Below are 115,343 nucleotides of genomic sequence, written 5' to 3' on the forward strand. Positions count from 1 at the left end.
CGGGCGCAGCCTGGAAGGAACCAGACGCGTACTGCAGGGCATCACTGCGGGCATTGAGAATCTCTCTGATTTCGTTTCACTTGCCTTGAATGACAAGTGGAGCGAAAAAAGGGGACAGGCCTCATGCACTATTTTTGCGCGGCAGCAAGGTCACCCAATACCGGGTGCGCCTATGCACCTCCAGCGGCAAGCTGGCCGCCAGCAACGACAGGATGCGATCGGTGTCTTCCAGGCGGAAACTGCCGGTAACGCGCAGGGATTCGAGCTCCGGCTCCCAGCGCAACAAGCCCGGTCGATAGCTGCTGAGTTCGCGCAGAAAATCCCCCAGGGGCTGGTTCTGCGCCATCAACACACCGTCACGCCAGCCTGGGGCGAGCACGTCGAATGGCTCCACCGCACCGGCACCCGCCGCCAGAAGGCTGACTTGCTGGCCGGCGCGCAACGCAAAGACCGGGCCGCGCAACGGCTGCAACTGCACCGCGCCTTTAAGCACGGACACCCTGCAACCCGTCTGCCCCTGACGAACGCACACCTGGCCCTGACTGACGACCACTTGCCCGAAGTGCGTCTGGATCGTCAGCGGCGAGGTCCCGGGCACGTTCAGCGCTATCTCGCCTTCCACCAGGGTCAGTCGCCGGTGCTTCAAGTCGATATCGACGGCACTCGCAGTGTTCAGTTGCAGTGAACTGCCATCGGCCAACTGGACCTTTTTGCCCTCCCCGGTCGCGGTTCGCAGGTCGGCGCGCCAGACATCCACAGGTAGCTGCCGGCTGATCAGCCAGGCAGTCGGCACCAATGCCACCGCCCCGATGGCGCGCTTGAGCACGGTGCGCCGACTTGCCTGCGGCCGATCCAGACTGGCCATGGCCAGTGTCGACGGCAGGTCGGCAAAACGCTGGCGCAGGAGTTGTGCTTTCTGCCAGGCCTGTTCGTGACTGGGGTGGCTGTCACGCCAGTGCTGCAGATTGGCACGATCGCGTTCATTGGCGGCGCCTGATTCCATGAGTGCCAGCCATTGAGCGGCGGCTCGCACGACTTGGCGGGCTTCGGCCGAAGGTGGCGAACCGCTCACCATTCCACCAGCAGGCAATGCTCGTAGGCCTGCGCCATGTAGCGTTTGATCGTGCGCTCCGAGACTTGCAGGCGCTCGGCGATCTCGTGATACCCCAGGCCTTCCAGCTGGCTCCAGAGAAAGGCCCGTCGCACGGCGGCCGGCAATCCATCGAGCAGTTCGTCCAGGGCTTGCAGAGTCTCCAACAGCAACCAGCGATGCTCGGGCGACGGCACACACTCCTCCGGCAGCAGTGCCAGGGCATCGAGGTAGGCTTGCTCGAGACTGCGACGCTGATAAAAGTTCGCCAGCAACCGCTTGCCGACGGTCGCCAGATAGGCGCGAGGCTCCTGCAGGTCGGCAATGCGCTGCGAGCTGGCAAGCACCCGCACGAAGGTATCCTGGCTCAGGTCCGCCGCATCACTGCCGTTGCTCATGCGTCGTCTCAGCCAGCTTTCCAGCCAGCCACGATGGTCGCGGTACAAGTCGTGGAAATTTTGCGCCGCCGGCATCGCTGCATCACTCATGTCAAGAAACCCTGCGCCAGGAAATATTTTAAATGCGACTCATTCTAATTAGTGTTGATACGCCAAACCAAGCCCTTTGTTCGGTTTACATCCCGAAAGAACGGCGATAAGTGAATGAACGATCGGCATTTCGGCCACGCAGGCCGCGTTTAATCAGGACTGAGCGCTGTTTAACGCATAGGTTAAAAAGGCAGGATTCATTGCGACCGCATTGGGTCGGCGGGTGCGAAGACGTGTGGCGGCGGGGAAAAGGAGGAAAAGCCAAAACGCAGATACAAAAAACCCCGGTCTTTCGACCAGGGTCTTTGCTATCGACTCGAATCAGACACTGGCTTGCCAGCAATCTTCTTCGTAGCATCAAGGCGTTCAGTGGGCCTTGATGCAGATATGGCGCAGCGGACGGGACTCGAACCCGCGACCCCCGGCGTGACAGGCCGGTATTCTAACCGACTGAACTACCGCTGCGTATCGCTGTGGACTTGCGTCCAGGTAAATCGTCTGACTGGAAAGCTTCGAGGCTTTTCAATCTCGGGCCAGGTAAAACCTGACTCGCAAATATGGCGCAGCGGACGGGACTCGAACCCGCGACCCCCGGCGTGACAGGCCGGTATTCTAACCGACTGAACTACCGCTGCGCGTCGGTGGAGGCTTTTCAGCTTCCATCTTGCTTGCGCAAGACTCTCAGGAAGTGGTGGGTGATGACGGGATCGAACCGCCGACATTCTGCTTGTAAGGCAGACGCTCTCCCAGCTGAGCTAATCACCCGTTTGCTTCTCCGAGGCCGCGAAATTTACGCACCTAACGAAGCTAAGTCAATAGCCTGCTTGAAGTTTTTCTTAAAAAGACAAAATCGTGTCATTCCACAAGGTGATGGCATCACCCACAATCATCCTTTTGCAGCAATACCGCCTTCGCGAGCAAGCCCGCTCCCACAGTGGACCGCATTTCTTCAGGTAGCACGCGGTCCCCTGTGGGAGCGGGCTTGCTCGCGAAAGCGGCGGCACAGCCAACACAAATGCTGGCCAGGTCTATGGGGATTTATTCGCTGTAGATCATTTTCTTGGTCATGCCGCCATCGACCACGAACTCCTGCCCCGTGACAAACCCGGCGTTCTTCGACACCAGCCACGCCACCATCGCCGCCACGTCCTCGACCGTCCCCACCCTGCCCGCCGGATGCTGGGCATGGTCGGCATCGGTCAGCGGCTCGGCACGTCGCACCGACGGATCCCGCGCATCGATCCAGCCCGGGCTGACCGCATTGACGCGGATTTCCGGCCCGAGGCTGATCGCCAGGGCGTGCGTCAGGGCCAACAGGCCGCCCTTGCTCGCCGCATAGGCCTCGGTGTCGGGTTCTGACTGCCCGGCGCGGGTCGAGGCCAGGTTGACGATCGCACCGCTGTGAGCACGCAGGTACGGCGCACAGTGCTTGGCCAACAGCATCGGCCCGCTGAGGTTCACCGCCAGCACCCGATTCCAGTACGCCAGGTCGAGGCTTTCGAGGGTGATGTTATGCGGATCGGCCACCGCCGCGTTGCACACCAGTGCGTCCAGGCGCCCGAATTGCCCCAGCACCTCGGCGACGCCCAGCGCCACCTGCCCTTCGCTGGAGACGTCCATGGCGATGAACCAGGCGTTGTCGCCCAGCACCTTCGCCACTTTCGAACCGCGCGCCCGGTCCAGGTCGGTCAGCACCACCTGCCAGCCTTCGCTGATCAGCCACGCCGCGATGCCCAGGCCGATGCCGCGCGCAGCCCCGGTGACCAGGGCGACGCGGCCGTTAGTACCAGTGCCCGGCCTCGACAATTGGATCACAGCGCAGCCAGGCCGCGCGCCAGATCGGCTTGCAGGTCTGCCACGTCTTCCAGGCCGACCGCGATGCGGATCAGGCTGTCGCGAATCCCCGCGGCTTCACGCTCCTGCGGCGCCAGACGGCCGTGGGAGGTGGTGCTCGGGTGAGTGATGGTGGTCTTGGTGTCGCCGAGGTTGGCGGTGATGGAAATCAGGCGCGTCGCATCGATAAAGCGCCAGGCGCCCTCTTTGCCGCCCTTGACCTCAAAGCTCACTACCGCGCCGAAGCCCTTCTGCTGACGCAAGGCCAGTTCGTGCTGCGGATGACTCTGGAGGCCGGCGTAATGGACTTTCTCGATGCCGTCCTGCTGCTCCAGCCATTCGGCCAGCTGCTGGGCGTTGGCGCAATGGGCTTTCATCCGCAGGCCGAGGGTTTCCAGGCCCTTGAGGAAGATCCAGGCGTTGAACGGGCTCAGGGTCGGCCCGGCGGTACGCAGGAAACCGACCACTTCTTTCATCTGCTCGCTGCGACCGGCCACTACGCCGCCCATGCAACGGCCCTGGCCGTCGATGAACTTGGTCGCCGAGTGCACGACGATGTCTGCGCCCAGCTTCAGCGGCTGCTGCAACGCCGGGGTGCAGAAGCAGTTGTCGACCACCAGCATCGCGCCTTTGGCGTGAGCGATTGTCGACAACTCGGCGATGTCCACCAGCTCGGCCAGCGGATTGGACGGCGACTCGACGAACAGCAATTTGGTATTGGCCTTGATCGCCGCGTCCCAGCCGGACAAGTCCGCCAGGGGCACGTAGTCGACTTCGATGCCGAAGCGCTTGAAGTACTTCTCGAACAGGCTGATGGTCGAGCCGAATACGCTGCGCGACACCAGCACGTGATCGCCGGCGCTGCACAGACTCATCACCACAGCCATGATCGCGGCCATGCCGGTCGCCGTGGCCACCGCTTGCTCGGCGCTTTCCAGCGCCGCGATGCGCTCTTCGAACGCGCGTACGGTCGGGTTGGTGTAGCGCGAGTAAACGTTACCCGGCACTTCCCCGGCAAAACGTGCCGCTGCGTCGGCAGCGGTACGGAATACGTAGCTGGAAGTGAAGAACATCGGATCACCGTGTTCGCCTTCCGGCGTGCGGTGCTGACCGGCGCGGACGGCCAGGGTATCGAACGCTACGCCTTCGAGGTCGCTATCCAGCCGACCGGCATCCCAATCCTGACTCATGCTGTCACTCCTTGCCTTGCTCGGTAGTAGATACAAAACCGGCCTGGAGGGGCACACCCGTTACTGTAGGAGCGAGGCTTGCCCGCGAAGGCGGCATCACATTCAACATCATTGTTGCCTGTGATACCGCCTTCGCGGGCAAGCCTCGCTCCTACAGGTGCAGGCCGGTAGAAGCTTAGTTGTTGTACAGATCGATGATCGCGCTGACCGCCTGGGTCTTGACCTTGGAGGCATCGTTACGCGCCTGCTCGATCTTGTTCAGGTATGCCTCGTCGACATCGCCGGTCACGTACTGGCCGTCGAACACCGCGCAATCGAATTTCTCGATCTTGATCTTGCCGCCACCGACCGCTTCGATCAAGTCAGGCAGGTCCTGATAGATCAACCAGTCAGCGCCGATCAGGTCGGCAACGTCCTGGGTCGAACGGTTGTGGGCGATCAGTTCGTGGGCGCTCGGCATGTCGATGCCGTAGACGTTCGGGTAACGCACGGCCGGTGCCGCGGAGCAGAAATAGACGTTCTTGGCGCCGGCTTCACGAGCCATCTGGATGATCTGCTTGCAGGTGGTGCCGCGAACGATCGAGTCGTCCACCAGCATCACGTTCTTGCCGCGGAATTCCAGCTCGATGGCGTTGAGCTTCTGGCGCACGGATTTTTTCCGTGCCGCCTGGCCCGGCATGATGAAGGTCCGGCCGATGTAGCGGTTCTTCACGAAGCCTTCGCGGAACTTGACGCCCAGGTGGTTCGCCAGCTCCAGGGCCGCGGTGCGGCTGGTGTCCGGAATCGGGATGACCACGTCGATGTCGTGATCCGGACGCTCGCGCAGGATCTTGTCAGCGAGTTTCTCGCCCATGCGCAGGCGGGCCTTGTACACGGAGACGCCGTCGATGATCGAGTCCGGACGCGCCAGGTAGACGTGTTCGAAGATGCACGGGGTCAGGGACGGGTTGGTCGCGCACTGGCGGGTGTGCAGCTTGCCGTCTTCAGTGATGTAGACCGCTTCGCCCGGCGCCAGGTCGCGAATCAGGGTGAAACCGAGCACGTCCAGGGACACGCTTTCGGAGGCGATCATGTACTCGACGCCTTCGTCGGTATGACGCTGGCCGAAGACGATCGGGCGGATGCCATGCGGGTCGCGGAAACCGACGATGCCGTAACCGGTCACCATCGCCACCACGGCATAACCCCCGACGCAACGGTTGTGCACGTCAGTGACGGCAGCAAACACGTCTTCTTCGGTCGGCTGCAGCTTGCCGCGCTGGGCAAGCTCGTGCGCGAACACGTTGAGCAGCACTTCCGAATCGGAGTTGGTGTTGACGTGGCGCAGGTCAGATTCGTAAATCTCCTTGGCCAGCTGTTCAACGTTGGTCAGGTTACCGTTGTGCGCCAGGGTGATGCCGTAAGGCGAGTTGACGTAAAACGGTTGGGCTTCGGCCGAAGTCGAGCTGCCCGCGGTCGGGTAACGCACATGGCCAATGCCCATGTGGCCGACCAGGCGCTGCATGTGACGCTGATGGAACACGTCACGCACCAGGCCATTGTCCTTGCGCAGGAATAACCGGCCATCATGGCTGGTCACGATACCGGCAGCGTCCTGGCCGCGGTGCTGGAGGACGGTTAGCGCGTCATACAGCGCCTGATTGACGTTCGACTTACCGACGATACCGACGATGCCACACATGCGACGCAACCCCTACTTAATGGATCTGAACTGAACTGAACACAACTCACTGCGGCGTTTTGGCCGTCGGCAAGAGGTGCTCCTTGAACGGTATATCAGCGGGTACGCTGATTCCGCTGGCAAGCCACTGACTGCTCCACCCGAGAATCAGGTTTTTGGACCAGTCTGCAACCAATAAAAACTTTGGCACGAGTTGCGATTGTTTCCACCACTCGTCCTGCTGTACCGGCCCCAGGCTCAACAGCCCGACCGCCACGACCACCAGCAACACGCCACGCGCGGCGCCGAAGGCCATGCCGAGGAATCGATCGGTCCCGGAGAGCCCGGTGACGCGAACCAACTCGCCGATAAGATAATTGATCATTGCGCCTACGATCAGCGTGGCGACAAACATGATGGCACAGCCCGTGATCACACGAGCCGATGGCGTTTCGATGTACCCGACGAGGTATTCGGACAATGCACCACCGAACAGCCAGGCGACGACTCCTGCGATGATCCAGGTCACCAGCGACAGTGCTTCTTTGACGAAGCCGCGGCTCAGACTGATCAATGCGGAGATGGCGACGATTGCAACGATCGCCCAATCAACCCAGGTAAATGGCACAGTGCAGCCTACAGACGGATAAGGCGGCGCATTTTAGCAGAGCCCATGCTTATCGGTAAGCTGCGATTGTCCGTGCATTTCAAAATCGGCGCGATAGTTTTAACCACGTTCCGGCTGGAAACGCACCACAAAGCCCTTGAGGTTCTGCTGGCGACTCAACAAGTCACGCAGGCGATCGGCTTCCGCGCGCTCGATCAGCGGCCCGACGAACACCCGATTTTTGCCGTCGGCCGTACGGATATAAGCATTGTAGCCCTGGCTGCGCAGGGATTTCTGCAGGCTTTCCGCGCTCGCCCGGTTCGCCAGACTGGCCACTTGCACCGACCAGCTGACCGACAGGCCGTTGGCATCGACCCGGCTCTGGGTGGTATCCGGCTTGCCCGGCGCGGCCGTGATCGGCCGGGAAGGCGCAGTGGTCGGCTTGTTAAGCGGAGCAGGCGCCGGAGCCGCAGGCGCTGTCACCGGTTTGGCGGCCGGTGCCGGCGCCACTGGCGCAGTCGGTGCAATCGGCGTCGACGGCTGTTCCTGCTGAGCGATTTCATCGTCGCTCGGCACCGGCTCCTGCGGCACGGCTTGCGGCTCGGGCACCACCACTGGCTCGACCTGCACTTGCGGCACTGCAGGCGCTTGCGGGGCGGCCGGCGCCTCGACCGTCACCTGACGCTGTTCGTCCTGGCGGGAAAACAGCATCGGCAGGAAAATCACCGCCAGCGCCACCAGGACCAGTGCGCCAATCATGCGCTGTTTGTATGCCTTATCCAGCAATGCCATTTGCCGCTTCCTCCGTGGAGCGCCGGGCCAGCCATTCCAGGGCCTCGGCGACACAATAAAATGATCCGAACAACAGAATCTCGTCGTCGCTCGTCGCTCGTGCACACTGCCCTTCCAGGGCGGCGGCCACACTGTCATAGGACGCTACCGACGCGCCGAGGTTCTGTAACGCCAGGTGTAAATCGCCGACCGGTCGTGCCCGCGGCGAATCCAGCGGCGCGACAGCCCAATGCTCGACACTGGCACTCAATTCGCCGACAACACCCTCCAGATCCTTGTCCGCCAGCAAGCCGAACACGGCCAGACGCTTGCCGGCCGGTGGCTGGCTGGCCAGGCGGCGGGCCAGATACTCGGCCGCATGGGGGTTATGCCCCACGTCCAGCAACAGGTTCAGACGCTTGCCCTGCCAGTCGAACTGGCGGCGATCGAGACGACCCACCACCCGCGTTGCGTTCAGGGCAGCGATAATCTGCGCTTCCACCCAAGGCAGGCCGAGCAGCAGATAGGCTTGTAACGCCAGTGCGGCGTTTTCCATCGGCAGATCGAGCAACGGCAGATCACGCAGTTCGACCACCCGCCCTTGAGCGTCAAGACCGCGCCATTGCCAGTGGTGATCGGTTACACCCAGGTCAAAATCGCGGCCACGCAGGAAAAATGGGCAATTGAGCTCGCGCGCCTTGTCCAGCAACGGCTGGGGAGGATTCAGATCGCCACAGAGCGCAGGTGCGCCCTGGCGGAAGATACCGGCCTTTTCAAAGGCCACGGACTCACGGGTGTCCCCCAGATAGTCCGCATGATCGACGCCGATGCTGGTGACCAGCGCCATGTCGGCATCCACCACGTTGACCGTGTCCAGGCGCCCGCCCAGCCCGACTTCCAGCACCACCGCATCGAGACCGGCCTGTTGAAACAGCCAGAACGCCGCCAGGGTGCCCATTTCGAAGTAGGTCAGGGACGTGTCGCCACGACCGGCCTCGACCGCAATAAAGGCCTGGCACAGCTCGGCGTCAGTGGCTTCGACGCCATTGACCTGCACCCGCTCGTTGTAACGCAGCAGGTGCGGAGAATTGTAGACCCCCACCTTCAGGCCTTGCGCCCGCAGCAACGACGCCACGAACGCACAGGTGGAACCCTTGCCATTGGTGCCGGTGACCGTGATCACCCGAGGCGCCGGCTTGCCCAGTCCCATGCGGGACGCTACCTGCTGCGAGCGCGCAAGGCCCATGTCGATGGCCGAAGGGTGCAGCTGCTCAAGGTAGGCGAGCCACTCGCCAAGGGTACGTTGGGTCATATGTTGGCAGGCACCGGTGGAACAACGATCGGTTCGATAGGAGCGGCGACGAATTTGGGCGTCGGCAGGCCCATCATTTGTGCCAGCAGGTTGCCCAGGCGCGGACGCAGCTCCTGACGGTGGATGATCATGTCGATCGCGCCGTGTTCCAGCAGGAACTCGCTGCGCTGGAAGCCTTCCGGCAGTTTTTCACGCACGGTCTGCTCGATCACGCGCGGGCCGGCAAAGCCGATCAGGGCTTTGGGCTCGCCGACGATCACGTCGCCAAGCATCGCCAGGCTGGCGGAAACGCCGCCGTAGACCGGGTCGGTCAGTACGGAGATGAACGGAATGCCTTCTTCGCGCAGACGCGCCAGTGCCGCGGAGGTCTTGGCCATTTGCATCAGCGAGATCAGGGCTTCCTGCATCCGCGCACCACCGGAGGCGGCGAAGCAGATCATCGGGCAACGGTTTTCCAGGGCGTAGTTGGCAGCGCGAACGAAGCGCTCGCCGACGATCGCGCCCATCGAACCGCCCATGAAGGAGAATTCGAAGGCCGCCACCACCACCGGCATGCCCAGCAGGGAGCCGCTCATGGAGATCAGCGCGTCTTTTTCGCCGGTCTGCTTCTGGGCCGCGGTCAGGCGATCCTTGTACTTCTTGCCGTCGCGGAATTTCAGGCGGTCGACCGGTTCCAGGTCCGCACCCAGTTCGGCACGACCTTCAACGTCGAGGAAGATGTCGATGCGCGCGCGGGCGCTGATACGCATGTGGTGGTTGCACTTGGGGCAAACGTCCAGGGTCTTTTCCAGCTCCGGACGGTACAACACAGCCTCGCAAGACGGGCATTTGTGCCACAGACCTTCAGGCACCGAGCTTTTCTTGACCTCGGAACGCATGATCGAAGGGATCAGTTTGTCTACTAACCAGTTGCTCATGCTTTCTTTCTCCAGTACCGGCGGCCCGAACGCTCTGGTTCGCAGCCCCGCGTATGCCCTTGAGCTAAATTCATATGTGCGGCGATGATCGATGGATCGCCACGGTCAGCGCGAGACATGACCTGCGTGCAACCCAAAACATCCTCAGCCATGCCTGCTTTGTGCAGGTGCAGTTATGGACGGCGGCAGCCTGCCAGCCGTCACATCAACGTAGGCGCTGGCAGAAGCCCGGTTCCTGCGGGCTCCCGCGGGTGCCTACGGGTTCGTACGTACCGCGTTGATGAACGCGTGAATCTTTGCGTGATCCTTGATCCCCTTGCTCGCCTCTACCCCGCCACTGACATCCACGGCATAAGGCCGAACCCGGGCAATGGCCTCGGCGACGTTATCCGGCGTCAAGCCGCCCGCCAGGATAATTGGTTTACTCAAGCCTTGCGGTATCAGAGACCAGTCGAACGCTTCCCCGGTTCCGCCGGGTACGCCTTCGACGTAGGCATCCAGCAGGATCCCGCTGGCACTTGGAAAAGCATCGCAGGCAGCGGCGATGTCATCTCCAGCCTTGACCCGCAGCGCCTTGATATACGGGCGGTGCCAGCCTTCGCAGTCGGCCGCGGTTTCGTCGCCATGGAACTGCAACAGGTCCAGCGGCACGGCGTCGAGGATTTCCCCCAACTCGCAGCGGCTGGCGTTGACGAACAGGCCCACGGTGGTCACGAACGGCGGCAGTGCCTTGATGATCGCGCGCGCCTGCTCGAACGTCACCGCCCGCGGGCTGTTGGCGTAGAACACAAAGCCGAGGGCATCGGCCCCGGCCTCGACCGCGGCCAATGCATCTTCCACGCGGGTAATGCCGCAAATCTTGCTGCGAACGGACGACATGTCGAGACAACCCCACGGCAAATCCGAGAAAGTCCCGGATGGTAACAAAAGCGTTCGAAGGCGTCAGCCGTCAAGTTCCGAGAAGCCGGTCAAGAAGTGCGGCCCGATGTAACGCTCGGGCAACTGGAACTCGTCGCGGTACTCGACCTGCACCAGGTACAAGCCGAACGGGTGCGCCGTCACCCCGCCGGAGCGACGGATGCGGCTTTCCAGGACTTCTTTCATCCACTCTACCGGGCGCTCGCCGGCACCGATGGTCATCAGTACCCCGGCGATGTTGCGCACCATATGGTGCAGGAAGGCACTGGCGCGGATGTCCAGCACGATCATCTTGCCGTGACGGGTGACGCGCAGGTGATGCAGTTCCTTGATCGGTGACTTGGCCTGGCACTGACCGGCGCGGAAAGCGCTGAAGTCGTGGGTGCCGACCAGGTATTGCGCCGCCTCGGCCATGCGCTCGACGTCCAGCGGACGGTGATTCCAGGTGATTTCATCGTTCAGGTGCGCCGGACGGATCTGATCGTTATAGATCACGTAACGATAGCGTCGGGCGATGGCCTTGAAGCGCGCATGAAAATGCGCCGGCATGACCTTGGCCCAGCTGACGCTGACGTCGTGGGGCAAGTTGATGTTGGCGCCCATGACCCAGGCTTTCATCGAGCGCTCGACTGGCGTGTCGAAGTGCACCACCTGCCCGCAGGCATGCACACCGGCATCGGTGCGTCCGGCGCAGAGTAGCGACACGGGGGAATCGGCGACTTTGGACAGGGCCTTTTCGAGGGTTTCCTGCACGGTGAGCACGCCAGAGGCCTGGCGCTGCCAGCCGCGATAACGCGAGCCCTTGTATTCAACGCCCAACGCGATCCGGAAAACGTCGTCGGCCGCCATTTCGGCGGCCGGGTTATCTATATTTCCCAAAGGAGTGACAGCCTGCTGATGTACGCAAAGGCGGGCATTATAAGGCCGCTGGACCGGGATGCCAGTGTAACCGTTGATAGTGTGTTGAATGGGATGGCCCCTTCGCGGGCAAGCCCGCTCCCACATTGGATCGGGGTTGCCGCATTAGTTGTGTCCGGCACTATCCCTGTGGGAGCGGGCTTGCTCGCGAAGGCGGCCCGACAGACGCCATCGCCTCCCCTCCCATAAACAAAAACGGCAGCCCCAATGGACTGCCGTTCTGTTCAAGCCTTGCCAATCGATCAAGCCAGGCGCGAAAGCATTTCCCTGGCTTCATCCTTCTGGCCCACATCACCCTCGGCCACCACCTCGTTAAGAATATCCCGTGCACCATCGGCATCGCCCATGTCGAGGTAGGCCTGGGCCAGATCGAGCTTGGTGGCGACTTCATCGGTGCCGGACAGGAAGTCGAATTCCGGCTCGTCAGCGGCCGAGGCCAAGGCATCCTCCGCGGTGAAGGTCGGCTCGGCGATGCTCTGCGACAGACGATCCAGCTCGGCATCGACATCATCGAGTTCCGCGGCAAAAGCTTGCGCAGCGGCAGGGGTGTTCATGTCATCGGCCAGCGACAGATCGAAGTCGGCCGGCAACTCCAGGTCGTCCAGGGTCATTGACGCAGCAGCCGGCGCGGGGGCAGCCGGCGCGTCCTTGACGCCCTCATCCAGGCTCAACAGGAAATCGTCTTCCGCCAGGGTCGCAGGCGTTGCATCGCCACCGAGGTCCATGTCCAGATCGAAGTCCGACAGGTCGTCGAGGTTTTCCCTGACTTCAGTCTGCCGTTGCAACACCGACTCGAAGCTCAAGTCGTCATCCCCTGGAAAAGCATCAGGTTCGTCCACAGCCTCCGGTGCCGGCGTCGGTGCAACCGGAGTCATCGCAGGACTTTGTGGCTCATCCAGACTCAAATCGAAGGCACTGTCGAAGTCATCGGGCACCGCTGCTGCCGCCGCGGGACTTTGCGGCACATCCAGACTCAAATCGAAGGCATTGTCGAAGTCATCGGGCACCGCTGGCGCCTGCGGTTCGTCCAGCAGCAGCTCCCGAACGTATTGCGCGTCCAGCTCGGCCGCCATGGCGGCAGCGACGATACCACCGGCGGCCGCGACGGCCATGGCCGGGAAGCGGCTTTTCAGCTGTTCTACCCGCGCAAAGTTCTCGCCATTGGCCACCAGTTGGCGCTCCTGGGCGACAAACGCGTCACGGATGCCCTGCTGGCCGTAGACTTCCATCAGCTTCAGGCGCAGGTCACTGCGTTGCGGTTCATACTTGATGCTGTCTTCGAGCAATGCGGCAGCCTGATTCAGGCGACCGGCGGCAAAATGCGTATGCGCTTTGCGCAGTACGTCGTCATCGTGGCGATCGACAGCCGGCGATACCAATGGCGCGGCTATGGGCGGCATGACCACCACCGGAGCAATCACCGGAGCGGGGGCAGGGGCAGGAGCGGGGGCAGGGGCAGGCGCTGGAGCAGGAGCAGGCGCTGGCGCGGTATCGAGCTTCACGCTCGGCGGCGACACTTCCAGGCCTTCGAAGTTGTTTTCCGCCAGATCCTGTGCGGTAGGGAATTGCTGCTCTTCGGCCAGTTCCCGGGCCATGCGCAGGTGTTTCTCGGCTTCTTGCCCGGCTTTGCGGCGACGAGCCAGCAACAGCAGCAACAGCAGCAGGACCACGGCCCCGCCACCCACCAACCCCATCAGTACCGGATTGGTCAGCAGCTCGTTGAATTTCTGCTCGTCGGACGCTGGCGTCGGCTCGACTGGCGTCTCGGCCGGTGCCGAGGTTGGCTCGGTTGCAGCCGGCGTTGCCTCGGATGCAGGTGCAGGTGTGGCCGCCAGTTCGGCGGAGATCGCCGCAGTGGCTGCCGTATCAGTCGGAGCGCCCGCGGCACCTTCGGCCTGCAACCTGGCCAGTTGATTGTTCTTCAGTTCGATCAGGCGCTGCAGCTTGTCCAGCTGACTTTGCAGATCGGTCATGCGGCTTTTCAGTTCCTCGTTGTCACGACGGGTCGTGTCGAGGCTCTCCTGAGTCACGGCCAGCTTGTTGTTCAAGGCCTTGGCGTCGCCTGCGGCACCTTTGCCTCCCGCCTTTTCGGACTCGGCAGACACCAGGCTCAAATTGTCCCTGGCGGTTTGCGCAGCCGTGCCATCGCCACGCGGACGGTTGGTGGCATCGAGTTGCTGCTGCCCTGCCCCGGTCTTCGGCACATAGCGCCGGCCCTGACGCCATGCAGTGTTCTGCGCGGCCACTACGGCAATGGCTTGTTGCTGCGGCAGCTGGGTGCTCTGTGCCTGATCCGGCAGCCGCAGCACCTGACCGGTTTTCAGTCGGTTGATGTTGCCGTCGATAAAGGCATCCGGGTTCAGCGCCTGGATGGCCAGCATGGTTTGCTGGACCGAACCGCCATTGCGCGCCTTCGCCGCGATTTCCCACAGGGTATCCCGTGGCGTAGTGGTGTATTCGGTCGGCTGGGTGGCACCGGTCACGGGGGCGGTGACGGTTGGCGTCGGTGCCGGTTGCGCAGCCACATCAGCGGTCTGTGGCGAGAACCTGGAAGGATCGAGCAGCAAGCTGTAATCGCGCAACAGGCGGCCGTTGGGCCACATGACCTGAACCAGGAATTTCACCATCGGTTCGGACAAAGGCTTGCTGGACGTCACACGCAGGACGCTTTTACCGCCGGGGTTGAGCACGGGGGTAAAGCTCAGGTCGTTGAGAAACGCCTGGCGGTCGACACCGGCCTTGGCGAAATCTTCCGGCGAAGCCAGGCTCGGCACCACGTCGGCAGCGGTGAGTTCCTTGACGTCGAGCAATTCGATTTCCGCCACCAGCGGCTGGTCCAGCGTCGATTTCAGGGTCAGTTCCCCAAGCCCGAGCGCATGCGCCATACCGGAGGACAGCGCCGACGCGGCCGCTATTGCTAACACCAGTTTGCGAACTTGAACCATAGCCTCTTCCTTTGTTTGAACATTCCTCGGCCAGCGAGAAGGTGTTGATAGTCGCTGCCGCAAGGCATTGCGCGCGGCAACGAGGAGTCGTCGCGCGCGATCGTTTCATTCATGCCGTGGAAAGCCCCCCCAGGGTGGCTCGCCTTCAGCAGTCCGGACCAAGCATAGCGTTGGCTGGAACCCTTGGAAAAATTGTTGCCAAGTATCTTTTACACAAGGTTTTTTATCAATAATTCAGCCACCTGCACAGCATTGAGCGCCGCGCCTTTGCGCACGTTATCTGACGTCAGCCACACATTAAGTTCCGACAGGTCGTCGATTCCGCTGCGAACCCGACCAACGTAGACCACGTCCTGCCCGACCGCATCGCCGACCGGCGTCGGATAGTCGCCGGCTTCCACCAACTCGATACCCGGGGCGTCTTCCAGGGCCGCATTGACTTTCGCCAGGTCGATGTCGCTCGCAGACTGCAAGGTCACGCTGAAGCTATCGCCAAAAAACACCGGGGCTTGAATGCAAGTGACGGAAATCTTCAATGCAGGCAGGGCCAAGACCTGGCGCAGTTCGCGCACCAGGCGTTTTTCCAGCAGCGTATGACCTTGCTCATCAGGTTTGCCGACTTGCGCCAGCAGGTTGAAGGCCATCTGCCGATCAAAGAAAGTCGGTTCCAGCGGGCGCACGTTGAGCAGTTCGGCGGTTTGCCGGGCCAGCTCGGTCACGGCTTCGCGACCTTGGGCAGAGACCGCCAGCGCAGCCGTCAGGTGAATGCGTTGCAGGTCGAGCAAACCGAGCAACGGCGCCAGCACCACGGCCAGCGTGGTGGCCGACGGGCTTGGGCTGCTGACCTGGAAGGGCTTTTGCAGACCGGCGAGCACCTGTGCATTGGCTTCCGGCACCACTTGCGGAGCCTGATCGGCCGGCAACGCGCCGGACAGGTCGATCAGCGAGCAACCGGCGGCGGTGGCGCGCGAGGCGAAACTCAGGGTCACCGCCGGGCCGGCGGCGAAGAACACCAGCTGGACTTTGCTGAAGTCGAACTCATCGACTTCCCGCACCCGCACGTTCTTGCCGCGAAACGGCACCGAATGCCCGGCCGATTCGCTGCTGGCCAGCAGGTGCAGGTTGCCGACCGGGAAGTCGCGCTCTTCGAGAATCTGCACGAGTGTTTCGCCGACAGTACCGGTGGCGCCGATCACGGCAATATCAAAGGACTGGCTCATGGTTTTACCTCTGGCGAAACGGGGGGAGCGGCACTTTACCGGGTGGTGGATAAGCAAGCAATTCTGCCAAGGATTCGCGGTGCCTGTACTTGCCCCTTCGCGGGCAAGCCCGCTCCCACAGTGGTCGGTGTCGAGCCCAAAGTTTATGTACACCAATGAAACCTGTGGGAGCGGGCTTGCCCGCGAAGGGGCCGGTACGGGCAACCAAAAAACTTCAGACTGCCAGCTATAAAAAAACCCGCACCTCTTTCAAGGCACGGGTTTTTTCATTGCTTCAATCGATCACCGCTCGAGCAGAATCCGCAGCATGCGACGCAGCGGTTCGGCCGCGCCCCACAGCAGCTGGTCGCCGACGGTGAACGCACCCACGTACTGGGTGCCCATGTTCAGCTTGCGCAGGCGGCCAACCGGAATGTTCAGGGTGCCGGTGACTTTCGTCGGGCTCAGCTCCTGCATGCTGATGTCGCGGCTGTTCGGTACCAGCTTGACCCAAGGGTTGTGCTGGCTGATCAGCCCTTCGATGTCGGCGATCGGCACGTCTTTGTTCAGCTTGATGGTCAGCGCCTGGCTGTGGCAACGCATCGCGCCGATACGCACGCAGATGCCATCCACCGGGATCGGGCTCTTGAAGCGACCGAGGATCTTGTTGGTCTCGGCCTGGGCCTTCCACTCTTCGCGGCTCTGGCCGTTCGGCAGTTCCTTGTCGATCCACGGGATCAGGCTGCCAGCCAGCGGTACGCCGAAGTTTTCGGTCGGGTACGCGTCGCTGCGCATGGCTTCGGCGACACGACGGTCGATGTCGAGAATGGCGCTGGCCGGGTCGGCCAGTTGATCGGCGACAGCGGCGTGGGTCGCGCCCATCTGCTTGATCAGTTCACGCATGTTCTGCGCGCCGGCACCGGAGGCCGCCTGATACGTCATGGCGCTCATCCACTCCACCAGACCGGCTTCGAACAGCCCCCCCAGGCCCATCAGCATCAGGCTGACGGTGCAGTTGCCGCCGATGTAGTTCTTGGTGCCCGCGTCGAGCTGCTGGTCGATGACCTTGCGGTTCACCGGGTCCAGCACGATCACCGCGTCATCCTGCATGCGCAGGCTGGAAGCGGCGTCGATCCAGTAACCCTGCCAGCCGGCTTCGCGCAGCTTCGGGAAGACTTCGCTGGTGTAGTCGCCACCCTGGCACGTCAGAATCACGTCGAGGGTTTTCAGCTCTTCAATGCTGTAAGCGTCCTTGAGCGGAGCAATGTCCTTGCCCACGGACGGGCCTTGACCACCGACATTGGAAGTGGTGAAAAACACCGGCTCGATAAGATCGAAATCCTGCTCTTCCAGCATCCGCTGCATGAGCACGGAACCGACCATACCGCGCCAACCGATCAGACCTACACGTTTCATCGCAACTACACCTTCTTTAAAAAGTGGGCCGCTGCTTTCTAGAGTGAAAGTTGCAGCGGGCCCGAGAGATTACAGATTCCGCAGCGCGGCGACTACTGCATCGCCCATTTCCTGCGTACCGACTTTAGTGCAACCGGTCGACCAGATGTCGCCCGTGCGCAGGCCCTGGTCCAGAACCAGGCTCACAGCCTTCTCGATCGCGTCTGCCGCGCCCGATTGGTTGAAGCTGTATCGCAACATCATCGACACCGACAAAATGGTCGCCAACGGGTTGGCAATGCCCTTGCCCGCGATGTCCGGCGCCGAACCGTGGCAGGGTTCGTACATGCCTTTGTTGTGGGTGTCCAGGGAGGCCGACGGTAGCATGCCGATGGAGCCGGTGAGCATCGACGCCTGGTCGGACAGGATGTCACCGAACATGTTGTCGGTCACGATCACGTCGAATTGCTTCGGTGCACGCACCAGTTGCATGGCGGCGTTGTCGACGTACATGTGGCTCAGTTCGACTTCAGGGTAATCCTTGGCCACTTCCTCAACGATTTCTCGCCACAGCTGGCTGGAAGCCAGGACGTTGGCCTTGTCCACCGAGCACAGCTTCTTGCCGCGCACCATGGCCATGTCGAAACCGACACGGGCGATGCGGCGGATTTCGCTTTCGCTGTACGGCAGGGTGTCGTAGGACTGACGCTCGCCGTTTTCCAGGATGCGGGTGCCACGTGGCGCGCCGAAGTAGATGCCACCGGTCAGCTCGCGGACGATCAGGATGTCCAGCCCGGAGACGATTTCTGCCTTCAGGCTCGAAGCTTCGGCCAGTTGCGGGTAGAGGATCGCCGGACGCAGGTTGCCGAACAGGCCCAGTTGCGCGCGGATCTTCAGCAGGCCGCGCTCAGGGCGGATGTCACGTTCGATGGCGTCCCATTTCGGACCGCCCACGGCGCCCAGCAGCACAGCGTCCGCCGCGCGGGCGCGATCTAGGGTTTCGTCGGCCAAAGGCACGCCGTGCTTGTCGATGGCCGCGCCACCGATCACGTCAAAGCTCAGCTCGAAGCCCAGGCTGTACCTGGCGTTGGCCAGTTCCAGCACCTTGACCGCTTCGGCCATGATTTCCGGGCCAATACCGTCACCTGGGAGAATCAGAATCTGCTTGCTCATGCTTTCCTCATGTCATCAGTCGGTGCGCCCCATGGGCGCACCCGGAAAAAGTCTATCGCTCGGCGGCTATCGTTCAGAGCTTATTGTTTTCAACGCTTATCGTTCAGTGCCTATCGTTCTGCAATCAGCACCAGCACATCTGTACTGAACGAACCATCGGCCTCGATTTCAAAATATTCGCGCACTTCATTGCCCATGGACTGCTGCAACTCGCGGATTGCCGCGCGCATCACCTGTGGCGTGCGCATGCGCTCGACCCAGCTGGTGTACTCCAGGCGCAAGCGTTGGCGCGTGGTGCTGCGGGTATGCAACCCCGCTTCGCTGACCTGGCGCAACCACTCACCGGCAGAATAATCGCGCACATGGCTGGTGTCGCGCAGCACTTCGACGCTTTGCAGGTAAGTGTCGAACAATGGACTGCCCGGTGACAACACGTCGACGAACGCCGCCACCCCGCCCGGCTTCAGCACCCGACGAACTTCCCGCAGTGCCAGCCCGAGGTCGCTCCAATGGTGCGCCGAATAACGGCTGAACACGAAATCGAACTCGCCATCGGCGAACGGCAGGCGCTCGGCGGCGCCGTTGACCGTGGTGACGTTGCCCAGGCCACGGTCGACCGCGGCGGCGGCCACCACGTCGAGCATCTGCTGCGACAGGTCGTAGGCCACCACTTCCTTGACCAGCGACGCCACGTGGAAACTCACGTGACCGGCGCCGCAGCCCAGGTCCAGCACCCGCGCTTCGCCCTGCCCTGCCAGTTCAGCCTGTAGCAGGGCGAATTCGGTGCCTTGGGCGTGAACGGCGCTGCTCAGGTAGGCGGCGGCCTGTTCACCGAATTGCTTTTGTACTACCTGGCTGTGCTGGGCGGTGCTGGTCATGGGGACTTCCTTTTTGGGGTTTAGCCTTGTGGTGTCCGGGCTGCCGTCTTCGCGAGCAAGCCCGCTCCCACATAGGCACTTCGTCGGGCACATATTTTGTGTACACCAAAGATCAACTGTGGGAGCGGGCTTGCTCGCGAAGGGGCCAGCCCTGCCTACATAAATCCCGGATCAATCACGCGTCACGAAACAACCAAGGCTGGCTGGCCCGATGCTTGGCTTCAAACGTCGCAATCGCCTCGTGGTCCATCAACGTCAGACCGATATCGTCCAGACCATTGAGCAGGCAATGCTTACGAAACGCATCAATCTCAAAGCGGAGCACCTTGCCATCCGGACGGGTCACCGTCTGTGCTTCCAGATCAACCTGCAACTGATAACCCGGAGTCGCCTCAACCTGCTGGAACAGCTCATCAACCTCAGCGTCGCTCAAGATGATCGGCAGCAACCCATTCTTGAAGCTGTTATTGAAGAAAATGTCGGCGTAGCTCGGCGCGATGATGCTGCGAAAACCGTACTCTTCCAGCGCCCACGGCGCATGCTCGCGGCTGGAACCGCAACCGAAGTTTTCACGGGCCAGCAACACGCTGGCGCCTTGATAACGTTCGGCGTTGAGCACGAAGTCCTTGTTCAGTGGACGCTTGGAGTTGTCCTGATACGGCTGCCCCACATCCAGGTAACGCCATTCATCGAACAGGTTCGGGCCGAAACCCGTGCGCTTGATCGACTTCAAGAATTGCTTGGGAATGATCTGGTCGGTGTCGACGTTGGCACGATCCAGAGGCGCGACAAGACCGGTGTGCTGGGTAAAAGCTTTCATGCTGCGCTCCTCAGATCAATTCACGGACGTCGACGAAACGACCGTTCACAGCGGCGGCGGCGGCCATGGCCGGGCTCACCAGGTGGGTACGGCCACCAGCGCCCTGACGGCCTTCGAAGTTACGGTTGGAGGTCGAGGCACAGTGCTCGCCACTTTCCAAACGGTCCGGGTTCATCGCCAGGCACATCGAGCAGCCCGGCTCACGCCATTCGAAACCGGCATCGAGGAAAATCTTGTCCAGGCCTTCCGCTTCGGCCTGAGCTTTTACCAGGCCCGAGCCCGGCACCACGATGGCCTGCTTGATGGTCGACGCCACTTTGCGGCCCTTGGCGATCACTGCCGCCGCACGCAGGTCTTCGATCCGCGAGTTGGTGCAGGAACCGATGAAAACCCGGTCCAGCTGGATGTCGGTGATCGCCTGATTGGCGGTCAAACCCATGTACTTCAAGGCGCGCTCGATGGAGCCACGCTTGACCAGGTCCATTTCCTTGGCCGGGTCCGGCACGTTTTGATCAACGGCCAACACCATCTCGGGCGACGTGCCCCAGCTGACTTGCGGTTTGATCTGGGTCGCGTCGAGCTCGACGATGGTGTCGAACGTGGCGTCTTTATCGGTCACCAGGTCTTTCCAGGCTTCGACAGCCAGGTCCCATTCCGCGCCTTTCGGGGCAAATGGACGGCCCTTGACGTATTCCACGGTCTTTTCGTCCGCCGCCACCAGGCCTACGCGCGCACCGGCCTCGATCGACATGTTGCAAATGGTCATGCGGCCTTCAACGGACAGGTCGCGAATCGCGCTACCGGCGAACTCGATGGCATGGCCGTTACCGCCGGCGGTGCCGATCTTGCCGATCACCGCGAGGACGATGTCCTTGGCGGTCACGCCGAATGGCAACTGGCCCTCGACCGACACCAGCATATTCTTCATTTTCTGGGCGACCAGGCACTGGGTGGCGAGCACATGCTCGACCTCGGAAGTGCCGATACCGTGCGCCAGGGCACCGAACGCGCCATGGGTCGAGGTATGGGAGTCGCCGCAGACCACGGTCATGCCCGGCAAGGTAGCGCCCTGCTCCGGGCCAATGACGTGGACGATGCCCTGGCGGACGTCGTTCATCTTGAATTCGACGATGCCGTACTCGTCACAGTTATCGTCGAGGGTCTGCACCTGCAAACGCGAGACCTCGTCGGCAATGGCCTCGATGCCGCCCTTGCGCTCCGGCGTGGTCGGTACGTTGTGGTCCGGGGTCGCGATGTTGGCGTCGATGCGCCAAGGCTTGCGCCCGGCCAGGCGCAGGCCTTCGAAGGCTTGCGGCGAGGTCACTTCATGGATGATGTGACGATCGATGTAGATCAGCGCAGAGCCATCGTCGCGCTGCTTGACCAAATGCGAATCCCAGAGCTTGTCGTAGAGCGTTTTGCCGGCCATCAGACGGTTTCCTCATCAGCGTGTTTCTATGCCCTGGGTCTTGAATGATTTCAATAACCCTTTGGCTTGTGAGGTCGATCCTAGGGGGTTACATTAAATAACTCAAATTCATATTTTTTATGCTTTGGATAACCAACTGGAATACGACGATGGATCTGGCCAACCTCAATGCTTTTATCGCGATAGCCGAGACCGGGAGTTTCTCCGGCGCCGGTGAGCGGCTGCACCTGACCCAACCGGCCATCAGCAAACGCATCGCCGGGCTGGAGCAGCAATTGAAGGTGCGCCTGTTCGATCGCCTGGGTCGTGAAGTCGGCCTGACCGAGGCCGGCCGCGCCTTGTTGCCCCGGGCTTATCAGATCCTCAATGTGCTGGACGACACCCGCCGCGCCCTGACCAACCTGACCGGCGAAGTGAGTGGCCGCCTGACCCTGGCCACCAGTCACCACATCGGCCTGCACCGCCTGCCGCCTTTATTAAGGGAGTTCACCCGACGTTACCCAGAGGTGGCGCTGGATATTCAGTTCCTCGACTCGGAAGTGGCCTACGAAGAAATTCTCCATGGCCGCGCCGAGCTGGCGGTCATCACCCTGGCGCCGGAGCCCCACGCCCTGGTCAAGGCCACGCCCGTATGGGACGACCCGCTGGATTTCGTGGTCGCCCCGGAGCACTCGCTGATCAGCAACGGCCCGGTCAGCCTGGCGGACATCGCCCTGCACCCGGCGGTATTCCCCGGCGGCAATACCTTTACCCACCACATCGTGCGGCGCCTGTTCGAAGCCCGGGGCCTGACGCCGAACATCGCCATGAGCACCAATTATCTGGAAACGATCAAGATGATGGTCTCGATCGGCCTCGCCTGGAGCGTGTTGCCGCGCACCATGCTCGACGAGCAAGTTGCACGAATACCTTTGCCGGGCATACAACTGACTCGCCAGCTAGGCTATATCCTTCACACCGAACGGACGCTCTCGAATGCGGCACGGGCCTTCATGGCTTTGCTGGATGCACAAATCGATAGGCCAGGGATTCAAGGCTAAGCTGTGCTACGTCTGTTGAGTCTTTTGAGAGCCGTGCACGCCTGTGCACAACGCCCAACTCAGCCCAAGGCTTGAAAATGCCGAAATCTGTTGACCAAATTCCGCCGATGCCGCGTATTCAGGCGCTGGACCCGAAACGGTCCGAGCAGAGCTGGGAAAGCGCGCCGCAATTACTGGCCGCCCTCAACGGCGCGCACCTGGGCGCCTGGTACTGGGACATCGAGCGCGGGCAGATCAGCTGGTCCCGGGGCACCCAGGCGTTGTTCGGCTTCGATCCCCGGCAACCGCTGCCGGCCGATCTGGAATACCTTGACTTGTTGCCGCCAGAGGACCGGGCGAAAACCATTCGCGCCTTCCACGCGGTGATCGCCGGCGCCCCGCTGGAACAGGCGATGCACCACCGCATTCAATGGCCCGACGGCAGCCTGCACTGGCTGGAGATCAACGGCAGCCTGCTGCCGGACAAGCACGGCCGGCCACGGATGATTGGCGTCATCCGCGAAATCACCCACCAGCGGCAGCGCGAACAAGCCCTGAGCAGTTCGGAAAAACGCTTCGCCACGCTGTTTCACCTGTGTCCGAACATGGTGCTGCTGACGCGTCAGGAAGACGGCCTGATCAGCGAAGCCAACCAGTATTTCGAAAGCCTGTTCGGCTGGCCGGTGCAAGACGCGATTGGCCGCACCACCCTCGAGCTGGGCCTGTGGGTGCACCCGGAACAACGGGCGCAACTGGTCAAGGCCACCAAGGCCAAGGGCGATTTGACCAGCATGGAGGTGCAGTTCCGCGCCAGCAATGGCCAGGTCCACGACGGCATCCTCAGCGCGCAGAAAGTCGAGCTCGAAGGCCAGCCCTACCTGCTGAGCACCTTTCTTGATACCACTGAACGCAAAGCCGCCGAACAGGCCCTGAAAGACAGCCAGGAACGCCTCGACCTGGCCCTGGATTCAGCGCAACTGGGCACCTGGGACTGGCACATTCCCAGCGGCATGCTCTACGGTTCGGCGCGGGCCGCCCAACTGCACGGGCTGGAGGCCAAACCTTTCCATGAATCCTTCGACGATTTTTTCGAAGGCGTGCCCGGCGAAGAACGCGACAGCATGCGCGACGCCTACCGCAGCCTGCGCGAGGGCCCGGCCGGCAATTATCAACTGACTTACCGCGTGCAACTGCCGGACGGCAGCTCGCGCTACCTGGAAAGCCGCGCCCGACTCTACCGCGATGACAAGGGCGCGCCGTTGCGCATGGCCGGCACGCTGATCGACATCACCGATCAGGTGGAACGTGAACAGCGACTGGTGGCCTCTGAAGAGAAATTCGCCACCCTGTTCCAGGTCAGCCCGGATCCGATCTGCGTGACCCACCAGGACACCGGCCTGTTCATCGAGATCAACTCCAGCTTCACCCAGACCTTCGGCTGGAGCACCGCCGAGGTGCTTGGTCGCAGTGCCGACGAAATCGGCCTGTGGGACGCTTCGGTGAACAGCCTGCGGCGCATCGAACAAGTCGTCCGCGAACAAGGCCTGAGCAATGTAGCGATCCTGGTTCAGCACAAAGACGGGCAAACCCTGACTTGCGTGATTTCCAGCCGCCAGATCAGCGTCGGCGACCAACCGTGCATCGTCACCACCTTGCGCGACATCACCCAGCAGCAACGCTCGGAAGCGGCGCTCAAGGCCAGCGAAGAGAAGTTCGCCAAAGCCTTCCACTCCAGCCCCGACGCCATCACCATCACCGAGCGCGACACCGGACGCTATCTGGAAGTCAACGATGGCTTCTGCCGCCTGACCGGCTATCGCGCCGACGAAGTGATCGGCCGCACGGTGTACCAGGTCGGCATCTGGGCTGAGGAAAAACAACGCTCGATACTGCTGGCCGAGCTACAGCTCAAGGGCCGGGTGCATCACCTGGAGATGCTCGGGCGCAATAAACGCGGCGAGCTGCTGACCGTCGAAGTCTCGGTGGAACCCATCACCCTCAACGAAACCGCTTGCCTGCTGCTGACTGCGCGGGACGTCAGCCTGCTGAAAAATGCCGAAGCACAGATCCGCCACCTGGCCTACCACGACCCATTGACCAACCTGCCCAACCGCGCGCTGCTGATGGATCGCCTGAGCCAGCAGATCGCCCTGCTCAAACGCCACAACCTGCGCGGCGCCCTGATGTTTCTCGATCTTGACCACTTCAAGCACATCAATGATTCGCTCGGCCATCCGGTGGGCGATACGGTGCTGAAAATCATCACCGCGCGTCTTGAAGCCAGCGTGCGCATGGAGGACACCGTTGCGCGGCTGGGGGGCGATGAGTTCGTGGTGCTGCTCAGCGGCCTGGAAGGCTCGCGCAACGAGGTCAGCGACCAGGTCCTGGATCTGGCCGACACCTTGCGTGAACTGCTGTCCGAACCGATGTTCCTCGACGGACAGCGCCTGCAAGTGACCCCGAGCATCGGCATCGCGCTGATCCCCGATCACGGCTCGACCCCGACCGATTTGCTCAAACGCGCCGACATCGCGCTCTATCGAGCCAAGGATTCCGGCCGCAACACCACGCAGATGTACCACAACACCATGCAGAAGGCCGCCAGCGAACGCCTGCGCATGGAAACCGACCTGCGCCAGGCCTTGTCCCGCGGTGAGTTTCGCGTGCATTACCAACCTCAGGTGGACGCGCGGGACGGCCGCATCGTCGGCGCCGAGGCGCTGGTACGCTGGGACCATCCGCAATTTGGCGCGCAGTCGCCCACGGATTTCATCAAGGTGCTGGAGGACAGCGGGCTGATTCTGGAAGTCGGCACCTGGATCATCGACGAAGCCTGCACCGCCTTCAAACAGCTGATCAGCAAAGACCTGATCGACCCGCTCGACTTCAGCCTGTGCGTGAACATCAGCCCGCGACAATTCCGCCAGAACGACTTCGTCGAACGCATCGAACGCAGCCTCGCCACTCACGGCCTGCCCTGCTCGCTGCTGAAACTCGAGATCACCGAAGGCATCGTCATCCAGAACCTGGAAGACACCATCAGCAAAATGCGCCGCCTGAAAAAACTCGGCATCAGCTTTGCCATGGACGACTTCGGCACCGGCTACTCCTCGCTGACCTACCTAAAGCGCCTGCCGGTCGACACCCTGAAAATCGACCAGTCGTTCATCCGCGACGCCACTACCGACCCCAACGATGCCGAGATCATCCGCGCCATTGTCGCCATGGCCCGCAGCCTGGAGTTGAAGGTGATTGCCGAAGGGGTGGAGACGCCGGAGCAGCTGGAGTTCTTGCAGGGGCTGGGCTGTCATTTCTATCAGGGGTATCTGCACAGCCGGCCGTTGCCGGTGGAGGCGTTTCAGTTGCTGCTCAAATAACAGGAAGCGGGATCATCCCCGCCTTCTGATCGTCAGGTGCTTGAGTACAGAACAAACCTACAACAGATAACGAAACGTCTGATTTAACTCCTACATCGCCTCACTTAGCGTGCTTGTCCCTTCGCTAAAACAAGGACATGCACCGCATGATGCGCTATCACATCACCGTCGGGGCCAAGACCACCGTCGACGGCACCGTGCTCACCGGCTGGGAATACAGCACCATCAATGGCCAGGCCATGGCCCGCGAAGGCGATGAGGTCAAGTGCCCGGAATGCGACAGCACCGGGAAAATTGTCTGCGACGGTCCGCGACTGGTGGACCTGCTGGATGGGCGTAATGCTGCCCTGGACGGTGACCTCTGCCACTGCAAGTGCGACCCGCCGCCACGGCTGATTGCCAACCAGACTTTCAGGTTTCAGGTGATCGAGGGCGGAGTCGTAGCGCCCCGCGCTCAAACCGCCGCCCAACCGTTCACGCCTGCCGCCAACAGTCCCTCGCCAGCGGCGCCGCGCCCCTCCGGTAATGCGCCGGCACCGAGCCCAGGCACGCCGAGCTTCAGTGACCTGCCGGGGCTGGTTTGCCAGAACCTCTGGCGTGGGTACCAGCAACGTGCCGAAGCCATCGTGGCGCCGGGCGGCGTGCTGATCGCCGACCCCAAGGCACGGAATCGCGCGATCAATGCCGCTTACGCCCAGTTGTGGCTGGAAGATCGGCGTTTCCAATGGGCGGGACTTGCGGCTTTCGCCTCCAAGCAGGTTGGGTGTGGTCTGCTGCATGCCGCCAATTCGATCGACAAGATGCAGGCGGAATATGAAGCGGCACAACGTTTGAAGAACAGCGCCAGGAAAGGCTTCTTTGGCTTGCTCGGCCCCAGTGAGCGTGAACGGCAGGCGAAATTGCGGGAGTTCGAGCAGGCGCAGCGCGACTACGAGCAAGCCGATCGCAATAATCCGGTGCCGGGTAGTAGCCTCGGAGGCGGCGACGACGCACTGCCGTACGCACAGCGGATGTACAAGTTCGTGTACGAGATGCTGGCCATGGGCAACACCACGCTGTTTCTGGACGTGTTTCCGCTGCATGCCTTTTATAAGGAGCGGGGGTTGTGGTCGCTCGAAACCTGCCTGCCCTCACGTAAGAATATTTATGGAAATGGGCAGCAGTCGGTGCTGTGGCCAGTCGAGCAGGAAAAGCTGGAGTTCGGTACCAACTACAAGGAAATCCTGCAAGCCTTCGAGGCCATTGAGGCAGGCAACATCGCCGATAGCGTTGTGCATCTGGCATGGCACGAACAGCGGAACATCCTGCAACCGGGGATGTATAGCGACCAGGGACTGGTATGGTTGCTGCGCGGCAACCATGTTTCCTACATCACCGGCGTCCCGTCCGGCGCCGCTGAGGCTATCGAACTAACCCTGGCCAGCCAGTGCCGCCCAATCGATGATGGACGCACCATTGGCTTCAGCAATGATCGCCGCGCGAATTTGGCCGATATCCAGCAACGCATGCCCTTCGTGCTCAAGGCCGCGACTCAGTTTGATGACCTGCTACGGAGTCCCGATCGCCAGCTGATCGAACAATCGATTATGGACATTGCCGCAGGTCTGGGCGTGCGATGAGCCTGAGGCAACGCGTGGATTGGCGACGGGGCCTGTGGGCGGTGACAGTTGCCGCGGTTATTACGCTGGCGGCGATTCAAGCTCTATCGGATGACCCGGAAATTGCATTGATGATTGGCGAGCCTTGGGAAGACATGCGCCAGCGCTCCAGTGCGGCCATTGATCCAGCGATTCCTGGGCATTTTTGGGGGAGATTACCGAGGTCGGATGCTCGCCTTCGTTTCCTGGATCCCCAATACGGATTCGTGACCCCGCTGGCGCGTTTCTTTACGGTTAGCTTCAACAAAGATGAGTCAGTCAGCAGTGTGCGTATGTCCCCGCAAATCGAGCCACTATTGCTCGACGATACACTTAATGTCGTGCTGGATCTCCAGGAGCAATGGCGCAAAGGGGGCTGGATACCAATCCGGGTTAATGAGGACCCACCGTTCGCCGACACCCCACAATGGCGTGCCCGATTGAGGGATGTGAACAAAGGCGGAACGTCCTATTGGCTAGCGGGCAACCAATATCAAGTGATGCTGGTGGTTAATCGCTTTAGGGATGACAAGCGCCCCACGGAGGAGCGCTACCTCATCAAGCTGCAACTCGCCACGCCCTGGGTGAAGCGATGACGCTTTACCTCGATGACAGACACGCCACCGGCATATCCTCAGACAACGGACGCGCGCTCGCAAGAATCCATCCACACTCAAAATCGCCTAGACCAAATCTCGCCCCCGCATTTTTATCCTCCGAGATCCTGAAAAAAAGACCCCGACAAGTCGGGGTCTTTTTGCTTCAGCCGGTCGAGTTGTACTCAGACAACCCTGCCCGGGGTCCGGCTCAATGCTGTAGAGCCGCTTTTTGCGTCCCGTTGTTGATCGGGATGCGCTTGGCTTTCGCCTCTTCCGGAACCACCCGCAACAGGTCGATGCTCAACAAACCGTTGCTCAGGTCGGCGGCCTTGATCTGGATGTGGTCCGCCAGGCGGAAGGACAGTTTGAAGGCCCGCTGGGCGATGCCCTGGTACAGATAAGTGACGCCTTCATTCACGTCACGTTTACCGCCGCCACTGATGGTCAGCACACCTTTTTCCACTTGCAGCTCCAGGTCTTCTTCCTGGAAGCCGGCGGCCGCTACGACGATGCGGTATTGGTCGTCGCCGTGTTTTTCCACATTGTAAGGTGGGTAGGTGCTGCCTGGCTCGTTGCGCAGGGCGGTTTCGAACAGGTCATTGAAACGGTCGAAGCCCACCGAGGAACGGAACAGCGGTGCCATGGAAAATGCAGTAGTCATGATTCAAATCTCCTGAAAACAGATCAGCAAGTTTTTGTGTCTCCGCGACCCGAATTCGGCATCGCGTAATTCAAAAATAGGGACCGCTGACTGGTTTTCAAGAGGGTATTTGCAGATTTTTTCAGGCGGCTTCGGCCACCTGCAGACCCAGTAAACGCGAGACCTGATCCAGTTCGGTTTCGCGACGCAGGACGGTGAACAGCTCCACCGCTTCGGGATAATTGCGGGTCAGCATTGCCAGCCACTGCTTCAAGCGACCCGGCGATTGACGCGGGGTCATCTGCGCCTTGGCCTGCAGCCAGAAGTCCTGGATCAGCGGCAGCAGCTCGGCCCAGGTCATCTCGACCACGTCCTCACCGGCGCGCGCGGCAGCGATTTGCCGGGCCAGGTCCGGGCGCGAGACCAGCCCGCGACCGAGCATGATGTCTTCCACACCGCTGATTTCGCGGCAACGGCGCCAGTCCTCGACGCTCCAGATATCACCATTGGCAAACACCGGCACCTTGACCACGTCCTGTACCCGTGGGATCCACTCCCAGTGGGCCGGCGGCTTGTAGCCATCGGTCTTGGTCCGCGCATGCACCACGATATGCGCCGCGCCACCTTCGGCCAGGGCCGTGGCGCAGACCAGCGCACCGTCCGGACTGTCGAAGCCGAGACGCATCTTGGCGGTGACCGGGATGTGTGCCGGTACCGCGCGACGCACGTGCTCGACGATTTCGTTGAGCAGTTCGGGCTCCTTGAGCAACACCGCACCGCCACGGGACTTGTTGACGGTCTTGGCCGGGCAGCCGAAGTTCAGGTCGATGACCTCGGAACCGAGCTCGCAGGCCAGCGCGGCATTTTCCGCCAGGCACACCGGATCGGACCCGAGCAACTGCACCCGCAACGGCACGCCGGACGCCGTGCGGGCGCCGGTCAGCAGTTCCGGACCGAACTTGTGGTAATAGGCAGGGGTGAGCAGCTGATCGTTGATCCGGATGAACTCGGTCACGCACCAGTCGATACCGCCCACACGGGTCAGCACGTCCCGCAGGATGTTGTCGACCAACCCCTCCATGGGCGCCAAAGCAATTTGCATGAAAAACACACTCGACGAAAAACGTGCGGCAGTTTACTGGTTTCGGCGTGCAGAAGGTATTTCGTCAGATAGGACGCCTTCGCGGGCAAGCCTCGCTCCTACGGTCATCACACTCCTGTAGGAGCGAGGCTTGCCCGCGAAAGCTTCAATCAGGTCAACACTTGCAACGCAGGGCCGTAGCCTTCGATGAACTCTGCCGGCATGCGCTTGGGCCTGCCGGTGGACAGCTCGATGCAGACGAAAGTGGTTTGCGCCCGCAGCAGCGTGGTGTTGTCGCGAGGACGCTTGAGCTGGAAGTGCCGGGTCATTTTGAGGCGCTGGTCCCAATCGACGATCCAGGTCGCCAACTGCAACTCATCCTCTTCATAGGCGGCCGCCAGGTAATCGATCTCGTGCCGCACCACCGCCATCGCCCGGTCCAGCCGCCGATACTCGACCAGGTCCAGGCCGAGCCGCTGGGAGTGGCGCCAGGCGCAGCGTTCGAGCCAGGTCACATACACCGCGTTATTGGCGTGACCCAGCCCGTCGATGTCCTCGGCGCCCACTTGCAGATCAATGATAAACGGCGTTGCCCGATCCCAGCCCATGCCTCACTCCCGGTCAGATGATGTCGACCGGGGCAGTGTAACGGATGCTCAGGCCGATTGGCGCGATTGCAGGCTACGACCGGACAGCAATGCCAGCACGCCATCAATCACCCGGGGATCGGCCAGCACCCGCTGATGACCGCCCTCTTCCAGGCGCAGCAGACGGCTGTCGAACCAGGCTTCGTGGATCAGTTGGGATTCCTTGACCAAGACATAGTTGTCGTCTTCGGCATGCACGATCAGGCCGGGCATGTCGAGCTGATAATGCGCGACATCCAGCGTCGCGGCGCGCATGCCCACGTCTTTTTCGACCTGACGAATGAACGCCGAACGGGCTTTGGGCGGCAGCCGCACATAACGCGCGAAGCCCCGCAGCACCCCGAGGATTCGGGCCGGGGCAGCGATGGTCACCAGGGTTTCGGTGCGCAGGCCCAATTGAACGGCGAGCATGGCACTGGCGCCGCCCATGGAGTGGCCGATGACCGCCTGCAGTGGCGGCAACTCGGCAGCCGCCTCGAGCATGGCCCGGGCGAACAGCACGACATTCGCTTCATTGCCGGGCGAGCGACCGTGGGCGGGGCCGTCCAGGGCCACCACGGTATAACCGGCATCGACCAACGCGGTGATCAGGCTGGCAAACTGCGTCGGCCGCCCTTCCCAACCGTGCATCAGCAACACCGCCGGCCCCTGCCCCCAACGCAATGCCGAGAGACCGAAGCGCAAGGTGATCCGCTCGGATCTGGCCAACAGCGGCAACTCCCAGTCACGGGGCGGCAGGTCCCGCGGCGTCATGAACGCCTGTCGCATTTTGCTTGCGACCAGTTGTGGTGCGAACCAGCCCAAGGTGCCATTAACGCCACGAACCCACTTCAACGTGCTCATCGCTCTCACTCCCCAGGCTGACGCCTTCAGGTCACAGCACCGCCGACTTGGCAGCGCGCAGCAATCGATCGGACAACTCTCCCGGCCCCAGCGCCCGCGCCAGGGCCAGGCCACCGACCATCAAGGCCATGTCGGCCAGGGCTTTGTCGGTGTCTTCGGGGCTGGCCGCCAACTGCGCGACCATCATTTCCACATGCTCATTCAAGGCCACGCGAAATTCGTCCGGCAGCCGACCCAGCTCGCCGACAGACGCCGGGATCGGGCACGCTGACTCGGAGGAATCACGGTGTTTGCGTGACAGGTAGAACGCAGCGACCAACGCGCGACGCTCTTCACCGGTCAATTCGGCATCCATGTCGGCAATCAAGCCACGGCGATGACTGAGCAACTGCTTGAACGCTTCCAGCATCATCGCGTCCTTGCTGTCGAAGTGGGCGTAGAAACCGCCGACGGTCAGGCCGGCTGCGCCCATCACTTCGCCCACGCTCGGTTCGGCCGGGCCGCGCTGAATCAGCGCCGCGCTGGCAGCCTTGAGGATGCGTTCGCGGGTTTGAGCTTTTTTATCGTTCATCGTCGCCTCCGAATATTACGACTAGAATATTATTCTCATAATAATTTTCCGCAAGTCGTGGATGTGACCGCTGGTCTGAAGCACAGTCTGAAAGAAGTGGGGGGATTTGGCCAAACGCCAGACAAACAAAAGGGCCATTCAATGATTGAATGACCCCTATAAATCCCGCAGAGCGGGTAATCGTGGCGTCCCCTAGGGGACTCGAACCCCTGTTACCGCCGTGAAAGGGCGGTGTCCTAGGCCACTAGACGAAGGGGACGCAAAACCTTCTATACAACTGATCAGTGCTGAGAGCTGATCGATTCAAGGCCGGTGTGGCCAGACCTTGAACTGTAAAATTGGTGGAGCTTAGCGGGATCGAACCGCTGACCTCCTGCATGCCATGCAGGCGCTCTCCCAGCTGAGCTAAAGCCCCGGATTTTTCGCCTCGCGGCGGAGCGACATCTTGCAACATCGCTTCTGTAAAACTGGCGTCCCCTAGGGGACTCGAACCCCTGTTACCGCCGTGAAAGGGCGGTGTCCTAGGCCACTAGACGAAGGGGACGCAAACCCTTCTATACAACAGATCAACGCTGAGTGTTGATCGCTTCAAGGCCGGTGTGGCCAGACCTTGAAGTGTAAATTGGTGGAGCTAGACGGGATCGAACCGTCGACCTCTTGCATGCCATGCAAGCGCTCTCCCAGCTGAGCTATAGCCCCTCATCGTTGATGTCATCGCTGAGGACGGGGCGAATCTTAAGGGCGTATCGAAAGCCTGTCAAACTTATTTTTGAAAAATTTCAAAATTTTTTGTCGGCATAACAACCACTTACCGCCCTCCCCCGCAAACTGGGGGTTGGGAATGATCAATGTAGGAGTCCGGCTTGCCGGCGAAGGCGTCTTCACGGACGCTGCCAGACTCGAGGCCGCCTTCGCGGGCAAGCCTCGCTCCTACAGCGATTACCCGTTGAAGGGTGGAGAACGCCAAACCCCGTAGGAGCCAGGCTTGCCGGCGAAGGCGTCTTCACGGACGCTGCCAGACTCGAGGCCGCCTTCGCGGGCAAGCCTCGCTCCTACAGCGATTACCCGTTGAAGGGTGGAGAACGCCAAACCCCGTAGGAGCCAGGCTTGCCGGCGAAGGCGTCTTCACGGACGCTGCCAGACTCGAGGCCGCCTTCGCGGGCAAGCCTCGCTCCTACAGCGATTACCCGTTGAAGGGTGGAGAACGCCAAACCCCGTAGGAGCCAGGCTTGCCGGCGAAGGCGTCTTCACGGACGCTGCCAGACTCGAGGCCGCCTTCGCGGGCAAGCCTCGCTCCTACAGCGATTACCCGTTGAAGGGTGGAGAACGCCAAACCCCGTAGGAGCCAGGCTTGCCGGCGAAGGCGTCTTCACGGACGCTGCCAGACTCGAGGCCGCCTTCGCGGGCAAGCCTCGCTCCTACAGCGATTACCCGTTGAAGGGTGGAGAACGCCAAACCCCGTAGGAGCCAGGCTTGCCGGCGAAGGCGTCTTCACGGACGCTGCCAGACTCGAGGCCGCCTTCGCGGGCAAGCCTCGCTCCTACAGCGATTACCCGTTGAAGGGTGGAGAACGCCAAACCCCGTAGGAGCCAGGCTTGCCGGCGAAGGCGTCTTCACGGACGCTGCCAGACTCGAGGCCGCCTTCGCGGGCAAGCCTCGCTCCTACAGCGATTACCCGTTGAAGGGTGGAGAACGCCAAACCCCGTAGGAGCCAGGCTTGCCGGCGAAGGCGTCTTCAGGGGCGCTGCAAGGCTCCAGGCCGCCTTCGCGGGCAAGCCTCGCTCCTACAGGATTACCCGTTGAAGGGTGGAGAACGCCAAACCCCGTAGGAGCCAGGCTTGCCGGCGAAGGCGTCTTCAGGGGCGCTGCAAGGCTCCAGGCCGCCTTCGCGGGCAAGCCTCGCTCCTACAGCGATTACCCGTTGAAGGGTGGAGAACGCCAAACCCCGTAGGAGCCAGGCTTGCCGGCGAAGGCGTCTTCAGGGGCGCTGCAAGGCTCCAGGCCGCCTTCGCGGGCAAGCCTCGCTCCTACAGGATTACCCGTTGAAGGGTGGAGAACGCCAAACCCCGTAGGAGCCAGGCTTGCCGGCGAAGGCGTCTTCAGGGGCGCTGCAAGGCTCCAGGCCGCCTTCGCGGGCAAGCCTCGCTCCTACAGCGATTACCCGTTGAAGGGTGGAGAACGCCAAACCCCGTAGGAGCCAGGCTTGCCGGCGAAGGCGTCTTCAGGGGCGCTGCAAGGCTCCAGGCCGCCTTCGCGGGCAAGCCTCGCTCCTACAGCGATTACCCGTTGAAGGGAGGAGAACGCCAAACCCCGTAGGAGCCAGGCTTGCCGGCGAAGGCGTCTTCAGGGGCGCTGCAAGGCTCCAGGCCGCCTTCGCGGGCAAGCCTCGCTCCTACAGGATTACCCGTTGAAGGATGGAGAACGCCAAACCCCGTAGGAGCCAGGCTTGCCGGCGAAGGCGTCTTCAGGGGCGCTGCAAGGCTCCAGGCCGCCTTCGGTGCGGCGATCCGACAAGCCAGCGCCGACACAAGCCAGCTCCTACGCGATATTGCCCAGCAGCTTTTCCCACTCCTTGTTTTCTTTCTTCGACACGCCGCCCAGCAGGTCGATGGCCTGGCGCAGACGGAAACGGGTCAGGTCCGGACCGAGGATTTCCATCGCATCGAGCACCGACACCGAACTGGCCTGGCCGGTGATCGCGGCGAACATCAGTGGCATGGCGTCACGCAACTTCAGCTCCAGGGATTCGACCACCGCCTGAATCGTCGCGGTGATGCTGTCCTTCTCCCACTGGCGCAGGCTTTCGAGCTTCCACAGGATCAACTGCATCAACTGGCGAACCTGATCCCCCGAGAGCTTTTTCGACTCGAACAACCTGGCATCCGGATTGACCCCACCGGCGAAGAAGAAGCCGGCCAGCGGTGCCACCTGGCTGAAGGTTTCGACCCGGCCTTGCACGTGCGGCGCGATCTTCATCATGTATTCAGGGTTCAGCGCCCATGTTTGCAGACGCGCAGCGAACTCTTCCACCGGCAGGTCACGCAGCCACTGGCCGTTGAGCCACGACAGTTTCTCGATGTCGAAAATCGGCCCGCCGAGGGACACGCGCTTCAGGTCGAAGTGGTCGACCATTTCCTGCAACGAGAACTTCTCGCGCTCGTCCGGCATCGACCAGCCCATGCGGCCCAGGTAGTTGAGCATGGCTTCCGGCATGAAACCCATGCGCTCGTAGAACGTGACCGAGGTCGGGTTCTTGCGCTTGGACAGCTTGCTCTTGTCCGGGTTACGCAGCAGCGGCATGTAGCACAGCTCCGGCTGTTCCCAGCCGAAGTATTCGTACAGCAGAATCAGTTTCGGTGCCGATGGCAGCCATTCTTCGCCGCGCAGGACGTGGGTGATGCCCATCAGGTGGTCGTCGACCACGTTGGCCAGGAAGTACGTCGGCAGGCCGTCGGTCTTCATCAGCACTTGCATGTCCATGCGATCCCACGGGATCTCGACGTCGCCACGCAGCATGTCCGGCACCACGCAGACGCCTTCGCTCGGCACTTTCATGCGGATCACATGGGGCTCGCCGGCGGCCAGGCGGGCAGCCACTTCTTCCTTGGACAGCAACAACGCACGGCCGTCGTAACGCGGGGTTTCGCCACGGGCCATTTGCTCGGCGCGCATCTGGTCCAGCTCTTCGGCGGTGCAGAAGCACGGGAAGGCGTGGCCCATCTCGACGAGCTGCTGGCAGTACTTCTGATAGATATCGCCGCGCTCGCTCTGGCGGTATGGACCGTGCGGGCCGCCAACGTCCGGGCCTTCGCTCCAGTCGATCCCCAGCCAGCGCAGGGCGTCGAAAATCTGCTGTTCGGACTCGCGGGTCGAACGCAATTGATCGGTGTCCTCGATCCGCAGGATGAACTCACCGCCGTGCTGCCTGGCAAAGCAGTAGTTGAACAAAGCGATGTAAGCGGTACCTACGTGGGGGTCCCCGGTAGGCGATGGCGCGATGCGAGTGCGGACGGTGGTCATGGCATGTCTCGAAAAGAATGAAAAGCGAAGATAAAACAGGGGGCGAATGGTAACAGGCGTAGCCTGCCCGGCTCCAGTCAGTGGGGCATTTAAGCCAATATTGCATTGGGGGATCAGCTTTGGGGTGGTGTTGTCTATTACCGGCATGGGTGAAGGCTAGTGAAGCGCACTGATTGATACGTGTGGCGCACCGACTGGCCTCTTCGCGAGCAAGCTCGCTCCCACAGGGGTTGTGGGTGGACACATAGGGTGCGATACCTTCAATTCCTGTGGGTGAAGGCTAGTGAAGCGCACTGATTGATATGTGTGGCGCGCCGACTGGCCTCTTCGCGAGCAAGCTCGCTCCCACAGGGGTTGTGGGTGGGCACAGAGGGTGCGAACACCTTCAATCCCTGTGGGTGAAGGCTAGTGAAGCGCACTGATTGATATGTGTGGCGCACCGACTGGCCTCATCGCGAGCAAGCTCGCTCCCACAGGGGTTGTGGGTGGGCACAGAGGGTGTGAACACTTTCAATCCCTGTGGGTGAAGGCTAGTGAAGCGCACTGATTGATATGTGTGGCGCACCGACTGGCCTCATCGCGAGCAAGGTCGCTCCCACAGGGGTTGTGGGTGGGCACATAGGGTGCGAACACCTTCAATTCCTGTGGGAGCGGGCTTGCTCGCGAAGAGGCCCGCCCATTCACCACCCATCTCAAACCGTGATCAACCGCTCCCGCAACTTGCTGATCTCGTCGCGCATCTGCGCCGCCGCCTCGAATTCCAGGTCGCGCGCCAACGCGTACATCTTCTCTTCCAACGCTTTAATGCGCTTGGCGATTTCGCCCGGCGAACGCAGTTCGGCTTCGTACCTGGCACTTTCCTCGGCGGCCTTGGCCATGCCTTTGCGCTTCTTGCTGCGCGAACCCGGCACGGTGGCGCCTTCCATGATATCGGCCACGTCCTTGAACACCCCTTTGGGCGTGATGCCGTTGGCCAGGTTGAAGGCGATCTGCTTGTCGCGACGCCGTTCGGTCTCGCCGATCGCCCGCTCCATGGAGCCGGTGATCCGATCCGCATACAGAATCGCCCGGCCATTGAGGTTACGCGCCGCGCGGCCGATGGTCTGGATCAGCGAGCGCTCGGAACGCAGGAAGCCTTCCTTGTCCGCATCCAGAATCGCCACCAGCGAGACTTCCGGCATGTCCAGGCCTTCACGCAGCAGGTTGATCCCCACCAGCACATCGAAGGTCCCAAGGCGCAGGTCGCGGATGATCTCGACCCGCTCCACGGTATCGATGTCCGAGTGCAGGTAACGCACGCGCACGCCGTGGTCGGCCAGGTAATCGGTCAAGTCTTCGGACATGCGCTTGGTCAGCGTGGTCACCAGCACCCGCTCCTCCAGCGCCACGCGCTTGGAGATTTCCGAGAGCAGATCGTCGACCTGGGTCAGTGCCGGGCGGATTTCGATTTGCGGGTCCACCAGGCCCGTCGGACGCACCAGCTGCTCGACCACGCGACCGGCGTGTTCCGCCTCATAATTGCCCGGCGTCGCCGAGACAAAAATCGTCTGCGGACTGATGTGTTCGAATTCGTCGAAACGCATCGGCCGGTTATCCAGCGCCGACGGCAGGCGAAAACCGTATTCCACCAGCGTTTCCTTGCGCGAGCGGTCGCCTTTATACATCGCGCCGACCTGCGGCACGCTGACGTGGGATTCGTCGATCACCAGCAAGGCATCGGCTGGCAAATAGTCGAACAAGGTGGGCGGCGCCTGGCCGGATTCACGGCCGGACAGGTAGCGCGAGTAGTTTTCGATCCCGTTGCAATAACCCAGCTCAAGGATCATCTCCAGGTCGAAACGGGTGCGCTGCTCCAGACGCTGGGCTTCCACCAGTTTGTTATTGGACCGCAGGTAGTCCAGGCGCTCCTGCAGCTCGACCTTGATCCCCTCAACGGCGCCGAGCAGGGTTTCCCGCGGCGTCACGTAATGGCTTTTCGGGTAAAAGGTGAAACGCGGCAGCTTGCGGATCACTTCGCCGGTCAGCGGATCGAAGGCTGACAGGCTCTCGACTTCGTCATCGAACAGCTCGATGCGGATCGCTTCGAAATCGGATTCTGCCGGGTGGATATCAATTACATCGCCGCGCACCCGGAAGGTCGCACGGGCGAACTCCATATCGTTGCGGGTGTATTGCAGGTCGGCGAGCCGGCGCAGCAGCGCACGCTGATCGAGTTTGTCGCCACGATCCACATGCAGCACCATCTTCAAATAGGTTTCGGGGCTACCCAGACCGTAAATGCACGACACCGTGGTGACGATGATCGCATCCTTGCGCTCGAGCAGCGCCTTGGTCGCGGACAGGCGCATCTGCTCGATGTGGTCGTTGATCGACGCATCCTTCTCGATGAAGGTGTCCGAAGAGGGTACATAGGCTTCGGGCTGGTAGTAGTCGTAGTAGGAAACGAAGTATTCCACCGCGTTGTTCGGGAAGAATGCCTTGAATTCACCGTACAACTGCGCGGCCAGGGTCTTGTTCGGCGCCAGCACCAGGGTCGGGCGCTGCACCTGGGCGATCACGTTGGCGATGCTGAAGGTCTTGCCCGAGCCGGTCACTCCCAGCAACGTCTGGTGCGCCAGCCCGGCTTCGATGCCCTCCACCATCAGGCGGATGGCTTCCGGCTGATCGCCGGCGGGTTCGAAGCGGGTGACTAGCTGGAATTCAGACATACATAACCTCTGGGTTCGCGCCTGGCCGGTCAAACCGGACAGCAACGAGAAAGACCGCAAACGACTGACGTCGCCCGAGGAAAAAACTGGGATTGCGCTCAATGTGGAGCCGATTGCCCGCGCTTTCAAGGCAAACGTCCTACAACCCTCGAAGTCTTTGACCCAATCAATCGACTATCGATCGAAAAATAATCGGTAAAACCTACGTCAAAAGGCGAAATGCCTGTCGCGTTACATCAGTGATGGCCTCTATACTAGCTCCCCGTTTGTGCACCGCTCTAGTGCATTCGGCTGGAGCGCGACACGTCCCTCCACACTCTATTCAGAGCCGCCGCAAAAATGAGCCTGTTCTCCGCTGTCGAAATGGCACCACGCGATCCAATCCTGGGCCTCAACGAAGCATTCAACGCCGATACCCGTACCAACAAGGTCAACCTGGGGGTCGGAGTTTATTGCAACGAGGAGGGGCGAATTCCACTCCTGCGCGCCGTTGTCGAAGCCGAGACGATTCGCGTCGCCCAACATGCTTCCCGTGGCTATTTGCCAATCGACGGCATCGCGGCCTATGACCAGGCCGTACAGAAATTGCTGTTCGGCAATGACTCACCGCTGATCGCTGCCGGCCGCGTCATCACCACCCAGGCCGTCGGCGGTACTGGCGCCCTGAAAATCGGTGCCGACTTCCTCAAGCAACTGCTGCCGAACGCCGTCGTGGCGATCAGCGACCCGAGCTGGGAAAACCACCGCGCGCTGTTCGAAACCGCCGGTTTCCCGGTGCAGAACTACCGCTACTACGACGCCGCGACCCACGATGTAAACCGTGCCGGCCTGCTGGAAGACCTGAACGCCCTGCCGTCCGGTTCGATTGTGGTGCTGCACGCCTGCTGCCACAACCCGACTGGCGTCGACCTGAGCCCGGCGGACTGGAACAACGTGCTGGAGGTGGTGAAAGCCAAAGGTCACGTGCCGTTCCTCGACATGGCCTACCAGGGCTTTGGCGATGGCATCGACGAAGACGCCGCTGCCGTGCGCCTGTTCGCCGAATCGGGCCTGACCTTCTTCGTCTCCAGCTCGTTCTCCAAATCCTTCTCGTTGTACGGCGAGCGCGTGGGCGCCCTGTCGATCGTCAGCGAATCGAAAGAAGAAAGCGCCCGCGTGCTGTCGCAAGTCAAACGCGTGATCCGCACCAACTACTCCAACCCGCCGACCCACGGTGCAAGCATCGTCGCCGCTGTGCTGAACAGCCCGGTACTGCGCGCTCAGTGGGAAGAGGAACTGGCAGAAATGCGCCTGCGGATTCGCGGCATGCGCATCCAGATGGTCGACCTGCTGGCGAAAAACGCTCCACAGCGCGATTTCAGCTTCGTCGGTCGTCAGCGCGGCATGTTCTCCTACTCCGGCCTGACAGTTGAGCAAGTGACGCGTCTGCGCAACGAGTTCGGCATCTACGCCCTGGACACCGGCCGTATCTGCGTTGCGGCGTTGAACCAGAGCAACATCAACGTCGTGACGGATGCGATCGTCCAGGTGATCTGATTCAGCTTTGCGATGTGAAACGGGAAGCCTTCGGGCTTCCCGTTTTTATTTGGCTCAGATAATTTTCAACCCGCCAACCAAGCCCTCTAGACTGCACACATCTGCCCCCCCCTGTAGGAGCCAGGCTTGCCGGCGAAGGCGGCCTTGAGCCGTGCAGCGCCCATGAAAACGCCTTCGCCGGCAAGCCTGGCTCCTACAGGTTTTATGTACACCCGAGAATTCTGATGAGAATGCACATGAAAAACGATGACCTACGCGCCGAGCGCGATGACCTGGATGACCTGGATGACTTCGCCCCGCGCACCCCGGCCAAACGCAGGAACAACCTGGTGATGCAAGTGGCCGCCGGCGTCTTCCTCGGCGGCCTGGCCTTGTGGCTGGTGCAACTGGCCGCGACGATGCTGTACGCCAAACTGATGCTCGGCACTCTCACCTTCGGCGGTTAAGCCAGTTCGGTTGCGCGCTGGCTGGCAGCATCGTCATAGGCCACATACAGCGATTCGGCGACCTGACTTTTGATCGCCTTGGTGCTTTCCAGACCGAGGACGAAGCCTTCGGCCTTGCCACCGGCGCGGTTCAATTCGTCGGCGGTGCTGGCCTGGGTGATCGCGTCGAACAGCTTCTCGGCGTGGGGCCCGACCCCTTTGGGCAGACTGATCTGGGCGATACTCATGCAAGCACCTCGTGGTGGCGAGACGTGAGGACTGGGTGATTCATGGCGCGTACCTTTTCGGCGAATGGCCGGCAGCGCGTGTAACCACTTCCGGACGGCCATGGTAGACCTCTGAAGCGAATCTGGTAACCGCCAATCACCGATTCACCACCGTCCGTCTCGTTGAAACCGTCCCATCACTAACAGATGCTTGACTTCTCTTTTTGAATCAGTAACATACACGGCATTCCGCGATAGCTCAGTTGGTAGAGCAAGTGACTGTTAATCACTGGGTCCCTGGTTCGAGTCCAGGTCGTGGAGCCATACAAGGTTCCGGAGATGGCTTCCAAAATCTCTGAACCCCCCGAAAAACCCGCCTTCTGGCGGGTTTTTTCGTTTTGGTTCACCCCCAAGTGCGATTAGCGTCCGGCGGCTCGCACAGTCACCGCGATGTGATGGATGCCTACTTCTCAGCTTTGCCTGCTGCGGCATGACTTTACTCAGACAAAGCTCAGCACACCACCCAGTACGACCAGTTGAGTGGTCAGCACGAACGCCAGAATCAGCGGCTTGAGCCCCGCCTTACGCAGGTCGATCAGCCGGGTACTGAAACCAAGGGCGCCCATGGCAGCGGCCAGCAGCAGGTCATCCAGGCCGATCATCAGCTGATGTACCGGCTCTGGCATTGGTAGCCAGGAGTTGATCAGCATGCAGACGATGAAGCCGATAACGAAGGTCGGCACTTTCACCGGTGCAGCGGTCTGACCGGGTGTGGAGCGGCGATTGATCCAAAGTCCCAGGCCGACCAGGAACGGCGCCAGCAGCAGCACTCTAATCAGCTTGGCGACGATGGCCGCTTCAGCCGCCTGCGGATCCATGGCCTGGCCAGCGGCGACGACCTGGGCAACTTCATGCAGAGTCGCACCGGTGAAGATGCCAAAACCGTGGCTAGACCCGAACAAGTTCGGCATCACGCTAAATACCCAGGGATAAATCAACATGCCCAAGGTGCCGAATAGCACCACGCAGGCTACCCCGATGGCCACCTGGTCGTTGCGCGCCTTGACCACACCGGCACTGGCGAGAATCGCTGCAGCACCGCAGATGGCATGCCCGGCGCCGATCAGTACGGCGGTTTCGCGCTCCATGCGCAGCACTTTTACGCCAAACCAGATCGCCAGGCTGATCGTCGACAGGATCAACAACGCATCGGTGACAAATGCCTGCACGCCAAGGGCTTGCACTTGGTGAACGGTCAGCCGCAAGCCATAGAGCGCAACACCCAGACGCAATACCGGCTGTTTGCAGAACTGCATGCCGCCAGCGGCAGCCCGGTGCGCGCGCTCCGGAGCGAGATTGCCGGCCAACAGGCCAAGGAGCATGGCCAGGGTCAGAGCGCCGATGCCGGTGCCGTGCAATGCAGGAGACGCCGATAACCACTGCGCCAGCCCAGCCAGCAGAAAACTGCCAGCGATACCGGCGAACAGGGTGAAGGGCATTCGATCGTAACGGCTCAGGGCTAACATGACGAAACCTCGTTTGTGGTCATGCAAGCTTGCAACTTCATATAACCTAAACGAAGCTGTATATTCTTATCAGTAATATCAGGAATTCTGATATGCAATGCCACATCACTCTCCGCCAACTGGCGACCTTCGTCGCCGTCGCCGATCTCGGCAGCGTGACCCAGGCAAGCAAACACATCAGCCTGAGCCAGGCCGCAGCCAGCATGTCCTTGCAGGACTTGGAGCATCAGCTTGGGACCCGCTTGTTCGATCGGCACGGCAAGCGCCTGATGCTCAACGAGCACGGTCGGCGCTTCTACCCCCACGCCAAGGCAACACTCGAAGGCGCCCTGGAAGCGGAAACCCTGTTCCAGCAGCAGCTCACCTGTCATCTGCGGATTGGCGCCAGCACCACCATCGGCGGCTATCTATTGCCGGAACGGTTAGCAGTGTTTCTCGCAGCCGAGCCCGAAAGCCGTCTGGAATTGAAGGTGGAAAACACCGAAAGGATCGTCGAGTCGCTCTGCGATTTCAGCGTGGACGTCGGCTTTGTCGAGGGGCCGGTGCAACACCCGGATATCGACGTACGCCCCTGGCGTGAGGATGAACTGGTACTGATCGCCGCCCCCAGCCATCCCCTCGCCAGCCAGTCACACCCCAGCGTCGAAGAGCTTGCCAGTGCGCGCTGGATTCTACGCGAACAGGGCTCAGGCACCCGGCGCATGCTCGAGCACCTGATCGGCCCATGGCTTGGCAGCCCGCGACAACTGCTGGAAGTATCCGATGCCGAGGCAATCAAAGGCTGCGTGATCGCGGGTGCTGGCATCACCTGTGTCTCGCGCATCATGGTGCGCAACGAACTCGCCCAAGGCCTGCTATGTATCCTGCCCTCTCCCAGCGGTCCGCTTAAACGCCAGCTGTACCGGGTCATACACAAGGACAAGCAACCGACCCGAGGTCTCGGACGCTTCCTGGATTTCTGCGAAAGCCCGAACTGAACCGGCCATCCGCCCGGAATTGAGCAGGGAAGAGTTCTGACAAGCCGCTCAGCGCCAGAAAATCAACCGCGAGTACGAGTTGAAAACGCCAAGCGAAGGCCCAGCATGAACACAAAAAAGGGATAGAGGTACGCGCTTGGCGAAAATTTTCGACACGGCCAGCTTCTGAACGGAGCTCTACTTACGGATGGCAGCGTAGGATTTACCCAAGTCGCTGGCCCAACCATCAAGCACCGCCTTGACGCTATCGGCGGTCATGACCTGTTTATCGTTGTCCAGTGGCACGCCCGTGCCCTTGCGGACCACTTCAGCAACGACATCCCCGGTCGCACCATCCTCGAATGACACTTCGGTAGCGATTTCACTGTCTTGGTCGCGGATGCCGGTGGCGGTGCTCACGCCGGCCGCGACCAACGTGACCGGCAGCCATTCATAGAACCGCAGGCCCTGGGTACTGGTTGCGATCCGGGTAATGGCGGGCCTCACAATCAGGGTGTCCGGACCGGGTTTCGAAGCCAGGGGCACCACCTTTGCGAGTTCGGACCTGAGCGCTGCATCGTAGTACCCGGTCACGCTGGAGAGCGTACTTTGTGGAATCCGCTCGGTCGGCTCAGCGCTCGGGTAAAACTGACTCGGCTCCAGGTAGACTTGTGTGTAACGGCCATTCATCAATACGGGGCTGACCCAGCTCAGAACGGTCTGACCTGAGGGCGCCTGCCGCTCCGCGAGTACGCTGTAGTCGTTCAGAAATCCCGTATACCTCTTGGGTTCGACTGTTTTGCTGCTGCATGCCGACAGGCTCAGGGTGGCTGCAAACAACAGCGACAGTGAGCGATAGCTTCTCATCAAGATGATTCCTTGTTCTGTTCGATGGCCCGCGTCTTTTCAGACGTGGGCGTGGGTTTGCGGGGTATTTTCCGAGTACTCGATGTGCAACTGACCCTGGGTCATGATCCAGTGGATGAGGCTGGCAGTTGGAATGGAGTGGGCGTACTCCACCCAATGGGCGCTGTCCGGGCTGTAACTTTCGAAGTAACGGCGCAGAACGATCTGACTCTGATCGTTTGCCAGCCCCAGGCACGACTCCTGGAAAAGGATCGGCGTATCGTGCTCGGATGCCGTGGTGCGTTGGGTCAGAATCAGGCGACGCTCGATGTCGTGTCCCTGCGCGGTATACCTGCTGTTCAAAACCTTCATGGAGGCCCCCTGGAATGGAATCCGCGCAGGGTGCCGGAGAGTTTTTGCCTGACGATGTCCGATTGATGTCAGCCGGGAAGAAATGTTGCTCGATTGAAATAAATGACCCGGCTATCGAAATGGTTTTAGATGCCTTCTTTTTGGCCCATGGATCCTGTGAACGTGAGCAGACTGCTGATCGTCGATGACGATGTGGAAATTCTGTCCTTGCTGAAGAAGTTTTTCGTTCGGCATGCCTATGAGGTGCAGGTGGCCCCCCATGGCGAGGCCATGTGGGCAGCAATAGAGCAGAGTCGACCCGACACCATCATCCTCGACCTGATGCTGCCCGGTGAAGGCGGTCTGAGCCTCTGCCAGAAAGTGCGGGCCCAGATGGGGATCCCGATCATCATGCTGACGGCCATGAGCGAACTGAGCGATCGCATTGTCGGTCTGGAACTGGGTGCGGACGACTACCTGACCAAGCCCTTCGCCCCCCAGGAGTTGCTCGCCCGCGTGCGCGCCGTGCAACGTCGTGCAGGCGAACAGAAAAGCCACGGCGGCGAACAGTCACGTCCGATCATCGTCTTCTCGGGTTGGCACCTGGATATCACCTGCCGCGAACTGCGCTCGCCCGAGAACGTGATGATTCCGCTGTCCGGTGGAGAGTTCGACTTGCTGGTGGTCTTCCTCGAGCATCCCCAGCGCATCCTCACGCGCGAACAACTGATCGACCTGACACACGGCCAAGGCCACGACGCCTTCGATCGCAGCATCGATGTGCAGGTCAGCCGGCTGCGGCGCAAGATCGAACCGGACAACAAGCGTCCGGACCTGATCCGCACTGTACGCAATGGAGGCTACATGTTCACCGCCAAGGTCACCCGCTCGTGATCGGCCGGATTTTGCGTCGCGACACCCTCAGACGCCGGATTGCCCTGACCATCGTCGCGGCGATGCTGGCGTCGCTGACCCTCAATGCCCTGTTCGTTCAGGTCGCGGGCACCTGGGCCCGCCCGCCCATTGAACGTACTGGCCTGCTGGAGCAGATTGCCGCGACCACGCGGGTGATCGAGGCTGCGCCTGCTCACTTGCGTGCGCAGCTGGCGGGCGCGGCGAGCAACCCCATGCTCGAAGTGTCGTGGAGTGCGCATCGCGTCGACTTCAATCTGCCCGCGGTCGGCGCGCAGTTCGAAGCCGGCAAGATGCCGGTGCTGCGGCAATTGCTGGGTGATGACCGAGAGATCGAAGTGTTCCACCCCAGCGACTGGCCGAAAGACAGCCCCCAGGGGCGTTATGTTGCACTCGTGCATCTCGTCGATGGCAGCTGGTTGTCGTTCACGCCACCGGAACGAAGCTGGGGCCTGAATGCAAGCGCGCGGATCGCGGTGATCATCGCCCTGGGTCTGGTCGCAACCTTGCTGGTTGCCTGGATTGCCACGCGCCAGCTGGCCAATCCATTGCAGCGTTTCGCCAGCGCCGCGAGGCGCTTCGGCGGGGACCTGAGCGCACCGCCAATCGAAATCGAAGGCCCCCAGGAGATACGTCAGGCAATCATCGCCTTCAACACCATGCAGGCGCAGATTCAGCATTTCATCGGTGAACGCACGCACATGCTCGCGGCCATCTCCCATGACTTGCGTGCGCCCTTGACGCGGATGCGGTTGCGCAGCGAATTCATGGAGGATCTGGACCATCAGCGCAAACTGATTCGCGATGTTGAAGAGATGCAATCGATGATCAACTCCGCCCTGGCTTTTTTCCGCGAAGACACTCACCTGGAGCAACCCACCGCGTTCGATCTGTCGGAGTTGCTGCAAACCATCATCGATGAATACCGCGACCAGAACACCTGCGTCGACTTCGCCGGCCCCGCGCACCTGGTGTATGTCGGTCGCCCGCTGGGCATCAAGCGTGTGATCGTCAACCTGCTGGAAAACGCCGTGAAGTATGGGCAGCGCCCACGCATCGCGCTGAGCTGTGACGAGCATTCGAGCTGCATCGAGGTCAGCGACGAGGGGCCGGGTATTCCCGAAGCGGCCCTGCAACGGGTATTCGATCCGTTCTTTCGCCTCGAGACCTCGCGCAACCGTGACACCGGCGGGGTCGGGCTTGGGCTCTCGGCTGCGCGCGCGATCGTCCGCGAGCAGGGCGGCGAACTGACCTTGAGCAATCGCAGCGGTGCAGGGTTGGTGGCGCGGGTGGAGTTACCCCATAACGGTTAGGGTCTGGTCATAGATGGATCCGACCAAGTGTCAGATGATCCGGACCAGCGGTCAGATGCTTCCAAAGTCCCTCGTCCCACAAGGGTTGAACGCGATTCGGCGGCGCCAGAGCATGGGCAAAAGAGGGGAGGAACATACTGTCGAGTTGCCACAACCCCCGGATATGGCACATCGCCAGCTTTTTTCGATTGACGTCAGCCAAACCCGGACTACCGTAAAGGCTGCTTGTGACTCTTAATCGAGAGATCAGGAATTCCTATGATCGCTGACGCTGTTGAGTTCATTCGCAAAGAGCTGCGCAGCTACCTCGGCATAGCCGATGCGCAAGCCATCGCCAACTCGGCGCGCAAGCTGGTTGAGGAAGCCAGCTCTCCTGGCGCCTACATCTCGCTGATCAACGTCCAGGAAGATCCAGTGCTGCGCAACACGCCGCACGTGGAGCGGCGCCAGGGACAATCCCACTACATCGAGCCGCCGGTCTACCTCCACCTGTACCTGTTGTTCGCCTTCAATTTCCAGAACTACTCCACCAGTCTCGTCCACCTCTCCAAGACCGTAGAACTGTTCCAGGCCAAGCGCTGGTTCTCTCCTGCAACGCAATCCGGGCCGGGCGCCAACCCGTTCCCGACGTCGCTGGAGAAGCTGGTGTTCGAAATGGTCAACATGAACTTCGAGGAGCTGAACAACCTATGGGGCGTGCTTGGCGACGCCTACTTCCCCTCCGTCGTCTATAAGGTACGGATGGTCAAGGTACAGCTCGACCAGACCGAACCGGCGCCAGAAATCACCACCATCGAACTGGACACGGTGATCAAGTGAGCATCGTCGCCTTCCGCCCCTGCCTTGGGGTGACCGTCAAAGATGACAAGGGCAAGGAGCTGACTGCTCTCGCCTTCGAGCCCACGGCCGACACACGGCGCTGCCTGAACGACCAGCGCCTGGTGTTCCGCCTGCGCGCCGCCGGCTTCCAGGTCTACGCCCAGTACAACCCGCAAGTGGGTAACCTGCGACTCGCGCCGATTACCCGACGCACCTCGCTGGTCTTCAGCATTCGCCTCAAGGAAGCGGACCTCCTCGAACGCTTCCACCCGGACCTCGACGCCACCACCGGTTCCAACCTCTACCTGGTCAATCTGGATGACGACGGTACGGTGCGCGCATCGGGTACGCTCAGTCGTGGCAATACGGTCGAGGCGGCCGATGCCGCACGCATCGTTGGCCGTCGCCCGCAACCCTCCGGCAGTCCCAGGACGGTTCTGTTCGTCAGCGACGAATTGGCGGGACGTGGCGCATTCGGCGCGCTCGAACTGGTGCTCGCCCCCTTCCCCGGCCCCGATCCCGCCGCCGGACGCCAGTACACCGTCACATTCCGCCGACGAAGTTGACCCTTCCCCCGGAGCAGTCCACCCCGCCCGCCCACCGCCCGAACAAAGGGACACATCATGCCCAGCTACAGCACCCCAGGTGTCTACGTCGAGGAAATTCCCGTCTTTCCGCCCTCGGTCGCGCCGGTTGCCACGGCGATCCCCGCCTTCATCGGCTACACCGAGACAGCCCTGGGCAAACAGGGGGAAGACCTCACGAAGACTGCCGTTCGCCTCAACTCCCTGCTGGAATACCAAGCCTGTTTCGGCAACCCGCCGGTCCAGGACATGGCGATCACCGTCAACAAACGCGTCACTGCGGGCGGCAAATTGTTGGGCGTCGCGGTGAGTTGGACCAGCAAACCCTCGTTGCCCACGCAGTTCCTCCACTACGCCATGCAGTTGTATTTCGCCAATGGCGGCGGGCCCTGCTATGTCTACTCGGTGGGTGCCTACGGCAATGCCACCAAAGTCGCCTTCACCGAGGCGATCGCCGCGCTGGAAGCGGTGGACGAACCGACCCTGCTGGTGTTCCCCGACGCCGTGAAACTCAGCGACGCCGACTACGGGTCGGTGGTCGACGCCGCCCTGGCCAGCTGCAACAAGACCCAGGACCGTTTCACCATCGCCGACGTGCGCAACGCCATACCGGCCGGTACCGACGACAACGCCGAGGTGACCAGCAACTTCCGCGCGCGGGTCAGCAGCAACACCGCGGACTTCCTCAAGTACGGTGCGGCCTACTTCCCCTACCTGTCGACCAATGTGCCGTTCGCCAGCGCCGACGCCAACGTCACACTCACCGCCTTTAACCTGATCACGGTGGCCGACAACGGCAGCGAGGCCTCGGCGGCGGTGCCCGACGCCGCCGGCAAGAAGCTCAACGATGCCTCGCTGGACATCCAGGGCAAGGAAACCGCGGTCTACGCGGCGATCCACGCCTTCATCGACGAAGCCTGCGTGACCGTGCCGCCGTCCGGCGCCATCGCCGGCATCTACGCCAGGATCGACCGCACCCGCGGGGTCTGGAAAGCACCCGCCAACGTTGGCCTGAACCTGGTGATCGGCCCGGCGGTCAACGCCACCAACGACCTGCAGGACGGCCTCAACATCGATGCCACGACCGGCAAGTCGGTGAACGTCATCCGGGCGTTCTTCGGCAAGGGCACCCTCGTCTGGGGCGGCCGGACCCTGGCGGGCAATGACAATGAATGGCGCTACATCAACGTGCGCCGCTTCGCCAACTTCGTCGAGGAATCGGTAAGGAAAGCCGTCGGCGCCTTCGTGTTCGAACCCAACGACGCCAACACCTGGGTCAAGGTGCGGACCATGATCGAGAACTTCCTGATCAACCAGTGGCGCGACGGCGCGCTGATGGGCGCCAAGCCGGAGCAGGCGTTCCGCGTCGTAGTGGGGCTCGGCCAGACCATGAGCGCCGAGGACATCTTCAATGGCTACATGATTGTCGAGGTTCACCTGGCCATCGTCCGCCCAGCCGAATTCATCGTCCTGCGCTTCATGCAGAAAATGCCCGAAGCCTAACCAGAGCGAGGCAACGAGATGAGTGACTATCCGCTTCCCAAATTCCACTTCCAGGTGCAGTGGGGTGGCGCGCGCATCGGCTTCACGGAGATCTCCGGACTCGACGTCGAGACCGAGGTCATCGAATACCGCGACGGCGCGCTGCGGGAATTTTCCAAGATGAAGATTCCGGGCATGCAGAAGTATCCCAACGTCACCATGAAGCGCGGCGTGTTCAAGTCGGACAATGACTACTTCAACTGGTGGAACACCGTGTCGCTCAACACCGTCGAGCGGCGCGACATCATCGTCAGCCTGCTCAACGAGGCGCACGATCCGGTGATGGTGTGGAAGATCAAGAATGCCTGGCCCACCAAGATCGGCTCGACCGACCTCAAGGCCGACGGCAACGAGATTGCCATCGAGTCCATCGAACTGGCCCATGACGGGCTGTCGATCCAGAACGAGTAGATGCGCCGCCATGAGCCTCTACCTGCCCCCGGTCGGCTTCCACTTCAACGCCAGGTTCGACGTGCCCGGAGCGACGGAGCGCGACGTGCGCTTTCGCGACGTCTCCGGGCTGACCATGGAGCTGGAGGAGTTCGCCTACAACGAGGGCGGCGAGAACCGCTTCTCGCACAAACTGCCGGTACGCGCACGCTACCCCGACCTGGTGCTCAAGCGCGGTCTGCTGGTGGATTCCGGGCTGCGCAAATGGGTGCTGGACGCCGTGCACAACCTGGTGATCCAGCCGGTGACCGTGTGGGTGACGCTGCTCGATGAGAGCCATGCGCCGCTGCAGACCTACACGGTGGTCGGCGCCTGGCCGAAGAAGTGGGTGATCTCCGACTTCAGCGCGGAAAACTCGGAAATTGTCGTCGAGACCCTGGAGCTGGCCTACCAGTACTTCCGCGTCGACTGAGGAGCGAAAGATGCCCGTCTTCATTAACGAAGTGGTAATCCGCAGTACCGTCGACCAGCCACAGTCGGCGCCGGGCACACAGCCCGTCCAGCCCAGCGGCACGCCCGTCGACCGCGAGGCGCTGGTCGCCGAGGTGACTCGGGCGGTGATCGACTACATGGAGCGGGAACTCGACCGGATCGGGGAGCGCTGATGCATGGACGGTGCCCTGCTCAAGCTGACTATCATCCCCTTCGAGGACTCCGAAGGCGCCATGGGCCCGCCCGCCGGGCCACCCTTCATCGTCCAGTACAACCCTGAGACCTACACCGACACCACCGAATTCAAGTACGGCCCCGATGAACCGCCCCAGGGTTCGGCCGGTTCCGAGGCCAAGTTTGAGCGGGTCAACCCGAAGAAATACAACTTCGAGCTGATGCTTGACGGCACCGGCGTATCGCCCGCGCCGCCGCCGAGCGGCGCACTGGACGCCGTGGCACCCTCCACCGGCCTGTCGGTGGTCGCGCAGCTCGAGCTGTTCAAGCTCACCGTCGGCTTCAGCGGCAATGTGCACCGCCCGCGCTTCCTGATGCTGGTGTGGGGCCGGCTACTGGTGACCACGGTGCTGGAAAGCTACTCCATCGCCTACAAACTGTTCTCCCCCGCTGGCCTGCCGCTGCGCGCAAGCATGTCGGTGACCTTTCGCGAGCACACACCGAAGGGCTTCGGCGAACGGCTGAAGAACCTCGCCTCGCCGGACATCAGCCACGCCCACCGGGTACTGGAAGGCGAACATCTGTCCAAGCTGGTCTACGACGTTTACAAGAACACGGCCCATTACATGAACGTGGCCGAGGAGAACCAGCTCGACACCGTGCGCAGGCTCGCCCCGGGAAGCGCCCTTTATCTGCCACCGTTGAGGTGAAGGCATGCCCGGCCCGCCCGAATTCGACACCAGCCCGACCCACCTCACCACCTTCACGGTGAAGGCGGCAGGCATGGCACTGGGCGCGGAATACGGCATCGTCTCGATAGAGATCCGCCGTGAGGTCAACCGCGTGCCGAAGGCGACTATCGTCCTGCAGGATGGCGACGCGGCGAAGCAGACTTTCGCCCTTTCCGAGGGGTCGACGCTGATCCCCGGTGTCGAGGTGGAAATCCTCGGTGGCTACTCCTCCAAGGAAAGCACGCTGTTCAAGGGCATCGTCACCCGCCAGCGCATTGAGGTGGGCCGACGCGGCGGCTCGCACCTGAACCTGGAACTGCGCGACCCGGTGTTCCGCATGACCCTGGGCCGCCGCTCGCGCAACTTCAGCGATGTCACCGACTCCGATGTGATGGAGCAGATCATCGGCCTGAACAAGGGCCTCAGCGCCGACGTGACGGCGACCAGCCTGAAGCATCCGCAGGTGGTGCAGCACCAGGCCAGCGACTGGGACTTTCTGGTCATGCGCGCGGAACTGGCCGGCTTCGCGGTGATCTGCATCGACAGCAAGGTGAGCGTGGCGCCACCCGCCGTGGCCGGTGCGGCGCAGATTTGCGCGATCTTCGGCCAGGGCCTGTTCTGCGCCGAACTGGAACTGGACGCCGAAACCCAGTTCACCAGCGTCGAGACCGGGGCCTGGGACATGGCCAACCAGGAACTCATCAGCAGCCAGTCCGACGACGTGGCGACGCCAGGACCGGGGGACATTCCCGGCAGCGAACTCGCCAGTACCGGCGGGGTCAACTCGGCCCTGCGCCACCCCGGCGCACTGGACCAGGCGATGCTCGACCAGTGGGCCGCCGCCGGCATGGGCCGCGCGCGCCGTGCGTCGGTACGCGGACGCGTGCACGTGCAGGGCAACGCCGCGCTGCTGCCCGGCGTACTGATCGACCTGGGCGGACTCGGCAGCCGCTTCAACGGCCCGGGCTTCGTCTCCGGCGTGCGCCACCGGTTCGACCATGGTGACTGGGTGACCGAAGTGCTGATCGGCTCCGACCCCAAATCCCACGCCGAACGCTATCCCGTCGCCGCACCCGCCGCCGCCGGCCTCGCCCCGCCGGTGCCGGGCCTGCAGATCGGCGTGGTCGCCGCGCTGGAAAGCGACCCGGCCGGCCAGGACCGCATCCAGGTGCGCCTGGCCACCATCAGCGAGACCGACGGGCTGGTCTGGGCACGCCAGGCGCTGCTGGATGCCGGCGACAAGCGCGGCACCTCGTTCCGCCCGGAGCTCGACGACGAAGTGGTGGTCGGTTTCCTCGACGGTGACCCGCACCACCCGGTGATCCTCGGCGCGCTGCACTCCAGCGCCAAGCCGAATCCGCTGACCGGCGCCAACGACAACCACAAGAAGGCCATCGTCACCCGCGCCGGCATGCGCATCCACTGGGACGACGAGAAGGTGATCGCCACCATCGACACCCCGGCCGGCAACAGGATCGTGCTCTCCGAGGACGGCAAGTCGATCCTCGTCGAGGACCAGAACGGCAACAGGATCGAGCTGAATGCCGACGGCATCGCCCTGCAAAGTCCTGGCGACATCAAGCTCAAGGCCACCGGCGACGTGAAGATCGAAGGCACCAACGTCGAGCTGTCGGCCAACGCAAGCTTCAAGGCCAAGGGTTCGGGTGGCGCGCAGCTCAGCTCCAGCGCCAGCACCGTGATCAAGGGCTCGCTGGTGCAGATCAACTGAAGGAGAACGCCATGCCCCCTGCCGCTCGCGTCAACGACCTGCACGTCTGCCCCATGGTCACCGGCACGGTGCCCCATGTCGGCGGGCCGGTGTTCGGCCCCGGCGTCGCCACCGTGCTGATCGGCGGCCTGCCCGCCGCAGTGGTCGGCGACAGCGCCAGCTGCTCCGGCCCGCCGGACAGCATCGTCGCCGGCTCCGCCACGGTGATGATCGGCGGCAAGCCGGCGGCGCGGATGGGCGACAGCACCGCCCATGGTGGCAGCATCGTGCTGGGCGATTTCACCGTGATCATCGGCTAAGGAGATCGGCAATGGCATTGGAAGATCCCTTCATCGGCAGCGGCTGGAGCTTCCCGCCGGCGTTCGACCGCAAGGCCGCCAGCGTGAACATGAGCAGCGGTATCCGCGAGATCGAGGAGAGCCTGCAGATCATCTTCGGCACTGTCCTCGGCGAACGGATCATGAGCCCGCTGTTCGGCTGCGCGCTGGACAGCATGGTGTTCGAGGTGATGAACGCCTCGCGCATCGCCTACCTGGAGAACCTGATCCGCACCGCGATCATCTATCACGAGGCGCGCATCGACGCCGACCGGATCACCGTCGAGCCGGACCCGCTCGCCGGCTGCCTGCTGATCGCCATTGGCTACACGGTGCGCGGCTCCAACTCGCGCTTCAACTTCGTCTTCCCCTACTACCTGAACGAGGGTTGAGACCGTGACCGACCCCTGCGCGAAAAGGAATCCCCTGGTCCGCTCCGGCACGACCCAGGACGGCCGCATCCGCGCCGAACTTGCCACCGATCACTTCCTCCCTGACGAGCGCGACATCGCCGACCTGATCCTGTTCGGCCAGCGCTTCGCCAAACACATCCAGTACTACGACGCCGGCAATGCGAAAGCCGGCGACTGGACTGCATTCTTCGAAAGCAACGTCACCGCCAGCCTGGCCGCGCTGGCCAAGCTGCCGGTGGACGCCTTTCGCGGCACCCAGCTCGACCTGGAAAACTGGCTGAAAACCGATCCCGCGCGCGACCCTGCGCAGCTCGCCGCCCACGCGCGGCTGGCCTTCCACCTGCCGCTGGTGCTGCTGCAGATTGCCGGCCGCCATCACCAACACCTGCCCGCCGACCATCCGTTCAGCGCCACCCTGGTCGAACTCGCCGCCCGGGACCTGGCCGAGCCGCTCGGCGGGCTGATCGGTTGGTACAAGGGCGCCTTCGATGCCAGCCTCGGCGTCGGCAACCTGATCTTCGATGACGATCCGCTGCTGCAAGCCGACTACAACATCGACGGCACAGCTGGCGACACCCGCCTGCGCCTGTCCGCTACCATCGCTGCCGCCATCGTTGGCCAGCCGGCATTCTCCATCGCGCCGGTGCCGGCGCCGATCCTCGCCAGGGTCGATGCCGCCGGCTGGGCTTCCCTGTACGCCGCCACCGGCGCCGATCCTTCGCCCTACGAGGATGCCATCGGCCAGACCCACCAGCGCTACGAGCAGATCTACGACGCCCTCAGCTACAACCTTCTGGGCACGGCGGTAGAGCACGTCTACCAGGCCCTGGAACGCATCCGCCGCGACGCAGTCGCGCACCTGGAGGAATCGCTGGCGAGCTTCGCCGGGCATGCGCCGAACTACGGCCTGTGGCTGGCCTTCCTCAAGCTGTTCCAGCACGCCCGTGGCGAGATGAACCGCTTCACCGAGCGCCATCTGGACTTCTACTTTCGCGAGGTGCTGCGTCTGGACAACCGCGCCGCGCAGCCGGACCGGGTGCACCTGTTGTTCGAACTGTCCAAGGGCGTGGAAGCCCACCTGCTACGCGCCGGCACCCCATTGCGAGCCGGCAAGGACGCGCTGGGCAAGGCGGTGTCCTACGCGCTGGAGAACGACATCGTTATCAACCGCGCCAGCGTCGCCGAGCTGCGCGGCCTGCAAGTGCTGGCCGGCGGTACGCCATCGGCGCCGACGCGGATACCACTGGCCGCGCTGGCGGTGCGTTCGCGCGACGGCCTCGGCGAGGTGGAACTGGCCAAGGACGAGCCGAGCTGGCCCCCCTTCGGTCCGGCGCTGAGCCCGGCCGCGCGTATCGGCTTCGCTGTCGCCGACCGCAAGCTGTTCCTGCGCGAGGGCACCCGCAGCATCAGCATCCGCGCCGAGCTGAAAAGCCCGCTGGCGACCACCGCCATCTTCCCGCGCTGGAGAGTGCGGCTGACCGGCGACAAGGGCTGGTTCGAGTTGAGCGGCATGGCGCAGATCAGCACGGTGCTGGACAACAGCTTCAGCGAGCCGGTCGAAGAGGCGGCAGGTGGCAAGGCACAGTCGAAAACCGGCAAGAGCGCCGCCAGCGATGCACGGGAGAAAAAGTCCAATGCCTTCGCCGACAAGAAGGCGGGCAACAAGCCGCTGCACATTCTGGAGATCACCCTCGACCTCGACCCCGACGATCCACCCATCGTCCCGCTCGACGCCAAGCTGCACGGCAGCGATTACCCGCCGGGCGTGCCCGTGGCGGAAGTCCTCTTCGACTTCGACGCCCTCGACAGTGCCCGCGCCTTCGCTGTACTGCGCGACATTCGTACCGAGCGCCCGACCCTGAGCGTCGAAGCCAGCGGCCTGAAGAACCTGATGGTGATCGCCGGCGGCGGCGTGGTCGACGTGGCCAAGCCGTTCGCTCCGTTCGGTGCGCAGCCAATGGTCGGCGCGCAGTGGATCATCGGTTCGGCGGAAGTCTTCTCCAAGTCCATCGACGAGTGGGGGCTCAGTCTCGACTGGGCAAGCAGCTACAGCTCCACCGGCTACTTCTGGAACCGTTCGGCTGACAGCTACAATCCGGGCGAGGCGGTGCTTAGCGGCGGCAAGTGGATCGCCGCGCCCGGTTCCACCAGCAAGACTTCGCGTCGTTTCGGGCGTGGGCGCAAGCCGACCAACAACACGGATATCGGCCTCGGCGAAACCGGCGTGGAGATCGCCATGAAGAGCGCCGACCTGATCGACGGGCTGACCGAGCAAACGCTGGAGAACCAGCAGCTCACCGCCACCTCGCTGAACGGCTTCGTGCGCATGCGCCTGCCGCTGGACTTCGGCCACGCCGCCTTCGTCCGCGAGAACACCCGGGCGCTGATCGGCCTGTCGGGCGGCACCGCCTACACCGCGAGCACCAGCGTCAATGTCACCACCCAGAGCCTGCCCCGCGAGCCCTACAACCCGCTGATCATCCGCCTCGAAGCCGCCTACGCGACCACCCGCGACGCGGTCGAGGACTTCACCCTGCTGCACCCCTTCGGCCTGTCCGACAGCACCGCCGATGGCCGCCTGTTCCCCAGCCTGCCGTTCGAAGGCGCGCTGCTGATCGGCGTGAAGGACTTCGCCGCGCCCGCCCGGCTGACCCTGCTGGTGCAGGTGGCGGACGGCTCGGGCGATCCGCTGAAGCAGGCGCCGCAGCTGCAGTACCATTACCTCGACGGCGACACCTGGAAGGCCCTCGAAGAGCAGGACATCGACGACAAGACGCACAACTTCAGCGGCTCCGGCGTGCTCGGCCTGAACCTGCCGGAGGCGGCGGACAACGTGCACCGCGTGCTGCCCTCGGGCCTGCACTGGATACGCATCGCCGCCAGTCAGAACGCCGCGGCGCTCAACCGCCTGCTCTCGGTGGACGCCCAGGCCGCCCGCGCCAGCTGCGTCGACGCCGGTAACGACCCGGCCTTCCTCGCCACGCCGCTGCCGGCGGGGAGCATCTCCAAGCTGGTGACCCCAGACCTGGCTATCAAACAGATTGCCCAGCCCTACAGTTCCTTCGACGGCCGCCCGCCGGAAACCGCGCGGGCCTTCGCCACCCGCGTCAGCGAGCGGCTGCGGCACAAGGACCGCGCCGTGACCCTATGGGACTACGAGGCGCTGGTCCTGGAAGCCTTCCCCCGGCTGTACCGGGTGAAATGCCTGGGCACCACCGAACTCAAGCGCAACGCGCAGAACGTGACAGTCGCCGACAACGAGCTGATGCCCGGCGCCGTGACCGTCGTCACCGTGCCCTGGACCCACGGCCAGAACAGCCACGACCCGCTGCGCCCGTACACCGACCAAGCGACCCTGGCGGCGGTCGACGCCCTCCTGCGCCAGCGCATCTCGCCCTTCGTGCGGCTGGAGGTGCAGAACCCGAAATTCGAGGAGGTACAGGTGGACTTCAAGGTGAAGTTCATGCCCGGGATCGGCGACATCGCCTTCTACATCGACGATCTGAACAAGGCCGTGATCGGTTTCCTCACACCCTGGTCGAGCCCCGGCGGCGGCGAGATCACCTTCGGCGGTAAATTGTGGAAATCCTCCATCATCGATTTCGTCGAGGAACTGCCGCAGGTGGACTACGTCACCGACTTCCGCCTCTACCACAAGGTCGACATCGCCGCCCCCGCCGGCGGCTGGACGCCGGTGGACGTGGAGCTGATCGAGGCCACGACGGCGCGCTCGATCCTGGTATCCGCGCCCCGCCACAGCATCAGCGAGGTGCCCGGCAATGCCTGAAGCCTCCATTGCGCGCCAGCCGCAACTGGCCCCCGCGTTCGACTACAGCCACCTGCGTGCCGAGGGGCTGGGGCATATCCAGCGCCTGTCCGGCCTGCTGTGGACCGACCACAACCTGCACGACCCCGGCATCACCACGCTGGAAATCCTCTGCTACGCGCTGACCGACCTGACCTACCGCACGCGCTTCGCCACCGTCGACCTGATGGCCGGGCCGGACGGCAGGATGGACCCGGCCAGCCTTTCCGGCCTCGCCCCGGCCCACGAGGTGCTGCCCACCGCCCCGCGCACTCTCTTCGACTACCGCCGCCTGCTGTTGCGCATCGAAGGGCTGCGTAATGCCTGGCTCGATCCCATGCAGAACCCGGCCGAGCCGGCCAACTATCGCCTTTGCGAGGTGCCGCTGTACGCCGACTGCCTGGCCGACGCGCTGAGCTTCGAAGCGAAGAACGCGGCGAACCAGGCCAACCATCCAGTGAAGCTCTGCGGCCTGTACAAGGTGCGGGTGGAGCTGGAGATCGACGACCTGCTCGGCTCGATGAACGAGTCGGTGCTGCTCTATCAAGTCCGTCGCGGCCCGCTGAAGGGCGCGGTGCTGGCCTTCGACTGCACCGACCCGGCGTTCCTCGCCGGCAGCATCGACTGGCGCGCCAACCTCGCCAGCCTCGATTCGCTGAGCGTGTCCTCGACCCCGGGCGGCTTCGACGCCACCCTCGGCCTGACCCTGGAAGGCGGCCAGGCGCTTACCCTGCAGCCCTGCAGCCTTCGCGTGATCCAGGACCGACCGCGCCCCGACCGTCCGGCGCTGAACATCACCGCCCAGGCGATCCGCAACGTGCTGCTGGCGACCACAGCCGACGCCCTGCTGCCGCTGTTCTGGCGCAAGCAGCAGCGCCGCGCCCAGGCCCTCGACGCGGTGCGCTGCGTGCTTCACGCCAATCGCGGGTTGTGCGAGGACTTCCTCTCCATCGCCACGGTGATCCCCTACCGCATCGGCATCTGCGCCGATATCGAGATACGCCCGGACGCCGATCTGGAAGAGGTGCAGGCGCGGGCGTTCCACGGGATCGAGAAATACCTGTCGACGCCGGTGATCTACCGCACCCTCGAAGAGATGCTCCGCGAAGGCCGTCAACCCGACGAGATCTTCAACGGCCCCTTCGTCGATTTCGCCTTCACCTGCAACGGCCAGCCGGTGTTCACCAAGCCCGGCTTCATCACCGACGAAAACCTCGCCAACAGCGAGCAGCGGCGCAAGGTGCAGGCCAGCGACATCATCAACCTGGTGGTGGACATCGACGGTGTCGAGGCGATCAGCAACCTGCAGCTGCGTGTCTACGGCAGCAACGGCCTGCCCGTCGGCAACGCGGTGAAGTGGACGCTCACGGTGCCCGCCGACCACCAGCCGGTGTTCTACATGGAAGGCTCCAAGCTGCTCTTCCACAAGGCCGGCATCCCCTACCGCGCGCAGGTCAGCGAATTCCAGCGCACCCTCGACTACCTGCGCGGGCTCGACCGCCGCGAGCTGTACGTGCCGCCGGACCAGGTGCTGCCGGTGCCACGGGGGCGCTGGCGCCACACCGACGCCTTCTACAGCGTCCAGCACGACTTCCCGGCCACCTACAAGATCGGCGCGGCGGGCATCTCGCCGACCGAGGAGGCCGAACGCATCGCCCGCGCGCGCCAGTTCAAGGGCTACCTGACCTTCTTCGACCAGGTGCTGGCCGACTACCTCGGCCAGCTGGCCAACCTGCGCCGCCTCTATTCCCTCGACAAGACCCTCGACCGCACCTGGTTCAGCCAGCGACTGAGCGGCATCGCCGGTTCGCTGGGCGAATTCGACAGCGAGTTCTACAGTGACACCCCGCTGGCGGACGACATCGCCCGTGTGCGCCTGAGCGAGACCGAGGAAGGCTTCCTCGAACGGCGCAACCGCGTGCTCGACCACCTGATCGCGCGCTTCGCCGAGCGCTTCGCCGACTACGCGCTGCTGTCGTTCCGTCTCACCGGCGACCGCCTGAAGACCTCGGACCAGCTGATCGAGGACAAGATCGACTTCCTCGCCGAGTACCCGCGTCTCTCCCGCGAGCGCGGGCAGGCCGCCAACATCCGCCCGCAAGACCCGGCGCGGGTGTGGGATAGCGACAACATCAGCGGCCTGGAACGCCGCGCCGGCCGCCTGCTCGGCATCGACGACCTGTCGCGGCGCGACCTGCACTGCGCCGGGCACTTCGACAAGCTGCTGCGCACGCTGAAAAGCGGCGACGCATTCCAGGTGGTGATCCGCGACGCCGGCAACACGCTGCTGTTCGCCTCCGAGGAGACCTTCGCCGATACCGACGCCGCGCTTGCCGCTGCCGCCGCGGCCTATCCGGGGCTGCGCGAGGAATCCGCCTTCGAGGTGACAGAGACCGGGGGGGCCACCACCTTCACCCTGCGCATCGTCTCCGGACCGACGCCGCTCACTCACAAGCATGCATTCGACACCGAGGCTGACGCCTACCAGGCGGCGCGGGCGATCATCGACCGCTACGACGAAATCCTCGCCTCCGACCTGTGCAACTCGGAAGGCATGCACCTGATCGAACACATCCTGCTGCGCCCCTTCGCCAAGGGCGACCCGTTGATGCGGATGTGCCTGGCCGACGACTGCGGGTTCTGTGGCGAGGAAGACCCCTACTCGTTCCGCGTCTCGGTCGTGCTGCCGTACTGGCCGGAGCGCTTTCGCAACCTGAACTTCCGCGCGCTGCTGGAACGCAGCATGCGCGAGGAGGCGCCGGCCCACGTGCAGGTGAAGATCTGTTGGATCGGTCAGCGGCAGATGATCGCGCTCGACGCCGCCTACCACGCCTGGCTCGACGCCAGGGGCGCGCCGCTCCCCGATCCCGCGCAGGTCAGCGACACGGCGCGAACGTTGATCGAAATCCTCGAATCACTCACCACCGTCTACCCCGCCGCGTCGCTGCACGACTGCGACGCGGGTGAAGAGCAACCCATAGTCCGGCTGGGCTCGACGGCCCTCGGCAACTTCTAGAGGCGCGGCACATGGACATCCAGACCTTCTACCCGGTTTTCGAGACCGGCCAGGTGCTCACTTCCGAGCTGCTGAACGACATCATCGAATACCTCGAACCGCAGGACCGCACGACCCGCGCCAACCTCACCGGCATCGGCGTCATCGGCGGCCTGCGCCCGGACTGTAACGCCACAGCCGGCACCCTGGCGCTGTCGCGGGGCGTCGCCGTCACCTCGGCGGGGCACCTGATCGTCGAGGACCACACGCTGTTCGACCGCGTGCGTCCCTACAGCGTACCGATCCCCTCCGGCCCCACCACCACGGCGGAGGACAAGGCCAAGGCGCGCTACCCCTTCCTGTTCGACGGCAACACCCAGCGCGAGGCCTTCGAACTGCTGCCCACCGACTTCCAGCCGGCTCCCGGCGAGGCCGCGCCGACGCTGCTGACGGCCGCCTTCGTCGCCGACAAGACGCTGCTGCTGTTCCTCGAAACCAACCTCGAATCGCTGAAGAACTGCAACGTCAACGACTGCTCGGACAAGGGTTCGGAGATGAACCTGACCCTGCGCCGCCTGCTGGTGTCGCGCAGCATCGCCGACACCATCCTCAGCCAGGAACAGGCCATCGCCGGCCGCCCGGTGGACCGCGCCAACCACCCGCGCCTCAGCCTGCCGCGCCTGGCGATGGACAAGATCAACCCGGCGGGCACATCGCTGGTCGACCTGGCCGACCTGCACGGTCGCTACCTGGCCTGCATCGTCAAGGTAGCCGGACAGTTGATGCCGGCGATGAACGCCGCGTGGAGCGCCTACAGGCCGCTGCTGCAGGACCTCTATCCGGACGCCCGCTTCCCTGACGGGCCCATCCCCAGACACCACCTGCTGAACATGGTCGCCGCGCTGGTCGAGACGCCGGTGCTGGTGCAGTACCTGTACGCCGGCATGCACGACCTGCTGCTCGGCTACAACGAATTCGTCGAATGCGCGGCGCTGTTCGATGCCGAGTGCGCACCCAACCCGGCGCGTTTTCCGAAACACCTACTGGCCGGCGATGTGGAGCCGCGACCGCTGGCCTTTGCCGGGGCGCCGAAGACCCTCGCCGACTATGCCCAGTACGATGCCCTTACCGCCAAGGGCGGTGCCGCTCCGGAAGGCGCGCCGGCGCATCGTCGTCATCATTTCGTGCCCTCCCCGGCCGTGGATTGCGGTGACGACAGGGCCGCCGAATTGCGTGCGCTGTTCTGCCGCATGGTGCTGATTGCGCAGACCTACGCCACACGCAACCTGCTCGGCGCGGACATCGAGCTGACCCCATCCCGCGACGGCGCCGCCCCGCTCGGCGAACGGGCGATCCCCTTCTACTACCGCTTCGATGCCGGCAGCGACCTGTTCGTCAACTGGTCGTGGCGCAAGGCGCGGACCAACCGCTTCGACGCCATCCACTCCTGGCAGTTCAGCGCCAGCGCCAATCCACACCCACTGCTGCTGCGCCAGGACGAGCAGGACTTCATCCGTATCGAAGGCGTGCTCGGCAAGCCGCTCGGCTCGACCATGGCCGAGCTGATCCGCGAGAAACGCCGCCTCGGCCTGTCGTTCTCCCTCCAGCCGGTATGGGTCGCGCTGAGCGACGATCCCCGGCAGAACGATGCTGCCCGGCAGCGCGCACTGGCGGCCATCCAGCAACTGCTGGTGTGCCGGATGCGCGACCTCGACGTGATCTTCCTGACGATCATGGCGGCCATTTTCGCCTTCATGGTTTGGCTGGTACAGGTGCTCGGCCGCCTCGACGCCACCAAGGCCACCAAGCGCACGCCGTCGGTCACCGCGCCGTCTCCCGCAACCGGCGCGGTGGGCGGACGGGTGCTGAACGCCAACCTGGCGGTGCTCAATCTCGAACCGCAGGAGCAACGGAAGGTCCGCCTGATCAGCGACCAGGTCCTAAGTACGGCGCGCAACCAGAAGATCTTCGCCAACGATACGGTGAAGGTCCTCGCCCAGAGCGCCGCCGCCGAGCAGCCCCTACAGACGGTGGCGGTCGCCAGCGTCTACGACAAGGTGCGTGACAAGGCCATCGGCGGCGAGCTGTTCGAGCGCGTGCGCGCCGCCAGCGACACCCTTGGCGTGGCCGGCGACAAGGAGGAACTGAGCAAGGCCATCTACCCCGCCGTGGCGCTGATGGCGCGCGCCGAGGACATGATGAAGGTGGCCAGCGCGGACTCTCTGGCCGATTTCGACGGCGAGGCCTTCGACACCGCCCTGCGCGGCTTCACCGACGCCTATGTCAACTACGCGGCGCAGGCGGAAACCGACTCTGCCAAGACCGGAGTGGAGATCGCCAACGCCAACCTGGCCATCGTCGGCAAGCGCGACATGGTCAGCGCGGCAGCCACCCAGACCTCCAGCGCGACCATCACCCAGGAGCTGGCCAAGCGCCTGAAGTCGATGTTCGAGGAGATGACCTTCGCAGGATTCGCGCGCAAGCATCCCGGCCTGGAGCACAAGGGCGGCACACCGGTGGGCGGCACCTTCGTGCTGCTGTATGCCGGGCGCGACGAGCTGGACGGCGGCATGCGCATCGCCCTGGAGAAACTGCGCGGCGGTCTTGGCGACGTGTTCGCCAAACTGCTCAAGCTGAATGCGCCGGACCTTTCTGCCCAAGCGTCGATCAAGCAACTGCTCGCCAGCAGCAAGCCGCGCAGCGACGACCAGCTCGACGACTTCGTCGTGCTCGGCGACTTCTGCCTGCCCTACCTGTGCTGTGACAGCGACTGCTCGGACACCGTGGTGGACCGGCGGATCAACCAGGGTGTCGGCACCCTGAAGGCCAACCTGGCCAATCGCGCGGTGCTGGTCGCACAGCCGGCTCGGGATACGCCGGTCACGCCGGCCCCCGTTTCGGACGGACCGGCCAGCGGCCCGACGCCGGCTCCTGCTCCAACGCCTACGCCTGCGCCCACCGAGCCGGTGGAACCCAGGCCGAGCACCGGCAAGGTGGAGATTAGCGTGGTCAGCGGCGATGCCTGGCGCGGCGTGCCGCTGCAGGGCGCCACGCTGGTGATCACCGACCTGGCCACCGGCCAGGCCAAACAGCAGCGCATGGCGACAGCCACCCTCTCGCTGGAACTGAAGGCCGGCAAGTACGCCTTCGTCGCCAGCAGCGGCACGCTGAGCTCGGCACCGGTGGAGATCGGTCTGAAGGCCGGCGCCACGGTGGCGGTCACCCTGCAGATCGTGGGCTAGCCGGATGGCCGCCCTGGAGCATCGCATCGGTCGGCTGGTCTTCGACCTCGCCGCGCCAGACCGCGCCGCCCGCGGCGGCTTCGAGGCGCTGCTGCGCAACCGTTTCGATTCGATGATCCTGCCGGCGCTGCAAGCTGCCCTCGACCGCATCGATCGCCCTGGCAAGCTGATCCGCTTCGACCGTGTGGAGATCGACCTGGGCGTGTTCGCCCCGGATGAACTGGACGATGACGAACTGACCCGGCGCCTGCTCGAGCAACTGTCAGCCGCGCTGGTGCCGCCCGCTCCGGCCGACGACGCGCCGCCGGATACCGACGAGCTGCTCGCCTTCCTGCAGAGCGGCGAGCTGCCCTGGGTCGAGCCGGGCAAGGCGCTGGCCATCCTCTGCACCAACCTGCTCGCGCTGGACAGCCACTCCCTGCGCCGAATGGCGGAACGTCTGCGCCCGCTGCTGATCGGCCGCAGCACTGCCGAACGGCTGGTGCGCCAGTTGCCCGCGACGCTGGTCCGGCGCCTGTTCCGCGCCCTGTTGCCGGATGCGCTGGAACTGCCTCTGGCTGCCGCTTTCGGCGAGGATACGATGGCGTCGGCAGCGTCCCTGGCGTCGGTGCCGGACTCGCTGCTCGCTACGCTGGCCGAGATGATCCGCAGGCTGGCCGGCGGCCTGCGCCTGCCTGAGCTCGGCGAAGTGGTCAGCCTCTACGTCGCGCTGGGCAGCCGCATCCCCCTGGCGCCTCAGTCCGCCGTGCTGACGCTGGCTCCCACCCCGCTGGCGACGGCGGAACCGGCCATGCACGCCACACCGCGCCCGGTGCATGCGGCCGGCGCGGTGCTGCTGCACCCGTTCCTGGCCATGTTTTTCGACGGCCTCGGCCTACTCGCCGGCCCGGGCCGTTTCCGCGACCACGATGCGCACTGCCGCGCGGTACTGCTCGCCCATCACCTGGCCACCGGCGCCGAGGACGCGCCGGAACCCGAAACCCTGCTGTTCAAACTGCTCTGCGGCCTGCCCTTCAGCGAGCCGTTGCCGCGCCGCATTGAGCTGAGCGAGCATGAGCGCAAGGAAGTCGACTCCCTGCTGCGCAGCGTGATCGGCCACTGGAAACGGTTGGGCAATACCTCCCCCGCCGGACTGCGTGAAGGCTTCCTCAGCCGGCCAGGACGCCTGGAGCGGCGCGGCGATGCCTGGCTGCTCAGCCTCCAATCCAGCGGCATCGACATCCTGCTGCAGGACCTGCCCTGGACGCTGTCGCGGGTACGTACCCCGTTCATGCAATCGATCCTCAGCGTGGACTGGCGCTAGCCATGAAGATCGCCGCGTCGGCGCAACACAGCGCTTCCACCCGCGAGGCCAAGGGCGGCGGTGCGGCGCGCAAGCCGTTCTTCAGCAAGGTCGCCACCCAGGCGAAGGCAGACGAGCTGCAGGCGCAGGCCTTCACCCGTGGCAACGACATCGTCGTCAACGAGGGCGAATTCGCCCCGGACGACGGCTCCGGCCAGCACCTGCTCGCCCACGAGCTGACCCACACCACCCAGGGCGCGGTACACCCCGAGAGCGAAACCGCCGACCAGGACGTGGTCAGCCTCGCTCCCCGCAAGGACACCGAAGGCAAACCGCAGAAGCAGACCCGCGTCGCTACCCTCAACGGCAACACGGCAGGCGAGGACAATCTCGGCCAGGTACAGGAGCACTGGCACCACGTCCTTGATCCAGCGGGCGAGCTCGACCTGCCGCCGGCACCGAGGGTCACGGTGGACCGCGAGCCGGAGGAAATCCTGGCCCCGGGCGCCGTAGCTGAACCGGCCGCCGAGGCGCAACAGCAGGCACCGCCGGCCGCGGACCGTGGCCCGACCGTGGACAGCGTCGACCTTGACAGCGAACTGCCGCCACCGCCCGGCGACCTGATGGGCGAAGCGCTGCCCGAACCCGATCTGAGCCTGCCGGCGCCCGCCGACACCGGACCGGCCGAACAGGTGGCGGTGGTGGAAAAGGCCGACCTGTCGGGTAGCTCCGAGGCGGCAACCACCCGATTCATCGACGCCAGCCCCTCGGCCATGGCCGTCACCCAGCCCGAACTCGGCCCGACCCTCGACGGCAAGATGAAGTCCGAGCAGCAGGCGCTGGTGGAAAACCCGCCGGTGCTGGAAGCCAAGACCGCCGGCAGCGTCGATGGACCGCTGGCGAGCGCGCAAGAGATCCCGGTCCCCGGCGACGCCGAGCTCGACGCTGGGGTGAGCGGGCCCGACCCGGGCGACCTGCAGACGGTCTCCGCGGGCTCGCCGCCACCGTTCCGGGGCAATGCCGAGCGCGAGCAGGAGCTGGAAGATGAGGACTCCGGCTCGTTCTGGGACCGCTTCATGAACTTCCTCAGGCAATTCGTCAAAGGCATCCGCACCACCGACGACAGCATCGACACCTCGGCCGGCGAGCGGCCGTCCGTGTCGCTGGCCCGCGAGGCCGATCCCGGGCGCATGGACACACCGCGCGAGGAAGCCATCACGACGATGAAGGACCAGCGCGACGCCCAGGTCACGGCGTTCCGCAACAACCCCGGGCAGGCCAACATCCAGCCGCGCATGCTCGACGAGCAGCGTCCGGTCGCCGTCTCCGCGGAGGCCGCGGCGACCATCGATCCCCAGGCCGACGACAATGTCGCCGCCTATGCCGCAGCGCCGCTCCCGCAGGACGTACGCGACAACGCCGACGCACGGCTCGCCAAGACCCTCACGCCGAACCTCGCCGAGGCGCGCAGCCAGGCGCTGGACGCCGCCGCCACTCGCGACACCGACAAGGATCGCGAGATCGACATCGCGCAGGAGGCCGCCGCCCAGCTCAACGCCGACACCGACGCCGCCCAGCGCAAGCTGGTGATCGACAATCGCGCCAAGGTCGCCAAGCTGCAGGGCGACGGCATCGGCGAGGCCTGCGAGCACGTCAATGCGTTCAACAAGGACGCCGCCGGCGAGCAGGGCAAGGCGCGCAAGGAGATCGGCGAACACGTCAAGCTCGAGGAAGGCAAGGCCAAGTCCGAACTGGACCAGGGCGAGCAGGACGCCAGGAAGGAGAAGGTCGAAGGCGAACTCCGGGCCGCCGAGAAGAAGAAGGAGCTGGAGAAGGCGCAGGACAACGACAGCTGGTGGGACCGGGTCAAGAGCGCGATCAAGAAGGCGGTAAAGTTCATCACCGATGCCATCGACAAGGTCTTCACCGCGGTGCGCAACGCGGTGAAGAAGATCATCGAGAAGGTGAAGAACGCCGCGATCAAGCTGATCAACGACGCCCGCAACTGGGTGGTGGACAAGCTGGACAAGTTCCGCGACTGGGCCAAGGACAAGGTCAACACCTACCTGAAGGACACCTTCCCCGGCCTCGCCAAGCGCATCAACGACGGCATCGACTCGGTCACCGATGCCGCCATCGACGGCGTGAACACCGTCGCCGACGCGGCCATCGCGGGCATCACCAAGCTCGCGGACGCCCTCGCCGCCGCCCTCGACAAGATTCTCTCGACCTTCCAGACCGCACTGAAGACCGCCGTGCGGGTGGCCGGAGCGGTGCTCCAGGGCGACTTCGCCGAGGCGCTGCGGGCAGCCATCGAGGGCGCCTGCGAGATCGCCGGGGTCGATTCCAAGCCGGTGTTCGACTTCTTCGACCGCGCCGGCAAGGCGATCATGTCGATCCTCAAGGATCCGGTGGGCTTCATCAAGAAACTGTTCGGCGCAGTCGGCGACGGCCTCGGCAACTTCTTCAAGAACATCAAGAAGCACCTCATCGACGGAGTGATCGGCTGGCTGACCGGTGCCTTGTCCGAGGTCAACCTGACCGGCCCGTTCGAGTTCAGTCCGCGCGGCATCCTCAGTATCGTCCTGCAGGTCTTGGGGTTGACCTACGCCAACATCAAGGCGCGGGTGATCAAGAAGGTCCCCGCCGCGGCGCCGGTGTTCGAGCTGGTGGAAAAGGGCTACGAGCTGCTGCAGAAGGTGATCGCCGAAGGCCCCGGGGCGCTCTGGGAAGAGATCAAGGGCCAGCTTTCCAGCCTGAAGGAAACGGTGATGGGCGCCATCCGCAACTGGCTGATCGTCACCGCGATCAAGGAAGGCGTGGTCTGGCTGCTGTCGCTGACCAACCCGGCATCGGCCATCGTCAAGGCGATCAAGCTGGTGTTCGACCTGGTGATGTTCCTGGTCGAGCGCTACCAGCAGATCAAGGACTTCATCCTCTCGGTCTACGAAGCCGTCGCCGAGGTGGCTTCCGGCAACTTCGCCAAGGTCACCCTGGCCGTGGAGAACGCACTGGCCCGTTCGGTGCCGGTCCTGATCTCGCTGTTCGCCTCGGTGCTCGGCCTGGGCAACATCGCCAGGCAGGTCAAGGGCGTCCTCACCACCATCAGCCAGCCGATCAACAAGGCCATCGACTGGGTGGTGGACAAGGTGGTCGCCTTTGCCAGGAAGGTGGTGGCGAAGGTCAAGAGCGGGGCGAAGCAGGTCAAGGAGAAGGCCAGGCAAGCGGTGGAAGACCTCGTGTCGTGGTGGAAGGAGCGCCGCAAGTTCCGTTCGAAGGATGGCGGCAACCACTCGATCTACTACCGGGGCGAAGGTAAGCGGGCGGACCTGATGATCGCTTCCACTCCGGACACCATCGAAAACTTCCTCAATGCGAAACTGAAGGACGCGAATGCATCCGCCGACCAGAAGACCCTCGCAAGCGAAGCGCTGGCGCAGTACAGGCAGGTACTGAAAAGCGAGGAAGATCTGGAGACGCTACGCGCCGCACGGGAGAAGGTGGCCACTGCGGACAAGGCCGCCTACCGTGCGGCCACCCAACAGATCAACTCGCAGATTCGCCATTTCCGCAATCAGCTCGATGCACTCAAACGCATCCTCGAGAAAGCCACTTTCGAGAACGAGGACAACGCTCTGGTGCGCACGGTGGTCGCACACAATGCAGGCGGAGACAAGTCTACCAACGCACTGCCACTGACTTACCTTTCCGGCAATACCAAGGGCTCCAGCCCATCCCAGAACCCGCCTGGCTGGGCGCATGCCGTAGCGCTGGATACCAGGCCGGACGGTTCCTCGTATCACCAGTGGGTACGCGGCCACCTGCTCAATGACAATCTCCACGGCCCGGGTACGGCCGACAACCTGGTACCCATCACGCAAGGCATGAACCGCAAGATGGAAGCCGAAGTAGAGAGTCCTGCCAAGGTCGCCATCAAGACCAAGGGCAAGCTGTCCTTCTATCGTGCTGTCACCACCTTCTGGAAAAAGCCGGCGCCCCTGGACGCCTTCCCGCAGCGGATCGTGGTGATCTGGGGCGAGGCTGAACGCGACCCGGCTGACAAGACCAGGTTCCGCGAGAAGCAAGCTCATCCTCCGGTCACCATCGAGATGGCCTCACCGCCGCCAGCCACCGCCAGCGCTTTCGTGCCGAACATCAACGGTGGGAGTCCCAGCCTGCTTCTGCAAGCCATCCAGAAGCATGACAAGGCGGTTACAGCCTATTTCGTCAGTGAACTGCTGCTGGCGGAGTCCAACGACCATGGTCACTACACGTCCAAGAGCAACATGAAGGATCGACTATGGGAGAAAGGCCCGAGCGACCAGGCAAGTAAACGCAGAAAGTACGTGAACGCCACCTACACCGCGCTTACCTCTGGTGACGTGCGAGTCTGACCAGAGTGGCAGCAACGCAATAGTGGAGGAATCAGGAATGAAGCAGCCCGCCCCCTGCTCCAACGCCGCCAACCTGGATTCGGCGTTCGACGTACTGGGACGGCTGATCCGTGCGCGCATCAAGGGCGAGACCTTCGCTGCGGATGGAGAGATCCGTCTGCTGTTCTTCAACGACGGCTCGCCACTGGGCGACTTCATCCGCGAACGCCAGCCGCCATTCGACGAATACATGCTCCTGCTGCTGGCCCTGGCGCCACACGTGCGTCCCACCCTGCTGGACAACGAAATCCGCGCGGCGCTGACTCGCGAGGGCGACTTCCCGGAAATCGGCGGCATCCGCGATCCGGACATCCGCGCCCTCCTGCCCACCGGGGAGACCGCCGCCTTCCTCCTCGCTGGCGACGACCTCGACATGCGTTTCGAGCTGCAGGAGCGGTTCTGCGCCGATCATTGGTTCGCCCGCGAAGGCGTGCTGCGCCTGGAGGAAGCGAAGGATAGTGCGCCGATCCTCTCCGGGCGCATTGTCATGGCCCGCGAGTGGGTGGAACGCTTTACCCTCGGCAGTGCCCAGGCGCCCGCCTTCGGCACTCGCTTCCCGGCCCGTCGCATTGCCACGGCACTGGACTGGGACGACCTGGTCCTCGAAGCGCAGGTGCAGCAGCGCATCACCGAACTGAAACACTGGGTTCGCCACAGCCGCACCCTGACGCACGACTGGGGCATGGCCGGCCGCCTGCGCCCGGGCTACCGCGCGCTGTTTCACGGCCCGCCCGGCACCGGCAAGACCCTCACCGCCACCCTGTTGGGCAAGGCTACTGGCCGCGAGGTGTACCGCGTCGACCTGTCCACCGTGGTGTCGAAATACATCGGCGAAACCGAGAAGAACCTTGCCGCCCTCTTCGACCAGGCGCGCAACCGCGACTGGATCCTGTTCTTCGACGAAGCCGATGCCCTGTTCGGCAAGCGGACAAGTGTCAAGGACGCCCACGACCGCTACGCCAACCAGGAGGTCAGTTATCTGCTACAACGGGTTGAGGAGTTCGACGGCCTGGTGATCCTGGCATCCAACTTCCACACCAACATCGATGATGCGTTCCAGCGACGCTTTAACGCCATCATCCGCTTCCCGTTCCCGTCCGAGGCAGAGCGCCGGGAGATCTGGATTCGCGCCCTTCCGCAGGAAGATGGCCGCGACCGCCTCGCGAGCCTCCTCGCCCGTTTCGAATTGTCCGGCGGCAATATCGTCAATGTGGTCCAGTTCGCCGCGATCGAAGCGATCGCGGCGGGGTGCCCCGCTATCCGGCTGGATGATGCGGTGATGGGTGTGCAGCGGGAGTTCGAGAAAGAAGGCAAAGTGTTTCGCAACCTCCTCGAGGAGGAGCCAGAGTAAGGAAGCGACTACTGCCGTTCCAGCTCCTCACACATGCTCACTGCTTTTCCCATGCACCGCCCGCGGCTCGGCATGTCCATGCTCCATCTCGACCACCGGAATCTCCTTGCCGTCGCAGTCGTGCAACTTGCCTTCGCTGAAATAATCCCCTTCGCGCAATGCCGCCAGGTCCTGGTAACGCAGCACCCGCTCGGTACCTGCCGCAAACACCGATTGCTGGTCGGAGTTACCGGCGGTGAGGTGGTTGAAGGCCAGGTTCAGCGCGATGGCCATGATCGCCGAGGAGCTGATGCCCGAGTGGAAGATCGTGGCGAACCAGCTTGGGAAGTGGTCGTAGAAGTTCGGTGCGGCAATGGGGATCATGCCAAAGCCGATGGACGTGGCAACGATGATCAGGTTGACGTTGTTGCGGTAGTCGACCTTGGACAGTGTCCGGATGCCGCTGGCGGCCACGGTGCCGAACAACACGATGCCGGCACCACCGAGCACCGAGGTCGGTACTGCGGCGATGACCCGACCCATGAACGGCAGCAGGCCGAGGATCACCAGGAACAACCCGCCGGTGGCGACCACGAAGCGGCTCTTGATCCCGGTCACGGCCACCAGCCCGACGTTCTGGGCAAAGGCGCTTTGGGTGAAGGAGCCGAAGATCGGCGCGATCATGCTCGACAGCATGTCGGCCCGCAGACCATTGCCCAGGCGTTTGGAATCAACCTTGGTGCCGATGATTTCCCCGACCGCCAGGATGTCCGCCGAGGTTTCCACCAGGGTCACCATGACCACGATGCACATCGACAGGATCGCCGCGAAGTGGAAAGTCGGCATGCCGAAGTGAAACGGGGTCGGGAAGCCGAACATCGGGCCTTGAGTCACCGACGAGAAGTCCGCCATGCCGAGGACCACCGCGACCACCGTACCGATGACCATGGCCAGAAGAATCGACAAGCGGGAGATGGTCGCGCTGCCGATCTTGCTCAGCAGCAGGACCAGCACCAGCGTGACTGCCGCCAGACCGATGTTGGCCATGCTGCCAAAGTCCGGCGCATGACTGTTGCCGCCCATGGCCCAGCGCGCAGCCACCGGCATCAGTGTCAGGCCGATGGTGGTGATCACGATGCCCGTCACCAGCGGCGGGAAGAACTTGGTAATGCGCGAGAACACCGGCGTGATCAGCAAACCGATCAGGGACGCGGCAATCACCGCCCCGAGAATCGACTGGAAGCCACCCTCCCCACCACTGCTGACAATCGCCACCATGGTCGCGACCCCGGAGAACGACACGCCCTGCACCAGCGGCAACTGACAACCGAAAAATGGTAGACCCAGTGTTTGCAGTAACGTCGCCAGGCCCCCCGCAAACAATGAAGCAGCAATCAACAAACCGATGTCCGCCGGCGAGAGCCCGGCCGCCTGGCCGATGATCAAAGGCACCGCGACGATGCCGCCGTACATGGTCAGAACGTGTTGCAGGCCGTAAGCCATATTCGCGCCGACCCCGAGATTCTCGTCCTCGGGCCGTTGATGTGAAACAGAGGGCGTTTTCATGGTTTGGGGGATTCCCTGGTTTTTGTTGTGCGCACACTGTATTCAATACTCAGGACAAATGTCTATAGAGTTGTATACAACTTATCGGTCGGATTATGGACATGTGTCCACCCCCTTTCAGGCTCGCCGTCACCGGCCCTCAAAAAACCTTGAAATATATCCCCGCCAAGCGCCTTCGCGACACCCGCTAGTCTTTTGAATTCGTGGCGACAGCCGGTAGGGCTGCCCTCTTCTATATACATATAAAGTATGCATAATGAAGTCATTCGAAATTCAGTATCACAAGGCAAAAAACGCGGCGAACAAACTGAAGCACCAGGGCATCAGCCTTGCCGAGACCGAGCCGGTGTTCCATGACGAGCGAGCCCTGACGTTTCAAGACGATCACCATGATGAGCAACGATGGATCGTCATGGGGCTCGACGCCAAAGGCCGCTTGCTGGTCGTCGCCTATACCTACCGCGATCCGAATTTCGTTCGAATCATTTCCGCGCGCATCGCCACGAAAAACGAGCGTCGCCATTACATGGAAGCTTGAGGATGAAAGACGAATACGACTTCAGCAAGGCCAAACGTGGAGCAGTCGCCTCCAGCAAAGGCAAGACCCGCATCACCATCATGCTCGATGATGCCGTCATAGAAGCTGCTCGTTCGCTCGCGGAGAGCGAGGGATTTGGCTACCAGACGGTGATCAACAACACATTGCGCCATGCCTTGCTCGGCGAAAAAGGCAAAGCGGCAGAAACCGGGCATCTGAGGAAAGGGTTAACGGCTTCCGAACTGAAAAATCTGGAAAAGAAACTGCTCGAAGTCGCCAGCGAAATCCACCGTATGATGGAGCCTGACGTTCGCCCATAGGCAACCGAGCGCTCCTTTAGAGCAGCGTTGAAGCGAGCTGGACCTGCCCGCGGATCCCGTACAGCCATGAACTAGCCGGGCTCGATCAACCGCCCAAGCACCCTCTTCAACCTTGCATGCTCCGGCACGCGAATCCCGAACTCGCGCTCCAGCAGCGCCACCAGTTCGTCTACATCCGCCACCTGCCGCCGCACGCTCTCGCTGCCGACCCGATGAATCGCAAAGCTGCCGTTGTTCAGCGTACGCCGCCATCCCTCCCCCGTTCGCGCCACCATCAGTTGTTTTCTGAATGATGATTCGGGATGGGTCGAGACGTACCAGTTGCCGACGGTGTAGTCGATGTCGTCCTGGCGTTGCAGGTCGAAGATGTACATCGCTTTCCACTCCCCGGCGACCTTGGCGCGCAGGGTGTAGCCGTCGTCATGCCGCTCGATGCGATAGGGTTCGTGGGGGGTGAGCTGTTCGTCCGTCGAATCGAGTCTCAGCGGTGCGGTGGGCACCATGCCGCCGAAGCCGACGTCGGTGATGTAGCGCACGCCGTCCAGGGTCACCAGGCTCAAGCGGTGCGTGCGAGCAGTCCACGCCCCTTCGGGTTGGCCCATGACTACCCGGCCGGAGATGCCGCGCGCGTCGAAGCCCAGCGCCTGGAGCAGGGCCAGGTACAGGCTGTTGAGTTCATAGCAGTAACCGCCGCGCCCGTCGAACAGGACTTTTTGCTCCACGGACGGTAAGTCGATGAGCACCGGCTCGCCGGACAAGGTGGTGAGGTTTTCGAACGCAAAGGCGCCGGTGTGACGCAGCTGCAACAGGCGCAGGGTTTCCAGGTTCGGTGCCGGAGGGGCGTCGAAGCCCAGATGTTGCAGGTACAACGCCAGGTGGGTCAGCCGTGGCTCGCTCATTGCTCGATCCTTATGCAGGGGGCCGCGGATCTCTCCGCTGTTGGCCGCCATGTATAAGGGAAAAACCGGTTCGACTGACAATTGATTTAGCCAATCGCCACCCGGGTAAAAGTCAGCGCCGCTTGCGCGAACCCAGTCGAATCCAGGTCGGCGCATGATCGCTGGCATGGGGTTCATTACGCACCCAGGCGTCGACGCCCGCTTCTTGCAGATAAGGGCTCGATGCCGGGTTCAGCAACAGGTGGTCGATACGCAGCCCCGAGTTTTTCTGCCAGTGCTGTCGGAAGTAATCCCAGAAGGTGTAGAGGCGATCTTCCGGATACAGATGACGCAGGGAATCGGTCCAACCCTGATCCAGCAACCGCTGATAACACTCGCGGCTTTGAGGTTGCAGCAGCGCATCCTTGAGCCAGGATCGCGGGTTGTAGATGTCCAGGTCGGTCGGCACCACGTTGTAGTCACCCGCCAGCACCACCGGGTGTTCGCTGCTCTGCAGATCCTTGGCATAGGTGATCAGCCGTTCGAACCATGCCAGCTTGTAATCGAACTTCGGCCCCGGCTGCGGATTGCCGTTGGGCAGGTACAGGCAGCCCACCAGGATGCCGTGCACGGCAGCCTCCAGATAGCGACTGTGGCTGTCGCTGTCATCGCCCGGCAAACCGCGCCGACTCTCCAGCGGTTGCGCACCCCGCGCCAGAATCGCTACCCCGTTCCACGACGACTGGCCTTGCCAGATCGAGCCGTAGCCAGCCGCTTCAAGCGCTGCGGCGGGAAATGCGCTGTCGACCGACTTGAGCTCCTGCAAGCAGGCAATGTCCGGTTGCTCCCGCTCCAGCCACGCCAGCAGGTTCGGCAGCCTGGCGCGCATGCCGTTGATGTTGAACGTCGCGATTCGCAAATTCTTCATGGGCCAACGCTCCTGATGGCGGGGTGTCTAGCGTGTGACACCTGCGCGTTTCGGTGGTTGCGTCGGTAGCCACATGCGACGATGGGCCTCTTCAAAGCATCCTGTCGATCTGGTCCAGCGTCACCCGGGGCACGAGCTCATCGGGAATCCGTGACACTTCGGACAGGTTGTAGACCTGAAAATCATCATCCATCACGTACTTCGACAAGATCTCGAACGACGGCCGGATTCTCGTATAAAAGTGATCATCGAGGTTGCAGGGCGAAACAACGGTGCCTGCCCCTTCATAAAAGCGACCTGCCGACTGATCCAGGTCGACGCCCACCAGGAACACCTTGGTGAACCCCACGTGATAGGCAATCTGCAACGCCAGGTAGGCCACCGTACGGGCATCAAAAAAGCCTCGCTTGAGGTTCTTGCTAAAGCCCAGGCTGCGATTACGGCCAGTTCCCAGCTTTCGTCTTCGGACCAGTTCTTTATCCCGCCCGAAAATCAGTTCGTTCCAGGAAAGTTTGGGCGCCGGGGTCAGCAAATACAGCTCGCCCTCGGGCGCAAGCGCTTCATACCTGATGAGGTCTTTCCATAGGGCCAGCCGCCGACTGAGGCGCATGGCTTGCGCAAAAAGATCCGGCTGTTGTCGGCAAAAGGCGTCGTCCGTGCAGGCGTAAAAGAACGGTTTGATACCAGGCTGGACGAACATCGAGATAGCCCCGTTCATGGTAATCATCGGAACGTCGGCATACTTCTCCAGCGGGAAATCTTTCGCGGACGGCCCCGATGCAATGATAAACACCGGACCCGTTTGAATATTGCGACACTCATCGAAGTCACGCACATCCAGTTGACGTGCAGTGGAAGACGGTTTTTTTTGCGCAACATCCATCTTCAGACTCCCTCCTATAACCTCATGAGTCCAGCACCTTTCCTGGTTACTGTTGGCTTTGCCCCGCCACAACCTCGGGACTACCTGCTCGCTGCCAATCCAGAACGGGTAGTTGCAAAGGCCTGTTCAATCCCCGAAGTACGGCCGAGTCGTACCCGTAAATGTCGGGTTTGAAAATCACCCGACCATCGTTACTCAGGTCTACCGTCCAATACGCCAACAACACCGGCACCTTGACTGGAAGCCTGATGTTTTCGGTTTTGCCCTTGGCCAGCTGCGCCTGGATTCCGGCAGCATTCCAGCGAACCGGATCGTTAAACAGTAGCTCAACCAATTGCAGCGGGTTTTCCACCCGTATGCAGCCAGAACTGGTGGCACGGAAGGTTTTGGCAAACAGCTCCCGATGCGGCGTGTCGTGAAGATAAATCGCATAGTCGTTGGGGAACCGGATCACCACCTGGCCCAGGGAGTTTTCCGCGCCGGCATCCTGGCGCAGGGTGAGGCCGCGCGGGTTGCCCCAGTCGACGCCGGCCGGATCGAGCACACTGCCTTCTCGATCCAGGACCCTGATGTGGTTGGCGGCCAGGTAGCCAGGATTGCTGCGGATCTTCGGCAGCATATCCTGAACCAGGATCGTCGGTGGAACCGTCCAGGTCGGGTTGAAGGTGACGTAGGTAATTTCGGACTGGAACACCGGCGTACTGCGAAACGGCTTGCCGACCTGTACCCGTGAACGCCATATCGCCTTGCCGTCGCGGTAGAACGCCACTTTGTAGCCGGCGATATCAACGATGACGAACGTGCCCTGCAGCTTGTACAGCAACCAGCGAGCGCGCTCCATGTTCACCCGAACCTGGTCGATCCGCGCCTCGACGGGCACGTTCAAGGTCGCCAGCGTCGCCGCCCCCGCCACACCGTCCGCCCCCAGGTAATGCTCGGATTGATACTTCTTCACCGCAGCGATAACCGCTTCGTCGTAATTCGTGCGCGGCGAGCGTTGCGCAGCCAGATAGCCACCCGCCACCAATCGGGCCCGCAACTGCGCAACCGCCGCGTTATCCATGCCGGGCTTGAGCGACTGGCCTTCGGCAACCTTCGGCCAACCACCCATGTCCCGCACTTTGCGCAATTGCGCCAGGCCCATCCGCAAGCTGCCATAAATCGGCTCTTGCGGCGGCGCTTGCGCAAACGCCCGTGCCACATCATGGCTGTCGAGCGCGGCGAAGAAATGATTCACGTCTTCACGGGGATCGACGCCCACAGGGTCGAAGTTCCAATGCATGTCCAGTCGCGAAGGGTCGACCTTGCCGCGCCGCAACTGCAGCAGCGCCGTAATGAAGGTACGGGTGGCCGCCATATCGAACGCTGCTCGTTGCGCCGGGGTGGGCACCATGGACTGCATGAATGTTTGCGCCCCGGCCAGCTCGGTAATGCGGAAGTCCGCGGGGTCCAGCCCGTCGATGTGTGTTTCGCCCAGGCTTTTCAACAACTGGGCAACGTCGCTGTCGTGGGTCCAGGCGGCGCGATAACCGCGATGGCTATAAAAATCCATCACCACCCGGTTCACATCCACCCGCTGATGACGCGGCGAGGTGAGCAGCGGCGGGAACGCAGTCGCCAGTGGCACCAGCTCGGCCTGGATCGCCTGAGCGACGATGTCATCAGGTGCCGCCTCGATCATGCTGGCAGCTGGAGATGACAGCATAATCGGCGACGTTTGCCCTTGCGCTGCACCGCTGATCAGAAAGACCATAAAAAAAACACGGCTTATGACGAATAACCTTGTTAACTGCACCATGGATAATCCTTAATCTCCACATTCAACAACTAGCATCCCACACACTGCTAGACTCGAAACTATCCTATGAGACCCGAACATGGCGCTAGACCGCTTTGGCATTGTAATCACGGCCCTGCTGCTGAGCTCCATCTCTATACCCGCAGCCTACGCTGATTCGCTTGAAGCCGCGCTGATCAAAGCGGCTCCCCACGCCAACGCCAAAGTCATTGGACTGGCGGTACGTGCCTCCCAATGTAGCATCGCCCAGGGCAAAGCCCCGGTGCAAAGACTGGCAGTGATCGATTATTCACTGCCCTCTACTGAACAGCGGCTATGGGTTTTTGATCTGAAGAAGCGCAAGTTGCTGTTCCACGAACTGGTGGCTCACGGTCGTAACAGCGGCGAAAACATGGCGGTCAAGTTCTCCAACCAGAACGAAAGCTTTGCCACCAGCCTCGGCCTGTACCGCACCCAGGCGAGCTATGTCGGGCAGAACGGCTACTCGTTGCGCATGGAAGGACTGGAGCCGGGCTTCAACGACAATGCGTTTGACCGGGCGATCGTTATCCACGGTGCACCTTATGTCAGTCCGGTGCTTGCGCGGGCAAATGGGCGGATCGGTCGAAGCCTGGGTTGCCCGGCGGTACGACCGGCCATTGCGCACAAGCTGATCGACTCGATGAAGGATGGGCAGTTGCTGTTTTCCTACTATCCGGACCAGCGCTGGTTGAAGTCTTCTTCGTATATCAATTGCGGTGGCGCTACTGTCGCGTCGTCGTCCAGGTCGACGACCCGCCAGTAAGAACACACCCCGGCACCCCATCGCCCCTGCAGGGGGCTGTCCCACGCTGCGATCTTTTGATCTTGACCCAAAAGATCGCAGACTTGCGTTACGCAGGCCTCGCGCCCGAACGTGATCTATACCGTTGCCGTCGGCAAACTCTCCAGGGTATCGGTGCGCAGGGCGAACTCATGGGCTTCAATCCTGGAACCTACCTGATACTCCCCTGCGCCGACCTTGAAGAATGCATTGAACAGCACCCCTTGATTGATCAGCTGGACCACAAATTCGACCGGGGCCCAACACCATTGGCTTTCATTTTTTCCACAAACGAATACCGAGATAACACTCCCGCTTTCACCATCGGTTTTTGTCTTGGATACGTAAAACTGAATACGTTTTGAATCGTTCATTTCAGCAGTCCTTGCTGTGTGTATCGGAGTGACGAATGATAGTTTCATCATCATGCATCGCGGTCAATCCGACCCGGTTCATGCAGTATGGGGAGAAGGCGTATCTGCTGCCGCGGGATGACATCAGCTGGAAGTTGTATGTCGATCAGTGGCTGCATCTGGCCAAGGTGACGGGGAATTATCAGAAGGTTCCGGGGCAGTGGTTGGCGGTGCCCGAGACTAAATAACGGACATCAACCGGGGTGATCGACCACCTTGATCTGCGTCAGCCCTACCCGCTCAGCCTGCTCTAATACCTCCTCCGGTGTCGCGTCCGCAGTGGGCATGATCAGGCTGTTCTCTGCATCCCCAAAATGCAGCTGTAGCAGGTGCATCGCCGCCTCATGCACGGACAGCTGAGGCTGCTTGAGTTCGAACAGGTGCGTGCGGGGCTCGCCGTTGAACAGGTATTCCAAGGTGTATTTGCGCATGGTGGGATCCTCGTAATGGCAGAAGTGCAGCCAAACATCCTGACTAAATGGTCAGTTTTCAGTTCAACTGCTCGGCTTACCCTGTTCATGCAGAGGCCACCCTTGGTTCAATCAATGAAGTCGGGGTATTCCTTTCCAGAACTATCGGCCATCGGCGCTGACTATCTGATGTTGCCGGAAACTGTCTTGGTGTCACCCTTATGAACCTTGCAACTCACATCACCCGACATGGTGGTGACATCGCCATTGATATCACCACTGTCGACATGGCCACTCATTGTGCGGACGCTGCCTACATTGCCGGTGACCTGAACCTTGCCAGCGGCCGTTTCAACCGAGGTGGCGTTACCGTTCACAACGACGCTGACCGGACCTGCCAATGGCACATTCTGCTCAACGCCATCGACCACCACCCTGTTGCCGTCAACGCTGATGTTTTTCCCGGTGTAGGTAACACCATTGATGGTCACGGTAGCGCCGCCCGTGGCAACTTCAAGCTCGCGGGCCTGGGCAAAGCACGAGAGGTACAGTGCAGCGATCATCAGGGCCAGTTTCTGGGTGGTCGACATTTCACCGCTCCTTCTTTGAAGTGGTTACAGCATAGTCGTTTTTCTTTTAATGTTGAGCATTTCTGAAATCGCGACTTTTTGTTTAACTGCTCTATCGGCAATAAGAAAAGCCAACGCTTGCGATTGAGAGGCGCAAGGGACAACTGTTTCAGTCTCGTACTCAAAGATCTGATCGCTCAGACCATAAAGCATCGGTGAAATGTTAGCCATGAAGGAATCCAGCCCAGTAGTTTCGATGTTATCACGCTTCATTTTGTCACCTGTATTTGTACAATACATACACAGAGCCGATTATCAGACTCGGCAACGAGGACAGGTTTATTATTTACGATTAATAAGCCTGAACAAGCTATTTATTCGCCTCAATTATCTTGTTGGTCTCTAACCGGGGAAACGAAAACCGTATCGACAAATCAACATCAGTCCCTATGACGGCCATCACCGCCTGATCGCCGGACGTGTCACAACCCGTCGCCGGCTTCAGACCTGATAGTAGCTGCGATACCACTTCACGAATTGTTCCACACCAGCCTCGACCCCCACTTGCGGCTTGAAGTCGATCCACGCTTGCAGTGCGCTGGTGTCTGCCCAGGTCTTGACCACATCACCGGCCTGCAGCGGCATATAGTTGCGCCGGGCTGTCAGACCCAGTGACGACTCCAGGCACTCGACGAAGTCCATCAACGCCATGGGCAAGCCACGACCGATGTTGAACAGCCGGTTGCAACCTGCACCGGCCTCGACCGCTACCGGCACACGGGTGCGCAAGCGGGCAATGCTTTCGACGATGTCGTCGATGTAGGTGAAATCCCGCGCCATTTCGCCCTGGTTGTAGACGTCAATCGGCTGGCCATGGAGGATGGCTTCGGTGAATTTGAACAGCGCCATGTCGGGCCGGCCCCAGGGACCGTAGACGGTAAAGAAGCGCAAGCCACTGGCCTTGAGGCCATACAGATGGCAGTAGCTGTCGGCCAACAGCTCATTGGCGCGCTTGGTGGCCGCGTACAACGAAACCGGGTGGTCGACGGAGTCTTCGACGCTGAAAGGCAATTTACTGTTGCTGCCGTACACCGAACTGCTGGAGGCGTAGATCAAGTGCTCAGGACGATGGTGCCGACAGGCTTCCAGCACATTGAGGAAACCCACCAGATTCGATTGCCCATAGACATCTGGGTTGTCCAGCGAATAACGCACACCAGCCTGGGCCGCCAGATGCACCACCTCGGTAAACCGGTGCTCGCCGAACAGCGCCATCAAGGCCGGTTTATCGACGATGTCCATTTTTTCGAAACGAAAGCCCGGCAAGCACGCAAGCCCTTCAAGCCGTGCCTGCTTGAGCGTGACCTCGTAGTAGTCGTTGAGGTTGTCGAGGCCGACCACCTCGTGACCGTCCAGGCACAAACGCCTGGCCGTATGAAAGCCGATGAATCCGGCGGCGCCGGTGACCAGGACGGTCATGAAGCAGTCGCCTGTGAACTGAGCGGCCTCTCGATCCGGATACATTGCACGGTCATGTTCATAGCCTGCTCCATTGCCCGGCGCTCAAGCTGAGGCAGTTACTTATAACCCTATGTCTGTAACAGGTCCAGACCCACTTACCCTATCGATGAAAAAATTATTTTTTAAAACAACTACTTGCCAGTCACCCCTAAACTTTTGGATCAAAGGCATGTCTTTTGACTGGCAACGTTTGACAGGCCCGACAGACTAGTTGATAACTACATCGGCCTATCAAAACCAGGCCAACATCGGAGCACTAGTCGGCATTCGCCGATCCAAAGGGAACACTAAAGCAACTATTGACTTTAAGGGCCCTATTACACGGACTGTGCGGTAGCTTTGGCCCGGACAAATACTCGAATGGTCCCATCAAGTTGCGTTGGGTAGCACTAGGACGTACAGGTGTCCGTGCACTACGGCCGCGGATGTTTTTATCCTCCTTACGACGATGGGCATCCCGGTAAAGACTCGAGCGTAACATGTTTCATTATTGACACACACTTTCTCCCCATAAAAATAATTATGCTGGGCTCCACATCTCCAACACCGCCTACTAGCAAGCATGAAGGCTGCTGATGCTAGAACGGATAACGATGCTTAAACTTTCGCTGAGTACGGAGTTTGCAAGCATGCTAACTAACAACACCGATGGCTCTAGTTGGTACCTGCTCCAGTGCAAACCGCGTCAGGATGACCGGGCACAAATCAACCTGTTGCGGCAGAGCTACGATATCTTTCGCCCGCAACTCACCACCGATCGGCTGATCCGCGGCAAACCGCAGAAGGTTTCCGAATCGCTCTTTCCAGGCTATCTGTTCGTTCGTTTAAGCCACGATGCCAACTGGACGCCGATACGCTCGACCCGCGGGGTCAGCCGATTTGTCGAATTCAATCGCGGCCCTGCGGTGGTGGCCGATAACGTGATAGAGCATCTGCGTACGCGATGCCTGACATCCGCGGCGCCCGGCATTGAAGAACTTCAACCCGGCCAGACATTGCGCATAATCCGGGGGCCGCTGTCACCTCTGGAGGGTGTCTTTTTGTCAATGCTGGGCGCGGAACGGGTCATGTTGCTACTTCAATTCCTCAATCGGCAACAGTCCATCTGTATTCCGCTGAGTGATCTCGCCCCCCAATAAATCACTTGCCGGCAAGCGTTAACACTCAATATTGGATCCATACCAATCTTGCACTGATCGTGCTCACCCCGCGTCCACCACGCCTGAGCACCACTTTCCAGGAGCAATGATAGGCCATGAAGCCCCTCCCCCCCTTGTCGATTATTATGGTCAGCCTGTACCCGGGCTATGCCTGGTGCGTTGATCCCCAGAACATCGATATCTATGGATTGAACTTCACTCCGACGCTGACTTTTTCGGAAGCTTTCGACGATAACATCCGCGAGCTCGACCACAATGTGCAGTCGTCCATGGTCACGCGCATCGCGCCCTCCTTCGAGCTCAAGGCGCAAGACCGCAACAGCGCCACCCGGTTGATCTGGCAACCGACCCGCAACATCTATCACGATGAATCCGACGCCTCCAGTACCGCACAACGTGTGCAACTGGCCAGCATCATGGAATTCACCGACCGGCATCGTCTGAAACTTGAGGGGGAATGGCGCAAATACGAGCGAACGACCGACACGGCGGTGGATGGTATCAATGACAAGATTCAGAACAGTCAGGCCAACGGTCTCTATACCTACGGCGCTAAAAGTGCTGCCAATCAAATTGATCTGGGGGCCAGTTACGCACAACTTCGCTATGACAATTCCGGGGGGATCAACGACGACAAGGAACGCGACACCACCGAGCTGACCACCACCTGGTACCACCGCATCGGCAGCAACACCCGTGGTCTGTTGGAGTACGACCACACGATCTTCGACTACTTGCAAGCCAACAGCCCCCGCAGCAGCAAATCCGATGCCCTGCTCGCCGGCGCCGAATGGGATTTCACCGCTCGCACCACCGGCAAAGTCCGGGTTGGCTATGAGCGCAAGAATTTCGATGACAGCGAGTCCAAGGACCTCGATAACCCGACCTGGCAGGTGGATCTGCAATGGAAACCACGTACCTACTCGACCTTCACTGTTCTGGCCCGCCAGGCCATGGCGGAGGGTGACGATGGCGCCGATGCCGTCAAGGCCACCTATGCCCAGCTCGGCTGGCGTCATGGCTGGACCGAACGCATCACCGGCGTGACGGAAATCGGTGCAGGTCGCGACGTCTACGAGGGGCAGGACCGGACCGACGACCTGCGCGATTACCACCTGGCTCTGGTGTACGAAATGCGCCGCTGGCTGGACATTGAAGTCGGCTATCGCTACCGCGACGACAATTCCGATGCCGACAACGAAAGCTACGAACGCAACGTGTTCCAGGTCAGCTTCGACATCAGTCTCTGAGGAGATTTTCCATGAACACACGCATCCTTGGCCTATTGCTCGTGTTGTGTCTGATCCCTGTCTCACACGCCGCCGATCCCGGTACCCAGTACAAACTGGCGGCCGGCGACGTTCTGCGCATCACGGTTTTCGGCGAGCCGGAGCTGAGTCTCAAACGGATTCGTCTCAACGATGCGGGGACGTTTTCCTACCCCTTTCTGGGGGAAATTTCCGCCAAGGGCCTGACCCCCAACCAGGTCGAAAAGATCATCGTCGACGGACTCAAACAGGGTTACCTGATCGACCCCAAAGTCAGCCTGAGCCAGATCGAATACCGCGCCTTTTACATCAATGGGGAAGTGCAAAAACCTGGCAGTTATCCGTTCGTACCGGGGCTAACCCTGGACAAGGCCATCGCCCTGGGCGGCGGCCTGACCGAACGCGCCTCGATCAAGCGAGTGACGATCGTGCGCGGCGATGACGGCCAGACGCTGACCGACAACATTACCCGCAGCACCGTGATTGCTCCGGGTGACACCATCTCCATTGCGCAAGGCTTTTTCTAATCATGGACAACAGCCCTGGCACCTACGTCGAACGTCCGCTTCAAGCGGCTGCACCTGTGCAGCACAGCGAAGAAAAGGACACCATTGATCTGCTCAAACTCTGGAGAGTGGCCTGGCGCGCCAAATGGAACATCGGATGCTGCGTACTGCTGAGCAGTGCACTGGCCATAGCAGTGGTGTCGACCATCACCCCGCAGTACATCGGCAGCACCACCCTGCTGATCAAGGATACGACCCCGCCGCCGCTGAACTTCCAGCAGACGACCGACAAGGGCGGCCCAACCCCCGACTACCTGCAGACCCAACTGGCACTCCTGCAGTCGCGGGAGCTGGCGGAACGGGCGGTCAGGAAACTCAAGCTGACAACCCATCCGGTGACCGACCCCCGCCAGCAACCGCAGTCCTGGTTCAAACCGCGCCAGTGGCTGGCGGACCTTAACCATGGCCAATGGTTACCGGGCCTGGGATTCCTGACGCAGGCAGCGACGACGCCCACGGAAGAAGACGTGTTCAATGAAGTCACGCGAAACTTCATGCGCCATGCCAGCGTCAAATTCGTCGGCAAAAGCCAGTTGATCGAAATCCAGGTGGAGTTGCCAGACCCGCAACTGGCGGCAGCCGCCGCCAACGCGCTGGCCCAGGGTTTCCTCGACAGTCAGTTCGATACCAGCCAGAAATCCTCGCTGACCACCACCAGCTGGATGAACACACGCCTGATCGAGTTGCGCGACAACCTGCGCAAGGCCGAGGACAAGCTTCAGGCCTACCGTGAAGAACAGGGTCTGGTGGATGTCGACGGGGTCGCCACCATCAGTGCCAACGAACTGCAAATGACCGGCAATCGCATGATCGACGCCCGCCGAAACCGCGCGGAAGCCGAAAGCCAATACCGTCAGGTGCAGGGCCTGGGCAGTGGCGGCGACCTGAGCAGACTCTCCAGCGTCCCTGCCGTGCTGAGCAACCCGCTGGTGCAGCAGTTCCAGGCCGAACTGGCCAAGGCCCAAGCCAGGGTCGAGGAGCTGTCGGGACGTTATGGTCCGAAACACCCCAGCCTGCTCTCCGCCCGTTCGGAGCTACGCACTGCTTCAGACAGCCTGCGCATCCAGGTCAGGCAGGTGATCGCCGGCATCGAACACCAATACCGGCTGGCGGTGGCCAGCGAAGAGGCACTGCGTAAATCCTTCAACACCAACAAGGCACAAATACAGGACATCTCGCGCAAGGAATTCCAGCTGCGCGAATTCCAACGGGAGGTCGACAGCAGCCGGGCGCTGTATGAAACCTTCATCACCCGGCTCAAGGAAACCGCGGCAACGTCTGACATGGACTCGACCAAGGCGCGCATTATCGATTCCGCCATCGTGCCTCTGGAAGCCAGCAAGCCGCGCAAGACCCGGATCGTGGCGATTGTCGCTTTGGTGGCCGGGGTGATTGGTCTGGCAGTGGCCTTATTGTTCGACTACCTGAACAACACCTTCAAGAGCGACGACACCATCGAAAGCACGCTCAACATACCGCTGCTCAGCGTGGTGCCCTTGGTGGCGAAAAAAAGCCGGCGACAACTGGCGCGCCTGTTTGACGACAACGACAATCCGCGATTTTCCGAAACCATTCGCAACCTGCGAACCTGGTTGATGCTGCAGGACAGTGATACGCCATCGCAGGTTGTGCTGGTGACCTCGACCGTGCCCGAAGAAGGCAAAAGCACCATTGCCAACAACCTCGCCAGCTCACTCACGTCGCTGGAGCGTGTGCTGCTGATCGATGCCGACATGCGCCAACCCACCCTCTCGCTGAACTTCGACTTTGCGCCCGACAGCCCCGGTCTGGCCAACGTGATTGCCGGTACGGCACGCCTCGAAGAGTGCATTCGCACCGTGGGTAATCTCGACATGTTGACCGCCGGCAATATCTCACCGCCGTCGCTGGATCTGTTCAGCTCACCACGCCTGCCGTCACCGCTTGCAAATAACGACCCGTTACGCCAGCCGCCACCCCAGGATCTGCTCAGTTCGCCGCGCCTGGCATGCATGCTCGAAGTACTCAAGACGCGTTACCGGCACATCATCATCGATTCGCCGCCAGCGGAAATGGTCAGCGATGCGCTGTTGCTGGCTCAGCATTCGGATGCGGTGATCTACGTGGTCAAGGCCGACAGCACGCCGGTGAGCCAGGTGCAGAAGTACCTCGCCATGCTGCAACAAAGCCACGCGCCGGTGTTCGGGGTGGTGCTCAACCAGGTCGACCTGCGCAAGGCGCGCAAGTATGGCTACAGCCATTCGCAAAGGTTCTACAACTACGACTTCGCCCCCAGGTAACCACGGGCACGCAGCCTGTTTGCCGACGTTTGATCTCACTCCAATCGATAACCGCCAGCGCCGTTGCCGTGCTGGCGCGTCATCCATGTAAAGAGATTGAGTCGATGACTCCGCAAATAACCGCTCAAATGGCGCACCGCCGGGGGCTGACCTTCTGGGGGCAGTGGCTGTGCGCGATCGTTCTGATCAACCTTCTACTGATGCTGCTGGTGTATTGGCGGGTCGGCAGCCTGGCCAGTGAATACCGCGTGCTGATGACGCTCACCGTGCTCGGTTCGGTACCGATCTACAGTGCCATGCAGGTTTATCACAAACGTCACGGCCTGTTGAACGGCCTCGGTCGGTTGCTGGCCGGCTGGCTGATCCTGCTCGCGGTACTCATGACTATCGCCTTTATCACCCAGACCAGTGTGAGGTTTTCACGCCAGGTCATCATCGTCTGGGCAATCATGGGCTTCGTGGTCCAGGCGGCGAGTTTTCTGCCGCTGCACTTCCTGGCCCGACTGCATGCGCGCAAGGTCTGCCAACAGCGCCGTTCCATCATCATCGGCACTTGCCCGACCGCCGACGAGCTGGCCAGAAAACTTACCCAGCCGGATCAAGCGCGGGTATTGGGTTTCGTCGCCACCGAAGATCTGACCGGCCCCGCCCCCAGTGTCCTGCCGTTGCTCGGTCGCGTCTGCGAGACCCGCGACATCATCTCGCGCTTGGATATTCGCCGCGTCTATATCGTTCTGCCAATGGCGCAGGCCGCCCTCATTGAAGCCTTGTACATCGATTTGCTGGACATGAACGTCGACGTGGTGTGGATTCCGGACTTGGGCAGCATGGTACTGCTCAACCAGTCGATCTCCGAAATCGAGCGCATGCCGGCGATCTACCTCAACGAAAGCCTGATCAGTTCGCATCCCGGCAGCCTGCTCTGCAAGGAACTGTTCGAACGCAGCCTGGCCGCCGTGGCCATTCTCCTGTTCAGCCCGTTGCTGGTGGCCGTGGCGATTGCCGTCAAGGTCACTTCGCCAGGTCCGGTGCTGTTCAAGCAGAATCGTCACGGCCACGACGCCGAAATCTTCCAGGTCTGGAAGTTTCGCTCGATGCGCGTGCACGACGATCAACAGGTGCGCCAGGCCACCCGCGACGATGACCGCGTAACCCCGCTCGGACGCTTTCTGCGCCGCTCTTCGATCGATGAATTGCCGCAACTGTTCAACGTGCTGTTCGGCCAGATGGCCCTGGTCGGACCGCGCCCGCATGCCGTCACCCACAACGTCTATTACACCGGCAAGGTGCGCGCCTACATGGCTCGTCATCGGCTCAAGCCCGGCATCACCGGGCTGGCCCAAATCACCGGACATCGGGGTGAAACCGAGACCGTGGAAAAAATGCAGCGGCGCGTCGCCCAGGACCTCAACTACATCAACCAATGGTCGCTGTGGCTGGACATCAAGATCCTGCTCAAGACGCCGTTCACCCTGTTTTCCAAAGACATCTACTGACGTTGTGTCCACGTGGATCGATACCACGAAGCCCGGAGGTTTTCCCGATGAATGTGAGCGTATTCGGAATTGGCTATGTCGGCCTTGTACAGGGGGCCGCACTGGCGGAAGCGGGCCACAACGTGCTGTGCGTGGATGTCGACGCCGCCAGGGTACAGGCACTCAGGGATGGCACGCTGCCGCTTTATGAACCAGGCCTGAAAAGCCTGGTTCGCGACAACTACCAGAGCGGACGCCTGCAATTTGGCACCGACCTTGTCGCCGCCGTACACCACGCCCAGTTGCAGTTGATCGCCGTCGGCACGCCACCGGACGAAGACGGCTCGGCCGACCTGCAGTATGTGCTGAGTGTGGCGGACACCATCGCCCACCACATGCAGTGCCACCAGATCATCGTCGACAAATCCACGGTCCCGGTCGGTACCGCCGACCGGGTGCGAGCGCACATCAATCAGGTTCTGGCGGATACCGATCGCAGTGACCTGACGTTCGACGTGGTCTCCAACCCGGAATTTCTCAAGGAAGGCTGCGCGGTTGAAGACTGCATGCGCCCGGACCGCATCATCATCGGCACCGACAGCCCGCATGCCGAAGCGGTCATGCGCGAGTTGTACGAACCCTTCAATCGCAACCGCGAAAAAATCATCGTCATGGACGCGCGCAGCGCCGAACTGACCAAGTACGTCGCCAACTGCATGCTGGCGACGAAGATCAGCTTCATGAACGAAATGGCCAACCTCGCCGAAAAGCTCGGAGCCGACATCGAGATGGTGCGCCACGGCATCGGCTCCGATCCCCGCATCGGTTATCAATTCATCTACCCGGGGCTGGGTTATGGCGGATCGTGCTTTCCCAAGGATGTGCAGGCACTGATACGCATCGCCACCAACGTCGACTTCGACGCCCGTGTGCTCAAGGCGGTCGAGACGCGCAATAACGAACAGAAAACCATGCTGTTCAGCAAGATCTTCAATCATTTCGACGGCGCGCTGCGGGGCAAGACCTTCGCCTTGTGGGGCTTGAGCTTCAAACCCAACACCGACGACATGCGCGAAGCCCCCAGCCGGGTCTTGATGGAGGCCTTATGGAAAGCCGGGGCAAGGGTCCAGGCGTTCGACCCCAAAGCGATGGAAGAAGCCCAGCGTATCTATGGCGCGCTTGATGACCTGACGCTGGCGGGCACCAAGGAAGCGGCCCTGAAAAATGCCGATGCCCTGATCATCGCGACCGAGTGGCAATCGTTTCGCGCACCGGACTTCGACCTGCTCAGTCAGCAACTGGCGCAACCGGTGATTTTTGACGGACGCAATCTGTTCGACCCGCAGCGCTTGAAACATCGTGGTTTCACCTACTACTCAGTAGGCCGCCAGACACTCTAATGATGAAGGAGCCAGGCAATGATCAGGTTGAAATTAGTCGAGCGGTTCACTCCCGCTCTGCTTGAGACCCACAAAGCTTTTTCCTTCATCAACTTTGCTTCCATCGGCAGTCTGTTCGAACAGGCCGAGGGCCGCGACGTCAGCTATTTTTGCGATGGCATGCTGCTGTCGGCGTTCATGTCGCGCATCACCGGGCAGCCTGTCGAGCGGGTCAGTTTCGATTTCACCTCCATCGCCGACCCGGTGCTGCGCAATGCCGAGCAACGGGGCCGGCGTGTGTATTTTGTCGGGGCCCGGCAAGTGGAACTGGACCTGTTCCTGCTCAAAATCAGGGGTCTTTATCCGCGCTTGAAGATCGCCGGCTTTCACAACGGTTACTTCGATACGGCGCAGGCACAACGCATACATGCCGACATCCGCGACAGCGCCACGGACATCCTGATCACAGGTCTGGGCGCCGGACTCCAGGAGCAATTCGTCGAGGAGGCCCTGAGCCAGGGCTTTGGCGGGGTGGCATTCACCTGCGGCGGTTTCATTCGGCAGGAAGCCACGGCCATCCGCAATTACTACCCCGAATTGATCAACCGCCTGCATCTGCGCGCGTTTTACCGCATGTACCGTGAGCCGCACACGATCCAGCGCTACCTGATCGACTATCCGAGAAACTTTTTTCATCTGTGGGCAATGCTCGCCCTGCACAAAGTGACTATCGATCTACTGCACCCCGACTGCCGGGAAACCAGGATGAACATTCTGTTCATTCTCAAGGATTTCAGCCCTGGCGGAGGGGTCGAGGGTGTCCAGCAGCGCCTGGCCGGGCAATTTCTGAAGGAGGGCCGCCAGGTCGGTTTTTACGTCATGAACGGCGATACGCCGGCGCAAGCGGGCGCGACGTTTTTCCAGGGCGGCGGCGATGGGATCAAGGGCCTGCTCAAGTCCATCTTCCTGTTGCGCCGGATCATTCGCCGCGAAGGCGTGACTCACCTGATCGCCGCCAAGGAACAGGCCAACCTCTGCACTTGGTTCGCCACATTGAACACCTGCTGCCGGGTCATTTATACCCGTCATGCGGCGCTCGATTGCGAGGAACAGAAGACCGGGCCCACCAGCCTGCGCCTGCTCTACGCTTTATACCTGTGCGGCACTGGCAAGGTCGTGGCGGTATCCAATGGCCTGTGTCAGAGCCTTGCCGAGCTGATGCCCTGGGGACGCCAGCGCATCAGCTACTGCCCCAACGCCGTGATCAGCGAATACATGCTCAATGCCGCGCAGGCGCCCTTGCCCGACGGCTTGCCCGCCGACTACTGGCTGGGGGTGGGACGGCTGGTGCAGCCAAAAGGCTTCCATCTGTTACTCGATGCCTACGCAATGGTCTTGCTCCGTGCAACGCCGTTGCCGGATCTGGTGATTGCCGGAGATGGCCCGGAGCGCGTCGCGCTGACCGCACAGGCACAACGCCTGGGCATCGCAGACCGGGTGCATTTCACCGGTTATCTGAGCAACCCCTATCCCCTGATCCGCCACGCCCGGCTGCTGATCCTGAGTTCGGTCCATGAAGGCTTGCCTACGGTGCTGATCGAAGCCCTGGCGCTGGGTACGCCGACATTGGCTTGCGAGTGTGGCAGCGGCGCCCGGGAGTTGCTCGATCACGGCCGGCTTGGGCGTCTGGTGAAGGTCAATGATGTGCCGGCGCTGGCAGAAGGACTGCTGCACAGCCTGACCCCGGACGGTCAGGTTGCGCCGGCCGGTCGCGTCGCGGCAGAGGCGGTTCGACAGTACGGCAGTCATCAGTCCGCCGAGGCCTACTACCAGGTATGGAATCAATGAAGAAGCTGCTGATCATTCTGCATGACTTGGGCGCAGGGGGTGCCGAAAAGATGATGGCGCGCCTCGCCGGGGCGCTGGCCGATGCCGGCAATGACGTGACCCTGCTGATGCTCACCGGCGGCGGAGTCAATGTCGCGAGCCTCGATCCACGGGTCAAACAGGTCGAGCTCAATAGCGCACGCAGTGCGAGTGCCGTGCCGGCCCTGGCGCGATTTCTGCGGCGCAACCGCTTTGATGCGCAATTGGCCGCCCTCACCCATGTCAACGTGGTGGCGATTGCCGCAGCAGCGCTATCCGGGACCCTGCCCCGCCTGCATGTCAGCGAACGCAACGCGTTTTCCCACGACAAACACGTCAACCCGTCCCTGCGGGTCCGGCTGGCCTATTGGGTGGCGCCACTGCTGTACCGGCTCATCCCCAACCCGGTGATCTGCGTGTCACGGGGGGTCGCCGAGGATCTGGTCGAGACCACCCTGACCCGTCAGCGCGATGTCACGATTGCCGACAACCCGGTACTGGACAATGACTTTCGCGACAGGCCGCTTCCCGCTCCGGAGCATCATTGGCTGCGGGAAAAAACCACACCGGTGATTGTCGCCGTGGGGCGGCTGGTCCGACAGAAAGGCTTCGACACCCTGATCGATGCCTTCGCCCGACTGCCCGATCGCACGGCGCGCTTGATCATCTTCGGTGAAGGCACGCTCAGGACACCCTTGCTCGATCAGGCCCGCACGCTAGCCGTGGCCGATCGGGTCGACCTGCCGGGCTACACCGCCGATCCCATGGCGCAAGTCGCGGCGGCCGATTGCTTTGTATTGTCGTCGCGTTTCGAAGGCAGCCCGAACGCGCTGGTCGAAGCCCTGGCCACCGGCACCCCGGTGGTAGCGACGCGTTGTCCGCACGGCCCGCAGGACATTCTCGACAACGGCACCGTCGCGCCGCTGGTGGCGGTCGATGACCCCGCGGCGCTGGCGCAGGCGATCAGCGAACAACTGAACGCCGCGAACGATACACGGCGCCCGATACGTATCGATGCCGCCGCCCGCTTCATGAATGCCCAGGCGGTGAAGACCTACCTCAGTGCCTTGCTCGGGAGCCCACCGCCATGAACACACTGCAAGTCAGGTTCACCACGCTGCGCGATCTTTTCACGCTGTTCGGCGTGCTGTTCTACCTGCAGGTGATCAGCTTTTTTACCGGCCTGGGCAGTGCCTCCAGCCTGAACGATGCCCAGCGTGACCTTGAGGGTAACGTCGTCAACCAGGTCTGCGGCCTGATCACTCTGCTGGTACCTTTATTTTTCTTCATCCGCCACAAGGTGTTCCTCAGTCAGTGTTTTTACCGGCAGAACGCCTTTTTGCTGCTGTTCGTGCTTTGCGTCGCCGCGTCGATCAGTTGGTCCTACGATCCGATGCTCAGCCTCAAGCGTTTTGTCGCATTGATGAGCGTGGTGTTTTTCGGCGGATTCGTCGCCTACAACTACAGCCTCGAAAAAATCAGTTTCATGCTCGGCTGCACCCTCGGCGTAGCGGCGTTCATCGGGCTGATCTGCGCCTTGATCCTGCCGGACATCGCCTTCATTTCCGGAGGCATTCGCGACGGTGCGTTCAAGGGCATCTTCCCGGAAAAAAATGCCGGGGCGCGGATCAATGCCATCGCCGTTGTGTTGCTGCTGCCGATGATCCGCCGGCGCAATCCCTGGGCGATGTTCAGCGCACTGTGCTCACTCATCGCCATCGGGCTCGCCCAGTCCGCCACGGGGCTGGCGCTGATTTGCGCGGGGTCGGCAAGCTACTGGTACTTTCTGACCATGATCCGTCTGCGGATCAACCGCTCATGGATGGCGTTCTTCGCGACCACAGTTCTGTACTTGCTGATCTGCCTGTTTCTGTTTGGTCATTACACGCTTTTGTTGGAAATGGTCGGTCGCGACCCGTCACTCACCGACCGCATGCTGATCTGGGAGCTGTTGACACCCTACATCGATGCCGAGTTTGTCAGGGGTTACGGCTATGGTGGCTTCTGGTCCAGCCCCGATGCCGCCGCGTTCATTGCTCGCTGGGGTTACATCGGTAACGCCCACAGCGGCTACATGGAAACCCTGCTCAACGGCGGGATCGTGCAGCTGACGGCGCTGGGCCTGATGCTGGCCGAGGCGCTGGTCAAACAGTATCGCGCCGTGACGGCGGACCAGTCGCCGCAGTATCGGGCCAGTGCCCTGGTCATCATAGGACTGTTCATCGTCACCAATTACGTGGCGTACGTGGTCCCCAATTACCGCTCCGCGGAGTTTTTGGTGTTCTGCATCCTGGCCATGTCTTTCCATCATCACCACGCCGGACGCAGTCTTGCCAGACCGGGCGCAGCGTCGCATTCGACGGCGCGACGCAAGGTACTCAGCGGCGCCACCGCCAGCGTCGTAGCCAAGGAGAAAAGGCCATGTTGAACGAAGGCCCCCCTTCACCGGATTCGGTGTGCGTGGTGATTCCGATGTACAACGCCGCCAGTACCATCGAAAAGACCCTGGCGTCCCTGGTCCTGCAGACCCGTCAGCCCGAGCAGGTGATCGTCGTCGACGACGGCTCCAGCGATGACTGTGCCCAACGGGTCAGGAATTTTGTCGCGCCGTTTCGCCTGACCCTGTTGCAGCAGGCCAACCAGGGTCCGGCCCGTGCGCGCAACACAGGCATCTTTGCCGCCGAGGAAACCTTCATTGCCTTCCTCGATGCCGATGACCAGTGGCATCCACAGAAACTGGAAATGCAGCTGGCGCTGTATGACCGGTTGACGGCCCAGGGGCATTCGGTCGGGCTGATCGATTGCTACCAGTTGAGTGTGTTCAGCGACGGCACACAGCAACTGGAAGAGCGGCGCAAGTGCGGCAATCACTTTGCTGATTTCATGCGCGAGAATGTCATCAACGGTACGTCCGGCGTGCTGGTGGTGCGTGAAGTGGTCTGTGCCCTGGGTGGTTTCGACCCTTCCCTGCGCTTCGCCGAAGACCGCCTGCTCTGGACGCGGATCGCCGAGCACTGGGAAATCCACACCGTGCCGCAAATCCTCCATCGGCGCGGGGTCGACAGCGGCAACATCACCGCGCAACCGCAAAAATACTACCCGTACAAAGTCAGATTCATCGAACTGTACCTGGATCGCTACGGCCCGAGACTGACCCGGCAGCAGCGCATCCATTTCGTGTTGGCCAACCATGCCGAATTCCTCAATGCCTTTTCCCGGCGCGGCGAACATGCACAGGTGATCAAGGTGTTCCGGCAGATGCTCGGGCACTCCTGGCAAGCGCTGATTTGCTTCAATGGCAAACCGACCCTGCGTTACCTTTATGCGCGATTCAAGACGCTGCACAAGGTTTCCTGATCGCTCGCCCCTCGATCGAACGTCTGCCGGGTTTGCCCATGGTCAATCAACGTCTCGTCACATTGAGCTGGATCTTCACCGAGAAATTCGGCCTGATTTTCCTGTCGATGATCACTTTTGTCGTGTATGCCAGGCTGTTGTCGCCGGAAGAACTGGGGGTGGGTACGATCATCATCGCCAGCGTCGAGGTGATCGCCATCCTCTATTCCTCGGTGCTGGAAGACCCACTGGTGCGGATGGAGCGTCTGGATGAGCGCCACATCGCCACGGCGTTCTGGGTGGCGGTACTGACCAGCCTGGTGTCCATCGCGATCATCACGGCCGTGGCGATGCTGTGGCTTGCATCCACCGCCCTGCAATGGATGACGGCGCTGGCTTCGGTGAAAATCCTGTTCACCATGATGGCGCGCGTCTATGTCGTGCAATTGCGCCGTAGCAGCAACTTCAGGATGCTCGCTTCGCGCACACTGCTGGGCAAGGTGTCCGGCGGCGTTGCCGGTATCGCCGTGGCGCTCTTGGGTTTGGGCGCCTGGGCGGTGATTGCCCAGGCGCTGATCATGGAATTCGTTTCCATCCTGGTGTTGATGCTGAGTGACCGACGCCGAATCCCATGGGTCATTGACGGTCCATTCCTGCGTGAACTGCTGACGGCCGGCCTGCCCGTGGCCGTCAACACCCTGAGTTCGCAAACCCTTCAGCGCGGGGTCAATGTGGTCCTCGGTATCACCGCCGGCACCCACGCTGTCGGCATCTTCAACCTGGCGATGCGCATCATCGATTTGCCACGCACGGCGTTTTACAACGGCCTGATGAGCTATGCACTGCCGGCATTCGCCAGACGCAGCGCCGAACCGTCGAGGTTGATCGGCTTCATTTTCGACTCGACAGCCGTCAGCTGCTTCCTCCTCACCCCGATCTTCATCGGTATCGCCGTCACCGCCGAGAACATCGTCCTGCTGATCTTCGGAGCCAAATGGGCCGACGCGATCCCGCTGCTGCAAGTACTGGCCTGCACCGCCGCCATCGGCAACACCGCCATGTACGCCACCACCGCGCTGGTGGCCGTCAACCGCACGCACCTGACCCTCAAGGCGGAAGTGGGCACCACCTTGCTGGCGCTGGCGCTGGTCTACGGGCTGGGGCCGCTTTATGGCGGCATGGCCGCTGCCCTGGCGTTGCTGCTGCGGATGCTGATCGTCACACCCTTGCAGATTCGCGGGCTGAACACCGCCATCGGTTCTGGCTGGCGTGCGTTTTTCGCCTCCAGCTATCGCAGTGTGACGGCCTCGCTGGTCATGGCCGCGGCAGTGCTGTGGCTGACCCCATGGCTGCAGGTGCAGGGGGTTGTGCACCTGGCCTGCAGCATCGGTATCGGCGCGCTGACCTATGCGCTGGCCTACAGCCTGTTGCACCCGCGCTGGCCGCAAGAATTCAAATCGGTATTCACCACCCGCTGAACCCACTCCCTCCGCAATCCTTCTGCGACAGGAACGCCCAACATGCGCAAAACCACGCTGATCACTGGCGGGGCCGGGTACATCGGCTCCCATACCGCGCTGACCCTCATTGCTGCCGGCCACTCGGTGGTGATACTCGATAACCTGTGCAACAGCTGTCGGGAGTCGATCAGCCGACTTGAGCTACTGACCCACAGCCACGTCGACTTCATCGAAGGCGATGTGCGCGACAGCACCTTGCTCGAGGAAATCTTCGCTGAGTACGACATCGATGCGGTGATGCATTTCTCCAGCCTGAAATCCGTCGCCGAAAGCACCCGAAAACCGCTGGATTACTACGCTAACAATGTCGCGGGCACCTTGAATCTTTGCCAGGCCATGGCCCGCGCGCAGGTGTTCAATCTGGTGTTCAGTTCCTCGGCCACGGTCTACGGCGACTCGGCGCACACACCGATTGCCGAAGCCCTGGGCACCGGCAACCCCGTCAATCCCTATGGCCGCAGCAAGCTGATGATCGAGGAGATGCTCAAGGATCTGGCGCTGTCCGACACGCGCTGGAGCATCGCGCTGCTGCGCTATTTCAACCCGATTGGCGCCCACGAAAGCGGCTTGATCGGCGAAGACCCCCATGGCCGACCCAGCAACCTGCTGCCCAGCCTGACCCAGGTCGCCATCGGCCGGCTCCCCGAACTCACCGTGTTCGGCAATGACTACCCCACGGTCGATGGCACCTGCGTGCGCGATTACATCCACGTAGTCGATGTGGCCGAAGGGCACCTGAAGGCGCTGCAGATGCTGCAACACAGTCCTGGCACTCACATCTGGAACCTCGGTACCGGCACCGGCTACAGCGTGTTGCAGATCATCCACAGTTTCGAAGACGTGACCGGCATCAGCATTCCCTACCATTTCGCTCCACGCCGAGCCGGCGACATTGCCCAGTGCTGGGCCGACCCCAGCAAGGCCGGACGCGACCTGGGCTGGTACGCGCAACGTAACCTGGAGCAGATGATCATCGACACCTGGCGATGGCAATCAAGCAACCCCTATGGCTACCAGTTCCCTCTGCCATTGCCGGTAGCTGTGGCCATGAAGTAATGGAGCCTGACCATGATCAGGGAATGCCTACTCGGCTTTCTTTTCGCGAGCATGATGTTCGAGGCGGCAGCTGCGCCCTCCCGGCCACCCACCGACGGCCTGGTGCTGTGGCTCGACGCGGCCGACGCCTCGACCATCAGCCTCGACGAACAACAGCGCGTGCTGCGCTGGCGGGACAAATCCGGCCAGCACCACGACGTCACTGCGGACCATGCATCGGCCAGCGCCTGGTCCGGATACGTGACCAATGCCCTTAACGGCCACGCCGTGGTGCGCTTGAATGGCACGGCGGCTTTCAGCGCCAAGGCCTTGCGCACGGCAAAAGGTCCGGTGACGCTGTTGATGGTGTCGCGGCGACTTCCGGCACAGGCCGGGGGCAAGGCCTGGCAACGCCTGTTCAGCTCGCGCCCGCAATTGGCCGATAACGATAACGTGGCACCGAACTTCGGCATCAGCGTGCAACAGACCAGCACCTATCAGCCCCACATTGCCTTCCTCGAAACCAGCGACGTGCCGATCGGCCCTCTCGCCGTAGGCCGCAATGTGGTCGGCACCTCTGAAATCCTGCGCGGCGACATCGCCGAAGTGCTGGCGTACAACCGCCCACTGACCACGCAGGCCGAACGCCAGGCGGCGTTTGAATACCTGGCGCACAAATGGTCGGTGGCGGTCCCGCAACACGCCAATGCCTGGACCCGAACCGGTCCGCTCGGCCCGGTGCCGCAACAGACCAACGCCAACCTGCCGCTGTCCGATCAGGCCAATGCCGGCCGCTGGCGCCCGGACCCGCGCTTCACCGACGACTTCAACGGCACTGCCCTCGACCGTCAACGCTGGCACGTCAACAACGCCACCGGTAGCGACTCGCTGGGGCGCAAACCGGCGCTCTTCACCCCTGACAACGCCAGTGTCGGCAATGGCCATCTGAACATCGTCTTCCGCAGGCAAACCTTGCCTGAAAAATATGTACGCCTGGGCTACAAGAACTACACCAGCGCCATGGTCCGCACTATCGAACGTGGCGACTACGGCTACTACGAAGCCCGGGCCAGACCCATGAACTCGGCAGGTTCCAGCGCCTTCTGGCTGGCATGGACCGGACTTGCCGACAACGCCACGGAAATCGACATTTTCGAAATCGGCGGTAAAACCAAAGAGGCCAGATTCGACCGTTTGTACAACATGAACGCCCACGTCTGGGCGACGCCGACCGGCACCGCGCACTTCAGCGAAGGCGCCAGCTGGACCAGCCCCTGGCGCCTGGCCGCCGACTTTCACGTGTATGGCCTGGACTGGCAGCCCGACACCCTACGCTGGTACGTCGACGGCGTGCTGGTCAGGGAAGCGAAGAACAGTCACTGGTTCTTCCCGATGCAGATAGTCTTCGACAGCGAGGCCATGTGGGACTGGTTCGGCGTGGTCAACGATGCCGATCTGCCATCGACCTTCAGTATCGATTACATCAAGGTCTGGCGGCGCGGCGGATAGTCATGGCTGGTTCATGGCTACACATCCTGCTGCTGGAGGATCTTCTGCCCTGTCTCAAGTCATGAAGGGAGTATCCAATGAAAGGCGATGCCAGTGCTGACCAAAGAGACGCCGGAACACCTGTTTTCGGGCAAAGGTTTGGCGCTCTTGGTAAACTTCCCTGAATCAGCTTTAAACACGTAGAGCAAAAATGGTACAGAATTTAGTTACATACCCGGATTCAAGCTCTATGGTGTCCAGACGCTTTAGCGTGGCCCCGATGATGGATTGGACCGACCGCCACTGTCGCTTCTTCCTGCGCCTGCTCTCCAAGCACGCCCTCCTCTACACCGAAATGGTCACCACCGGCGCACTGCTCAACGGCGATCACGAACGCTTCCTGCGTCACAACGAAGCCGAACACCCCCTCGCCCTGCAACTCGGTGGCAGCGTGCCGCTGGACCTGGCCATGTGCGCGCGCATGGCTCAGGACCATGGCTACGACGAGGTGAATCTGAATGTCGGCTGTCCGAGTGATCGGGTGCAGAACAATATGATCGGCGCGTGCCTGATGGGGCATCCGCAGTTGGTGGCCGATTGTGTGAAGGCGATGCGCGATGCGGTGTCGATTCCGGTGACGGTAAAGCATCGGATCGGGATCAATGGCCGGGACAGTTACGAGCAGTTGTGCGATTTCGTCGGCACCGTGCGGGATGCCGGGTGCACGAGTTTTACGGTGCATGCGCGGATTGCGATTCTGGAGGGGTTGTCGCCGAAGGAGAACCGCGACATTCCGCCCCTGCGGTATGACGTGGCGGCGCGGTTGAAGGTGGATTTTCCGGAGCTGGAGATCATTCTCAACGGCGGGATCAAGACGCTGGAGGCTTGTCGCGAGCACTTGCAGACATTCGACGGTGTGATGCTGGGCCGTGAGGCCTATCACAACCCTTATGTGATGGCCGAGGTCGATCAGCAACTGTTTGGCAGCACGGCACCGGTGATCAGCCGGGCCGAGGCGCTGGCGCAGTTGCGGCCCTACATCGCGGCGCATATCGAGGCGGGTGGTTCAATGCACCACATTACCCGGCATGTGCTGGGACTGGGCACAGGGTTTCCCGGGGCGCGCAAGTTTCGGCAGTTGTTGTCGGTGGATATTCATAAGGCTAAAGAGCCGTTGGTGTTGCTGGATCAGGCGGCGGAGTTGTTGGAGGGGCGTTAACAATAAGTTTCTACGTTGAAATGGAGCATCGTTGATGGAAGGAGCTGAACATGCCTCTGACTGAAAAAGAACTGATGGAACGGGATGCCAAACGCAATATTGGCGAAGAACTGTTGGCGTCGATTCTTGAAGTCAAGGCAGGCTCATTGGCTAATGCCGCTGTAGGAGCAAGCTCGCTCCTACATAGGCAGCCATCCGCCCCGACGTTTTCCGAGACGTATTGTCGAACTGAAGTCATGACTGTGGAATCTGTGGGCGTTAACGGTCGCCCCGGTTGAACCTGTGCCCGGATTTGGCATCGTAACTATCGATACCGCGCCCCGCCTTTCAAACACCCGTTTTCCGGTTGTTGCCGCTGGGGCCATCGATACACGCACGCGCCCTTGAGTGGCTGTCAGCGCTCGGGTAATGTCATCAGACCCATAGGACAGAGCACGCCCATGACTTCCAAGCTGGATCAACTCAAACAAATGACCACCGTGGTTGCCGACACCGGCGACTTCGAAGCTATCGCTCGCGTCAAACCCGTGGACGCTACCACCAACCCTTCGCTGCTGCTCAAAGCGGCGGCCATTTCCGGTTATGCCGAGTTGCTGAATGCGTGCGTTCACGACTGCAAGGGCGATGTCGGCCTGGCCAGCGATCGTTTTGGCGTTGCGGTAGGCCAGGAAATTCTCAAGGTTGTACCGGGCCGTATTTCCACTGAAGTGGATGCGCGCCTGTCGTTCGACACTGACGCCGTATTGAAGCGCGCGCACCGTCTGATCGAACTGTATGACAAAGCCGGCATCGGCCGTGACCGGGTGCTGATCAAGATCGCTTCCACCTGGGAAGGTATCCGCGCTGCCGAGCAGTTGGAAAAGGAAGGCATCCAGACCAACCTGACCCTGCTGTTCTCCTTCGCTCAGGCCGCCGCTTGTGCCGATGCCGGGGTGTTCCTGATTTCGCCGTTCGTGGGCCGCATCTACGATTGGTACAAGAAGGCCAACGGCAACGACTACACCGGCGCGGATGATCCGGGCGTGCAGTCGGTGACGCGGATTTACAACTACTACAAATCCAATGACTACAAGACCGTGGTGATGGGCGCGAGCTTTCGCAACCTGAATCAGATCGAGCAGTTGGCTGGTTGCGACCGCTTGACCATCAGCCCGGATCTGCTGGAGAAGCTGGCGGCGGACACCGGCAAGCTGGAGCGCAAGTTGGCGCCGGGCAATGCCGGTGAGGCGCGCTTGAGCCTGAATGAAGCGCAGTTCCGTTGGTTGTCCAACGAAGATGCGATGGCGACCGAGAAGCTGGCTGAGGGTATTCGTCAGTTTGCCCGGGATCAGGAGAAGCTTGAGGCGTTGTTGCAGGCCAAGCTGTGATCTAGTTCAGAGCGTTGGGAAAAGGGCGAGCCTTGGGTTCGTCCTTTTTTTTGCGTTGAATTTGGGTGTTGGATGGCTGCGCGCTGGGGGATGTGGTGTTTGGTGTGGCGTCTTCGCGAGCAAGCCCGCTCCCACAGGGGGATTTATGTCGTTCATGGGAGATGTGGACGACGCAGATCCTGTGGGAGCGGGCTTGCTCGCGAAGGCGGCGGCACATTCAATATATGTGCAAGCTGGCCTGGCGCTTTCGCGAGCAGGCCGCTCCCACAGGGGGATTTACTGTGGGAGCGCTGTTTGGCCCATTGCCTGGGGATCAGTGCCGCTCGAGGGCATTGACCAGGTCATGGAAGGCTTCACGATTGGAGTCGTTCAGGCCCATGAGGATCTTGTGCGCTTCGAGCACTTTGATCCGCACCACTTCTTCGGACTGATCCTGGTCTGGCAGGTCGGTCAGGCACTCAGGGCACGGGATCGGGCGGTCAACGATGTTGAACACTTGCTCGAAGCCCATGGACTGCAGCAGCCGGGTGATGTCTTCGTGGGTGGTGACCACGGTCGGCAGCAGGCCGACCTTTTGCCGCGACAGGATCGACAGTTTGGCCAGCAGGCCCAGGGTGGTGCTGTCGATGCTGCGGGTTTCGGTCAGGTCGATCACGATCGCGTTGAAATTCAACGCGGTGAAGATCCGCTCAATAGTCGCATCCAACGCCGAACACAGGGTCAGGCGAACTTCACCGACGAACTTGAGGACGAAGGTGCCGTCCTGCTCGGCGAACTGGATTCTACCGGTACTCATCAAAGATTCCTGCTCAACACCAACAGGGCGATATCATCCGGCATCTCCCCCAGCGTGGCCAATCCAAAAACCTGCCGCAGACCATCCAGGCTGCCGCCCGCTGCCTTGACCCGTTGGGGCAAAGCCGCTTCTTTTTCTTTGAGTGTCGGTTCTGGCAAAAGGTCCAGAATGCCATCGGACATCAGCGTCAGGCTGAACGTCGGCGGCAGCTCCAGCACGTGGTCTTCGTAGGTGGCTTCATTGAAGAGGCCTACCGGCAGACCGCGCCCTTCCAGATAACGAACACTGTCTGGCGTGTACAACACAGGCAACGGCAAATGACCGCCGATGCTATAGGTCAACAAACCTGTCTCCTCGTCGATGACTCCACCGACCATTGTGACGTGTTTACCCAGCTTACAACTGATCAGGCCTCGGTTGATATGACCAAGGACCTCTGAAGGCTTGAATTCCGGCAATGTACCGCTGCGCTTGGATTCGAACAGCAGGCGCGTGGTCATGAACTTCAACAGCACGGTAACGAACGCTGAAGAGGCGCCATGCCCGGAAACGTCCGCCAGGTAAAAGGCTACCCGACGCTCGTCGACCCGAAAGTAGTCGACGAAATCACCCGACAGGTACAGCGACGGGATGATCTGGTGGGCGAACTGGAACTCGTCGATGCTCCACGGACTGACCGGCAGCATGTTCATCTGCACCTGGCGACCGGCGTTCTGGTCTTCCTGGAGCAGGTTCAGGCTGGCTTCGAGTTCGCGGTTGGCCTTTTCCAGCTTCTCGCGGTAGCGCTGGTTTTCCAGCAGCAGGCGCGCACGATCCAGGGCCCGGCGCACAGAGTGCTCGAGCACGGCCAGATCTTCGAGAGGCTTGATCAGGTAGTCCGCCGCGCCCAGGCGCAGGGCCTCGACCGCGTCGTTCATCACGCCGGCGCCCGACACCACGATGACCGGGGTTTGTGGCGATCGCTCGGTGACCTGGCGGATGAGTTCGAGCCCGCCCATCTGCGGCATGCGCAGATCGCAGATGACCAAGTCGGGCTTGAATTGCTCGAATACCTGAAGACCCTGCTGGCCATTGCTGGCCTGCAAGACGCTGAAACCACTGTCTTCCAAATAGGCGGCGAGGCTCTCGCGCACTACTTCGTCATCATCGATTATCAGCAGCGTGGCACTGGTTTTTGGCATGTGGGCAAACGGCGCCAGAATTAGGTTGGCGTAGCAGGCAGGGGTTTTGGCCCGGCTCACACTACTGGATTCGCTTTCTAGCCTCTCCGTTGCACCGTTTTCGGGCATTTGCCCTACGCACGGGTACACCAGAGGTGCCCTTCTAAGGCGCAGACGGTACTCCCATCCGCGGGGTGTTTCAAGCTCACGCCGATGGTCGCTTGACGTCTTTGGTTGCCAAATGACCGGGAGTTATAAAAACCGGCTGGAGAGTAACTGAATGGAAGGTCGTAACCTGCCGATTTTATTGATACTTCGTCATTTACTGAATGAAACACCTGTAGGAGCGAGCTTGCTCGCGATAGTCTCAAGGGCGACGCGTTCATTCAGGAAATACGCGTTATCGTTGGCGTCCATCGTCGGAACGCCGCCCGGAGCAAGCTTTGCTCCTACAGGGGATCAGAAATCGTCTTCGACCTGGCCGTCCTTGACCTTGAATTCGCGATTCTGCAGGTACGCGTTACGGATGAAGGTGTACTTGTCGCCACTGATCAGTTTCTCGGCCGACAGCAGGTTGGCGCGGGTATCGATGATGTACAGGCCCATGATCGAGTTACGCACCGACACGTCGTCGATGTAGCGGTAGGGGCCGGTGTAGCCGTCGACATACTTGGACGGCGCGTCACGCAGGGTGCTTGGGCCCAACAACGGCAGCATCACGTAAGGCCCGCTGCCCACGCCCCAGTAACCGAGGGTCTGGCCGAAGTCTTCGTCGTTGCGCTGCAGGCCCATGTGGGTGCCCACATCGAAGAAGCCCAGCACGCCGAAGGTGCTGTTGAAGATCAGGCGCGCGGTATCGACACCGGCGGCGGCCGGCTTGGCCTGCAAGAGGTCGTTGGCCAGGTTGGTGACATCGCCGACGTTACGGAACATGTTGTGGATGCCGTCTTCGAGGAACTGCGGCGTCACGAACTGGTAGCCTTGAGCCAAGGGCTTCAGGGCATAGGTGTCGAGCACGTCGTTGAACCTGTAGATCGGGCGGTTGATGCTTTCCCAAGGATCTTCTTCCGTGGCAGCCTGGGCAACGAACGGAACCACCAGCACGCTGGCACACACACAAAGCCGAGCTAGATGATTGCTCCAGCGCATAGAAAACTCCTTGGATTGTTACTGGCTCGGGCGCATGGCCCGGACGATAAGCTGGCTAGTATAAGTCGGAATAGCCGCTTTAGGCAGCATCGTCCGCTCCAGGCTGCAGATGGGCGAGGATGTCCGGCGATTCACTTCAATGTCACGCAACTGTCACCGTCGGCCCCTAGCCTTTAAGCTATTTCAGGGACGCTACCATGCCGCACGCCGAAGCTTTGCCCCTCGCTGCACCCAACCTGACCGCCGTGCTGTTCGGCCTCAGTGGTTGCCTGGTGGACTTCGGCGCCCGCACGCACCGTCACGCCAGCCACGCTGACGCACAGGCAGACGTCACGCCAGGCGCCCTGGAGAGCCTGCACCATTTGCAGCGGCAACAGATTCCCTGCGCCTGGCTCGATGAACTGCCCCCTGCCCTCTGCCATTCCCTGGCCGCCGCCCTGCCGGAATGGATCACGCCTTCGCAACACCTTGCAACAATCAATCCGTGGCCGGCCCCCGATGCCTGCTGGCAAGCCTTGATGCGGTTGAACGTCGGGCGCCTGGAAGGTTGCGTACTGGTCAGCGGCGAACCGCGCCTGCTGCAATCGGGGTTGAATGCGGGATTGTGGACGATTGGCCTGGCGTCCTGCGGCTCGCTCTGCGGACTGGCGCCCAACGAATGGCAGGCGTTGACTCAGCAGGAACGGGACATGAAACGGAGCAAGGCCACGGTGCAACTGTTCGGCCTGGGGGTGCATTCGGTGATCGATCACCTCGGCGAACTGGACTCCTGCCTGGCCGACATCAGCCTGCGCCGGCTCAAGGGCGAGAAGCCCTGATCGCCGCCTCACACCGATGAACGCATGCAGGTTGCGCGGGAGTGGATTAATCTAAAGGTCAGCCATAGACCTTTGGCGCGGCGCTGCGGTCTATGCCAGTGCCTATCGATAAAAGGAAGAACGCCATGCCTGCCCGCGAACTGCAAGAACAGCTCAATACACTGCGCGAGCAATTGGACCAGAATCCACCGCTGACCGAAGCCGAGCGCGAAGACCTGCACGCGCTGATGAAACAGATCGAACTTGAGCTTGAACTCGAAACCAAAACCCAGGATTCCAGCCTTTCCGATAATGTGAACCTGGCTGTCGAACGCTTTGAAATCGACCACCCGACCCTGGCCGGCACCTTGCGCAACATTGTGCAGGCGTTGGGCAATATGGGGATCTGATCGCGCCGGATGCAAAAAAGCCCTGCCAGTGATGGCGGGGCTTTTTCATGCCTGCAACTTGAAATGCGATCCCCTGTAGGAGCGAGACCGGCTTGCCGGCGAAGGCGCTTTTTCATGTCTGATTTGAAATGCGATCCCTTGTGGGAGCGAGCTTGCTCGCGAAGGCGGTGTGTCAGTCACCCTTGATGTTGAATGTGCCGACCTCTTCGCGAGCAAGCTCGCTCCCACAGTGGATCTCCCACATTGAATCTTTATTGGCGGACCAGGCGGTGGTTCGGCAGTTGCACTTCTTCGGTGCTGCGATACGGGTTGATGTCCAACCCGCCACGGCGCACATACCGCGCATACACCGTCAGTTTTTCCGGCTTCAGCAGCCGCTGCAGGTCGAGAAAAATCCGCTCCACACACTGTTCATGGAAGTCCGAATGCTGGCGGAAGCTGACGATGTACGCAAGCAAACTGGCGTGGTCCAGCGCCGCGCCACGGTACTCCACCGCTACGCTGCCCCAGTCCGGCTGGCTGGTGACCGGGCAGTTGGATTTGAGCAAATGGCTGTGCACGCTCTCCTCGACGATGCGCGACTCATCGCAACGCAGCAGCTCCGGACGCGGATGCTCATAGTTGCTGACGCTGATATCCAGCTCATCGATGCACACACCCGGCAACGCCACGACGCCTTCGGCTTCCACCTCTTGCAGGCGGCGAATGCGCACGCCGACCGGTTTGCCGGCGGCGGCCGACAGGTCCTTCACCAGCGTGGCCTCAAGGCTGGCGTTATCGGCAAACGACGACTGGTTCAGGGAGTTCAGGTACAGCTTGAACGACTTGGATTCGATGATGTTCGGCGAATCCGCCGGAATGCTGAACTCGCCGATCGCCACCACCGGCTTGCCGGACGGCAACAGCCACGACAGCTCGAAGCAGTTCCAGAAGTCCACGCCCTTGTAGGGCAGGGTTTGCGCCGTCAGGCCCAGTTCGGCCCATTTCGCGGTGCGCGGGATCGGGAACAGCAAGGACGGCGTGTAAGTGGCGATGTATTCGCTGGATTTACCCAGCGGCGAGTGTTCGGCTGCGGGATGCATGGCGGAAACCTGACTGAAGAATCAGTGGATTCTACCAGTCTTTGCGCTCGCGTTTGAGTGCTTACTGACTGACAGTCAACTGGCCGACCATGCCTGCCTGATAATGACCGGGGATATTGCAGGCAAATTCCAGGTGGGTCGCTTTGGAGAAGGTCCAGGTCAGCTCGGCTGTTTTGCCCGGTTCTACCAGTACGCTGTTGGGGTCGTCGTGCTTCATGCCATGATCCATACCGGGCATTGAGCCGTGGTCCATGTCCTTCATGCCTGTCGGCGTGAGCATGCCGCTCTGCTGCATCTTCAGCATTTCCTGCTGGTGCCTGGCATGCATCGCCGCGTCGCCGAGGTTGAATTCGTGCAGCAACCGGCCTTTATTCACCAGCACGAAACGCACCGTCTCACCGGCCTTGATCTCGATCGCCTTGGGCGTGAACGACATGTCGCCCATCACCACTTCAATGCTGCGAGTGGCCTTGGCGGCCGGGGCGGGTTGACCGAAATCGAAGGTATGCGCCGGCGATGCCCACACCGGCGAACTCAGCGCCAGCCAACACGCGGCCAGCCTCAGGGATTTGCGCAAAAACATGGTCGTACTCCAACAAGATAAGGTTCAGCCTGTGGAAAACTCTAAACTGCTGCCACTGCCTGCAACCTGACAGCCAGATTACAACTTTGTCAGGTTGGCCTGTACTGGCGTTGCCCACGGTATAAAGCGTTCGTTCCACTGCCTCGAGTCGCCCATGAAACTGCTGATCGTCGAAGACCAACCGAAAACCGGCCACTACCTGCGCCAGGGCCTGACCGAAGCCGGGTTCAACACCGAACTGGTGGCCGACGGCAGCACCGGCCAGCAATTGGCGCTGAGCGGCGACTACGCGCTGTTGATTCTCGATGTGATGCTGCCCGGCCGCGATGGCTGGCAGATTCTGCAGGCGGTGCGCGGCGCCGGCCTCGACACGCCGGTGCTGTTTTTGACCGCGCGGGACGCGGTGGAGGACAGGGTCCACGGCCTGGAACTGGGTGCCGACGATTACCTGGTCAAACCCTTCGCTTTCTCCGAACTGCTGGCGCGGGTCCGCAGCCTGTTGCGTCGCGGCAGTGCCCCACCTCAGGAAACCAGCCTGCGACTGGCCGACTTGCGCCTGGACCTGATCCGCCGCCGGGTTGAACGCAACGGTCAGCGCATCGACCTGACCGCCAAGGAATTTGCCCTGCTGGAAATGCTCCTGCGGCGCCAGGGCGAAGTCCTGCCCAAGTCGCTGATCGCCTCCCAGGTCTGGGACATGAATTTCGACAGTGACACCAATGTCATCGAAGTGGCGATCCGCCGTCTGCGCCTGAAGATCGACGATGAGTTCCCGAACAAGCTGATCCACACCGTGCGCGGCATGGGTTACGTGCTTGAAGAGCGCCCGGCCTGATGCGCCGGCTTTCCCTGAGCAGTCGCCTGGCGCTGTTGTTTGCCGCCTGCACGGCCGTGGTCTCGTTGTTCGCCGGGGTGTTGTTCAGCCGTGCCAGCGAGGCGCACTTTGTTGAACTGGATCAGCAATTGCTCGACGGCAAGTTGATCGGTCTGCGCCGTGCGCTTCACGATCTGCAATCGAGCGAGAGCGAAGTCAAACTGGCGGATGAGTTGAGCCGACAGGCTGATCTGTCGCTGCGCATCACCGGCAGCGATGGCCGGCGCTGGTATGACAGTTCACCGCGCCTGCCCGACACGCTGCCGCAGAAACCGGGCCTGTGGACCCTCAACGACGCCGGCACCGACTATCGCGTGCTGCAGGCTCCGCTGTTCCTCGACCGACCCGACTCGCCACAGCTGACGCTGCTGTTGGACATCACCCATCACCAGCACTTTCTGCAACGCATGCAGCACCTGATCTGGCTGACGGTGGGCTTGTCGGCCCTGGCCACCGCCCTGCTCGGCGCCTGGGCGGCACGCAGCGGTTTGCGCCCCTTGCGGCGCATGAGTGCAGTGGCCCGCGGCGTGTCGGCGCAATCGCTCAATGCGCGCCTGCCCGAAGCCGACATGCCGCCGGAACTCGCGGAAATGGCCCACCACTTCAACGCCATGCTCGGCCGCCTCGACGACTCTTTTCAGCGGCTCTCGGCCTTCTCCGCCGACATCGCCCATGAACTGCGCACACCGCTGTCGAACCTGCTGACCCACACCCAGGTCACCCTCACCCGCCCGCGGCCGATCGAGGATTACCGCGAAGCGCTGCACAGCAACCTCGAAGAACTGCAATGGATGGCGCAACTGGTCAACGACATGTTGTACCTGGCCAAGGCTGACCATGGGTTGTTGATGCCCAGGCGCGAACCGCTGGAACTGGCGGAGGAAGTGGATGTGTTGCTGGAGTTTTTTGCGCCGTTGGCGGAGGACGCCCGGGTCAGGTTGAGTCGTGAAGGCAGTGCGCAGATGGAGGGCGATCGCAGTATGTTGCGGCGGGCGCTTTCGAATTTGCTGGATAATGCGTTGCGGTTTACGCCGGCGGAAGGTGAGGTCCGGGTGCGGATTGTTGAACAGCCTGAAGGTTTGCGCCTGACTGTCGAGAACAGCGGCGAGGGCATTGACGAGGCACTGCTGCCGCGTTTGTTTGACCGGTTCTACCGGGCTGATCCGGCGCGACATGAAGGCAGCAGTGAGCATGCGGGGTTGGGGTTGGCGATTACCCGGTCGATCATTCGGGCCCATGGGGGGCAGATTCGGTGTGAATCGGATCGGGGGTGGACCAGGTTTGTAATCGAGTTGCCAAAAGGGGATTGAGGCCAGCAGGGCCGGCCCCTTCGCGAGCAAGCCCGCTCCCACAGGGTTTCGAGTCGTTCACAAATGTGTGGCTCAACTCGGTCAACTGTGGGAGCGGGCTTGCTCGCGAAAGCGGTGTATCAGGCTACGAATACCGCAGCGCGGTAGCCGGCTCGACCTTCGCCGCACGCCAGGCCGGGTAAACCGTGGCCAGGAAGCTCAGGATGAACCCGGCCGAACAGATCAACAACACATCCCCGCCCTGCAATTCCGAAGGCAGGTTACTGACAAAATACACATCGGAACTGAAGATGTGCTGCCCACTGACCCGCTCCACCCAGCCCACCAGCTCGCTGACGTTCAGCGCCGCAATCACCCCGAGCACGCCGCCGATCAAGGTACCGACCACCCCGATCACCGTGCCCTGGACCATGAAGATCGCCATGATCTGCCGGGGGGTGGCACCGATGGTGCGCAGGATCGCAATGTCCGCGCCCTTGTCGTTCACCACCATGATCAGGGTCGCGATGATGTTGAACGCCGCCACGGCGACGATCATCAGCAACAGCAGGCCGATCATGGTTTTTTCCATCTTCATCGCACTGAACAGACTGCCCTGGGTGTGGGTCCAGTCGTCAGCCCGGTAGGCGCTGCCGAGCCCCGCAGCCACATCGCTCGACACCTTTGGTGCAGCGTACAAATCCTTCACCGCCAGGCGCACGCTCTGCACCTGATTCGGTTCCCAGTGCTGCATCTGCGCGGCATCGGCCAGGTGGATCAGCGCCATCGAGCCATCCAGCTCGGCACCGACCTTGAACACACCCACCACGTTCAGCCGCTGCATGCGCGGGGTGATCCCGCCCGGTGCGGTGCTGACTTCCGGCACGATCAGGGTGATTTTGTCGCCGACGTTCAGGCGAAAGCGCCGCGCCGTGATCTCGCCGATCACCACGCCGAACTCGCCGGGTTTCAAGGCGTCGAGACGACCCTGGACGATGTGCTGGGCGACAATCGAGACCTTGCCTTCCAGCGCCGGATCGACCCCGCTGACCTGGATCGGCTGCATCGTGCCCTTGTAGGACAGCATGCCTTCCATCTCGGTGAACGGCACCGCAGCGGTCACTTCTGGATTTTTCATCGCGGCCGCGGCCACCGGCTGCCAGTCATCGATCGGATTGACGCCGACGATGGTCGCGTGGGGCACCATGCCGAGGATGCGCGAGCTCATTTCGCGCTGGAAGCCGTTCATCACCGACAGCACCACGATCATCGCCAACACGCCCAGGGCGAGGCCGATCATCGAGGTCATCGAGATGAAGGAAACAAAGCGATTGCGGCGCTTGGCGCGGGTATAGCGCATGCCGATAAAGATCGATAACGGTCTGAACATTCGCTGGGGCACCGTATAAAAATAAAAGACCCGACGCACCTTTCAGTGACGTCGGGTTTCGGTCAATCAGATGGGTGTCAGGTAACCTTCCTGCAAGTGCAGGACGCGATCCATCTGGCGAGCCAGGTTCATGTCGTGGGTCACCACCAGGAACGCGGTGCGCATCGAGACGCTGAGTTCCAGCATCAAATCCTGAATGCCCTGGGCGGTGTGGGAGTCGAGGTTGCCGGTCGGCTCGTCGAGCATCACCAGGCCTGGCTGGTTCACCAGGGCCCGTGCGATGGCCACGCGCTGACGTTCGCCGCCGGACAGTTCCGCCGGCTTGTGTTCCAGGCGATGGCCCAGCCCTACCCGCTCCAGCAAGGCCGTGGCGCGCTGACGCGCTTCTGGAATGGACGTCTTGCCGATCAGCAGCGGCATGCAGACGTTTTCCAGCGCGGTGAATTCCGGCAGCAGATGGTGGAACTGGTAAACGAAACCCAGCGACCGGTTGCGCAGCAGGCCGCGGGCCTTTTCGTTCAGTGCCGACAGCTCTTCACCGGCCAGCCAGACGCTGCCCTTGGTGGGCGTGTCGAGGCCGCCCAACAGATTGAGCAAGGTGCTTTTGCCCGACCCCGAGGTGCCGATAATCGCCACCCGCTCACCCGGATGCAGTTCGAGCTGCAAGCCGGCCAGGACCTCTACCGATTCCGGGCCTTCCTCGTAGGATTTGCCCAGGTTGCGGCAGCTCAAGATTGCTTTATCACTCATGCCCGACTCACTCATAACGTAGCGCCTCCGCAGGCTGGGTGCGCGCGGCACGCCAGGCTGGATACAGGGTGGCGAGAAAACTCAGGACCAACGCGGCGGCGCAGACCATCAACACATCATCGCTCTGCACTTGCGACGGCAGGTAATCGATGAAGTACACGTCGGCGTTGAGGAACTTGTGGCCGATCAGGCCTTCCAGGGCCGAGATCGCGGCGCTGACGTTCAGCGCGGCGAAGATCCCGACCACGGCGCCGATCAGCGTCCCGACCACACCAATCACCGTGCCCTGCACCATGAAGATCGCCATGATCGTACCCGGCGTGGCGCCCAGGGTACGCAGGATCGCGATGTCGCCCTTCTTGTCGTTCACCACCATCACCAGCGTGGAAATGATGTTGAACGCCGCCACGGCGACGATCAGCAGCAACAGCAGGCCGATCATGGCTTTTTCCATGCGGATCGCCTGATACAGATTGCCGTGGGTGCGCGTCCAGTCCCGGGCGTAGAAATGATCTTCGCCGAGCTCCTGGGCGATGTTCCACGCGGTGCGCGGCGCCTGGAACAGGTCGTCGAACTTCAGGCGGATGCCCTGCACCTGCTCCGGCTTCCAGCGATGCAGCTTCGCCAGGTCCTGCAGGTTGGTCACGCCCAGGTAGCCATCGATTTCACCGGCGCCGACATGAAAAATGCCGACCACGGTAAAGCGTTTCATGCGCGGGAACATGCCGGCCGGGGTCACGGTCACTTCCGGCGCGACGAACGTCAGCTTGTCGCCGATGGCCGCACCGAGCTTGGCCGCCGCCTTGTCGCCGATGACGATGCCGAAACTGCCGGGCGCCAGGTCATCGAGCCTGCCCTGCAGCATGAACTGGTCGATGATCGACACCTGCCGTTCCAGCGCCGGATCGATGCCATTGAGCAGGACCTTGGAGACCTTGCCCTTGTGGGTCAGCAACCCCTGCATCTGGGTGAACGGCGCCACGGCCGTCACCTGCGGGTTCTGCTTGACCTTGGCGGCCAGGCTCGGCCAGTCGTTGATCGGTTCACCGGACTCGATGGTCGCGTGGGGCACCATGCCCAGCACGCGGGTACGCATCTCATGATCGAAGCCGTTCATGACCGACAGCACCACGATCATCACGACCACGCCGAGGGCGAGTCCAATGATCGAGGTCAGGGAAATGAAGGACACAAAATGATTGCGACGCTTTGCACGGGTATAACGCGTGCCAATAAATACGAAGAGAGGTCTGAACATGTCGGGGCTTGTTCGGAGGGAAAAGGAACGTCCTTGTGGCGGGGGTCGATAACCAGCTTTACACTCAGACCACCGCCGCTACCATGGGTTCGCCATGTCGACATTAGATGAAGAAGATCGCCGCGAATACTACCGTATCGAGGACATGATCGCACTGGAAATTCGGCCTCTGTCTGCCCTGGAAGCCGCGGGCCAGGAAGTGTTGCAGGATGCTTCTCCACTGTTCAACGTGCTCAGCGAACTGCACCTCAGCGAATTCGAGTCGCACCACCTGCTGCGTCAGATCAGCGAGCGCGACCGCAACCTCGCGGCGTTCCTCAAATCCCAGAACAAACGCATCGAACTGCTCAGCCAGGTGCTCGCCATCACCGTGCTCGGGCAACTCGGCGAACCGCAGCCGGTGATCATTTCCGAAGGCGGCATCGACTTCCGGCATCCAACGCCCCTTGCCGCCGGCGCGCCCCTGTCGATCAAGCTGGTGTTGATGCCGCAAGCCCTCGGCCTGTTGCTGCGGGCTCGCGTCACCCATTGCGAACACAAGGGCGACGGCTACGACATCGGCACCGAGTTCCAGTACCCGACCGATGCCCAGCGGCAATTGCTGGCCCGCTACATCTTGCAGAAGCAGGCCCAGGAACGACGCCTGGCCCGCGACCAATCAGAATCAGGCATTTAACGTAAGGAACAACCGTGACCCTCATCTACGGCCATCGCGGCGCCAAGGGCGAAGCACCGGAAAATACCCTGACCGGTTTTCAGGAATGTCTCAAGCACGGCGTGCGCCGCTGCGAACTGGACCTGCACCTGTCCATGGATGGCGAGTTGATGGTCATCCACGACCCGACCCTCAAGCGCACCACCGACCGGCGCGGCAAGGTGATCGAGCAAACCGCGGCGCAACTGGTGACCTACGACGCGCGCAACGGCGGCCCGGGCTGGATCAAGCCGTGCCCGATCCCGACCCTGGAAGAACTGTTCGAGAAATGCGATTTCGAGCACTGGCAACTGGAAGTCAAAAGCGCTTCGCGCACCCGCGCCGCGACCACCGTACTGGCGATCCGCGAAATGGCGCAGCGCCATGGCCTGCTGGACAAGGTGACGATCACCTCGAGTTCACGGGAAGTGCTGAAAGCCGCGCTGGACCTGGTGCCGGACATATCCCGCGGATTGGTGGCCGAATATGCCTGGCTCGATCCGTTGAAGGTCGCGCAAAGCTATGGCTGTGAGATCCTGGCGCTGAACTGGACCCTGTGTACGCCGGAACGCCTGCAGAAGGCGCAGCGTCAGGGGCTGCATGTGTCGGTGTGGACAGTCAACGAGCCCGCGCTGATGCGCAGGCTCGCCGACTTCGGCGTTGACAGCCTGATTACAGACTTTCCCGGTTTGGCCAGCGCCACGCTCGAGAATTGCTGAAATCGGTCTCCCCGGCCGGCTCAGGCCACCGGCCGGAGCCGCTCAAAAAAGCCGGTTGAGGCCATCGTAGGCGGCGACCCGATAGGCTTCGGCCATGGTCGGGTAGTTGAACGTGGTGTTGACGAAATACTTCAGGGTGTTGAGTTCGCCCGGCTGGTTCATGATCGCCTGACCGATGTGCACGATTTCCGACGCCTGATAACCGAAGCAGTGCACGCCCAGCACTTCCAGGGTCTCGCGGTGGAACAGGATCTTGAGCATGCCCTGGGGCTCGCCGGCGATCTGTGCCCGCGCCATGCCCTTGAAGAACGCCTTGCCCACTTCGTACGGCACCTTGGCCTGGGTCAGCTCCTGCTCGTTCTTGCCGATCGAGCTGATCTCCGGAATCGTATAGATGCCGGTCGGCACGTCGTTGACGAAGCGCCAGCTATGGTTGTCGACGATGCTGCCGGCGGCCGAACGACCCTGGTCGTGGGCGGCACTGGCCAGGCTCGGCCAGCCGATCACGTCACCGGCACCGTAGATGTTCGGCTTGCAGGTGCGGTAGGCCTCGTCGACTTCGATCTGCCCGCGGCTGTTGACCTTCACGCCGATGTTTTCCAGCCCCAGCTGATCGGTGTTGCCGGTACGGCCGTTGCACCAGAGCAAGGCGTCGGCCTTGATCTTCTTGCCGGACTTGAGGTGCAGGATCACACCGCTGTCCACGCCTTCGACGCGGTCGTATTCTTCGTTGTGGCGAACCGTGATGTTGTT

At 61.8% G+C, this 115,343-nt stretch carries 98 protein-coding genes, 8 tRNA genes and 2 pseudogenes (2 of these 108 cut by a window edge); 52 read left to right on the plus strand and 56 right to left on the minus strand.

Features of this window, described 5'->3' with window-relative positions; genetic code table 11:
• From F8N80_RS06270 to leuC, 22 genes are all read right to left on the minus strand, one after another.
• Positions 1 to 54, minus strand: partial view of a TonB-dependent receptor gene (locus F8N80_RS06270; RefSeq protein ID WP_150783478.1) — the 5' end (the start) only. Its footprint begins 2,370 nt before the window's first position; only the first 54 of its 2,424 coding nucleotides appear in the window; the start codon lies at positions 52 to 54; its stop codon lies off the left edge, out of view.
• 67 nt (positions 55 to 121) lie between these two features.
• On the minus strand, positions 122 to 1,072 hold the full coding sequence (locus tag F8N80_RS06275) for a FecR domain-containing protein (RefSeq protein ID WP_224790645.1): 951 nt from the start codon (positions 1,070 to 1,072) through the stop codon (positions 122 to 124).
• A complete protein-coding gene (locus F8N80_RS06280) occupies positions 1,069 to 1,578 on the minus strand; it encodes a sigma-70 family RNA polymerase sigma factor (protein WP_150743633.1) in 510 nt (169 codons plus the stop codon). The genes F8N80_RS06275 and F8N80_RS06280 overlap by 4 nt, the downstream gene beginning before the upstream one ends.
• A gap of 388 nt (positions 1,579 to 1,966) precedes the next feature.
• Positions 1,967 to 2,043 (minus strand) — tRNA-Asp (locus F8N80_RS06285).
• A gap of 93 nt (positions 2,044 to 2,136) precedes the next feature.
• Positions 2,137 to 2,213, minus strand: a tRNA-Asp gene (locus tag F8N80_RS06290).
• A gap of 54 nt (positions 2,214 to 2,267) precedes the next feature.
• Positions 2,268 to 2,343, minus strand: a tRNA-Val gene (locus F8N80_RS06295).
• Between the two features lie 273 nt (positions 2,344 to 2,616).
• Positions 2,617 to 3,393 (minus strand): SDR family oxidoreductase, encoded by a 777-nt coding sequence (locus F8N80_RS06300; RefSeq protein ID WP_150743632.1) that lies wholly within the window; start codon positions 3,391 to 3,393, stop codon positions 2,617 to 2,619.
• Positions 3,390 to 4,601, minus strand: a complete 1,212-nt coding sequence (locus F8N80_RS06305) for an O-succinylhomoserine sulfhydrylase (protein WP_150783479.1) — start codon at positions 4,599 to 4,601, stop codon at positions 3,390 to 3,392. Before F8N80_RS06305 ends, F8N80_RS06300 begins: the two co-directional genes overlap by 4 nt.
• A gap of 175 nt (positions 4,602 to 4,776) precedes the next feature.
• Positions 4,777 to 6,282, minus strand: a complete 1,506-nt coding sequence (gene purF, locus F8N80_RS06310; protein ID WP_150743630.1) for an amidophosphoribosyltransferase — start codon at positions 6,280 to 6,282, stop codon at positions 4,777 to 4,779.
• A 46-nt stretch (positions 6,283 to 6,328) separates the two neighbouring features.
• Complete coding sequence (locus F8N80_RS06315; RefSeq protein ID WP_150743629.1) at positions 6,329 to 6,889, minus strand: CvpA family protein; 561 nt, start codon at positions 6,887 to 6,889, stop codon at positions 6,329 to 6,331.
• A gap of 99 nt (positions 6,890 to 6,988) precedes the next feature.
• Entirely contained in the window at positions 6,989 to 7,660 is a 672-nt protein-coding gene (locus F8N80_RS06320; protein WP_150743628.1) for an SPOR domain-containing protein, read from the minus strand.
• The gene (gene folC / locus F8N80_RS06325; protein ID WP_150743627.1) at positions 7,644 to 8,951 is read right to left on the minus strand and encodes a bifunctional tetrahydrofolate synthase/dihydrofolate synthase; all 1,308 of its coding nucleotides are present in this window, start codon (positions 8,949 to 8,951) and stop codon (positions 7,644 to 7,646) included. The genes F8N80_RS06320 and folC overlap by 17 nt, the downstream gene beginning before the upstream one ends.
• Complete coding sequence (gene accD, locus F8N80_RS06330) at positions 8,948 to 9,868, minus strand: acetyl-CoA carboxylase, carboxyltransferase subunit beta (protein WP_150783480.1); 921 nt, start codon at positions 9,866 to 9,868, stop codon at positions 8,948 to 8,950. Before accD ends, folC begins: the two co-directional genes overlap by 4 nt.
• 255 nt (positions 9,869 to 10,123) lie before the next feature.
• Positions 10,124 to 10,747: a phosphoribosylanthranilate isomerase gene (locus F8N80_RS06335; protein WP_150743625.1), complete on the minus strand. Its 624-nt coding sequence runs from the start codon at positions 10,745 to 10,747 to the stop codon at positions 10,124 to 10,126.
• A gap of 63 nt (positions 10,748 to 10,810) precedes the next feature.
• On the minus strand, positions 10,811 to 11,635 hold the full coding sequence (truA, locus tag F8N80_RS06340) for a tRNA pseudouridine(38-40) synthase TruA (protein ID WP_150743847.1): 825 nt from the start codon (positions 11,633 to 11,635) through the stop codon (positions 10,811 to 10,813).
• A gap of 311 nt (positions 11,636 to 11,946) precedes the next feature.
• Complete coding sequence (locus tag F8N80_RS06345) at positions 11,947 to 14,649, minus strand: FimV/HubP family polar landmark protein (protein ID WP_150783481.1); 2,703 nt, start codon at positions 14,647 to 14,649, stop codon at positions 11,947 to 11,949.
• Between the two features lie 209 nt (positions 14,650 to 14,858).
• Positions 14,859 to 15,869 carry an aspartate-semialdehyde dehydrogenase gene (locus F8N80_RS06350; protein WP_150743623.1) on the minus strand — a complete coding sequence of 337 codons (1,011 nt, stop codon included), beginning with the start codon at positions 15,867 to 15,869 and terminating at the stop codon, positions 14,859 to 14,861.
• 282 nt (positions 15,870 to 16,151) lie between these two features.
• Complete coding sequence (gene asd / locus F8N80_RS06355; RefSeq protein WP_150743622.1) at positions 16,152 to 17,264, minus strand: aspartate-semialdehyde dehydrogenase; 1,113 nt, start codon at positions 17,262 to 17,264, stop codon at positions 16,152 to 16,154.
• 69 nt (positions 17,265 to 17,333) lie between these two features.
• Positions 17,334 to 18,416 carry a 3-isopropylmalate dehydrogenase gene (gene leuB / locus F8N80_RS06360; protein ID WP_150783482.1) on the minus strand — a complete coding sequence of 361 codons (1,083 nt, stop codon included), beginning with the start codon at positions 18,414 to 18,416 and terminating at the stop codon, positions 17,334 to 17,336.
• Positions 18,417 to 18,526: 110 nt separating this feature from the next.
• Entirely contained in the window at positions 18,527 to 19,294 is a 768-nt protein-coding gene (locus tag F8N80_RS06365; RefSeq protein ID WP_150783483.1) for a class I SAM-dependent methyltransferase, read from the minus strand.
• 175 nt (positions 19,295 to 19,469) lie between these two features.
• A complete protein-coding gene (leuD, locus tag F8N80_RS06370; RefSeq protein WP_150743619.1) occupies positions 19,470 to 20,114 on the minus strand; it encodes a 3-isopropylmalate dehydratase small subunit in 645 nt (214 codons plus the stop codon).
• A 10-nt stretch (positions 20,115 to 20,124) separates the two neighbouring features.
• The gene (leuC, locus tag F8N80_RS06375; RefSeq protein ID WP_150783484.1) at positions 20,125 to 21,543 is read right to left on the minus strand and encodes a 3-isopropylmalate dehydratase large subunit; all 1,419 of its coding nucleotides are present in this window, start codon (positions 21,541 to 21,543) and stop codon (positions 20,125 to 20,127) included.
• Positions 21,544 to 21,692: 149 nt separating this feature from the next.
• Here leuC and F8N80_RS06380 point away from each other — a divergent pair, with 149 nt between their 5' ends.
• The 4 genes from F8N80_RS06380 to F8N80_RS06395 all read left to right on the plus strand — a co-directional run bounded on the left by F8N80_RS06380 (position 21,693) and on the right by F8N80_RS06395 (position 28,172).
• Positions 21,693 to 22,583, plus strand: a complete 891-nt coding sequence (locus F8N80_RS06380) for a LysR family transcriptional regulator (protein WP_150743617.1) — start codon at positions 21,693 to 21,695, stop codon at positions 22,581 to 22,583.
• A 77-nt stretch (positions 22,584 to 22,660) separates the two neighbouring features.
• Positions 22,661 to 25,939 (plus strand): bifunctional diguanylate cyclase/phosphodiesterase, encoded by a 3,279-nt coding sequence (locus F8N80_RS06385; protein WP_150783485.1) that lies wholly within the window; start codon positions 22,661 to 22,663, stop codon positions 25,937 to 25,939.
• A 146-nt stretch (positions 25,940 to 26,085) separates the two neighbouring features.
• Positions 26,086 to 27,558: a PAAR domain-containing protein gene (locus tag F8N80_RS06390; RefSeq protein ID WP_150783486.1), complete on the plus strand. Its 1,473-nt coding sequence runs from the start codon at positions 26,086 to 26,088 to the stop codon at positions 27,556 to 27,558.
• Positions 27,555 to 28,172: a hypothetical protein gene (locus F8N80_RS06395; RefSeq protein ID WP_150783487.1), complete on the plus strand. Its 618-nt coding sequence runs from the start codon at positions 27,555 to 27,557 to the stop codon at positions 28,170 to 28,172. Before F8N80_RS06390 ends, F8N80_RS06395 begins: the two co-directional genes overlap by 4 nt.
• A gap of 211 nt (positions 28,173 to 28,383) precedes the next feature.
• Here F8N80_RS06395 and F8N80_RS06400 read toward each other — a convergent pair whose 3' ends face one another.
• The 11 genes from F8N80_RS06400 to uvrB form a co-directional block, all read right to left on the minus strand.
• Positions 28,384 to 28,836, minus strand: a complete 453-nt coding sequence (locus tag F8N80_RS06400) for an Hsp20 family protein (protein ID WP_150783488.1) — start codon at positions 28,834 to 28,836, stop codon at positions 28,384 to 28,386.
• Between the two features lie 121 nt (positions 28,837 to 28,957).
• The gene (locus F8N80_RS06405) at positions 28,958 to 29,917 is read right to left on the minus strand and encodes a tRNA dihydrouridine synthase (protein ID WP_150743612.1); all 960 of its coding nucleotides are present in this window, start codon (positions 29,915 to 29,917) and stop codon (positions 28,958 to 28,960) included.
• Positions 29,918 to 30,066: 149 nt separating this feature from the next.
• Positions 30,067 to 30,504: an acyl-CoA thioesterase gene (locus F8N80_RS06410; RefSeq protein WP_150743611.1), complete on the minus strand. Its 438-nt coding sequence runs from the start codon at positions 30,502 to 30,504 to the stop codon at positions 30,067 to 30,069.
• A gap of 48 nt (positions 30,505 to 30,552) precedes the next feature.
• Positions 30,553 to 31,386: an alpha/beta fold hydrolase gene (locus tag F8N80_RS06415; RefSeq protein ID WP_150743610.1), complete on the minus strand. Its 834-nt coding sequence runs from the start codon at positions 31,384 to 31,386 to the stop codon at positions 30,553 to 30,555.
• A gap of 31 nt (positions 31,387 to 31,417) precedes the next feature.
• Positions 31,418 to 31,957 carry a TetR/AcrR family transcriptional regulator gene (locus F8N80_RS06420; protein ID WP_150743609.1) on the minus strand — a complete coding sequence of 180 codons (540 nt, stop codon included), beginning with the start codon at positions 31,955 to 31,957 and terminating at the stop codon, positions 31,418 to 31,420.
• Between the two features lie 183 nt (positions 31,958 to 32,140).
• A tRNA-Glu gene (locus tag F8N80_RS06425) sits at positions 32,141 to 32,216 on the minus strand.
• Positions 32,217 to 32,296: 80 nt separating this feature from the next.
• A tRNA-Ala gene (locus F8N80_RS06430) sits at positions 32,297 to 32,372 on the minus strand.
• A gap of 53 nt (positions 32,373 to 32,425) precedes the next feature.
• Positions 32,426 to 32,501 (minus strand) — tRNA-Glu (locus F8N80_RS06435).
• Between the two features lie 79 nt (positions 32,502 to 32,580).
• Positions 32,581 to 32,656 (minus strand) — tRNA-Ala (locus F8N80_RS06440).
• 1,839 nt (positions 32,657 to 34,495) lie between these two features.
• Positions 34,496 to 35,977, minus strand: coding sequence for a glutamate--tRNA ligase (gene gltX, locus F8N80_RS06445; protein ID WP_150749208.1), 1,482 nt, complete (start codon positions 35,975 to 35,977; stop codon positions 34,496 to 34,498).
• Between the two features lie 692 nt (positions 35,978 to 36,669).
• The gene (gene uvrB, locus F8N80_RS06450; protein WP_150748934.1) at positions 36,670 to 38,685 is read right to left on the minus strand and encodes an excinuclease ABC subunit UvrB; all 2,016 of its coding nucleotides are present in this window, start codon (positions 38,683 to 38,685) and stop codon (positions 36,670 to 36,672) included.
• A gap of 339 nt (positions 38,686 to 39,024) precedes the next feature.
• On the opposite strand from uvrB, the gene F8N80_RS06455 reads away from it, so the two are divergent.
• Positions 39,025 to 40,221 (plus strand): amino acid aminotransferase, encoded by a 1,197-nt coding sequence (locus F8N80_RS06455; protein WP_150748935.1) that lies wholly within the window; start codon positions 39,025 to 39,027, stop codon positions 40,219 to 40,221.
• Between the two features lie 236 nt (positions 40,222 to 40,457).
• Complete coding sequence (locus tag F8N80_RS06460) at positions 40,458 to 40,667, plus strand: hypothetical protein (protein ID WP_150748936.1); 210 nt, start codon at positions 40,458 to 40,460, stop codon at positions 40,665 to 40,667.
• Here F8N80_RS06460 and F8N80_RS06465 read toward each other — a convergent pair.
• The gene (locus tag F8N80_RS06465) at positions 40,664 to 40,894 is read right to left on the minus strand and encodes a hypothetical protein (protein ID WP_008007186.1); all 231 of its coding nucleotides are present in this window, start codon (positions 40,892 to 40,894) and stop codon (positions 40,664 to 40,666) included. The two genes, F8N80_RS06460 and F8N80_RS06465, sit on opposite strands and share 4 nt — an antisense overlap.
• A gap of 227 nt (positions 40,895 to 41,121) precedes the next feature.
• On the opposite strand from F8N80_RS06465, the gene F8N80_RS06470 reads away from it, so the two are divergent.
• Positions 41,122 to 41,197 (plus strand) — tRNA-Asn (locus F8N80_RS06470).
• A gap of 176 nt (positions 41,198 to 41,373) precedes the next feature.
• On the opposite strand, the gene F8N80_RS06475 is transcribed toward F8N80_RS06470, so the two are convergent.
• Positions 41,374 to 42,399: a YeiH family protein gene (locus tag F8N80_RS06475; RefSeq protein ID WP_150748937.1), complete on the minus strand. Its 1,026-nt coding sequence runs from the start codon at positions 42,397 to 42,399 to the stop codon at positions 41,374 to 41,376.
• A 92-nt stretch (positions 42,400 to 42,491) separates the two neighbouring features.
• Here F8N80_RS06475 and F8N80_RS06480 point away from each other — a divergent pair, with 92 nt between their 5' ends.
• Positions 42,492 to 43,376 carry a LysR family transcriptional regulator gene (locus tag F8N80_RS06480; protein ID WP_150748938.1) on the plus strand — a complete coding sequence of 295 codons (885 nt, stop codon included), beginning with the start codon at positions 42,492 to 42,494 and terminating at the stop codon, positions 43,374 to 43,376.
• 177 nt (positions 43,377 to 43,553) lie between these two features.
• Here the strand turns inward: F8N80_RS06480 and F8N80_RS06485 are convergent, their stop codons facing one another.
• Together F8N80_RS06485 and F8N80_RS06490 are read right to left on the minus strand one after the other, a co-directional pair.
• Entirely contained in the window at positions 43,554 to 44,222 is a 669-nt protein-coding gene (locus F8N80_RS06485) for a DUF3313 domain-containing protein (protein WP_150783489.1), read from the minus strand.
• A gap of 39 nt (positions 44,223 to 44,261) precedes the next feature.
• Positions 44,262 to 44,573, minus strand: a complete 312-nt coding sequence (locus F8N80_RS06490) for a hypothetical protein (RefSeq protein WP_150748940.1) — start codon at positions 44,571 to 44,573, stop codon at positions 44,262 to 44,264.
• Between the two features lie 147 nt (positions 44,574 to 44,720).
• Here F8N80_RS06490 and F8N80_RS06495 point away from each other — a divergent pair, with 147 nt between their 5' ends.
• The 18 genes from F8N80_RS06495 (at position 44,721) to F8N80_RS06580 (ending at position 71,076) form a co-directional block, all read left to right on the plus strand.
• Entirely contained in the window at positions 44,721 to 45,446 is a 726-nt protein-coding gene (locus F8N80_RS06495) for a response regulator (protein ID WP_150783574.1), read from the plus strand.
• Positions 45,443 to 46,777: an ATP-binding protein gene (locus F8N80_RS06500; RefSeq protein ID WP_150783490.1), complete on the plus strand. Its 1,335-nt coding sequence runs from the start codon at positions 45,443 to 45,445 to the stop codon at positions 46,775 to 46,777. Before F8N80_RS06495 ends, F8N80_RS06500 begins: the two co-directional genes overlap by 4 nt.
• Before the next feature lie 258 nt (positions 46,778 to 47,035).
• Complete coding sequence (locus F8N80_RS06505; RefSeq protein WP_150748942.1) at positions 47,036 to 47,596, plus strand: DUF4255 domain-containing protein; 561 nt, start codon at positions 47,036 to 47,038, stop codon at positions 47,594 to 47,596.
• Positions 47,593 to 48,162: a hypothetical protein gene (locus F8N80_RS06510; protein ID WP_150748943.1), complete on the plus strand. Its 570-nt coding sequence runs from the start codon at positions 47,593 to 47,595 to the stop codon at positions 48,160 to 48,162. The genes F8N80_RS06505 and F8N80_RS06510 overlap by 4 nt, the downstream gene beginning before the upstream one ends.
• Before the next feature lie 57 nt (positions 48,163 to 48,219).
• Positions 48,220 to 49,683 (plus strand): phage tail sheath family protein, encoded by a 1,464-nt coding sequence (locus tag F8N80_RS06515; protein ID WP_150783491.1) that lies wholly within the window; start codon positions 48,220 to 48,222, stop codon positions 49,681 to 49,683.
• A gap of 18 nt (positions 49,684 to 49,701) precedes the next feature.
• Positions 49,702 to 50,133 (plus strand): phage tail protein, encoded by a 432-nt coding sequence (locus F8N80_RS06520; RefSeq protein ID WP_150748945.1) that lies wholly within the window; start codon positions 49,702 to 49,704, stop codon positions 50,131 to 50,133.
• 10 nt (positions 50,134 to 50,143) lie between these two features.
• A complete protein-coding gene (locus F8N80_RS06525; protein ID WP_150748946.1) occupies positions 50,144 to 50,584 on the plus strand; it encodes a phage tail protein in 441 nt (146 codons plus the stop codon).
• Positions 50,585 to 50,594: 10 nt separating this feature from the next.
• Positions 50,595 to 50,777 carry a DUF5908 family protein gene (locus F8N80_RS06530; RefSeq protein ID WP_150783492.1) on the plus strand — a complete coding sequence of 61 codons (183 nt, stop codon included), beginning with the start codon at positions 50,595 to 50,597 and terminating at the stop codon, positions 50,775 to 50,777.
• A gap of 3 nt (positions 50,778 to 50,780) precedes the next feature.
• On the plus strand, positions 50,781 to 51,488 hold the full coding sequence (locus tag F8N80_RS06535; protein WP_150783493.1) for a CIS tube protein: 708 nt from the start codon (positions 50,781 to 50,783) through the stop codon (positions 51,486 to 51,488).
• A gap of 73 nt (positions 51,489 to 51,561) precedes the next feature.
• Positions 51,562 to 53,238: a type VI secretion system tip protein VgrG gene (vgrG, locus tag F8N80_RS06540; RefSeq protein ID WP_224790655.1), complete on the plus strand. Its 1,677-nt coding sequence runs from the start codon at positions 51,562 to 51,564 to the stop codon at positions 53,236 to 53,238.
• A gap of 11 nt (positions 53,239 to 53,249) precedes the next feature.
• Entirely contained in the window at positions 53,250 to 53,537 is a 288-nt protein-coding gene (locus F8N80_RS06545; RefSeq protein ID WP_150783495.1) for a PAAR domain-containing protein, read from the plus strand.
• A gap of 11 nt (positions 53,538 to 53,548) precedes the next feature.
• Positions 53,549 to 53,947 carry a GPW/gp25 family protein gene (locus tag F8N80_RS06550; RefSeq protein ID WP_150783496.1) on the plus strand — a complete coding sequence of 133 codons (399 nt, stop codon included), beginning with the start codon at positions 53,549 to 53,551 and terminating at the stop codon, positions 53,945 to 53,947.
• A gap of 4 nt (positions 53,948 to 53,951) precedes the next feature.
• Positions 53,952 to 57,755, plus strand: a complete 3,804-nt coding sequence (locus tag F8N80_RS06555; RefSeq protein WP_150783497.1) for a hypothetical protein — start codon at positions 53,952 to 53,954, stop codon at positions 57,753 to 57,755.
• Positions 57,748 to 60,789, plus strand: coding sequence for a hypothetical protein (locus tag F8N80_RS06560; RefSeq protein WP_150783498.1), 3,042 nt, complete (start codon positions 57,748 to 57,750; stop codon positions 60,787 to 60,789). The genes F8N80_RS06555 and F8N80_RS06560 overlap by 8 nt, the downstream gene beginning before the upstream one ends.
• A gap of 11 nt (positions 60,790 to 60,800) precedes the next feature.
• A complete protein-coding gene (locus F8N80_RS06565) occupies positions 60,801 to 64,010 on the plus strand; it encodes a hypothetical protein (RefSeq protein ID WP_150783499.1) in 3,210 nt (1,069 codons plus the stop codon).
• Positions 64,011 to 64,014: 4 nt separating this feature from the next.
• Positions 64,015 to 65,313, plus strand: a complete 1,299-nt coding sequence (locus F8N80_RS06570; protein ID WP_150783500.1) for a contractile injection system tape measure protein — start codon at positions 64,015 to 64,017, stop codon at positions 65,311 to 65,313.
• 2 nt (positions 65,314 to 65,315) lie between these two features.
• Positions 65,316 to 69,686: an eCIS core domain-containing protein gene (locus F8N80_RS06575; RefSeq protein ID WP_150783501.1), complete on the plus strand. Its 4,371-nt coding sequence runs from the start codon at positions 65,316 to 65,318 to the stop codon at positions 69,684 to 69,686.
• A 37-nt stretch (positions 69,687 to 69,723) separates the two neighbouring features.
• Positions 69,724 to 71,076: an ATP-binding protein gene (locus F8N80_RS06580; protein WP_150783502.1), complete on the plus strand. Its 1,353-nt coding sequence runs from the start codon at positions 69,724 to 69,726 to the stop codon at positions 71,074 to 71,076.
• A 27-nt stretch (positions 71,077 to 71,103) separates the two neighbouring features.
• Here F8N80_RS06580 and F8N80_RS06585 read toward each other — a convergent pair whose 3' ends face one another.
• Positions 71,104 to 72,621, minus strand: a complete 1,518-nt coding sequence (locus F8N80_RS06585; RefSeq protein ID WP_150745281.1) for a nucleobase:cation symporter-2 family protein — start codon at positions 72,619 to 72,621, stop codon at positions 71,104 to 71,106.
• A gap of 256 nt (positions 72,622 to 72,877) precedes the next feature.
• Here F8N80_RS06585 and F8N80_RS06590 point away from each other — a divergent pair, with 256 nt between their 5' ends.
• Both F8N80_RS06590 and F8N80_RS06595 read left to right on the plus strand, forming a co-directional pair.
• The gene (locus F8N80_RS06590; protein ID WP_150745282.1) at positions 72,878 to 73,159 is read left to right on the plus strand and encodes a BrnT family toxin; all 282 of its coding nucleotides are present in this window, start codon (positions 72,878 to 72,880) and stop codon (positions 73,157 to 73,159) included.
• A 2-nt stretch (positions 73,160 to 73,161) separates the two neighbouring features.
• Positions 73,162 to 73,479 (plus strand): BrnA antitoxin family protein, encoded by a 318-nt coding sequence (locus tag F8N80_RS06595; RefSeq protein WP_150745283.1) that lies wholly within the window; start codon positions 73,162 to 73,164, stop codon positions 73,477 to 73,479.
• Between the two features lie 71 nt (positions 73,480 to 73,550).
• On the opposite strand, the gene F8N80_RS06600 is transcribed toward F8N80_RS06595, so the two are convergent.
• The 4 genes from F8N80_RS06600 to F8N80_RS06615 form a co-directional block, all read right to left on the minus strand.
• The gene (locus F8N80_RS06600) at positions 73,551 to 74,378 is read right to left on the minus strand and encodes an arylamine N-acetyltransferase family protein (protein ID WP_150783503.1); all 828 of its coding nucleotides are present in this window, start codon (positions 74,376 to 74,378) and stop codon (positions 73,551 to 73,553) included.
• A 112-nt stretch (positions 74,379 to 74,490) separates the two neighbouring features.
• Positions 74,491 to 75,285, minus strand: a complete 795-nt coding sequence (locus F8N80_RS06605; RefSeq protein WP_150745285.1) for an exodeoxyribonuclease III — start codon at positions 75,283 to 75,285, stop codon at positions 74,491 to 74,493.
• A 91-nt stretch (positions 75,286 to 75,376) separates the two neighbouring features.
• On the minus strand, positions 75,377 to 76,168 hold the full coding sequence (locus F8N80_RS06610; RefSeq protein WP_150745286.1) for a lipopolysaccharide biosynthesis protein: 792 nt from the start codon (positions 76,166 to 76,168) through the stop codon (positions 75,377 to 75,379).
• Between the two features lie 46 nt (positions 76,169 to 76,214).
• A complete protein-coding gene (locus tag F8N80_RS06615) occupies positions 76,215 to 77,966 on the minus strand; it encodes a L,D-transpeptidase family protein (protein WP_150783504.1) in 1,752 nt (583 codons plus the stop codon).
• A gap of 79 nt (positions 77,967 to 78,045) precedes the next feature.
• On the opposite strand from F8N80_RS06615, the gene F8N80_RS06620 reads away from it, so the two are divergent.
• Positions 78,046 to 78,750, plus strand: coding sequence for a murein L,D-transpeptidase catalytic domain family protein (locus F8N80_RS06620; RefSeq protein WP_150745288.1), 705 nt, complete (start codon positions 78,046 to 78,048; stop codon positions 78,748 to 78,750).
• A 116-nt stretch (positions 78,751 to 78,866) separates the two neighbouring features.
• Here the strand turns inward: F8N80_RS06620 and F8N80_RS06625 are convergent, their stop codons facing one another.
• Positions 78,867 to 79,142, minus strand: coding sequence for a hypothetical protein (locus tag F8N80_RS06625; protein ID WP_150783505.1), 276 nt, complete (start codon positions 79,140 to 79,142; stop codon positions 78,867 to 78,869).
• A 59-nt stretch (positions 79,143 to 79,201) separates the two neighbouring features.
• Here F8N80_RS06625 and F8N80_RS06630 point away from each other — a divergent pair.
• Positions 79,202 to 79,369 (plus strand): annotated as a pseudogene (locus tag F8N80_RS06630) (transporter substrate-binding domain-containing protein); the annotation flags it as partial.
• A 6-nt stretch (positions 79,370 to 79,375) separates the two neighbouring features.
• Here the strand turns inward: F8N80_RS06630 and F8N80_RS06635 are convergent.
• The 4 genes from F8N80_RS06635 to F8N80_RS06650 form a co-directional block, all read right to left on the minus strand.
• Complete coding sequence (locus F8N80_RS06635) at positions 79,376 to 79,612, minus strand: hypothetical protein (protein ID WP_150783506.1); 237 nt, start codon at positions 79,610 to 79,612, stop codon at positions 79,376 to 79,378.
• Between the two features lie 161 nt (positions 79,613 to 79,773).
• Entirely contained in the window at positions 79,774 to 80,181 is a 408-nt protein-coding gene (locus tag F8N80_RS06640) for a hypothetical protein (RefSeq protein WP_150745290.1), read from the minus strand.
• A gap of 24 nt (positions 80,182 to 80,205) precedes the next feature.
• On the minus strand, positions 80,206 to 80,433 hold the full coding sequence (locus tag F8N80_RS06645; RefSeq protein WP_150745291.1) for a hypothetical protein: 228 nt from the start codon (positions 80,431 to 80,433) through the stop codon (positions 80,206 to 80,208).
• Between the two features lie 228 nt (positions 80,434 to 80,661).
• A complete protein-coding gene (locus F8N80_RS06650) occupies positions 80,662 to 81,639 on the minus strand; it encodes an NAD-dependent epimerase/dehydratase family protein (RefSeq protein ID WP_150783507.1) in 978 nt (325 codons plus the stop codon).
• Positions 81,640 to 82,310: 671 nt separating this feature from the next.
• Here F8N80_RS06650 and rfaH point away from each other — a divergent pair.
• From rfaH to tal, 16 genes and pseudogenes are all read left to right on the plus strand, one after another.
• On the plus strand, positions 82,311 to 82,820 hold the full coding sequence (gene rfaH, locus F8N80_RS06655; protein WP_150783508.1) for a transcription/translation regulatory transformer protein RfaH: 510 nt from the start codon (positions 82,311 to 82,313) through the stop codon (positions 82,818 to 82,820).
• Positions 82,821 to 82,936: 116 nt separating this feature from the next.
• Positions 82,937 to 84,091 carry an outer membrane beta-barrel protein gene (locus F8N80_RS06660; RefSeq protein WP_150745294.1) on the plus strand — a complete coding sequence of 385 codons (1,155 nt, stop codon included), beginning with the start codon at positions 82,937 to 82,939 and terminating at the stop codon, positions 84,089 to 84,091.
• 11 nt (positions 84,092 to 84,102) lie between these two features.
• Positions 84,103 to 84,636 (plus strand): polysaccharide biosynthesis/export family protein, encoded by a 534-nt coding sequence (locus F8N80_RS06665; protein ID WP_150745295.1) that lies wholly within the window; start codon positions 84,103 to 84,105, stop codon positions 84,634 to 84,636.
• Positions 84,637 to 84,638: 2 nt separating this feature from the next.
• On the plus strand, positions 84,639 to 86,954 hold the full coding sequence (locus tag F8N80_RS06670; protein ID WP_150745296.1) for a GumC family protein: 2,316 nt from the start codon (positions 84,639 to 84,641) through the stop codon (positions 86,952 to 86,954).
• A gap of 104 nt (positions 86,955 to 87,058) precedes the next feature.
• On the plus strand, positions 87,059 to 88,450 hold the full coding sequence (locus F8N80_RS06675) for an undecaprenyl-phosphate glucose phosphotransferase (RefSeq protein WP_150745297.1): 1,392 nt from the start codon (positions 87,059 to 87,061) through the stop codon (positions 88,448 to 88,450).
• A 47-nt stretch (positions 88,451 to 88,497) separates the two neighbouring features.
• On the plus strand, positions 88,498 to 89,829 hold the full coding sequence (locus F8N80_RS06680) for a UDP-glucose dehydrogenase family protein (protein WP_150783509.1): 1,332 nt from the start codon (positions 88,498 to 88,500) through the stop codon (positions 89,827 to 89,829).
• Positions 89,830 to 89,847: 18 nt separating this feature from the next.
• Positions 89,848 to 91,656 carry a glycosyltransferase gene (locus F8N80_RS31430; protein ID WP_224790646.1) on the plus strand — a complete coding sequence of 603 codons (1,809 nt, stop codon included), beginning with the start codon at positions 89,848 to 89,850 and terminating at the stop codon, positions 91,654 to 91,656.
• The gene (locus tag F8N80_RS06695) at positions 91,653 to 92,765 is read left to right on the plus strand and encodes a glycosyltransferase (protein ID WP_150783510.1); all 1,113 of its coding nucleotides are present in this window, start codon (positions 91,653 to 91,655) and stop codon (positions 92,763 to 92,765) included. The genes F8N80_RS31430 and F8N80_RS06695 overlap by 4 nt, the downstream gene beginning before the upstream one ends.
• Positions 92,762 to 94,102, plus strand: coding sequence for an O-antigen ligase family protein (locus F8N80_RS06700; RefSeq protein ID WP_150783511.1), 1,341 nt, complete (start codon positions 92,762 to 92,764; stop codon positions 94,100 to 94,102). The genes F8N80_RS06695 and F8N80_RS06700 overlap by 4 nt, the downstream gene beginning before the upstream one ends.
• On the plus strand, positions 94,096 to 95,031 hold the full coding sequence (locus F8N80_RS06705) for a glycosyltransferase family 2 protein (protein ID WP_150783512.1): 936 nt from the start codon (positions 94,096 to 94,098) through the stop codon (positions 95,029 to 95,031). Before F8N80_RS06700 ends, F8N80_RS06705 begins: the two co-directional genes overlap by 7 nt.
• A 38-nt stretch (positions 95,032 to 95,069) precedes the next feature.
• Entirely contained in the window at positions 95,070 to 96,488 is a 1,419-nt protein-coding gene (locus F8N80_RS06710) for an oligosaccharide flippase family protein (protein ID WP_150783513.1), read from the plus strand.
• Between the two features lie 42 nt (positions 96,489 to 96,530).
• Positions 96,531 to 97,586, plus strand: a complete 1,056-nt coding sequence (gene galE, locus F8N80_RS06715; RefSeq protein WP_150783514.1) for a UDP-glucose 4-epimerase GalE — start codon at positions 96,531 to 96,533, stop codon at positions 97,584 to 97,586.
• Positions 97,587 to 97,598: 12 nt separating this feature from the next.
• Positions 97,599 to 99,074 carry a family 16 glycosylhydrolase gene (locus F8N80_RS06720; RefSeq protein WP_224790647.1) on the plus strand — a complete coding sequence of 492 codons (1,476 nt, stop codon included), beginning with the start codon at positions 97,599 to 97,601 and terminating at the stop codon, positions 99,072 to 99,074.
• A 229-nt stretch (positions 99,075 to 99,303) separates the two neighbouring features.
• Positions 99,304 to 100,272 (plus strand): tRNA dihydrouridine(20/20a) synthase DusA, encoded by a 969-nt coding sequence (gene dusA / locus F8N80_RS06725; RefSeq protein WP_440131180.1) that lies wholly within the window; start codon positions 99,304 to 99,306, stop codon positions 100,270 to 100,272.
• A gap of 50 nt (positions 100,273 to 100,322) precedes the next feature.
• Positions 100,323 to 100,395: pseudogene (locus F8N80_RS32130) on the plus strand (helix-turn-helix domain-containing protein); the annotation flags it as partial.
• A 317-nt stretch (positions 100,396 to 100,712) separates the two neighbouring features.
• Entirely contained in the window at positions 100,713 to 101,639 is a 927-nt protein-coding gene (tal, locus tag F8N80_RS06735) for a transaldolase (protein ID WP_150745309.1), read from the plus strand.
• Positions 101,640 to 101,952: 313 nt separating this feature from the next.
• Here tal and rssC read toward each other — a convergent pair whose 3' ends face one another.
• The 3 genes from rssC to F8N80_RS06750 all read right to left on the minus strand — a co-directional run bounded on the left by rssC (position 101,953) and on the right by F8N80_RS06750 (position 104,744).
• Positions 101,953 to 102,435 carry an anti-sigma factor antagonist RssC gene (gene rssC / locus F8N80_RS06740; protein ID WP_007935262.1) on the minus strand — a complete coding sequence of 161 codons (483 nt, stop codon included), beginning with the start codon at positions 102,433 to 102,435 and terminating at the stop codon, positions 101,953 to 101,955.
• A complete protein-coding gene (rssB, locus tag F8N80_RS06745; protein WP_150745310.1) occupies positions 102,435 to 103,616 on the minus strand; it encodes a two-component system response regulator RssB in 1,182 nt (393 codons plus the stop codon). Before rssB ends, rssC begins: the two co-directional genes overlap by 1 nt.
• Before the next feature lie 438 nt (positions 103,617 to 104,054).
• Complete coding sequence (locus tag F8N80_RS06750) at positions 104,055 to 104,744, minus strand: MlaA family lipoprotein (protein ID WP_150745311.1); 690 nt, start codon at positions 104,742 to 104,744, stop codon at positions 104,055 to 104,057.
• Positions 104,745 to 104,941: 197 nt separating this feature from the next.
• Here F8N80_RS06750 and F8N80_RS06755 point away from each other — a divergent pair, with 197 nt between their 5' ends.
• Positions 104,942 to 105,562 carry an HAD family phosphatase gene (locus F8N80_RS06755; RefSeq protein ID WP_150745312.1) on the plus strand — a complete coding sequence of 207 codons (621 nt, stop codon included), beginning with the start codon at positions 104,942 to 104,944 and terminating at the stop codon, positions 105,560 to 105,562.
• Between the two features lie 125 nt (positions 105,563 to 105,687).
• Positions 105,688 to 105,951 carry a DUF4404 family protein gene (locus F8N80_RS06760; RefSeq protein WP_150745313.1) on the plus strand — a complete coding sequence of 88 codons (264 nt, stop codon included), beginning with the start codon at positions 105,688 to 105,690 and terminating at the stop codon, positions 105,949 to 105,951.
• Between the two features lie 251 nt (positions 105,952 to 106,202).
• On the opposite strand, the gene queF is transcribed toward F8N80_RS06760, so the two are convergent.
• On the minus strand, positions 106,203 to 107,033 hold the full coding sequence (queF, locus tag F8N80_RS06765; RefSeq protein ID WP_150745314.1) for an NADPH-dependent 7-cyano-7-deazaguanine reductase QueF: 831 nt from the start codon (positions 107,031 to 107,033) through the stop codon (positions 106,203 to 106,205).
• 61 nt (positions 107,034 to 107,094) lie between these two features.
• Positions 107,095 to 107,616, minus strand: a complete 522-nt coding sequence (gene copI, locus F8N80_RS06770; RefSeq protein ID WP_150783517.1) for a copper-resistant cuproprotein CopI — start codon at positions 107,614 to 107,616, stop codon at positions 107,095 to 107,097.
• 154 nt (positions 107,617 to 107,770) lie between these two features.
• Here copI and F8N80_RS06775 point away from each other — a divergent pair, with 154 nt between their 5' ends.
• Positions 107,771 to 108,451: a heavy metal response regulator transcription factor gene (locus F8N80_RS06775; protein ID WP_150783518.1), complete on the plus strand. Its 681-nt coding sequence runs from the start codon at positions 107,771 to 107,773 to the stop codon at positions 108,449 to 108,451.
• On the plus strand, positions 108,451 to 109,800 hold the full coding sequence (locus tag F8N80_RS06780) for a heavy metal sensor histidine kinase (RefSeq protein ID WP_150783519.1): 1,350 nt from the start codon (positions 108,451 to 108,453) through the stop codon (positions 109,798 to 109,800). Before F8N80_RS06775 ends, F8N80_RS06780 begins: the two co-directional genes overlap by 1 nt.
• A 124-nt stretch (positions 109,801 to 109,924) precedes the next feature.
• On the opposite strand, the gene F8N80_RS06785 is transcribed toward F8N80_RS06780, so the two are convergent.
• From F8N80_RS06785 to F8N80_RS06795, 3 genes are all read right to left on the minus strand, one after another.
• Positions 109,925 to 111,169 (minus strand): lipoprotein-releasing ABC transporter permease subunit, encoded by a 1,245-nt coding sequence (locus F8N80_RS06785; protein WP_150783520.1) that lies wholly within the window; start codon positions 111,167 to 111,169, stop codon positions 109,925 to 109,927.
• A 66-nt stretch (positions 111,170 to 111,235) separates the two neighbouring features.
• A complete protein-coding gene (gene lolD, locus F8N80_RS06790) occupies positions 111,236 to 111,919 on the minus strand; it encodes a lipoprotein-releasing ABC transporter ATP-binding protein LolD (RefSeq protein ID WP_191632868.1) in 684 nt (227 codons plus the stop codon).
• A gap of 7 nt (positions 111,920 to 111,926) precedes the next feature.
• Positions 111,927 to 113,177: a lipoprotein-releasing ABC transporter permease subunit gene (locus tag F8N80_RS06795; RefSeq protein WP_150783522.1), complete on the minus strand. Its 1,251-nt coding sequence runs from the start codon at positions 113,175 to 113,177 to the stop codon at positions 111,927 to 111,929.
• Positions 113,178 to 113,271: 94 nt separating this feature from the next.
• Here F8N80_RS06795 and F8N80_RS06800 point away from each other — a divergent pair, with 94 nt between their 5' ends.
• Together F8N80_RS06800 and F8N80_RS06805 are read left to right on the plus strand one after the other, a co-directional pair.
• Entirely contained in the window at positions 113,272 to 113,853 is a 582-nt protein-coding gene (locus F8N80_RS06800; protein WP_150783523.1) for a PilZ domain-containing protein, read from the plus strand.
• 14 nt (positions 113,854 to 113,867) lie between these two features.
• Entirely contained in the window at positions 113,868 to 114,590 is a 723-nt protein-coding gene (locus tag F8N80_RS06805; RefSeq protein WP_150745322.1) for a glycerophosphodiester phosphodiesterase, read from the plus strand.
• 42 nt (positions 114,591 to 114,632) lie between these two features.
• On the opposite strand, the gene sthA is transcribed toward F8N80_RS06805, so the two are convergent.
• On the minus strand, positions 114,633 to 115,343 hold the 3' portion of the coding sequence (sthA, locus tag F8N80_RS06810; RefSeq protein WP_150745323.1) for a Si-specific NAD(P)(+) transhydrogenase. The gene runs 684 nt beyond the window's last position; the window shows 711 of its 1,395 coding nt (coding positions 685–1,395); its start codon lies off the right edge, out of view; its stop codon occupies positions 114,633 to 114,635.

The organism is Pseudomonas fluorescens, assembly GCF_902497995.1.
Lineage (GTDB): Bacteria > Pseudomonadota > Gammaproteobacteria > Pseudomonadales > Pseudomonadaceae > Aquipseudomonas > Aquipseudomonas fluorescens_BK.

Bases quoted from the DNA above. Each gene is read 5' to 3' on its own strand.
- F8N80_RS06705 (WP_150783512.1), top strand. From the start codon at position 94,096: ATGTTGAACGAAGGCCCCCCTTCACCGGATTCGGTGTGCGTGGTGATT.
- F8N80_RS06710 (WP_150783513.1), top strand. From the start codon at position 95,070: ATGGTCAATCAACGTCTCGTCACATTGAGCTGGATCTTCACCGAGAAA.
- F8N80_RS06780 (WP_150783519.1), top strand. From the start codon at position 108,451: ATGCGCCGGCTTTCCCTGAGCAGTCGCCTGGCGCTGTTGTTTGCCGCC.
- F8N80_RS06525 (WP_150748946.1), top strand. From the start codon at position 50,144: ATGAGCCTCTACCTGCCCCCGGTCGGCTTCCACTTCAACGCCAGGTTC.
- F8N80_RS06535 (WP_150783493.1), top strand. From the start codon at position 50,781: ATGGACGGTGCCCTGCTCAAGCTGACTATCATCCCCTTCGAGGACTCC.
- F8N80_RS06575 (WP_150783501.1), top strand. From the start codon at position 65,316: ATGAAGATCGCCGCGTCGGCGCAACACAGCGCTTCCACCCGCGAGGCC.
- F8N80_RS06390 (WP_150783486.1), top strand. From the start codon at position 26,086: ATGATGCGCTATCACATCACCGTCGGGGCCAAGACCACCGTCGACGGC.
- galE (WP_150783514.1), top strand. From the start codon at position 96,531: ATGCGCAAAACCACGCTGATCACTGGCGGGGCCGGGTACATCGGCTCC.
- leuD (WP_150743619.1), bottom strand. From the start codon at position 20,114: ATGAAAGCTTTTACCCAGCACACCGGTCTTGTCGCGCCTCTGGATCGT.
- uvrB (WP_150748934.1), bottom strand. From the start codon at position 38,685: ATGTCTGAATTCCAGCTAGTCACCCGCTTCGAACCCGCCGGCGATCAG.
- rssB (WP_150745310.1), bottom strand. From the start codon at position 103,616: ATGCCAAAAACCAGTGCCACGCTGCTGATAATCGATGATGACGAAGTA.
- copI (WP_150783517.1), bottom strand. From the start codon at position 107,616: ATGTTTTTGCGCAAATCCCTGAGGCTGGCCGCGTGTTGGCTGGCGCTG.
- purF (WP_150743630.1), bottom strand. From the start codon at position 6,282: ATGTGTGGCATCGTCGGTATCGTCGGTAAGTCGAACGTCAATCAGGCG.
- dusA (WP_440131180.1), top strand. From the start codon at position 99,304: ATGGTGTCCAGACGCTTTAGCGTGGCCCCGATGATGGATTGGACCGAC.
- F8N80_RS06570 (WP_150783500.1), top strand. From the start codon at position 64,015: ATGGCCGCCCTGGAGCATCGCATCGGTCGGCTGGTCTTCGACCTCGCC.
- F8N80_RS06305 (WP_150783479.1), bottom strand. From the start codon at position 4,601: ATGAGTCAGGATTGGGATGCCGGTCGGCTGGATAGCGACCTCGAAGGC.
- F8N80_RS06495 (WP_150783574.1), top strand. From the start codon at position 44,721: ATGGATCCTGTGAACGTGAGCAGACTGCTGATCGTCGATGACGATGTG.
- accD (WP_150783480.1), bottom strand. From the start codon at position 9,868: ATGAGCAACTGGTTAGTAGACAAACTGATCCCTTCGATCATGCGTTCC.
- F8N80_RS06465 (WP_008007186.1), bottom strand. From the start codon at position 40,894: ATGAGTATCGCCCAGATCAGTCTGCCCAAAGGGGTCGGGCCCCACGCC.
- F8N80_RS06350 (WP_150743623.1), bottom strand. From the start codon at position 15,869: ATGAGCCAGTCCTTTGATATTGCCGTGATCGGCGCCACCGGTACTGTC.
- asd (WP_150743622.1), bottom strand. From the start codon at position 17,264: ATGAAACGTGTAGGTCTGATCGGTTGGCGCGGTATGGTCGGTTCCGTG.
- F8N80_RS06520 (WP_150748945.1), top strand. From the start codon at position 49,702: ATGAGTGACTATCCGCTTCCCAAATTCCACTTCCAGGTGCAGTGGGGT.
- F8N80_RS06750 (WP_150745311.1), bottom strand. From the start codon at position 104,744: ATGCGCTGGAGCAATCATCTAGCTCGGCTTTGTGTGTGTGCCAGCGTG.
- F8N80_RS06585 (WP_150745281.1), bottom strand. From the start codon at position 72,621: ATGAAAACGCCCTCTGTTTCACATCAACGGCCCGAGGACGAGAATCTC.
- F8N80_RS06680 (WP_150783509.1), top strand. From the start codon at position 88,498: ATGAATGTGAGCGTATTCGGAATTGGCTATGTCGGCCTTGTACAGGGG.
- F8N80_RS06455 (WP_150748935.1), top strand. From the start codon at position 39,025: ATGAGCCTGTTCTCCGCTGTCGAAATGGCACCACGCGATCCAATCCTG.
- F8N80_RS06620 (WP_150745288.1), top strand. From the start codon at position 78,046: ATGGCGCTAGACCGCTTTGGCATTGTAATCACGGCCCTGCTGCTGAGC.
- F8N80_RS06410 (WP_150743611.1), bottom strand. From the start codon at position 30,504: ATGGGCTGGGATCGGGCAACGCCGTTTATCATTGATCTGCAAGTGGGC.
- F8N80_RS06700 (WP_150783511.1), top strand. From the start codon at position 92,762: ATGAACACACTGCAAGTCAGGTTCACCACGCTGCGCGATCTTTTCACG.
- F8N80_RS06785 (WP_150783520.1), bottom strand. From the start codon at position 111,169: ATGTTCAGACCGTTATCGATCTTTATCGGCATGCGCTATACCCGCGCC.
- F8N80_RS06615 (WP_150783504.1), bottom strand. From the start codon at position 77,966: ATGGTGCAGTTAACAAGGTTATTCGTCATAAGCCGTGTTTTTTTTATG.
- F8N80_RS06600 (WP_150783503.1), bottom strand. From the start codon at position 74,378: ATGAGCGAGCCACGGCTGACCCACCTGGCGTTGTACCTGCAACATCTG.
- F8N80_RS06670 (WP_150745296.1), top strand. From the start codon at position 84,639: ATGGACAACAGCCCTGGCACCTACGTCGAACGTCCGCTTCAAGCGGCT.
- F8N80_RS06345 (WP_150783481.1), bottom strand. From the start codon at position 14,649: ATGGTTCAAGTTCGCAAACTGGTGTTAGCAATAGCGGCCGCGTCGGCG.
- F8N80_RS06775 (WP_150783518.1), top strand. From the start codon at position 107,771: ATGAAACTGCTGATCGTCGAAGACCAACCGAAAACCGGCCACTACCTG.
- F8N80_RS06795 (WP_150783522.1), bottom strand. From the start codon at position 113,177: ATGTTCAGACCTCTCTTCGTATTTATTGGCACGCGTTATACCCGTGCA.
- F8N80_RS06380 (WP_150743617.1), top strand. From the start codon at position 21,693: ATGGATCTGGCCAACCTCAATGCTTTTATCGCGATAGCCGAGACCGGG.
- F8N80_RS06660 (WP_150745294.1), top strand. From the start codon at position 82,937: ATGAAGCCCCTCCCCCCCTTGTCGATTATTATGGTCAGCCTGTACCCG.
- F8N80_RS06415 (WP_150743610.1), bottom strand. From the start codon at position 31,386: ATGAGCACGTTGAAGTGGGTTCGTGGCGTTAATGGCACCTTGGGCTGG.
- F8N80_RS06640 (WP_150745290.1), bottom strand. From the start codon at position 80,181: ATGTCGACCACCCAGAAACTGGCCCTGATGATCGCTGCACTGTACCTC.
- queF (WP_150745314.1), bottom strand. From the start codon at position 107,033: ATGCATCCCGCAGCCGAACACTCGCCGCTGGGTAAATCCAGCGAATAC.
- F8N80_RS06280 (WP_150743633.1), bottom strand. From the start codon at position 1,578: ATGAGTGATGCAGCGATGCCGGCGGCGCAAAATTTCCACGACTTGTAC.
- folC (WP_150743627.1), bottom strand. From the start codon at position 8,951: ATGACCCAACGTACCCTTGGCGAGTGGCTCGCCTACCTTGAGCAGCTG.
- F8N80_RS06460 (WP_150748936.1), top strand. From the start codon at position 40,458: ATGAAAAACGATGACCTACGCGCCGAGCGCGATGACCTGGATGACCTG.
- F8N80_RS06490 (WP_150748940.1), bottom strand. From the start codon at position 44,573: ATGAAGGTTTTGAACAGCAGGTATACCGCGCAGGGACACGACATCGAG.
- truA (WP_150743847.1), bottom strand. From the start codon at position 11,635: ATGGCGGCCGACGACGTTTTCCGGATCGCGTTGGGCGTTGAATACAAG.
- F8N80_RS06395 (WP_150783487.1), top strand. From the start codon at position 27,555: ATGAGCCTGAGGCAACGCGTGGATTGGCGACGGGGCCTGTGGGCGGTG.
- F8N80_RS06605 (WP_150745285.1), bottom strand. From the start codon at position 75,285: ATGAAGAATTTGCGAATCGCGACGTTCAACATCAACGGCATGCGCGCC.
- F8N80_RS06405 (WP_150743612.1), bottom strand. From the start codon at position 29,917: ATGCAAATTGCTTTGGCGCCCATGGAGGGGTTGGTCGACAACATCCTG.
- F8N80_RS06550 (WP_150783496.1), top strand. From the start codon at position 53,549: ATGGCATTGGAAGATCCCTTCATCGGCAGCGGCTGGAGCTTCCCGCCG.
- F8N80_RS06760 (WP_150745313.1), top strand. From the start codon at position 105,688: ATGCCTGCCCGCGAACTGCAAGAACAGCTCAATACACTGCGCGAGCAA.
- F8N80_RS06320 (WP_150743628.1), bottom strand. From the start codon at position 7,660: ATGGCATTGCTGGATAAGGCATACAAACAGCGCATGATTGGCGCACTG.
- F8N80_RS06595 (WP_150745283.1), top strand. From the start codon at position 73,162: ATGAAAGACGAATACGACTTCAGCAAGGCCAAACGTGGAGCAGTCGCC.
- lolD (WP_191632868.1), bottom strand. From the start codon at position 111,919: ATGAGTGATAAAGCAATCTTGAGCTGCCGCAACCTGGGCAAATCCTAC.
- F8N80_RS06580 (WP_150783502.1), top strand. From the start codon at position 69,724: ATGAAGCAGCCCGCCCCCTGCTCCAACGCCGCCAACCTGGATTCGGCG.
- rfaH (WP_150783508.1), top strand. From the start codon at position 82,311: ATGCTAACTAACAACACCGATGGCTCTAGTTGGTACCTGCTCCAGTGC.
- F8N80_RS06650 (WP_150783507.1), bottom strand. From the start codon at position 81,639: ATGACCGTCCTGGTCACCGGCGCCGCCGGATTCATCGGCTTTCATACG.
- F8N80_RS06515 (WP_150783491.1), top strand. From the start codon at position 48,220: ATGCCCAGCTACAGCACCCCAGGTGTCTACGTCGAGGAAATTCCCGTC.
- F8N80_RS06800 (WP_150783523.1), top strand. From the start codon at position 113,272: ATGTCGACATTAGATGAAGAAGATCGCCGCGAATACTACCGTATCGAG.
- tal (WP_150745309.1), top strand. From the start codon at position 100,713: ATGACTTCCAAGCTGGATCAACTCAAACAAATGACCACCGTGGTTGCC.
- F8N80_RS06720 (WP_224790647.1), top strand. From the start codon at position 97,599: ATGATCAGGGAATGCCTACTCGGCTTTCTTTTCGCGAGCATGATGTTC.
- F8N80_RS06475 (WP_150748937.1), bottom strand. From the start codon at position 42,399: ATGTTAGCCCTGAGCCGTTACGATCGAATGCCCTTCACCCTGTTCGCC.
- rssC (WP_007935262.1), bottom strand. From the start codon at position 102,435: ATGAGTACCGGTAGAATCCAGTTCGCCGAGCAGGACGGCACCTTCGTC.
- F8N80_RS06365 (WP_150783483.1), bottom strand. From the start codon at position 19,294: ATGACCAGCACCGCCCAGCACAGCCAGGTAGTACAAAAGCAATTCGGT.
- F8N80_RS06675 (WP_150745297.1), top strand. From the start codon at position 87,059: ATGACTCCGCAAATAACCGCTCAAATGGCGCACCGCCGGGGGCTGACC.
- vgrG (WP_224790655.1), top strand. From the start codon at position 51,562: ATGGCACTGGGCGCGGAATACGGCATCGTCTCGATAGAGATCCGCCGT.
- F8N80_RS06485 (WP_150783489.1), bottom strand. From the start codon at position 44,222: ATGAGAAGCTATCGCTCACTGTCGCTGTTGTTTGCAGCCACCCTGAGC.
- F8N80_RS06545 (WP_150783495.1), top strand. From the start codon at position 53,250: ATGCCCCCTGCCGCTCGCGTCAACGACCTGCACGTCTGCCCCATGGTC.
- F8N80_RS06400 (WP_150783488.1), bottom strand. From the start codon at position 28,836: ATGACTACTGCATTTTCCATGGCACCGCTGTTCCGTTCCTCGGTGGGC.
- F8N80_RS06505 (WP_150748942.1), top strand. From the start codon at position 47,036: ATGATCGCTGACGCTGTTGAGTTCATTCGCAAAGAGCTGCGCAGCTAC.
- F8N80_RS06645 (WP_150745291.1), bottom strand. From the start codon at position 80,433: ATGAAGCGTGATAACATCGAAACTACTGGGCTGGATTCCTTCATGGCT.
- F8N80_RS06590 (WP_150745282.1), top strand. From the start codon at position 72,878: ATGAAGTCATTCGAAATTCAGTATCACAAGGCAAAAAACGCGGCGAAC.
- F8N80_RS06420 (WP_150743609.1), bottom strand. From the start codon at position 31,957: ATGAACGATAAAAAAGCTCAAACCCGCGAACGCATCCTCAAGGCTGCC.
- F8N80_RS06385 (WP_150783485.1), top strand. From the start codon at position 22,661: ATGCCGAAATCTGTTGACCAAATTCCGCCGATGCCGCGTATTCAGGCG.
- F8N80_RS06565 (WP_150783499.1), top strand. From the start codon at position 60,801: ATGGACATCCAGACCTTCTACCCGGTTTTCGAGACCGGCCAGGTGCTC.
- F8N80_RS06665 (WP_150745295.1), top strand. From the start codon at position 84,103: ATGAACACACGCATCCTTGGCCTATTGCTCGTGTTGTGTCTGATCCCT.
- F8N80_RS06755 (WP_150745312.1), top strand. From the start codon at position 104,942: ATGCCGCACGCCGAAGCTTTGCCCCTCGCTGCACCCAACCTGACCGCC.
- F8N80_RS06335 (WP_150743625.1), bottom strand. From the start codon at position 10,747: ATGTCGTCCGTTCGCAGCAAGATTTGCGGCATTACCCGCGTGGAAGAT.
- gltX (WP_150749208.1), bottom strand. From the start codon at position 35,977: ATGACCACCGTCCGCACTCGCATCGCGCCATCGCCTACCGGGGACCCC.
- F8N80_RS31430 (WP_224790646.1), top strand. From the start codon at position 89,848: ATGATCAGGTTGAAATTAGTCGAGCGGTTCACTCCCGCTCTGCTTGAG.
- F8N80_RS06480 (WP_150748938.1), top strand. From the start codon at position 42,492: ATGCAATGCCACATCACTCTCCGCCAACTGGCGACCTTCGTCGCCGTC.
- F8N80_RS06695 (WP_150783510.1), top strand. From the start codon at position 91,653: ATGAAGAAGCTGCTGATCATTCTGCATGACTTGGGCGCAGGGGGTGCC.
- leuB (WP_150783482.1), bottom strand. From the start codon at position 18,416: ATGAGCAAGCAGATTCTGATTCTCCCAGGTGACGGTATTGGCCCGGAA.
- leuC (WP_150783484.1), bottom strand. From the start codon at position 21,543: ATGGCCGGCAAAACGCTCTACGACAAGCTCTGGGATTCGCATTTGGTC.
- F8N80_RS06560 (WP_150783498.1), top strand. From the start codon at position 57,748: ATGCCTGAAGCCTCCATTGCGCGCCAGCCGCAACTGGCCCCCGCGTTC.
- F8N80_RS06530 (WP_150783492.1), top strand. From the start codon at position 50,595: ATGCCCGTCTTCATTAACGAAGTGGTAATCCGCAGTACCGTCGACCAG.
- F8N80_RS06625 (WP_150783505.1), bottom strand. From the start codon at position 79,142: ATGAACGATTCAAAACGTATTCAGTTTTACGTATCCAAGACAAAAACC.
- F8N80_RS06610 (WP_150745286.1), bottom strand. From the start codon at position 76,168: ATGGATGTTGCGCAAAAAAAACCGTCTTCCACTGCACGTCAACTGGAT.
- F8N80_RS06635 (WP_150783506.1), bottom strand. From the start codon at position 79,612: ATGCGCAAATACACCTTGGAATACCTGTTCAACGGCGAGCCCCGCACG.